Origin of the sequence: Providencia sp. PROV197, from assembly GCF_028479625.1 — a bacterium.
GTDB lineage: Bacteria > Pseudomonadota > Gammaproteobacteria > Enterobacterales > Enterobacteriaceae > Providencia > Providencia vermicola.
Window position 1 is genome coordinate 57,672 of the sequence record NZ_JAMPNZ010000016.1, and the last position, 115,343, is coordinate 173,014.

Below are 115,343 nucleotides of genomic sequence, written 5' to 3' on the forward strand. Positions count from 1 at the left end.
ATCTTGCTGTCGTCGCTTCAAGTGATGAAGAAAAAGTAAAACGTGATATTCCAAACACCACGGTGATAGCATCACCGGAGGAGGCTATTCTTCGTTCTGATATTGACTTAGTGGTGATAGCAAGCCCAAATGCGACTCATGCACCATTGGCAAAGTTAGCAATTGAAGCGGGTAAAAATGTGGTGGTTGATAAGCCATTTACGTTGGATATGCAAGAAGCAAGAGAGTTGATTGAACTTGCGAAAGCCCACAATATTTTATTATCTGTATTTCATAATCGCCGCTGGGACAGCGATTACCTTGCTATTAAAAATGTGATTGAACAAAAACAGATAGGTGAAATAAAGCACTTTGAATCTCACATCGACCGCTTTCGCCCTGAAGTAAGAGTACGTTGGCGTGAACAAAACTTACCAGGTAGTGGCTTATGGTTTGATTTAGGCCCACATTTAATTGACCAAGCACTACAACTGTTTGGTCTGCCGCAGTCTGTGCAAGGTAATATTGCGACGTTAAGGAATAATGGTCAAATTAATGATTGGGCACATGTGTTATTAAACTACCCAACCCATAAAGTGATTTTACATTGCAGCATGTTAGCCGCGGGTGGATTTACGCGTTTCACTGTGCATGGTGATAAAGGCAGTGCTGTAAAATCTCAGCCAGATCAACAAGAAAAACAATTACTGCAAGGGATCACTCCTCAAGATAAAGAATGGGGATTGGATAATGATTCCATTATTTTAATCGATGAGACGTTGGTACCTAAGCAGCAGCAAACACCAAAAGGTGACCAAAGCCAGTATTATGTGGGCATCCGTAATGCATTGAATGGCCATGCATCTAATCCCGTAACACCATTGCAAGCGCTGGCGGTTATGGCAGTTCTGGAAGCTGCGGTAAAATCGGCTGAGACTGGCAGTACGCAACCCTTAATGCTAACTGAAAACGAAATAGCACAATGGAATAAATAATGTAGAAAAAATAGCTGCTCTGGAGAGTGTCCATCAGCTATTTTTTATCTTTAGATGAAATTACTAGGAAACTGTTAATCAATTATGGCCTATAGATTATCAGTTTGATAAATGAAATAATAAGTTTTATGTCGTTTTGCTAAATTATTATTGATTACATTATGGTCATTCGCCCGCATCAACACTGGTTTTTTCGGTTGTTCGATTGGCACGGTTCCGTGCTGTCAAAAATCACCTTTCGCTTATCTCTTAATATCATGATTTCGATTGTTGCCGTATTGAGTTACCAATGGTACGAACAATTAGGTATTCATTTAACTATTGCGCCTTTTAGTTTATTAGGGATAGCCATCGCTATCTTTTTAGGTTTTCGTAATAACGCGTGTTATAGCCGTTTAATTGAAGCGAGAACACTTTGGGCTAATTTGTTGATTAATCAACGCAATATATTAAGAAATATTAAAGGATTATTACCAAATGACAAAGCTGCGCAAAAAGAATTCGCTCACTTATTGATTGCATTTGGTTGGAGCTTAAAACATGAGCTAAGAAAAACCAGCCCCATTGTTGATTTATATCGACTGCTGCCGCGCGCTATTTTTGATGAAGTCATTCATAGTCCATTTCCAAGTAGCCGTATTTTAATGCAGATTGGCCTGAAGGTCGGGGAATTGCGTGATAATAAAGTGATTAGCGATGTATTATTCCAAGCAATCAATAAAGATATTAATGCGTTATCTGACGTTTTAGGTGGTTGTGAACGTATTTCGAATACCCCTATTCCTTTTGCTTATACCTTGATTTTGCAGCGCACTGTGTATTTATTTTGTACGTTATTGCCGTTTGCGTTAGTGGTTGATTTACACTATATGACCCCATTTGTTTCGGTATTTATTTCATATACCTTTTTAGCGTGGGACTCATTAGCGGAAGAATTGGAAGATCCTTTTGGGACTTCTGCGAATGACCTGCCATTAAATGCGATTTGCAATAGTATCGAGCGAAATGCAATGGACATGCTGGATCTCAAACCGCTTCCCCCTGTCAATAAACCTGATAAATACTTTAATTTGCTGTAATTCCTATTGTTATATTTCCATAACTGGCAAAGTGAAACAGAGCTCACTTTGCCATTTTTTCTTTTTTTGTGCTTTAAATAAGTAAATTAAATAGTGTCATTCTGTACTGATAGCAATATAGATACTATACTCCCCCTATGTATATGAAAGGGGCTCAAAGATGCCACATTCACCAAAAGAAAAAAAAGCGGTACTGACTCGGGTTCGTAAACTTAAAGGGCAACTTTTAGCTCTTGAATCCGCCCTAGAGGATGAAGTGGAGTGTGCTGCAGTTTTACAGCAAATTGCTGCCATTCGTGGTGCTGTTAATGGATTAATGGCGGGGGTACTAGAAAGTCATTTACGCGAGGGGCTCCAAGAGTCTGCCACCACACAGCATCAAAAAGAGTCCGTTGATGATGCTATTTCACTTATTCGCACTTATTTGCGTTAAATAAAAAAGGAACAACGATGAAATCACGTGCTGCAGTTGCATTTGCTCCTGGGGAGCCACTGAAAATTGTTGAGCTCGACGTTATGCCGCCAAAAGCGGGTGAAGTTTTGGTTAAAATCAGCCATACAGGTGTTTGCCACACGGATGCATTCACACTTTCAGGGGATGACCCAGAAGGGCTATTTCCAGTTGTGTTAGGCCATGAAGGCGCAGGTATTGTGGTTGAGGTCGGTGAGGGTGTGACGAGTGTCAGCGTAGGTGACCACGTTATTCCATTGTATACCGCTGAATGTGGGAAGTGTGTTTTCTGCGAATCAGGCAAAACGAACTTATGTGTGTCTGTTCGTGCGACGCAAGGCAAAGGTGTGATGCCTGATGGTACAACGCGTTTTTCTTATAATGGTGAGCCTGTTTATCACTATATGGGCTGCTCAACATTTAGTGAGTATACCGTCGTTGCTGAAGTTTCCCTCGCTAAAATTAATCCTGAAGCGAACCATGAAGAAGTATGCTTATTAGGTTGTGGTGTGACAACGGGTATTGGTGCAGTACATAATACAGCGAAAGTACAAGAAGGGGACTCAGTTGCGGTCTTCGGGTTAGGCGGTATTGGGTTGGCGGTTATTCAAGGTGCTAGACAAGCCAAAGCGGGTCGTATTATTGCTATTGATACGAATCCCTCAAAATTCGAATTAGCCCGCCAATTCGGTGCAACAGAGTGCTTAAATCCAAAGGACTTTGATAAGCCGATTCAACAAGTATTGATTGAAATGACCGAATGGGGTGTCGATCACACCTTTGAATGTATTGGTAACGTGAATGTCATGCGTGCGGCATTGGAAAGCGCACATCGTGGCTGGGGGCAGTCGATCATTATTGGTGTTGCAGGTGCGGGACAGGAAATTTCAACTCGCCCATTCCAATTGGTGACAGGTCGCTCATGGCGTGGAACCGCATTTGGCGGTGTGAAAGGGCGCAGCCAACTGCCAAAAATGGTTGAAGATGCAATGAAAGGTGATATAGAACTCGCGCCGTTTGTGACTCACACATTACCCCTTGATAGCATCAATGAAGCCTTTGATTTAATGCATGAAGGCAAGTCTATCCGCACCGTCATTCACTACGAATAAGGAGTCTTTGATGGAGAGAATTGAGCGCCACGCTTGCTTTGGTGGCTGGCAGGATGTTTATCAACATCAATCAACGGTGCTAGGTTGTGAAATGAAATTTGCAGCTTATTTGCCGCCGCAGGCACAAACGCAGCCTTGCCCTGTGATTTATTGGTTGTCAGGGCTGACATGTAACGAGCAAAACTTCATCACTAAAGCAGCGGCGCAACAATTTGCCGCAGAACAGGGCGTGGTCCTGATTGCACCAGATACCAGCCCAAGGGGCGAAGGCGTGGCAGATGATGCAGCCTATGACCTGGGGCAAGGGGCTGGTTTTTACGTCAATGCATCACAAGAACCGTGGAAACGTCATTATCAAATGTATGATTATATCGTTTCAGAGTTACCCGCTTTAGTCGAAAATTATTTACCCGTAACTGACAAACGAGCAATTTCAGGGCATTCTATGGGGGGGCACGGGGCGTTAATGATTGGTTTGCGTAATACTGAGCGTTATTGCAGTCTATCTGCTTTTGCGCCGATTATTGCGCCGACACAAGTACCATGGGGGCAAAAAGCCTTTACCGCGTATTTGGGGGACAATACAGCACAATGGCGACAGTATGACACGCTTGAGTTACTGGGCAAAGCCAAAAAAACGCCACCAATGTTAGTGGATGTAGGCACGGCAGATCCCTTTTATTATGAGCAATTAAAGCCTGAGTTACTCGCAAAAATAAGTGAGCAAAAACAGTTTGATTGCACACTGCATTTACGTGATGGCTATGACCATAGCTACTATTTTATTAGCAGCTTTATTGGTGAACATATTGCTTTTCACGCACGTCATTTAAAGCAGGCGTAATAAATAGAGAAGGGTAGGATTATAATTAATGTTACCCTTCTATTTCCTTCTAGTTATCACAATTGTGAATAAGTTATTTGTCTTATTCATTATCATGATTTAAAAGCTTACTCACAGCTTTAATCGCGCTGATAGCCACATCACGATTCGGATCATTACAAAGTTCTAGCAGCCGGCTCATGGTATTCATTTGGTTTATTGGCAACTTGCAATCACCAAGCGCTGAAATTGCCGCTATTTTGACATCGTCATTTTTTCTATTGGTTAAATCGAGCAGTGTGTTGATGACTTGTGTATCCATTATCTATCCTACGAAATCATGTTATAAATATTAAGGTAGTTAAATATACTGATATTTAATATATATCAGCATTTAAATCCAATGATACTAATATTATCAAAATTATTTATTTAAAAATATAAAAAAAAGTGGATGAAATGAGATGAGATGTAATTTATTGGTTTTGATGATAAAAATGACAGGACGGCAGAGAGTGTACCGTACCTACCTGAGTTTTTGATTTAGTAAGAAAAAGTGTGGGGAGGAGGCTAAAAAACGAGCGAAAATATCAATGGATTCGTTAACGAATTAACTTAATCGAAGGCAAAGGTTTTTATTCAAAATGTTCAGATAACTTACTTAGTGCTTTAATCGCGGATACAGCCACATCTTTATTTGGGTCTTTACATAAATCGAGTAGACGATGAACTGCGGTTTGTTGTTCGACTGTCGCTCGATAATCCCCTAACGCAGAAATTGCGGCAATTTTCACATCATCATTGCCACGATGCGTCAATTCAATCAATGTTTGGATAATATTGTTTTCCATTTTCTGCCTTGTTAGTCCATTTGCGTATTTAGGCGTATTCTAGGGGAAAATTCTTAATATTTATCTTCAAATTTCAAATGACTATCAATAGATTGTACCAACTTCACGCATTTTTAGAGGTGTAAGTGAATGATTGATTTATCGCGAAAGTTTAGGTGCTATAAGATAATTGTGAAATGAATAGCTCAAAGAAAACAAATGAGTAGAATGTTTTAGTCGATATGAAGAAAGAGCACGACGTTTGTGTGCTCTTATGAGGTATAAATTGAACTTAACGATTAATGGCGCAAATAGACATGAGGTGTATCATTTTCAGGGTGTTTGCTCACCCCTAAGTCTGCTTGGTACCAGCGAGTGAGATTTTCTGCTGTTAACACGTTCGCAGGAGTACCGCTAGCGGCTAATTTCCCTTCGTGAATTAAAAAAACGCGATCGGCATATAATGCAGTTAGGTTTAAATCATGAAGTACGCAGCACACGCCAATTGGGCGTTCACGGGTGAGCTGGTGAAGTAAGCGCAAGCTATGTTGCTGGTGGTATAAATCCAGAGCCGACGTGGGTTCATCTAAAAATAGACAAGCGCTTTGAGGTGTGGGTTGCCATAACTGCGCTAACACACGTGCTAATTGAACACGTTGTTGTTCACCGCCAGAAAGTTGCCGATAATCACGGTGGCGCAACATTTGGCAATGGGTCAGGGATAATGCTTCTTCAATAGCAACTTGCTTGTGTTCCGAACCATAAGGGGTACGTCCCATGGCTACAACGTCTTCAACAGTAAAAGCAAATTGCAAATGACTATGTTGCTTCATTACTGCTCGTTTACGTGCTAACTCATTACCTTGCCACTCTTTTAAAGAGCGCCCCTCTAACAAGCAGGTACCTTGTGTGGGGGAATTATAGCCCGTTAACAGTTTTAGTAGACTGGATTTTCCTGCACCATTAGGGCCAATAATGACCACCATTTCATGTTGTTTAATCGAGAGACTGACATTGTTAATCAATACTTTATCATCTATTTGATAAATGAGATTTTGTGCCTCTAATAAAATAGATTTATCTTGCATTGCTTACATTCTCCCCGCAGGCTGGCGTAAAATAAGCCATAAGAAGTATGGCCCACCAATTAGCCCTGTAAGCAGACCCACAGGGATTTCAGCAGGGGCGACCGCGGTACGGGCAATGGTGTCGGCGATTAACAACAGGGCAGCGCCCACAATGGCTGCCCCTGGTATTAACCAACGATGGTCGGGGCCTAATGTCATGCGGATTAAGTGTGGAACCACTAACCCAACAAAGCCAATTACGCCACTCATCGCCACCGCACACCCAACTAATAAGGCACTGAGAAACAGCAAGGTAAATTTAGCCCGTTCAACATTCAAACCAAGGTAATGAGCATCTTCATCCCCTAATTGGAGGATATTTAGCTTGTTTCCCTGCCATAAGCACACTAGGGTGACAGGTAAAATGACCGTAGCGGCAATGGCTAGAGACATCCAATCCACATTTCCCAGTGTACCCATCATCCAGAGACTAAAGGTTCTGAGTTGTTGGTCATTACTGATATAACTGAGTACGCCGATAAATGACATACACAGTGCATTTATCGCGATACCAGCCAGGAGTAGACGCGCCAAATTACCGTTGGATGAACGATTTAAGCTAAAAATAATTAAGGAGACAACTAAGCTACCAATAAAAGCTGCTGCGATATGGCCATAGTTTTGCATTACTGCTGGTAATGAAAATGATAAAACGATAAAAGCGGCAACGGCTAATGCTGCACCACTACTAATGCCCAGTAAACTAGGGTCAGCGAGTGGATTACGAAAAAGCCCCTGCATAATGGCGCCAGACACAGCCAATGCTAGCCCCACTAAAATGGCAATTAAGACGCGTGGCAAACGAATATTTAGCCAAATTTGCCAGTCAGGGTCAGTGGCAGAAGCCTGCCACAGTGTATTGAACGAAAAATTTATCGGCCCTGCGTTGGATGCAATAAACGTCAAGCCACAAAGCACGAATAATAAAATAAGAATAACGAAAAAAGGGCGCTTAAAACGGATCATTGGGACTTCTCTAATGCCTCTCGTAGCTGCTGCATAACTTTTGGCGTGCCTAAACTGAATGTCAGCATGCCCACATCATCAACGACGGCGAGTGCTTTATTTTTCCCCGCAGGGGTCATGGCGATACCAGGCAAGTTCCACACGCGATCAACGCCACCTAATGATTTAATGCCTTCTTCAGTGAAAACAATTAAGTCTGGTTGGCTGGACAATAAACCTTCTGAGGAAAGCGGGCGATAGCTATCAAAATTGGCCATTGCATTTTTTGCGCCAATTGCGGTTATCATGCTATCAACCGCGGTTTTTTTCCCCGCAGCAAGGGGAAGTACACCACCGTGGCTCATGATAAATAAAACTTTTTTATCAATTGGCGCGGTGTTGACTTGGCTAAGTGATTGATTAAATTTATCCACCAATTGCTTGCCTTGCTCAGGTTTGTTAACCGCAGTGGCAATGGTGGTGATTTTTTCTGGAATGGCTTCTAAACTCGGCTTTCCCGTGACTTTGATGATTTTAACGCCGCTTTTTTCTATTTGCGTTAACGCCATGGATGGTTTTGCTAATTCACTGGCAAGGACCAATGTTGGGCGCATTGAAAGCACGCCTTCTGCATTAAGCATTCGCATGTAGCCCACATCAGGAAGCTTAGTCGCTTGCTCTGGGTGCAAGCTGGTGCTATCACGGGCCACAAGTTGGTCTTGAGCGCCAAGTTCATAAACTATTTCTGTCACATCGCCACCGAGGGTGACAATGCGCTGGGTAGCATAAGAACTGAATGAGACAAACAGGACCGATAAGGTTAGAAGCCATTGTTTCATAATAAATTTACCTAAATTTTAAATGCGGGGTAACGCAGTGACTTGCTGGCGCCATTGTTCTTGCTCTGGCGTACCTTCAGTGCGTTGACCGTACATTTGTGCGATTTGATTCCCTTCAATATCGAAAACTTCAAGGCTAGTCACAAAGCCATCTTGCGTTGGTTTGCGTGTTACCCAGCACTCATGAATACCATTTTCAATCATGTGTAAGGTAAAATCAGGATTGAAAATGTTAAGCCATTTCAAGTCTGAACCTTCACTCTGATATGGCATGATTTTTTTGATTTCACCAGTGAAAATTTGCACACATCCGCGGTTGCCCACAAAAATCATGATTTCGTTCTGATCATTGAACGCTGTGTTAATCAGCTGATTGAAGGAATCATTCGGCACTTTCCAGGCTAAATCATCACTCACAGCGGCGAAAACTTGCTGGCGGCTCAAATTATTCTTTTTCAATAACACAAAAAATTGGTGCACATCGGTCATGTTGCGCCATTCTTGTTCTAATTGCTGTTTTAGTTCATCACTAACAGGTTGGTTAGTGAATGGCGTAGCGGGTACATGGGCTAATTCACGGTTATTTTCGGTAGTATATTTTTCAATCAGTGCTTGCCAAGCCGTCATGTCAGTTTCATCTGTGGTGTAGACTTTATGCAGCGCATCACCTTGTTTATCAAAGAACTGGATACTGTGGCGTTCACCGTGTTTGGTGTCTTCTGTCAGTGCGAAAATCGCATCCCAATGGGAAAAAAACATGCGCAAATCAAGCGCGCGAGGGTTTAAAATCAAACCACCGTGAGGGCTGAATGTTGCATTGTCATAACGACCCACTTGTTCATGCACCACATATTCATTGCGGGTAATGGCTTTGACTTGCCCAACTGCCGCTAATTCAGTCAACAAGGTTGGCGCGTCAACTTCTAAACGCGCGGCTTTATCATGACCCACACGGCTGTGCAGTAGCTGTGCTTCAGAAATATTCAGGTAAGCGGCAAGATCACGAGCGTATTTGGCTTTGTTATCTGCTTTGGCTTGTTGGTAACGCTCGAAAATGGTTGGATTCACGTCTATCTCCTTAGTATTGTATGAATTACCACTGGAAGCTGACCAGTAGCTTGGCATTACGTCCATCTTGAGGAATGCCTTGTGATGAGTAATATTCTTTGTCGAAGGCATTGCCTAACACCACGCTCGTGCCTAAACCTTTGAGTGCACCGTCGCCTTGGTAGCTAACGTAGAAATCATGGACGGCATAGCCAGCTTGTTGCTTAGCTTTAGAGGCCTTATTAAAGTCGGTGTGGCGGGTAAATTCCCCTAACCAGCCCACAGAGAAACCGCTATTAGCAACAGGAACCGACAGGTTACTGGTTAATGACTCTGGCTTGATTGACGTAATTGATTTGCCGTCATATTCGTTCTTGCCTGTTGTACGGTTGTAGGCTAGGTTCCACGTGAAATAGTCTGTTGTATAATCCAGTGATGCATCTACACCCCAAATTTTGGCGCGTTTATCATTAACAGATGTGGTATAACCTTCAGCAAAGTTAACGCTTGTATTGATATAATCCTTGGCTTTTGTATCAAAATAGCTGGCTTTAAATTGCAGGTTATCTCTTTCCATCAATAAATCATCAAAACGTAATCCCATCCCATATTCAGTAGTTTGAGCTGTTTCTGGTTTTAAGTTTGGGTTTGGTCGCCACCTGTTGTATTTGTTGGGCCCCATAGGGAAATGAATTGCATCGTTATACATTTCCATCATTGTCGGCGCACGGAAAGCCTCAGAGTAGGATGCAAATAGCATGGACCAATCTGTTGGCGTAATGCTTACCGCACCTTTTGATGACCATTTATCTGCTTTAACGTCCTCATTGCCTTTTGCTTTTGCTTTATAGTGGTCATAACGTGTCCCCACAATAAATGACACGGGTAAGTCTTTTAGGGCAATTTCGTCTTGCAAGAAGCCAGAAGCAAAGGTGATATCCGCATCAGGGAATTGGGTTGTGTTTGCGTAAGGGGTTTGCTTTTGCTTATAAGCTTCGCTGCCATAGGTGAGGTTATGAGCTGCCAGCGGTAAATCATAAACGTTAGAACGGTTATCTGCTTTTAAGCCGTAGGTTTTTTGTGTGCGGCCTTCATAAGGGGTTCCAATCCCTTTTGCTGTAATATTGACCTCTGAATAGTAAGGGGTAACTTTTAGGTTTAACCAATCTTGTGATGCAGGGTTGAGCTGGTAAGTTGCCTGTGCATCACGTTGGCGTGTGGTGCGGTTAACTTGTAGGTTATCTTTACCGACATTCAATGCCTGTGGATTTTTAGGTTCATGGGCGTCGTTATTATAGTAACGAACCTGACCTGCAAGCTTCTGTTCGTCATTAATTTGCCATGTGCCTTTGGCTAGCAGGTTGGCAATAGTTTCTTTGTTATCCATATCATCGCCATTACTGAGGCGAATATCACCCACTTCTTTTGTTACAAAGCTAAAAACACCATCGAGGTTATCGGTACGCCCGAACGTTGTACCACCAAAACCAAAGCTATGGTCACCTGTTGCAGCTTGGGAAAATACGCGAAAGCCGTGATTTTGCCCATCGCGTAGTAGGTCTTTAGCATCAACGGTTTCCCATGCGATGACTCCCCCCATTGCACTGCTACCATAGAGCAGGGCGGATGGGCCTCGAATGATTTCAACTTGTTTAATCAGAGCAGGGTCAATAAATGTGCCATTCACATGACCTGTGTCGGTGCCTTGGCGAACGCCATCTACTAGGGTCAAGATCCCTCGGCGGTCAAAGCCACGCATAGAGACATCTTGCCCATTTGAACGGCCTGTGCCTGCCACGTTAATGCCGGGAACTTTGCGTAGGATGTCATTAACCGTGCTTGCCGTTTGGGTTTCAGGTGAGTCATTTTTAATCACGCTTACCATCATGGGCGCATCAAAGCTATCACGTTCAGTCCCTGTTGCATAAACAGTCATGACGTCATTGCTTTTTTTAGTCGTTGAGGGTTCAGCCGCTTGTGCATGAGCGCTGGCGATGACACTTAGGATCGCACTGGTCAACACGGATATCCGTAAAACATGAGACATAATGGTGATACTCCGTAAAAATTTCATTTTTTGCTAGGCTAACTAGCGAAAATAAAAGGCTATTTATGTAATGGTGAAAATGCATATAGACAGGCGGATTGCCCATCAGGAGGATAGGAAATAGGCATTACATGGGGAGCTTCGAATGTAAGATGCGCAGGAATATCGCAAAGTGTGCGAGTGATGATTGCGAATTTTACGCGGTCGGAGTATGACCTTTTTGCTTGCTTTTTGGATGAAAAATCAGCAAATACAGACGACAGTTTAAACTCCATAGAAACCGATTCCTATGTTTTAGATTAAGCTGGCTGCCTGGATGAGTGACCTAGGTGGCTTGCGAATAAAATTTTTGTTGGAACGTTACTTCGTTAAAATCAATTTACCTGTACGTGTTTGCCTTAACTGGTAAAGCTCGCCATTGTGCTGTATGGAAACCTTTCCTGTCGGCCCCAAGAGCTGTTGGCTCTCTACGACGTCAGTTTTGATTGTTTGCTTGGCCGTTTCGGCGATATTTTCTGCAACTGGCGCTGTCATATTATTTACCATGCTAACTATACTGATAACAGAAATGATATTGAGAATGATTATCTTTATAATTATGGCCAATATCAAGTGATTTTCACAATCAAACAACAAAAGAGCTACAAGCTGCAAATTTTGAATTAAAAACAACTTAGTTATTGTATTAAAGCTACAATACAACTCTTTTGTTGTAATTTTTAATTTAAACAATCTGCAGGTTGTTTTTTTGGTTTGTACAATATTTAAGTTGTATTTTGAAGTTTTACAATGTTAAAGTTGTATTATTGAGTAATAAACATCACTTAAGTTGTAATTTGAGGTGGGTATGGACGAGATTAAAAAAATAGCGAGCACATTGATTAAACAACGCAAAAATTTAGGTCTTGAGCAAAAAGATATGTACATGCGTATTGGTATGAAGCAGCAACAATACCAACGTGTTGAAGCAGGTAACGATATTAAATTATCAACATTTCTTCGTGTGCTTGAAGGGTTAGACTTAGCGCTTTCAATTGTACAGAAAGATTCGCATAAAACATCATTACAATTTAATGCTGAAAAAACACACCTGCCAGATGACCAGGAAGATTTACAAACCTCACAGAGTGATGATTTAGATTTTTGGACAAATATCACGAGGACGAAATGAGTAAACAAACTGAAAATGTTGAAGGACTCAGGATCCAGTTATATGGTTTAGAGGTTGCCATTGTTGTTCATTATGTAGGGGGAAGGAATATACTCGTTTTTCATCCTGACTTTGTGGGTATGTCAGTGCTAGAGCGTCCAGTGTTCACATTGCGGCAGTTAATGGACACAGATTATCTTGATAGCCCATTAATGAGTCGAATAAAGCTCCCTCCTATTTTGTCCAATTTGTTACCTGAAGGGGCTTTAAGGGAACACACTGCAAAAATGATTAAATGTCAGATAGACAATGAATTTGCGCTCTTGGCATATTTAGGACGTAATTTATCTGGGGCATTATATGTAGAACCAATTCGTGCTGGAAAAGTGCCTGATTGGGCTTTACAATATCGAACTTCGACTGAACCACAACAAATTGATGTTAAGCATTCAGATAACAAATTTTCATTAGCGGGCGTTCAAATAAAATTTTCGTCTTCTTATTTAGATGGACGCTACTATATTAATCAAGAAATTTCAGAGGATATGTGGATTGTTAAAACGCCTTCCACAATGCACCAGGGTGTTCCAGTCAATGAATATACCTGCATGAGATTAGCTGAAAGTGCAGGGGCAGACATCCCCGAAATACGGTTAATTAAGTTAGCAGAGCTTGAGGATCTTCCAGATATAAAGTTGGCTGATGAGGAATATGCTTATGGGATTAAACGGTTTGATCGTAGCCCAGAAGGCCGAATTCATACGGAGGATTTTGCTCAAATATTTGGTTTATATCCCACTGATAAGTATCAAAAAGCAAATTATGAAATTTTAGGAAGCACGCTTTATTATTCAAGTTCAGAAAAATATAAAGATATTCAACAAATGGCGAGGAGATTGTTAATTAATATTTTATTAGGTAATGGAGATACCCATTTAAAAAATTGGTCACTAATCTACCGAGATAAAATATCCCCTTGCCTATCACCATTATATGATGTGGTTTTCACGAGTCCTTACATTGCGAACGATAAACTTGCATTAAAATTTGTTGGTACAAAACAATGGAATGAGATTACGTTGGCGCATTTTGAACAGTGGGCACAAAAAGTTGGTGTTCCTTGGCTTGTCATCAAGCCTCATTTATTAGATGTTATGCAACATGCGAGAGCGTATTGGCCCTTGATGCTAAAGGAGTTGCCTATGTTCCAAGAACAGAAAGAACAATTAATTAGGCACTGGGCTCAGTTAAGTGATGATTTTCGGATTGGTTAAAATAACTTTCTATATTCAGTGCATTGATACGGATATTTTTTGAGTCCGCATTATTGGCCTTATTTCTAATTTATGAGGATTATCCATGAAAATATTACTAATAGGTGCAACAGGGTTAGTGGGTAGTCATGTGTTAGAGCAAGCGCTTGCAGACTCTCGAATTAGCCAAATTGTTGCCCCTGTACGCCATGCATTACCTGAGCATCCCAAATTATTCGCACCGATTGTTAATTTTGAACAGCTTCCCGATGATGCGATGATATGGGAAGTGGATGCGGTGATTTGCACTTTAGGGTCAACAATGAAAGTGGCGGGTTCAAAATCTGCGTTTCGCCAAGTTGATTACACTTATCCCTTAGAGTGCGCAAAACTTGCCAAAAAATGGGGGTGTCCAACTTATGCGTTAACCTCTGCATTAGGTGCTAATGCAAACTCACCATTTTTCTACAGCCGAATAAAAGGGGAGCTTGAACGAAGCTTAATCGCCTTGAATTTTGAGTCATTGACATTAGTGCGTCCTAATGTCATTAGTGGTCATCGCAATCAAGAGCGCCTTGGTGAAGTTATTGTTATTCGTCTTATTTCTTGTTTATCCCGAATATTACCTGCGAGTTGCCAAATTAGCCCTGCAAAAAATATTGCTAGCGCTTTGCTAAATTCAGCTATTCATTCAGAAAAAGGGGTGAGAATTATTTCATCGAAACAACTTGCATAACAATTTACTGAGCACTTTTATTTTAGTGTTATAGATAAAATAAGAAAAAATGCATTATTTGACGCACACAACATTTTGAAACAAAAACGTAACAAAAATGTAATATTTAAGTGTATTCACTTATTGTTGCTGCATGTTTATTGTCATATTTTTGCCTGCTTGTACTTTTAGACGGGGTTAAATATGTCAATATTTAAGGAACAACCAGATATACCAGTCACAATGTCGAAATCTGAAATCGACGCTAAATACAAATACTGGCGATTACATTTAATGATTGTGAGCTACATTGGCTACGCAGTTTTTTATTTCACACGCAAAAGCTTTAACTTCGTGATGCCAGAGATGCTCACTGACTTAGGGATCACTAAGGCTGACATCGGTATGGTAGGTACCGCGTTCTACCTAACTTATGGCGCATCTAAATTCCTTTCTGGTATTATCGGTGATAGGTCGAATCCGCGCTATTTTATGGGAATTGGTTTAATCGCAACGGGCGTTGTGAATATTCTATTCGGTTTAACCTCTTCAATATCGATGTTTATTTTCTTATGGATGGTGAATGCGTTCTTCCAAGGTTGGGGGTGGCCGCCTTGTGCCAAAATCCTCAATACGTGGTATTCGCGTAATGAGCGTGGTCTTTGGTGGGCGATTTGGAATACTTCCCATAATATTGGTGGGGCGATAATTCCCATCTTATCAGGGGGAGTTGCACTTGCGTTAGGTTGGCGCTATGGGATGATCATTCCTGGTATCATTGCCATTGTGATTGGTATTGGGTTATGTATTCTTTTGCGTGATAGGCCTCGTACCATGGGGTTACCCACTGTGGGTGAGTGGCGTAATGACCTTGAGGAATTAAAGTATGAAGCTAAAGGGGCTGGTTTGCCTTTAGGTAAAATTCTGAACGAATACATCTTCAAAAATAAAGTCCTTTGGGTTCTCGCGATTTCCTATGCGGTTATTTATATCGTCAGAACAGGTATTAATGACTGGGCTAATTTATATTTAATCGAAGAACATGGCTTTAATTTGCTTTCGGCTAATGCTGTTGTCATGATGTTTGAGATTGGCGGTTTCTTCGGTGCAATTGTTGCAGGATGGGGTTCTGATTTAATCTTTAAAGGTAACCGTGCGCAAATGAACGTAATTTACGCATTGGGTATTATTATCACATCATTCTGTTTATGGATTGTACCTGTTGATAATGAATATGTCTTTTCGTTCTTATTTTTTATGACGGGTTTCTTTATTTTTGGCCCACAGTTCTTAATTGCTATGGCTGCTGCTGAAAACTCCCATAAAAATGCTGCTGGTGCATCGACAGGTTTCGTGAGCTTATTTGCCTATATAGGTGCGTCAATTGCAGGTTATCCATTATCCATTGTGATTGAAAAATACCAGTGGAACGGTTTCTATTCTTTACTATTAACTTTATCTATTTTCTTAATTTTATTGTTGATCATTGCAATGGTAATGACCAAAAAGAAAGTGATAATAGAAGATTAATATGTTTAACATATTGAAAAGCCCACTATTGTGGGCTTTTTTGGGTAAAGTGATTAACCTTGTATTTGGGCTAATGAGCCATATAAATTATAAAGCTCTTCATATTCATCTTGTTGATAAAACTGAATGCGACCCCAACAAAATTGCTTAGCGACTTCCACCGTAAAACGCGTTGCATCAATGAGTTCACTTTCATAACTTGCACCAGTATCACTCCCTGGAACGATGGTTTTAGCGGTAATGGCTAAACCAACAACAGGGGCAGGGCTGGCGACATGCGGTTGCATGATTGAATTAAAGTGATAAACCCCGTTGTCATAAGGGGAAATATCTTGCGTTGTAATTGGGAATGTTTTGGCCACATCGCCTGTTGCGTACTCCAACAAACGCACTAAGTCAGGGGATACGCGTAAAATATACCCCTGTTTTGCGGTTGGTGAAATAGCAATACCTCGGTGCTTAATGATGCTATTTCCTTTCGATGTGTCGATTGACAAAATCGCATCCATTTGTTCATCAACCTCATAGGTATTCATTGTTGATGAAGAAACAGGCATCCCCATAAAGTCGACAGGGTCATGGGGGGTGATTGATACATGAGTGGCGATATGTGAGGAAATAATTACATCACCTTTTAAGCGGTTACCTTTAGTTGCCATATCCAGTAGTTTCATGGCGCTGGCAAACGCAACAATCGAGCCATCCGCATCTGATACTAACCCCATTCTATTGGGTTGTGCTTGTTGAGCACCTAAACGGCCGATGATGCCTAATGTGGGGTAGCTGCCACCCGAAAGCTTACCTTCAGTACCCTTAAGTGTTACTTTAATAAAATGACACAGTTGGCTAGGATCTTCAGGTGCTTCATAGGGAATAGACGTGACTTGAATATTGGCGTGTTCTACCCCCACTGAACGCAGCAATTCTGCCATTTTGGCACCATCAACTTGGGGGGTATCAAGTAAGTCATACACTTGACTGATATAATTAAGTGACATTAGTTGGCTCCTTTAATCATATCTAAGCGAAATGGATGATTTGCCGAAATCTCTTCAATCTCATTTGGCCCTCTCAACCAAAGTGCATTCTGGTCACCTAAAATAGTACCTTGTTCATTTTCAATGAATAGAGCTGTACCTTCATATAAGGCAATTAATTCTTCACTCGGATTAATCGTTAAAAATTCATTTAAGCGCTCTTCGCGGCTTTCACCATTATGGCCGACAGATTTGCCAGAAATAAAATGTGGATTGATTTGAAAAGGGGCGATATTCAGGGCATGAAAAGACGGAGGCTGAACAATCGGCATGTCATTGGTTGTTCGTATGCTTGGTGTTGCGACATTACTACCTGCGCTCCACCCCATATAAGGTGTTGCTTCGTGTTTGACGCGTTGTGAAATTAGCTCAACAATTTTGGCATCGTATAAGCGTTTTAGGAGTGCGAATGTGTTTCCACCCCCAATAGCAATGGCTTGTGCATGTTTAACAGCTGAAACTGGGTCATTAAAACGATGAATTGATTTTAAATTGTACCCTAAAGCGTTAAAGACAGGTTGAACAATAGCTTCAAAATCATCAAAGCTAAATGTCACAGCAGCGTAAGGGATAAATAAAATTTCTTGTTCTTTATGTTGTAATAAACGGTGAATTTGTTCATCTGCATGTTCTAAATAATTCATATTTCCCATACGTGAACTGCTCATTAATAGTGCCTTTGTCATTTTTTATATTCCTTAATTATTTCTTGAAGAGCGGTTATTAATCTGTCAATTTCATTTTCGTTATTAAAATAATGCAGGGAGATACGTGCCATTTTCTCTATGTGATAAAATTCTAAAATAGCAGTTGCCATAAAATGGCCTGACTCAATGATGATATTTTTGGTTTCTAATTTCTGCATTAATAAATCAGAGTGAATCTCGCGAATATTAAATGGAATAATACCTATTCGCTGGTGGCTATTATCAGGGCCGTAAATTTCAATACCAGATAATAAGGCAAGTTTTTTCATCGCATAGGTAGTTAATTCGCGATTTCGTTCCTCTATCTGCAAGATGCCTAACTGATTTGCATAGTCTAATGCGGTATTTAAACTGATAATCGCAGGCACATTAGGGCAGCCAGCTTCGAACCGTTTGGCTGTGTTAGGCAGAACAATATGGCCTGTATTACTATCAATGCTGCTATTCCACCACCCCGCTAACATCGGTATCATCGACGTAATCTTATCTTCTTTAACAAAAAGAATGCCACTGCCTTCGATGGCTCTTAATCCTTTGCGCCCACAAGAGGACATAAAATCACATTGCCAATCATTAACATTAACTTGATACATACCAAGTGCTTGTGAAGCACTGACGTGACTGAGCACGTTGTGCTGTTTTGCGATTTCACAAATAGCTTTAACAGGTTGCATAACGCCTGTGATATTCGAAAGTGCGACAAAGCTTAGCAGTTTGGTTTTGTGTGTAATGGCTTCTTTGATTGATATCGGGTCGATAACGCCTTGGTTATCTGCCTGAACAGTAACAACCTTTATGCCTTTTTCGTCAGCCAATAATTGCCAAATAGCGATATTGCTGAGCATTTCAGTATCTGGGATGATTACTTCATCTCCAGGCTGCCATGTGATCCCGCGGGCAATTAAACTGATGGATTCTGTCCCATTTTTGGTAAAAGCAATTTCGGTTTCTTTCGCACCGATAAAGGCCGCCATTTTCTGACGGCAGATTTCAACTTGTTGGTATGTTTCTTTTCGAAAACTGGGTAGATAGATACCTAGCTCTGCAGTTTTATCAAGGTAATTTTTTACAGCATCAATGACCTGTTTTGGTGGAGGCGCCGCTGCTCCAGTGTCAAAATACGCAAAATGTTGTGAAACCAAAGTATCGTTTGCGACGTGAGACCATTTGTTCGTCATTATTTATTTCCTCTCATCAAATTAGCGAGTCCATAAAGCGAGCAGCTTGGCTTTTATGGTGGGTAAGAAGGCTTTTGCTGTTGAATACAGCGCATCGCCTGCAATCAAACCGCCTGCAAAGGTTGATATTTTGTCGGAGCTAACATGAAAGAAGCGCTCAATGATTATCCGCACGGCTAACGCGACGAGGACTGTCCAGCCCGCGATGGGGTAGTTGATCATCAAGCCTGTGGAAAATAGAACGCCAATTTGGTGTTTTGCACCGCCAATTAATTGGATCACTGCACCAGGGATAGCCCACAGGAGCAGCATCATGGCGACATCAGACGAGCTTCCCGCTTGAATAGTGGCAGCGTATAAACGAGAGGCAGGGACAATTTTGTCTTGTTGAAAATAGAAATCATAAGTGAGCGCAACCACAATCAATGCGCAGGTAAAACCAATAATGGAGGCAAAGTATTGTTGTTTACGGCCAAAACGTTCCGCACTTTGGTTTTTGCCATACCCGCGGATCATAAAGCCCGTTTTTAGGTCGAACCCCATATCGGCAAAGGCGGGGCCTGTGGCGACACAAAAACCGACAAGCACAGCAAGCGCCTCTGGCGGAAAGCCAAGTAAAATACCAATCATGAGTGAGATAAGTGCAGCTGCGGTGGCGGGAAACCAGCCAGAGTGCATGGCGGCCATGCCGACTATCATTTCTTGAATTAAGGCAGCTAGCGTGGCAAAAATCAGAAAGCCAATTAACTGAGGTAATGTCATAGTGACAAATATTTGGCTAATGAATGTTAGTGCTAATGCCGTTAAGAAATAAAAGATGGCACCTTTCATTAACGTTGACTTAATGCGGCGGCTACTTTGAGCGAGTTCTTCGCTTTCTTCTTGTATTGGGTCGTCATTTTTTTTCTGACGAAAAACAATCGCACCAATTTGAATTAACGCAACAATGCCTGCACCAATCATCACCCCATGAGGGACATAGTTTTCATATAAATTATAAGTAATTAAGCCTGACTCAGAAAACCCTCGAATGAGTAAACCAATTGCAAACATGAATAAGGCAAAGATACTGCCAATTAGGGCAATCCCCGCAGATGCCATCGGGATGCCGAATCCTGCACCAACTGCACCCGCAGTAAATCCAGCAAGTAATGCGCCTAGCCGTTTTCCACCTTTATTCCCTGCCCATAGTGTTTCTGCCGTAGCAACACCCGCTGGCCATGATGCACTTGCTGGGTAAGCTTTAGTATTAAATAGACCGTATAACATTGTGCCATCAATGATAATGGCAAAAAAAGCCCCTGCCATCATAGGGTAAATCAGTTCTGGAAGGCCGAGTACCCAAGGTACACCGATAGCAACCATCAGGCCATTAGCGGCGGCGAAGGTGGCAGCAGAAATACTGGTTTGAATTAAATTTTGTGCATCTATAAACTTAAATGAAGCAAATATACCAATAGGTAACCGAGATAATAAAATAGCTAATACGGCACCTATAATGGATGTATTTGCAGATATTCCGAGTGTGACAATAATTTGAATGCCAATAATGGCACCCACAAAAGATAATATAACAATAGCAATTAATATTGCTGGTGAGAAAATAGATACACGTACCTCAGTATCATTTTTATCATGAGATAGATTCATAGAGTTACCTATTTTAATTAATTATTATTTAATTTTTATAATTTATATTTCCATATTTAGAATATGGCGGATAACTTACTGGCTGTAGATTTTAATAATGGGTAATATTCAGTTAAATTTTTACTTTGGCTTGATGCAGCAATGCAAAGTGAACCTAAAACGCCTTTTTCAAATGAAAAAATGGGAACGGATAATCCTTGTGTGCCCACTAAATAAGCTTCTTTGGAATAAGCGTAGCCTTCATCAGAATACAGTTTTAATTGTTTCTTCAATGTTTCATTGTCTTGTAAATCATGTTTTTCAAGATACTCATCAATATAGGAGACATCCATCGAGCTGAGAATAATTTGGGTAAAAGGTGCTTCATGCAATGATAATGCTTCACCTTCTTTTGAAGTAAAACGAATAAGGTGCTCACTTTCTAAAATAAAATTGCAAATAGCAATGTCATTATAACGACGATAGATAAAAATAGTCTCATGGGTTTTATCCGCAAGGGGACGTAAGTAGTCATTTGCTAATTGCGAAAATTGTCGTGTGTTATTCGCAAGGTGACCAATTTCAATACAGCGCAAACCTAATAAATACTCTTTATTTTTATTTTTTTGGAGAAAGCCTTGTTCTTCTAAAATATTAAAGCCACGTTGGACAACAGAAGGGCTCTTATCAATATGGCGTGCGAGTTCTCGCACTCCCCATATTGGTTTGCTAATTGAGAAATAATCAAGCAGAGCGAGGACAAAACCCGCAGATTGTAGTCGATTATTCATAAATTTCCCCTATGCGTTAACGTGAGAATGCGATTTTATTGTTATCTCTATCGTTCCTTCTTGAGGAACAGTGTTCCTATATCTAGTAAAGATATAATTAGATTAAATGACTGGTGAAGTAAATGGATTGTTGCTGCAGTGTTAATTGGATCACTTAATTAATCAGTTTTTTATATTTGAATTTTTAATGTCTATTCTAATGAATTGAATTTTAATGATTTTATTTTTTTTAGTGTGTTCCTACTAGCGACACAATCCAAACGAGAGAATACTTTCATTGAGCTAAATAAATAGTGTGGTTTTCCTTCACTCTTATTTTTTGGTTATTTTCAGGGAGCCTTTATATTTTTTGTGTAAACGTTTACACTAAGTCGAGGTTGATCACAGAAGCGGGCAATGACTCATTGTTATACTCCGCAGTAATGGCAAGTTTAAAGATTAAAAAACGTGTAGAGGTGAAAAATGCAACTGACTGAAGTGTTGGTCACAGGTGGGTTAGGGTATATCGGCAGCCATACTTGTATTCAACTAATAAAAGCAGGGTTTTCACCTGTTATCGTTGATAATTTGTATAACGCAAAGCGGGAAGTCCTTAATCGCATTGAAAAGTTAACGGGGGTTCGACCTGTATTTTACCCATGTGATGTTCGTGACGAGCAAGCACTCAATGAGATCTTTGCCTCCCACCAATTTTATTCAGTGATCCATTTTGCAGGGTTAAAAGCAGTCGGTGAGTCAGTCGAAAAACCGATTGAATATTATGATGTTAACCTCAATGGAACCTTAGTATTAGTGCGCTGCATGCAAAAAGTGAACGTAAAGCGTTTGATTTTTAGTTCTTCCGCAACAGTATACGGACAGCCTCATACATTACCTATTACTGAAGATTTCCCGACAGGGAATACTCAGAGCCCCTATGGCACAAGTAAATACATGGTTGAACGTTGTCTTAGGGATCTCTATCAAGCAGATAACACTTGGTCGATATCGGTGTTGCGCTATTTTAACCCCGTTGGCGCACACTCTTCAGGATTACTTGGTGAAGACCCTCAGGGTATCCCAAATAACTTAACACCTTATATTACACAGGTCGCTGTTGGAAAAAGGGAAAAACTGGCTATTTATGGAAACGATTACCCAACCATTGATGGAACAGGGGTTCGTGATTATATCCATGTGATGGATTTGGCGGATGGACATGTCGCTGCATTACAGGGGGTCGGCCATAAAGCGGGGCTGCACACCTATAATTTAGGATCGGGTTGCGGTGTCAGTGTGCTGCAAGTATTGCAGGCTTTTGAAAAAGCCGTAGGAAAACCCATCCCTTATGTGTTTGAACCACGTCGTGCGGGGGATATTGCCGAATATTGGTCAACCCCTGAAAAAGCGTATCGCGAACTTGGTTGGAAAACGTGCCGTACCATTGATGATATGGCGGTAGATAGCTGGCGTTGGCAATCAAATAATCCCAATGGTTACGGTGAATAGGAGAGTAATTGGATGAACACAATGAAATTTAACCCCTCAGACTGCCCTCATCGCCGTTATAACCCACTCACTGGGCAATGGGTGTTAGTTTCCCCTCACAGAGCTAAACGCCCTTGGAGTGGTAGGGATGAAAAGCCTGCGGTAGAAAACTTACCCCATTATGATGCTGATTGTTTTCTTTGCCCAACCAATACACGGGTTTCAGGGGAAGTGAACCCTAACTATCAAGGAACGTATGTTTTTCAAAATGACCATGGTGCTTTATTGGCAGATGCCTGCGCGCAACCGAAAAACCAGTCTGAATTATTTCAAACTCAATCAGTGAGCGGCGTTAGCCGAGTGATCTGTTTTTCGCCAGATCACAGTAAAACCTTACCTGAACTTTCATTGTCTGAAATTGGCGGCGTGATAGACACATGGCAGCAGCAGATTAGTGAACTAAGTAAGTGTTATACATGGGTTCAGGTATTTGAAAACAAAGGTGAAATTATGGGGTGTTCACAGCCACATCCCCATGGGCAAATTTGGGCGAGTGACTTTTTGCCTAATGAAATTGAGCGTAAAAATCATTTTTTATCTGAATATTATCAACGCAATGGCACTAACTTACTGATGGATTATGTTAACGCAGAGCGACTGGATGGCTCTCGCATAGTGGTTGAAACTGAGCACTGGGTAGCACTGGTGCCATATTGGGCTGCTTGGCCATTTGAAACCTTATTATTGCCAAAACAACACATTAAACGCATGGATGAGATGAGCGATGCCATTCGTTTGGACTTGAGTGTTGCGCTGAAAAAACTGACCTGTCGTTACGACAACCTATTTGAATGTTCTTTTCCTTATTCAATGGGATGGCACTTCGCCCCTTATTTTAAAGAACCTAAAAACATTGAACATTGGCAGTTACATGCGCTGTTCTACCCGCCATTACTGCGTTCTGCAACCGTGAAAAAATTTATGGTGGGCTATGAAATGCTGGCAGAAACACAGCGTGATTTAACCCCTGAGCAGGCGGCTCAACGACTAAGAGATGTGAGTGAACAGCACTATAAACAGTGCTAATCCTACAGAAACACACCTAATTAATATTTGTTTGGTTTTTATTTTCCGAGCAAATCAATTTTATGATTAAGGAACACGATAATGGAATTACTAAAACAGACGGTTGCTAGTTCGTTTGAAAAAACATTTGGTTACCCCGCTAATATCTATGTTCAAGCGCCTGGACGGGTCAATTTAATTGGTGAACATACCGATTATAACGACGGCTTTGTTTTACCTTGTGCCATTGATTACCAAACCATGACAGCGGCATCAAAACGCGGAGATCGTGTTATTCGTGTTGTTGCTGCAGATTATGATAATGACAGTGATGAATTCAGCTTAGACGACGAAATTACATTTTTACCTGAAAAAATGTGGGCGAACTATATTCGTGGTGTGATTAAGTTCTTATTAGAACGCGGTTTTTCATTTAATGGTTGTGATATAGCAGTTAGTGGAAATGTTCCTCAAGGCGCAGGTTTGAGCTCTTCGGCCTCATTAGAAGTGGTGATAGGTCAGACTCTTAAGAGTTTGTATCAATTAGATATTAGCCAACAAGAGATTGCGCTTAATGGTCAACAGGCGGAAAACCAATTTGTTGGCTGTAATTGCGGCATTATGGACCAGCTTATTTCTGCGTGTGGGGACGAAGGGCACGCCTTATTGATTGATTGCCGTAGCTTAGAACTGTTCCCTATTTCCATCCCTGATGATTTAGTTGTGATGATAATCAACTCAAATAAACAACGAGGGCTGGTTGGGAGTGAGTACAACACGCGTCGCCAGCAATGTGAGGAAGCCGCGAAAACCTTTGGCGTTAAAGCGTTGCGTGACGTGAGTTATGAAGACTTTTTACAGAAACAACACTTGTTGTCCCCCCTTGTTGCTCAGCGTGCAAAGCATGTCATTAGCGAAAATGAGCGCACATTATCAGCGGCCAAAGCACTGACAGAAAATGATTTATTGTTACTTGGCCAGTTAATGGAACAATCGCATATTTCTATGCGTGATGATTTTGAAATCACAGTTAAAGAAATTGATACGTTAGTGGACATCGTGAAATCGGTTCTAGGCTCTCAAGGTGGTGTCCGCATGACGGGGGGCGGTTTTGGCGGCTGTGTGGTCGCACTAATGCAACAGCAGTTTGTTCAGCCTGTCATCAATGCGGTTGAAGCTCAATATGCGAATAAAACAGGTTTACATGCGGATATTTATGTGTGCCAACCAAGCCAAGGTGCAGGCGTTATATAATTCAGGGCAAAGGATTGTTTATGCAAGAGAGAGACTCCGTTTCATCTGAACCCACGGTGGTAACCTTAACCAATCGACGAGGAATGACAATTATCCTGACAAACCTAGGTGCGAGCTGGTTAAGTTGTATTTTACCCCTCGCAAATGGGCAACGTGATGTTGTTTTAGGCTCCCCTAATATGACCAAACAAAAGGAGCAGGAGGTATATTTAGGGGCAACGGTTGGTAGAGTGGCAAACCGCATTAAAAATGCACAATTTTCAGTTAATGGAATACAGTACAACGTGACAAATAACCAAGGTGTTCATTGCTTGCATGGTGGAAAAGATAATTTCAGTTATCGAATATGGAATATTTCCCAGCAAAATGCACATCAAGTCACTTTTTCGCTAATTTCACCTGATGGCGACCAAGGCTTTCCTGGGGAGCTAAAGGTTGAGGTGAATTATGCATTAACGGAAGAAAACCAAGTGGTTATTCGTTATCAACACCAAACAACACAGATATGCCCAGTCAACCTAACAAACCATACGTATTTTAATCTTGCAGGGGAAGGGGCGGGAGAAACCGTATTAGGCCATGAGTTAGAAATCCAGAGCGGCTATTACCTACCGACTGATTTAGACGGTATTCCGACGGGAGAATGGAAAAACGTAGCGAATACACATTTTGACTTTCGCTGTGTAAAAACAATTGGCCGCGACTTTTTACAAGATGCAGACCAAAAAGCGGCTCGAGGTTACGACCACACATTTATTCTTGATGATACATTGAATAATGCTCGGCAACCCATTGCATCACTGCGTTCTCCTAACGGGGATGTACAAATGAATGTTTTAACGACAATGCCATCAATGCAATTATATACAGGAAATTATTTAATCTCAGTTGCAGGAAAGACAGGGGAATATGCCCCCTATTCAGGCGTCGCATTTGAAACGCAATTTCCCCCTAATGCAGTAAACCACCCTGAGTGGGGGGCGCAGTTTAGCCCGATTTCACAGCCCGAACAGATTTACATCAGTGAAACGTGCTACCAATTTATTTTCTAAACTTATTGTTTTGCATGTTCAACACCGCGATTTGGCGGTGTTTTCTTTTGATTTAAACAATTTTATTATGCGTAATGCCATTGTTTTTAATCCTAGCACATTGTTTAATAAGCCATCCTAATTGTAGAGGTGCACGATGGCGACAATCAAAGATGTAGCGAAAGAAGCAGGCGTTTCCGTTGCAACTGTTTCACGGGTGATAAATAAGTCACCAAAGGCGAGCCTAGCCTCGATTGAATCCGTAAAAAAAGCCATGAATAAACTTGGCTACCGCCCAAATGCTGCTGCACGTGCCCTTGTTAATCAGAGCTCAAATACTATTGGCGTACTAGTCAACGATGTTTCAGACCCTTTCTTTGGCGTCATGGTCAAAGCTGTTGATGCAGTAGCTCACAAAAATGGTAAACATATTTTAATTTGTAATGGTTACCACAATGCGAAAGAAGAACGGCAATCAATAGAGTTGCTGATCAATAACCGATGTGATGCGTTGATTATCCATTCTAAAGCGCTGTCTGATGATGAACTGATTGAATATGCGAAAGAAGTTCCCAGTATGGTACTGATAAATCGCCATATTGAAGCAATCGGTAATCGCTGTATTTCACTGAATAATTACAAAGGTGCGTATTTAGCGACGGAACATCTTATTCGCCATGGCCATACGAAAATTGCTTACATTTCGTCAAACCATCAAATTGAGGATGCGGTACAGCGTCTGTTAGGCTACCGTGATGCCTTAAAAAACAACGGGATAACGCTTTCGGATAGCTATATTGAATATGGGGTGCCTTATGGTGAAGGTGGTGAACAAGCGATGACAAATTTGCTTACCAAATCTTTGGCGATAACGGCGGTTGTAGGCTACAACGATTTTATGGCAGCAGGTGCTATTGCTGTACTTGATGAAAATGAAATTAATGCCCCTGACCAAGTTTCTGTGATTGGGTTTGATGATGTATTAATCGCACGTTATATTCATCCTCGTTTAACCACTATTCGCTATCCGATTCAAATGATGGCAGAAAAAGCCACGCAATTGGCACTCTCTTTAGCTCGAGGTGAAACTATCGCTGGCGATAATTTAATCTATTCTCCCACTTTAGTTCAACGAAACTCTGTTCGTCCACTGCATTCTTAATCGTTCTATCTCAATAAAAACCACAAAGCATAATGTCAAATGATAACGTTTACATTTTGTTTTTGAGGTTTGTCACGTATTTAACATGTATTCTTATTTTTTTAGTCAAAATCTTGCTTTTACTTATTTTTAATACGTTGAATTTGCATTGTTAGTGCAATTTCTGTGGGATTAATAGGCATAAGTAAAAAAATGGTGAAAATATGTGATTCAAGTAACGGAGTTATTTTGTGGTAACGTTTACACTTGCTTCGTTATCACTTGGCGAAGGAAATTTATTATGCAGACAGAAGGTGTTGGATTAAGCACTTTAGACTACGGGATATTTATCTTGTATGTGCTAATCATTATTACCGTCGGGCTTTGGGTATCTCGAGATAAAAATGGGCAAAAAAAAGGAACAAAAGACTACTTCTTAGCAGGAAAAACACTGCCTTGGTGGGCAATCGGTTCATCTTTAATTGCAGCAAATATCTCCGCAGAACAGTTTATTGGTATGTCAGGCTCCGGCTTTTCTATCGGACTAGCCATTGCTTCTTATGAGTGGATGGCCGCATTGACGCTAATTATCGTTGCTAAGTATTTTATGCCTGTATTTATAGATAAAGGCATATTCACCATTCCTGAGTTTGTTGAAAAACGCTTTAATAAAACATTAAAAACGATCTTAGCTGTATTTTGGCTGGCTTTATTTATCTTTGTTAACTTAACCTCAGTACTCTATCTAGGTGCATTGGCATTACAAACCATCCTTGGTATTCCAATGCATTACGCTATTTTTGGTTTAGCACTGTTTGCTGTTATTTACTCCCTTTATGGTGGTTTATCGGCAGTTGCATGGACCGATGTTGTGCAAGTTTTCTTCCTAATCCTCGGTGGCTTCTTAACCACGATTATGGCTGTGAATTATATTGGTGGCGATGCGGGTTTGTTTGCAGGTATGAGCAGAATGGCGAGCGAGGCTCCAGCTCACTTTGAGATGATATTGAGCCAAGATAACCCGCAATTCAGTAACTTACCTGGTATCGCAGTACTGATTGGTGGCCTATGGGTTGCAAACTTATATTATTGGGGCTTTAACCAGTACATTATTCAGCGTGCATTGGCCGCTAAATCCATTGGCGAGGCACAAAAAGGTCTAGTGTTTGCGGCATTCTTAAAACTCATTGTCCCTATTCTTGTTGTCGTCCCTGGGATTGCTGCATTTGTGATTGTCTCTGACCCTGCATTACTGGCTGGCTTAGGGACAATGGCTTCTGAACATATGCCAACCTTGGCGCAAGCTGATAAAGCCTATCCATGGTTAACTCAGTTCTTACCTGTTGGTGCGAAAGGTGTCGTGTTTGCTGCATTGGCCGCTGCGATTGTTTCTTCTTTAGCCTCCATGTTGAACTCTGTGGCAACCATTTTCACTATGGATATTTATAAAGAATATATTGCTCCAGCAACTACCGATCATAAATTAGTGAATGTTGGGCGGGTTAGTGCAGTTATTGCGTTAATTATTGCTTGCTTTATTGCGCCACTGCTGGGGAATATTGGCCAAGCATTCCAGTATATTCAAGAATATACTGGCTTAGTGAGCCCTGGTATTTTAGCGGTATTCCTGCTTGGTCTGTTCTGGAAAAAAACCAATGCGAAAGGTGCTATTATCGGTGTGCTGCTTTCCATTCCATTTGCATTATTTTTAAAGTTAATGCCACTTGGAATGCCATTCCTCGACCAAATGATGTACACCTTCTTCTTCACTGCGATAGTGATTGGCTTAATTAGCCTGACAACAGCAAAAGAGGATGATAGCAATGGTGCGATTATCTTGACGTCTGAAACGTTTAAAACATCAACAGGGTTCAATATTGCGTCCTATGCAATTATGGTTATCTTGTGTGTGTTGTATGCTTTGTTTTGGTAATCAGCAAGTGTGTTGATATAAATAAAATGACAAAACCCACAAAAGTGGGTTTTGTCATTTATTGCTAGATTTTATTTTGGGTCAGATATCAGCTTACTTCGATAACGATTTTTCCAAATGCCCCTTGATTGAGTAGTGCCAGTGCCTCTGGCAGTTGGTCAAAGCGGAATAATTTATCGATTACTGGTTTTAACTTGACTGAGTCGACAGCCCTGACAAAATCTTCAAGTGCTCGGCGATGACCAACACCAATTCCTTGAATCGTGGGTGTCCATCATACCAATCATAGCTGTTTCAATATGAGGTATAACAATATCACTTTTAGTGAACTTAGATGCAAAGCGGTAACATATTTCAGAGTATGCGTTTATTGATAGGGTTGATTTATATAGACGATCGTATAGATGAGCTCAGTGAGAGCTTTTTGCTGAAACCGTGGCGTTGATAAATAATTAATCATAGATGTTGAATTTTAAAAAAATTCAACTGTCTAACGTAGATTGCATACCGCAAAGATGAAGTGTTGATAAATATCATGTACACCAAAAATTTATTTTCTATAAAGTTGCTCCATCCTAAATATGCTATGACATGGTTAGGAATTGTATTTTTATTTTTATTGGTTAAATTTCCTTATAAATGGCAAGTTAAGCTTGGTGCTTTTTTGGGCGAAAACTCGAAGTATTTTATTAGAAGAAGAGTTTCAATTATAAAAAGAAATTTAGAGTTATGTTTCCCAAATAAAAGTACCAAAGAGATAGATGACCTCGTTACTGAAAACTTAAGGTCGTTAGGTATTGCATTATTTGAAACAGGGATTGCGTGGTTTTGGAGTGATAATAAAATAAAAAAATTATTTCAAGTCAAAGGAATGTCTAATTATCAAGATGTTATTAGCAAAAATAAAGGGGTCATCATAGTTGGCGTTCACTTTATGTCTTTAGAGCTGGGCGGTAGGATAATGGGGCTTTGTTTTCCTGTTAATGCGATGTATAGGCCACATAACAATAAAGCGATGGAGTATATTCAAACAAAAGGACGATGCCGATCAGGAAAAGGGATGATAAACCGAAAAAACTTACGATTCATGGTACAAGAATTGAAGAGCGGTAAAGCCATCTGGTTTGCACCAGACCAAGATTTTGGTAGAAAAGGGACTGTATTTGCCCCATTTTTTTCAGTTAAAAATACGTCTACCTCAAAAGGCACATCAACGCTTGCTCAACTGTCTCAATCACCAACACTGACGGTGACATTGTTACGTAATAGTAATGGTATTAATTATGATTTAGTACTAGGAAAAGAAATTATTAATTATCCGACTAATGATGCTTTACAAGACGCCACTATTATTAATTCCATATTAGAAAAGGAAATAATAAAAGCACCTGAACAGTATTTATGGGCTCATAGACGATTTAAAACTAGGCCAGATGGAGAGGCTTCCTTATATATTTAGCGACAATAAAATATGCGTGTTTTTCTGATTATAGGGCTAATAAGGGTCTTTAAGACAAGAAGTGCAAGCAAGAGAATACTAAAAAAATAAATATTCTAGGCAATGTTATTGTTGTAATTAAAAAACGTTTTATCAAACTATTTCTACAATAGCGCCTCTCGAGTCGTTATGTTTTGCATGTGGTACTGATACACAAAGCAATCAGGTCCCCAGCCATAGATAGCTGGGGAGCTGATAAAAGCGATAATATTTCTAAGCAGCCTCAATCATGTACAATCGTCATACACATAGATCTCTTGGTGTTTTTATAATCAATTTTATTATTTTTACTGTTCTATGAATAGAAAAGAGGACTATTATTTTAGCTTTAGCTGCCCAAACCTACCTGATTTTATGAGATAATCTTTTCCAAATCTATTTTGTATATATTATCGGCAGTTAGCGTAAAAATAATCAACACTAACTCAGCCCTACCCGCGCTTTCCGATAATAACTGATAAGAAAAGAGAATCTATCGACATGGCTAAATCACCCGCGAAAAAACCAACCAAAGGCTTTGAAGAAACCCTTTTGGGATACCGCTAATCAACTGCGTGGTAGCGTTGAATCCTCCGAGTATAAGCACGTGGTGCTTAGTTTGGTGTTATGGGTTGTCTTCCCTTTCAGTCATGTTAGGAGAAAACATTATAGGAGAGCCAGTTGGTTGTGATCTGGCTCAAATGCCGCATTTGCTTATTGCGGGCGTGACGTGCTCAGGCAAGTCAATGTTAATGCATTCCTTGGTAATGAGCATTTTATACAGAAACTCGCCAGATAAAGTTCGCTTTGTGATGTTTGATACAAGCCAGCTTGAACTCAGTTTATATAACGATATACCCCACTTATTATTTCCATCCGCTTCTGATTCCGTTGAATCAATAAAGCCATTAACGTTTTTGGTTAATGAATCAAGGCGTAGACAAAAATTATTTGGAGCATTAAATCAACGTAATTTGAGTGGATACAATAAGGTCATATCAAGTGCGAAAGAGTTAGGTAGGCCTATACCTGATCCCTTCTGGCGCCCTAATGAGAATGATAGTGAGCATCCTTATTTAGGCTATGAGCCTGAAATTATTGTTTGTGTCGATGATTACGTCCAACTCATTGGCGAGTATAAACAAATAGGGGAAATGTTGGTTCTATTGAGCCAGCAAGGTCACGCGGTTGGTATTCATCTCATTCTGACGACTCGCAGCCCTTTATCCACCAGTATCGGTTCACAGCTTCGAATTAATATCCCTACGCGTATTGCTCTTTCTATGTCGTCTAGGGCTGACTCTAATTTAATCCTTGACCAGTATGGTGCAGAATCACTATTTGGTTTGGGGGATATGCTATTCGCATCACCGAGTTTATCTGAGCCTACAAGAATTCAAGGTGCTTATGTGAGTGACTTAGATATTAGGAATACAGTCGATTATTGCAAACGATGGGGAAGCGCGAGTTATCTTCATCTTTATAACGATGTCCAGAATACAAGTATGCTAAACGAAGAACTTGACCCATTATTTGATCAAGCAACTCAGTATGTTGTAGAAAAACAGCGCGTTTCTATTTCAGGGATCCAGCGGCAGTTCCGAATCGGTTACAACAGAGCCGCAATGATTGTAGAGCAGTTAGAATTACAAGGTATAGTCAGTGAACAAGGCTACAATGGTCATCGTGAGGTATTAGCTCCACCGTATGAGTAACCACGAATATCCCCAAATGAAGAAGCTGATGGCATAACACTCAAAAACTGCACACAGTATTTACCAGTTACTTGGCGTTCTTGGCCTACACTTTGATGCGAGTTGGGGCGGTATTCACGGTGGTATCACGATTCCATGCGGTATTAATCAGCTACCACTTGTGTATGCGCTTTATGATGTACTTGAAAAGGGCAAGCCACATTCATTCGATGGCCGTATTGTTGAACCTGATGAAGACGGAGACATTGTTCTATACACGACTTATCGTAAGCATGATTTACCCCAGAACATTCAATATGAGCGATTCAAGCTTTACCCTGAATTCTTGAAGGAAGTGGGCGGGGAAAAGGTAGAATTAACACCAGGAGAGCCTTGTGATACTCCCCGCGGCCACTGGGTTGATGTTCGTGTAAACATGCCATCAAACTCTATCTACAATCAAAAGTAAGCTGAAGCTGAGAGACTCGCTAAGCTAGAAGCAGAGCGATTAGCGCAAGAAGAAGCTAAACGTGCAGCAGAGGAAGCGCAAAGGGCAGCGCAGGAAACTATTATTGATGAAAATGATACAGCGCTGCAGCAGTAAATAAAAAAGCCCACCGAAGCGGGCTTTTAGTGAACTTAATAATCCGCGTACGATTTGCGTTTCATTTGTAGTCCTATTTGTGTCAGTGCGTAGTCCAACTAATTTTGCTAACTTCCTGTTTTTAAACCTGTTGTCCTATCACGCTGGCGGGAGTTGAATCTGAGTCCATAATTTTTTAATTTATTGATTGTGAAAGAATATTTTGAGTGAACTTCAATCATGTGCACTAGATGTGCACATGGAGGTCATGGTGTAGTTATATTAGGAAAGCTTATACCATAGTTTCTATTTCATTTTAGTCATGGCTTGGGATTATTATTTGGTTTTTTTTCAGGTTTGGGTTTTAGTACAAGATTAATGTAATAATCTAAAGGGATGAAATGTGCTTTTTTATCATTACTAACAGCTATAACAAATGAACTTCGAAAATTACTCGAGCTGCTACTTTCACTATCTCTTTTTTTAAATTTAGTCAGTTCAGAAGTATACTCGGATAGTTGATTTTTATTCATTCCATTTTGAAAAAGTTCTTTTTTATCTAATGGGGTGCTATTATTGACATCAAAATATCGTTTAATATCTAATTTTATTTTTTTCTGGGATTTATCTAAAATTCCCCCAATAACAAAATGGTGCCTCCACCCATCGAGCTTTTTACAATTTTCTTTTGCTGTGTTAAAACCTTCCTCATTGCCCTTATATTTTTTATATTCTGAATTGAATTTTTCCAATGTTTTCTTGAACTCAATAATATAAAAATTATTGTTTTTTCCAACTACAGCATCAGCAATAGATTCCACATGGCCATCCAAAGGGGTCAATAGATTTAAGTCATAGTCTTTTTGGGAATTTAGTACAAAATTGTATTCTACAGTTTTTTCCCACCATATCGATTTATTCAAAATATCATCTGTCATATATAATATATCCTGATTGATTTCTACTATCATAAAAGTATATGTATAACATGCATAGAATAAATTAAAGGTTTCATTTAAGCTACATAAATAATTGGTTAATATACAGAATTGCAATCAAATTAAATCACTTAAATCGAATTGGAATGGCGAACATTATTCACCACACTCCCATCATACTCCTTAAGATAACCCCCATAATGCCTAAACAGCATCTCAGGTCCCTTATGCCCCATTTGTCCAGCTAGCCAAAACAGATTTGCGCCTTGGCTAATATGTCGTGTAGCGAAGGTATGTCTCGTTTGATAAGGATTACGATATCGGATACCCGCTTTCTTCAGCGTTGGCACCCATGCTTTTTTTCTGATTGCATCGGCACCTGCCCAGGCTTTATTTGTTTTCGGATCTTCGAAAATTACACTATCTTTCATAAACGTGAATTGCTTTTGGTTATTTAGGGCATTTATGGCCTCACTATTTAATTCAACTTTTCTGGTGCCGGCTTTCGTTTTGGTTTTCTTAATAACACCGACGACGCTGGCGGATTGCACGTGTGCAGTATTTTCTATGAAATCGATATCACTCCATCTTAATGCGCATAATTCAGAACTTCTTAACCCAGTATTAATGGCAAATTGGAATAAGTTTTTCCATTGCTCATATCTTGCCGCAGCGAGTAGGGCAGAGACTTCTTTAGGTGATAAAGGGTCAACGATATAACTGCTTTCATTGTCACTGTTATTTGATTGATATCTTGAAGCAGATACAAGGCTTATGGGCCAATGAGGTGCGTTTGATGCGCACAATTGATGGCAGGTCGCATAGGCAGATTTGCCGGTTGTTTGATAGGGCAAATAAGGACCCATTTTGGTGCAAAAATATTCTTAGCCCAAGCACACTTCGCAAGCAGTGGGACAAGCTAGTATTAAAATTTGCTGAAATTCCACAAGGTGAAGATTGTTTGCCTGCACAAGCTCATTGGAATAGTCCTGAAGCGTGGGAGAACACACTATGAAAAGTCTCCTATCAGCAATTGAAACCAGAGATAGCAAAAAATTATCGAGCCTAATTCAGCCAATCAATAAACCTGCTGGAATTAATGAACATGCGGAAAAGTTGGTTGATATGCTGTTTGATAACTTAGTGCAAATTTTTCCAGCGGCAAAGCATACTGTGTTTTCAAATCAAGACGATATTTCAGCAACTAAACGGCAATGGGTGCTGGCGTTTAGCATCCTTTTAGGTCTTGCTACCTTTTTTATGAATCGACGAGAGCAGCGAAAGCGAACACGTTTATTTGAAGAACTCGTTAATAAAACCGATCCACAAAACCCATCAGCTACCGCACGAAAAGCCGCCGAACTTATGGCGAAAGCCCCTAAGGATATCTAATGTCACTCAAACAAAAATTAACTGCGCTTGTTGGCGCAGGGGCTTCGGCTATCGCTTTAACGGTGATCGCGCATTTTGAAGGTGTTAGATATGAGCCTTATGAAGATGTGGGCGGAGTGTTAACGGTCTGTTATGGGCATACGGGGAAAGACATTGTTCCTAATAAAGTTTATTCAAAAGAAGAATGCGATGAGATATTAGAATTAGATTTCGAATTAACAAAAATGCAGGTAGATCGCTTAGTTAAAGTTCCTGTAAATGAACATACAAAAGCCGCTCTTTATTCATTTGCATTTAATGTTGGTACCGGTGCATTTGCTAAATCAACCATGCTTAAAAAATTAAATGCAGGTGACCAATACGGTGCTTGTGAAGAACTTAATAAATGGGTTTACGCTGGTGGTAAGGTATGGCGTGGGCTAGTTAATCGCAGAGAAGCGGAGGCGACCATATGCCATGGAAACCTATAGTAGCTGTAATTTTCTTTATGCTGCTTGCGATATCAATGATTGTTTTTGGTGCTTACCGTATGACAGATAACACATGCGGTATTGATAAGATCAGTTTAGAAAAACGCTGCCAGAAAGCTATCGATCACTATAAAGGTCGGCAAGTTAATTTTTAATCTTCTATATGGTAACCGCCATGAATAAAGTCAGAGCATTATTATTTATCGCTGCATGGGTGGCCTTATGGGGAATGTGGAAACAACATGAAAGGATAGGTGAGCTAAACACCAAGAATACCGAACTACTCGTTGAGCTGACAGAGCAAGTCAAAATCAATGAAGATTATCAAGAGCGTGTTCAAGCGCTTCATAAACTCGATACTAAACATACTCAAGAGCTAACAAATGCAAAAAGTGAAATTGATAAGCTGCGTATTGCTGCTGAACGTAACCCTGACCGCGTGTACATCAAAGCCAGTTGTAAAAAAGCCGAAGACACTACCACCTCCGCCATGGATGATGCAGTCACCGCCAGACCTACTGACTCCGCTATCCGAAATTATTGGTTACTCAGACAGCGGATTGCAGAATCAGAGCAAATGATTAAAGGGCTGCAAGATTACATTAATACCGAATACCACAGCACTTAGTAGTTGTGTGTATATCAACCATAATATGTTAGAACAAGCAAGCTTAAAAAGATGGCTAGTTTTTAGAAATAGCCTCTTCATCTAAGATAGGTTGGACATTTATTGTTTCTACATCTTTAATTTTCTTTAACTCATTGATATCGTTTTGGATGTTTTTATACTCTCCATCTGTAGATGAGTTTTCGTATATAAATTGTGGTGGCGGGTTGGATTTCCCAGGGGCGTTTCTGTATATGCCAATCAGCGCTAAACTTTCAGTTAAAATAATATTTTGTGATAAAATTGTTGGGATTAAATAAATCGTGAGAGTACTGGTTGTGGGTAGCTTTATGGCAAATGATTTTATTTCTGTTATAGATGATTCAATCTTTGATTTATAATAGTCAGTTTTCTTATTATTTTTTTTGCATAAAAATGATTGGGCGTCAGAGTCTGGGTTTATAAGTATAACTACAGTTTTTTTGTTTTCCTTTGTGAGCCTTTTGGCAAAATCGCCAGCATTAACAGATAGGAAGTTTCTTCCATCATTCATAACAACACATAGGTCGTCACTGGCTATGATGTCAATTCCTAATGAATTTAAATTGTTATTATATTCTATTTTTTTTAGGCCTATTTTTTCCATTGATATTAAGTTTGGAAATTTATTATTTATTAATTCCTTAACCTCATAGTTTGTTTCTTTAGATATTATTTTGTTTATAAAATACGAGATAGTTAAACCAATAAATATTGTTGTTCCCAAAGGGGTGGTTATTTTTTGAACCGATTCTGGCGATTTTGCAACTATGGGTAAAATGGTTATAAATGCATAGGCGAGCGCACCCCATAGGGCAATATTTTTTCTAAGCGCAATCAGTCGTGGGTCCATTTTATATCTTCTCCATGAATATATATGAATGAAATTACATTTTTATGTATGCAAAAAGGATAACTTAACAGCCAATAATTTTCCAGATAGTGATGCAGTGGAAGAAATTGTGATTTTAAAAAACTCTGCAAACGTCATTCGTTGAGTGGTGGTGATAGAGATTTATATAGGAGATAACACGATGACCAAATCGGATTGGGGGGCGCTACAGCAACAGTTCCTAGTCGCCTACGCTAAAAATTTGATTATGATTAAGTGGTTGCATTGATTTCAAGGTCTCCACCGCGTATATAGTTAGTGTCAATAATAAGCGGAGGTAACAATTGATGGCTTTAAATAAAATAATTCTTGGTGTTTTTGGCGCAGGGCGGCGCGGCAAGAGCGAAACACTTCTTTTGCTGATTGACATATTAAATAATGATAAAACTTATTCTGAAATTGAGACAAGGCAAAGCCATTATTCTGAAAATGACAAAGTAGCTATTTTTGGAAAAAATGGATTTAAGGTGGGAATCACAACGATGGGTGACTACCCTGAAGCTGTAAAGAATGAATGCATGAAATTAATTGAAAATCAGTGTGATTTTATAGTTACAGCTACCAGAACAAAAGGCGGCACAACTAAAGAGGCAAACAGAGTTGCAAAACAATATGGTTACGATGCTATATGGTTTGAAAAAAATAGAGCAGTGAATGGTTGGTGCAAAGAGTGGCCGGCTACTAATGAGAATGAAAAATTTAAATTAAATAAAAAATCATATTTTAATAAAATCAATAAATTAGATGCTTTATTTTTATTTGAATATATTGATTCACTAATACAAGGCTAACCCGCCTAGTGCGGGTTTTTTATTGCAAATCACAAAGCTCACTACGGTGAGTTTTTTAATTTGTTATGAGGGAAACATTATGGCTAAGCCGGATTGGAGCGAGCTACAAAAACAGTTCCTGTCTGACCATGCTAAATCAGGAATATCCCCTAAAGAGTGGTGTGAAGACCAGGGACTAAATTACGCAACTGCGCGACGATATATTAAAAGGCCAGCTGCGCAATCTGCGCAAAAAACTGCGCACGAAAAAGAATGCGCAAAAGAGCCTATATATAATAGTGCAATACCAACTGCGCAGAGTAGTGAACAAGATAATGCGCACAATGATGAAAACACGTTTAACCTGTGCAACTACGGGCTTAACGATATGCAGTTCAGATTCGTCAATGAGTATCTTGTCGATTTAAATCGGACGGCAGCTTATAAGCGAGCCGGTGGAAATGGCGAAGGTAATACTGCATATGTTGGTGCCAGTCGGATGTACAGAAATGCTAAGGTCAATCGTGCAATTACAGACGCGTTGGCAGATAGGGAACGCAGAACGCAAATAACCCAAGATGCCGTATTAAAAATGTGGTGGGATATTGCGACTGCAGACGTTAACGAGCTGACTGAATATCGCCGATTATGTTGTCGTCATTGTTGGGGCTTTGGTTTCAATTATCAGTGGCGTGATGCGGTCGAATATGACGATGCTGTGAAAAAAGCCATGGCAGCAAGTAAATCACCTTCGCAAGATGTTGGAGGTTATGGTTACGATGACACATTAGACCCTAACCCCGATTGTCCTCGATGTAATGGCACTGGTATTGGCCGTGCACATTTTCATGATACGCGTGACTTAACTGGCGCCGCTCGTCTTTTATTCGCTGGTGTGAAAGAGGGGAAGTTTGGTGTCGAGGTGATCACTCGTAATCAAGATGATGCGCTTAAAATGGTTGCACAGCATTTGGGGATGGTTAAAAACAAAACTGAGATAACGGGTGCTGATGGTGTGCCTATTCAATCGACAGGAATTGACTTTAGTCATTTGAGTTTTGAGCAGCTCCTACAATTGAGAAAAATTAACTCTACTTACTTAACATAATGATATATAGAGAATCATTATTAAAATGATTCAGTATAGAGCTCTAGATATAATAGTAAAACTTCAATCTAAAGAGATTCGAATGTTGATCTTATAAGTCATAAGAAAAGATATTATCTATTCCTTATGACTATGTTTAGAGAGTTCAATTTGCATATGACTTATTTATGTTTTTTTCTTATGTATATACCTTTTTCTATATATTATTTTTTTGCAGATATAAGGGTAATAAAGGGTTAATGAAACTGCTAATGCTGAGAAGGTTATAATCAATAGCCAGTGGGTTTTAGGTTTTTGGATAAATGTTACATAATGAGGCGCTAAGTAGAAGAAACCCAATAGTGTAGAATATGCCCATAATTTTCCTGATATCAAAATAGAAAAAATTATTTCGGAATATTTAATTAACTTATTGATGCACTGAGATTTTAAATTGTAAAACCTAAGGGAAATGCAAAAAATTATGGCTGTGATTAATAAAAATAACCCAAAGTAGAAAGTTTCAAGACCGTAAAATTTATAAACTAGGAAAGATATTATTGGATGAATTTGAGTATCAAGAGTTATTTTTCCTATATGCATAAAACAGATTAGGATAATGGCAAGAATAAATATGACAGATTGAATAATTAATGGAATGATAATCTTCTTTATATTTATTTTTTTCTTGGCTTGTTTAGAGGAGGGAGCCATTTTATTTCCTTATGAAAAATTAGATAAAAGAAAATTATAAAGAAATTTATATATATGTCTATATCGATGATGTTTTTTTCATAATTATACTTATTTAACATAATGGCTCTTACATGCCCTGCGACTTTTCAACTCAGCTAAAATGTCGCCTCAAACCGATAAAAGTCTAAATGTTCTTCCTGAATTTAGGCTTTTTATTTGTTGCTAGTTTGTTATCAAAACCTCACTTTCCATTTCACTGTCATTTTGAGGTGAAAGGGCTATTTATTCCATTTTAGGTGTGGCTATGAATATCGATTTCAGTTTGTTTGATGAAGAGATCGAAAGGGAGATAGCGCGCCGTAGTTTGCATGAATTTATTCAGTATATAAATCCTGAATACATCACAAGCCATTTCTCTCAAACGGTGTGTGATGCGCTCGACCAGTTCTTGGTTGATATGATGGACGGAAAGCGCCCTAAGTTAATATTAGGCGCACCGCCACAGCATGGTAAGTCTGATATTGTTTCCCGCTATCTTCCCGCTTATTTCTTTGGAAAATACCCGAACATGCGGGTTGGGGCGTTATCGTATTCCTCTGATTTAGCTGGTGATATGAATACCGATGTTCAGCGGATCATGATGTCGGCTGAATATCGTGTGCTATTTCCTAAGAGCTGGTTAGGCAACAAGCCTGAGAATGGTATCTCCGTTAAGCGTAACTCTGACGAGTTCGGCATTGCCAATCACAAAGGCAGCTATGTGTGTGCGGGGGTCGGTGGTCCATTAACGGGTAAGAAAGTTGACCTCGGTATTATTGATGACCCGATAAAGAACTCGAAAGAAGCGCTTAACGGTAGTGAAGAAGTTGAGGTGCTGGAAACTATCAGCGGCCAAATTTATCCCGTTAAATTCGATAGAGCAAAAGAAATTGTTTTGTTTTGTCGTGTGACTGTGAAAAAAGCCACCGTCGATGCACAAACGATTATTCCCGCCGCGGTTGAGTCATGGTCAAATGGGGATATCGATGGTGAGGGCGGTTTAGTGGTGGGGCGCGATGTATCACCTTTCGAAATATCAGCCAGTATCAATGCTGTTGAGCCTCGGTTGTTTATTACACGTGTCGAACTTTCAACGGATGGCAAAGCCTGGTCATCAAATAACTATGAAATCAAAATGAATGAGGTGGCAAGGCTCAAACGCAGTGCGGTACAGGTGGTGCTGGTATGAGCAAAATCCAATCATTTGATTTTCATTCTGATTTATTAAAGGCGATCCTTTGGCAATATGAAGATGCGGAAAACCTCAAGGCATTAGCTAAATACAAAGCAGACTATTTTGAACAATCCACTGTCCAGTTTTGGCGTGATTGGTATCGTGATGTGTTTAATATCGATACCGCGAATGAGTTCGGGTTGAATATTTGGGCGCGCATTCTTGATGTGCCGTTGGGAATTGATGTTCCCCCGAGTGATAAAACGAAAATCGGTTTTGGTTTTGGTAAAAAGAACGCTAATTTTAAAGCCAACTTTCGACGCAATGCCGATTACACACTATCACTGACGGTAGACCAAAAGCGCCTCATTGTGCGTATGCGTTATTTTAATCTTACGCAAAGCCCAACGGTCACCAATATTAACGAATTTCTTAAACGCTTCTTTTGGCAGGCGGATAGTAAAGTATTCGTGCTTGATCCGCTGGATATGACCTATTTGTATTACGTGTTTAATTTCAACCCGGACGAACGTTTACGGGTCCTTCTTGAAAACTTTGATCTTATGCCTCGCCCATCGGGTGTGGGTGTCAAATACCGTATCGTGACGAAGAAAGCCTTCGGTCACGGCCAATACCGTAAAAACTTCCTTAGCAGTAATTTCGGAGCCTAAAACTCATGACAAAAATATTTAAAATCCCCTTTGCAACACAAGGGGACAGGACTTCTATTCCCGATGATGTGCAAGCTGATGGTGCAGTTTCTTACACGCAAGGCTATAGCTACGATTATGAGCGTGACCAACAAACTGATCCGGCTGCGAAAGATATTGAACGCGAAAAAATGAACGGCATGTTTCACGATATCACGGAAGCGATAGGCGAGTTGCAAAGCTTTGGTTTTCCTAAATGGGCGATAGAAGGCAAACCTTACCCTATTCGCGCCATTGTTTATCATAAGAATAAAACATGGCAGTCGAAGATTGAAAATAACAATGTTGAACCTGTCGCAGGCACGGCATGGCAAGAACTGAAGGCAGATTTAAGTGCGGGTGATATTAATGTTTATAACAAAACAGAATCTGACAAGCGCTTCCAGCCATTAGGCAACTATCAGCCTGCAGGTTACAGTTATTCTAAAGCAGAATCTGATACCAAATATCAACCCAAAGGCAACTATGCCCCCGCAGGGAATTACGCGCTCAAAGGTGAAAGCTACACGAAGGCAGAAGGGGATACACGATATCAGCCAAAAGGCAGCTATCAACCATCAGGGGACTATGCCTTAAAAGGGGATGCCTATACAAAGGCAGAGTCTGATGGTAGGTATCAACCTAAAGGCAGTTATCAAGCAGCAGGTTATAGTTATTCAAAAGCGGAGTCTGATACCAACTATCAACCCAAAGGCAACTATGCCCCCGCAGGGAATTATGCGCTTAAAGGTGACAGTTACACCAAAGCGGAAGGGGATGGGCGATATCAGCCAAAAGGGAGTTATCAACCATCGGGGGATTATGCAACAAACACAGCACTTAATAACGGGTTGAATGCTAAGCTCAATACGAGCAGTGTTGCCCAATCAACGGGCGGATCAATAACGAACGTGATGAGCCAGAAGGCCGTCACCGATGCATTACAAAATGCGGTCAATCTTAATACCATTTACCCTATTGGTATTGTTGTGTGGTTTGCACAAAATAAGAACCCCAATACCTTATTCCCTGGTACGAAATGGCAATACATCGGCGAAAATAAAACCATTCGATTAGCTGCTGCAAGTGGTGCGAATGTGTTGACAACTGGCGGTTCGGATTCAGTGGCCATTGGTAAAGGTCACCTCCCAGCAGTATCATTAAAATATTCAGGTACGACTGCAAGTAGTGGAGGGCAAACACATACTCGTGGCACCATGAATATCAAAGGTGAGTTCGCTAATAATGTTGAGGCTTGGAAAAATACAACCACATCAGGATATGCAACAGGGGCTTTCACAAGAATGACAACTAGGTATGTTACATCGCACACAGAAACTTCTAATGGCGGATGCTATTACTTTTTGATGCATCAAAAACATGGACTGGAGAAACATCAAATAATGGGTCACATACCCATACCTATTCTGGAAATACTGAAAACCTCGGTTCAGGAACTGCACTAACAGTGACTAATGCCTATATCATGTTGATGGGATGGTATCGAGTCAGTTAGTATCAGCATTTAATGCGTAATATTCAACTCAATGTGAAACTTATACGGAAAAATAAATGTAAGGAAGTCTAATGAAATAACTGTATAATTCAGAATGGATTTTGTAAATTACACAGTTAAATACTCATGATGATAGCACTATGAAAATTTTAAAAAAAATCAATAGATATAGAAACATACAAACAAAAAAAATCAAACTAAAATTAAACTTATTATTTATGAATTTCTGTTATCGAGAGAGAGATTCAACAATAGCTGAATATAATAATGTATGCTTTTTTATGCATACGCAGGCTATTGGTGATTCTATTATTACATCTGGATTGATTGAAAGAATCAGACGTAGTGGCAAAAAAGTATTTATTGTTGGGCCGGAAAAAATAAGGTTTTTATTTAATAGCATAATAGAAGCTGATGGGTTTTACTCATTTAATAAGAAAAAAATACCGGAGCTTATCATTGAATTGAATAAACTAGATATTGATTTGGTTATTGATACATTTGATTTTGATCATTCTGTTTTATATAGACTAAAAACACTTTTTTTGCTAAAGCCCAAGAAATCAATTAGTTTTGGTCACCCTAAAGGAACAATTTTTGATGTAAATATAGTAAATGATAATAGTGATGCTCACTTGTCTGAAAGGATGAAGAAAATACTTGAAATTATTAGGTTGAATGATAATAGCTATGGGTATTCCTTATCATTTTTAAGTGATGAATTTAAAGTTGCACATGATTATGCTAATACTATAAAAAAAACTGATAAATTAGTCGTTTTCAATCCTTTTGGTTCTCACCCAGCTCGTTCACTTTCAATGGAGCAAATAAATAAAATTATTGTTTATTTAAATACGCTTGAAGGATATAAAACAGTCTTCTTTAATTTGGGCTGTGATTTTTCATGTGATGATCTAAATAATGTTACCTTAAACCCATTCAGAAATGCAGGAGAATCTTTTGCTCTAGCTAGCAATGCAGATATTATAATTACTGTTGATACTTCAATGGTTCATTTAGCAAGCGCATTTAATATTAAACAATATTGCATTTATAATAATAGGTTAAATAATGGTACGCAAAATAATAATATCATGTTTGGCCCAAACAATGATAAGGCCGTTCAATTGACAACAAATGAGTACCTCCAAACTGAGGACGGTGATGATATTCATAATTTTGATGTTTCGTTACTTATTGATGCAATCAATGATAATTTAAATGAGTCGAATTCCTTAAAGTGATAAAAGGGTGTCTAGATAAATTAGCATTTAATAAATCATCTAGACATGATTTTTTGTTATGGTTATGTATGAAAAATAATTTTCGTTTTCATATCTGTAATATATGTACAATTTTCAGGGACATTTGTCAAAACTAGTGACATCGCACCTATTTTTGCATTATTACCAATTATAATATCCCCTCCTAAAATAGTGGAGCCACAACCTATAACGACATTATTCCCTATTACTATACTGTAAGGGTTTTTTCTCCATCCGATTGTTATATTTTGATAGCAGGTAAAATTATCACCAATTATAGCGTGTCTTGTTATTATAATTGATGAGTAGTGGTGTATTTTTAATCCGATTCCAATGGTTGCACCTAGTTCTATCTCAGTATTGTATTTATATATTAGTTTATTTTGAATCTTACTAGCGGTACGTCTATAATACTTATTGGTTGATGAATGCATGCAGTTTGCCAATCTCCACCAGAAAATAAAATTAACTCTATTTCCTTTGGCTATGCGTTTAAGTAATCTAATCCACGAAAATGATTTATTATTTAAAAATTCAACTTCCCAGAATTTTTTGAGCTCCTTTGTGTCTGAAGTGACTATAAAAAATAGTATAATTATATAGTTCATGGAACATAACCTTATAGATTGATTTGCTAATATCGCTGAATTGGAATCATATTATGTATATTATCAGTCATTAAGTATTTCTAAAAGTTATGCTCCACTATAAAGCTGATTTAGTGGATTTTTTTTAGAGGATTGTGGTCTTAAAGGGTTATAAATAACTTATGCGTAAGAATAAGAATTTCTCACTATAGGAGAAATTTTTCTATCTAATTGATTTTATTGTGTATTAATCCCTGCTTATAATGAGAGTGTTATAACTAATTGTAAATAGATTTATCACCGTGAATTTTAAATACTCTGGGCCGTTAGGTTGTGTGGGTTCAAATTCATCTCTGGGCACCAAACAAAATTTGATTGAGTATTTAATAGGGTGGAATGATGAGAAACTACCTGATAGTAGCTTCTCATTTTAATTTCAGAGAGAACTCTCTCATCCATGGGGGAAGATGTTATTCTAATAAAACTGACATGAAAACGTCCAGACTCCCTCTGGTGACTTGTGAAAGTAACCGATACCATTGTCTGCCCACATCCAGTTTACTTTTTCCTCTGATCCCACCTGAAAGACAAAATCTTGAATTCCCGCACCGTGTTGTATCTCCATCGGATAGCCTCCGACTTTGGTTCTTCTATATCGGTTAAAATCATCAAAGAAGCAGTCACTTGCTTCCTCATCCTCGTTTACGTCGGAAAGGTCAATAATATCCCAGGCATCCTCCCATCCCGGAGCATCATCATTGACATGCAACCATCGAATCGGAAATGCACGGTACGGCGTGTCTATTGCAGGCAATAACTCCAGTCCCTCAAGGGTGGTATATTCACGTATTAGCCAACCTTCTCCATGAGGTTTATCAAACGGGTGGCTTTCCATATTGTGGTAGAGCACAAGGAGTGCAATGCCCTTCAATTGTTCAGGGATCACGGGAAGCTCATCCATACGGATTTGAAGAAGTGGAAACATTGGCAGTCCTTTCCAGACTGGTAATCCTTCACCCGGTAGAGCGACTCCTTTCAAAAACCAAGATGTAATGGGGTCTGCTGTAGGGCGAAAACCTCCTACCTGCGCCACTGATGCGGGACGTAATTTAGAACTGAGTTCTTCTAAAACTAGTGCACTCTTGGATTTCATGTTTGTAGCCTTGCGTATGCAGATATTTTTTAGTTTCTAAAATAGCGCTATTTTTACTATATCTCGTAATTACTACCTTGCATTGATTTTTATGAATAATAAATATCCTGAATTTAGGTTATATTTAAGATTAAATCTAGAATTAACAGTAATGTCTTTGCTTACCAACTGAATTATTAGGACTTTTAAGGAGTGAAAGTGTGTAAATTCACACGTATTGCCGTCCTGGTACTTGTAGCCATTACTTCTACTGGGTGCTCTACAGAGGGGAATGATCTGTGTATTTTTGGTATAGAAAGTTGGAATAAAAGTTACACGAATTATGACAATCCTATTTACCAAGATGCAAAAGGGAAAGAGTTATCGCGTCAAGCCAGAAATAAACTACTAAAACAAGCAGATGAATACGCGAAGGGTTTTATTAATGAAGATTATGATATTGCCGAGACCTTATGCCCTAAGCTTGATACAAATGACATTATTTTTGAAACGCTGCATGTTCAGAGCAAGATAACCTATGAAGATGGATTGAGATTTCTTACTGTGCCAATCGATTATACTGGCTCGCAGTCAGCAGTAGTTCAGCTGATTAAAGACAGAGATAAACCCTTTTCTTCTAGGATAAAAAGCGATTCGGCTGAAGTGGCGGGTAATAAGGTTGTAGAGGGTCCATGCCTCAATAATTTGTGCAATAAAAATGACCTCATCAAGTTTTGCGAAAGCAAACAGCGCACACTGTTGAAAGATGAAAAATACGTAGATAATTTAAAGACTTCTTACATACGTGAAAGTGGAATTGCTATTACTTTTCCAACAAAAGAAAAAAAGATATATGAATGCAAGAAACCTAAGTTATTCTAAAGTGGCCAGCACAATTTAGACGGATGTAACTACAGCACTAAGTATTATGGCGATGATATGTTTACTATTTTGATATTACGCTTGCGAAAACAGGCGTCCAAGTTAAGTCTTTTGTCTGGTTGTTTATTTGCTTTTAAATGGTATTAGCATGAGTAAAGATGATTATATCCTTCGGGCACTATCAAAAATCTCTCACAAGCGCTGGGAACACTACATCATCAACCGCATTTTTCACAGGTTGAGTGACCCTGAGCTTGAGTTCGTTTGCCAGCAGTGTATTCGAAAGGAAGGGCACTCCGGAAAGATTTATCTCACAGACCTGCTTTTCCGCAGCTGAAGCTGTATCTTGAAATAGACGAGGCGCACCATGATAGTGATGAAGCTAAAATGGCTGACGGAATCCGCCGTTTGGACATCATGGAAGCGACAGGCTTTATTGAAAAACGAATTCCAGCTCATAACACGACACTGGACAAGATTAATCATCTTGTTGACGAATTCATTGTTCTTGTTAGGGATATAAAAGCTCAACAGAAAGCACAAGGCGTGTTCCGTTCTTGGGACTATGGCACCCGTTATACTGCTCAAAAGCATATTGACGAAGGCGTTATTGAAGTAGGCCCTTACGCTGCATTCCGATATCACAAGGATGCTTTGCAGTGCTTTGGTTATGGAGATAAAGGACACCACCAGTCAGGTAGTTGGCGAGTGCCAGAGACTGTTGTAAAAGCAATCGGTTTGGACGGAGATGTAATGGTTTGGTTTCCGCGTTTGTATAAGGCGGGGGAGTGGGACAACTCACTTTCCATTGATGGTGACCTGATAACGGAAAAAAGTCTTAATCCAACACGTAACTATAGGGAAACGTGGCGTTATCGTATCGTAATGGCTCACTCTCGTGATGAGCTGAACCGGACGCTATATCGATTTCTTGGTGTTTTCACTCAAGATGAGCAGCTATCATCTGAAGGCGTTAACGTTTTCAAGCGGATAGATACACGCATCAAGGTTTATACAACATAAAAGTAGTTCTGCATTTTGTAGCTCAGCCATAATTAAATCTCCTGTGACGTAGGGATTTAATAATGTCTGTTATCCTGAAAGAGCGATATATAGACATTCACGCTCGGTGAATGAGGACCTTGTTTATCGGGAAGGTTAATCTGATTAACCCAACATAGGCATAAATGATGAAGTTGCCAAAAAAACAGGTTATCAATACATTGTCGCTGCCACTTGTATTACCTAGCCCCCACCTGATGTTTTCGCTGCTGATAGAGGATTACGAACAATTCTAAGCACCAATAAATGGGGGCTGGCTAAGCTGCTTGACCGTGAATTACGTCTGAGCCTCTTCATGTACGATAGATTTTAGCAGAAACGGATTCGATGAATAATGCTGCAGTGAGTACTGCCTAGTTCTGCTAGTCATTTAAAACAGGAGGGAGGAAAGGAGACTCATGGGATGTGTAGAAATTGAAAGAGAAATGCGAAGTTTTATCGGTGCCGATTAAATAACCGGCACTAGGGAAATTAACGCCAGCGTTCTTCCGCCCAGGCGGCCTGCTGTTGTGCGTCGTGGAAAGTCCAGGCCACGAAGCGACTGATTTTTTGCCCCTGCGCCATTTCAATGGTACGGACTTCGGCCGCACCCACCAGCTTCAACGCGTGATAAATCGAAGGCAAGGTAGTGTTTTTAGAAACCAACGAGGTGAACCACAGGCAGTTTTGCGCCAGGCTAACGCTCTCCTCTACCATTTTACGCACAAAGGCTTCTTCACCGCCTTCACACCATAGCTCTTTATTTTTGCCGCCAAAGTTATGTACCGGCGTGTCGGCTACCTCGCCTTTACCCAGTTTGTGCAGTTTGCGACGGGTGCTGGCTTGTGCTTCCTGTTCAGAGCTGTGGAACGGTGGATTACACAGTGTGGCATCAAATTTCTCCGCCACGCCGATGATGCCGTTCAAAATAAATTCGGGTTGTTTTTGTAAACGCAGGCGTACGCTGTTTCTCAGTGTCGGATTCATCTCCACGATCATTTTGGCCGAATTGAGCGATATCGGATTAATCTCCGAACCGGTAAAACGCCAGCCGTATTCACGCAGGCCAATAATCGGATAAATACAGTTGGCGCCAACACCCACATCAAGGATCGCCACGCCTTTACCGCGAGGGAACTCGCCGCCGTTGCTGGTCGCCAGTAGGTCAGCCAGATGGTGTAAATAGTCGGCACGCCCGGGGATCGGCGGGCACAGATAATCGGCGGGAATGTCCCAGTGTTCGATGCCATAAAAATGTTGCAGCAACGCACGGTTGAGCATTTTAACCGCCGCAGGATCGGCAAAATCTACCGAGATGTCGCCCCAGGCGTTCGGCTTGACGAACGGCTCCAGTGCAGGGCAACTGGCGATCAGCGCCGGGAAATCATAGCGTGAGCGATGACGGTTACGCGGGTGCAAGCCGCTTTTCTGCTGCAGGAAGGTTTTCTTTTTTTCCACCGTGAAGGGCTCTCTTAAAGGTATTTCTGACGCGTACGATACCATATACCCTATAGCTTTCAAGTTGCAGCTAACAGCTCGGGATGAAACCGTATTAAGCCTGCATTCAGAGTTTATGCCGGAATGTCCTACTCTTTATACCCAACGTAATTCAAGTTGCAGGAAGACGGCAAGGAAAGATAGGCTGGGAATATACATCAGTATGTGACCCGGCTGGCTGAGTGCGGCCAACCAACCTGCAGTTTGAATGAATAAGGATATATACCGTCCGTTTTAAGCAATAAACTGCCTAGATGTAAGATTCAATAAACTGATTTGACCAAATTGAATAGATTAACGCCAACCATGGAACAACTAACACAAAATGTAAATCGTCCAACTAATAATACCTGCAGATAATTGGATTATATTCCATTATTAAAGTGTCCTGTTTGATTAAAGCAGATCAGTCAGAACATATCGATTTAGTAATACAAAAGCATCCTTGTAGCACATAACTAGCTTATCTTTAAACAACATCCGCTATTGGCATAAAGCAGATACCTTGAAGACGTATAACTCTGTGCGGTTACAGTGCCAGCTCAAATCCGAACTGGCGTATAAACTACCCAGCTAGCGATATTCGCCTTATCCCGCCTTCTATAATACTTCCCCTATCAGCCGCTTCAATAAAATCAGCCCACCATTGCATCATTGGGCGTCTTTGCTCTAGATAATCACTGCGGTTATAGGCACGCCTAACTTCATTTTTATCAACATGGGCTAGGGCGGCTTCGATAACATCGGGTGGGAAGCCCTGTTCATTGAGTGCGGTACTAGCAATTGAACGAAGACCGTGAGAAACCAATACACCACCAAACCCGGCACGTTTTAATGCAGCATTGACGGTTTGGCTATTCATGGGTTGAGTCGGCTTGATACGGCTAGGAAAGATAAACTCACGGTTACCACTTAATGGTTTCATTAGATCTAAAATAGCTAAAGCAGCGTCAGATAATGGAACAGTGTGCTCACGGTTCATCTTCATTCTAGCAGCAGGTATTTTCCATTCCTTGGTTTCAAAGTTGATTTCATCCCAACGGGCTTCAGCGGCTTCGGCTGGACGGGACATAGTGAGCAGTTGCCACATAAACAAACATCGGGTAGATAGGCTAATACTAGCGGTTCGCATTGTCTACATGAGCTTTGGTAGCTGATCAGGGGGGATACTTGGCATATTCTTTTTCTTCGGTTTTTCAAAAGCCTTACCAATATTGATGCTCGGTACGGCATCAATCAAGCCACTATTTTGAGCATAGATCATCACTTCGTTAATGCGCTGACATAGGCGACGAACGGTTTCTAATGCACCTCTGGCTTGTACCGGTTGTATTGCTTGCACCAATATATGTGCTTTGATATCAGTAACGCTGATGTCACCAATGGCAGGAAACACATCTCGTTCAAGTGAACGCCAGATATCATTACCGTAATCTTCGGTTACAGTGGACTTCTTCACTTCCCACCAACGTTCAGCAACTAGTTGAAAGGTATTTGCCTTTGCTTCTAAGGCGTTACGGACTTGCTCTTTATGGTGATCTTGTGGGTCTATCTGCTTAGCGAGTAGTGTTCTTGCTTCAAGGCGGTAACTACGTGCATCAGCAAGGCTGACGGCAGGGGCTCTTTTTAGCTCGCTTTTTAGTGAGAGGGCGAGTATAGCGAAATGACCACAGCTTGCTTCCATTGGATTTAACCAATAGCTCTAATCCATCGCCATCATAGAGGACATAATCACTCTGTTTTGGCTTTGCTGCGTCGATCTCTTTTACTGATAAGGGTTTGGTTTGTCTTGCCATTTTGATGTTCCATTGTTTTTAGGCACCTCAAAAACTATAAAGGTTAACGAGGTGCCTATCAAGGTGCCTAAGATGATTGGATTTAATTAGGTGACATCAGACTGCACAGGACATAAAAAAGCCCGCAACTCATTGAGTTAGCGGGCTTTTCAGTCTTCTTTGGACGTCCTTAGAAGATAATTTGGTGGAGCTGGCGGGAGTTGAACCCGCGTCCGAAATTTCTACATCCTCGGTACTACATGCTTAGTCTAGTCTTTAAATTCATTTGCCAACTGCGGACAGACACGCCATCAACAAACTATCCTGATTAAATTTAACGCTGCAACCCCAGGCAAGGCATTCACGCGATCTCTTTTGGGTTTGACCTCTCTTGATCCCCGTCCTAAGAGCAGAGGCTAGGGAGAGAGGGCTCTAAGCAGGTTATTAAGCTGCTAAAGCGTAGTTTTCGTCGTTTGCGACTATTTTTTTGCGGCTTTTTACGAGGCCAACCGCCCCTCGGCATGCACCTTGGGTTTCGCAAATCCCGTCGAATCCAGAATCAGCCCCAAGTTGTTGAACGCAGTATAACAGAAAATTATCCTATAAAGCTAGGACTTAGCGATTAGAATGTTTCATTATACGTGCTTTATCAAGTTGCCATTCACGTTCTTTGATATCAGAACGCTTATCGTGGGCTTTTTTACCCTTTGCAACACCGATTTTTACTTTACACCATGCATTTTTCCAATAGAGTGAAAGTGCGATGACGGTGTAACCTTCACGGTTGACTTTACCATAAAGGGTGTCTAATTCACGTTGGTTTAACAATAGTTTACGGCTACGTGTTGGATCACAAACAACATGAGTAGAAGCAACGTTAAGAGGCGTAAAGTTAGCACCAAATAAATAGGCTTCGCCATCTCTCAGTAATACGTAACTATCACCGATGTTGGCTTTGCCAGCACGCAGTGATTTAACTTCCCAACCTTGTAGGGACAAACCCGCCTCGAACTCCTCTTCGATAGAATATTCGTGGCGAGCACGCTTGTTCATAGCAATTGTTGCTGAACCGGGTTTATATGGTTTTTTCTTTGTCATAGTGCAATCATTATACTGTAAGCTGAGTCGAAAGAAATCTTTCTGCGTTGATATTTTTTTGATTGTGCATTTCTTGCCCTGTATGGGTTTTGTTTTTTGTTTAACCAATCAATAGTGCTATTATATGCCCAGTTTTTAGGGATAGGAATTGATATGCCACAGATTAGTCGCTCTGCGTTAGTCCCTTTTAGCGCAGAACAAATGTATAAACTCGTAAATGATGTAATTTCATACCCAAGCTTTTTACCTGGGTGTGTGGGGAGTCGTATTATCAGTCATAGTGCTGAGGAAATGACGGCTTCTGTTGAGGTATCCAAAGCGGGAATTAGCAAAACGTTCATCACTAAAAATGTGCTTGAAGACAACAAATGCATACATATGCAATTAGTAGAAGGGCCGTTTAGTAAGTTGTCTGGCGGGTGGAGGTTTATTCCTCTCAGTGCGGATGCTTGTAAAATTGAGTTTCATCTTGATTTTGAATTTACCAATAAACTGATAGAACTAGCATTTGGCAAAATATTTAAAGAACTTGCTAATAATATGGTTCAGGCTTTTACATTAAGAGCTAAGGATGTTTATAGTGTCTGATATTAATGTTGAAGTGGTGTATGCACTGCCAGAGAAACAATATTTACTATCCGTAAAGCTTACTGAAGGTGTAACAATAGAAGAGGCAATTATCGCCTCAGGTATTCTTTCACTGCGTGACGATATTGATTTAAAAAAAAATAAAGTAGGGATATATAGTCGTCCTGCAAAACTTTCTGATACTGTACAGGATGGGGAGCGGATTGAAATCTATCGCCCTTTGCTTGCAGATCCGAAAGAATTACGCCGTAAGCGTGCTGAAAAATCGAAAGAATCGAAAAGTAATTAAACTGCAGTTAATTGATAAACCGAGCTATTTGCTCGGTTTTTTTGTTTATATCAGCGGTGACTTTATAGCTCAGAAGGCATTATCAGACATTTATAAAAACACACGTCTACCTGCCAAGGCCCAGTTATAGGTAGCTATATTTTTAGTTCTATATCAATGCATATGCATTATTAGTCAGCTGTTTTAGTCTCAGCAGCTTCCATCGATTCCTGAGCTGCAAGGTTCTTCTCATTTTTGATGTCAGTAAGAATACCATTGCGATCAAAAATAAGTGTCAGAGTTTCTTGTTTGACTGGATCATGCCCCAGCTCTTGACGGAATACATAATACCAGGTTTGAGTACCAAACGGGTCGGATAACATTGGTGTGCCCAAAGTATAAGCGACCTGTTGCTGTGTCATTCCTTTTTGGATCTTAGCAACATCTTTCGCTGTGAGGTAATTACCTTGGTTAATGTCTGGGTGATAGACAAGACGTTCCATCATTGAACAGCCCGTAGACATTAATGCGAGTGATAGTGCAGCAGCAGTTAACAATTTATAACGCATGGATATCTCATTCCTTTTGGAGTCAGAACATCAATGATAATCGACATTGATACATTTTAAAACCTTCCTTATCGACTCTAAGACCACATGAGCGCAAAAAAGTTGTCAAAAATTACGCCGCAAGCAATTCTTTTGCATTTGCCAACGTATTTTTTGTGACTTCAGAACCTGCTAGAAGCCTTGCAAGTTCTTGTAATCTTGCTTTTTTGTCTAATAATTGCATGTGAGTTTCAGTTTCAATGCCATTTGTTTCTTTGCTCACATAAAAATGATGATGACCACATCCCGCAACTTGTGGTAAATGCGTTACACACATCACTTGCGTCGATTCGCCGAGTTCACGTAATAATTTACCCACAATGGCAGCGGTAGGGCCACTAATACCAACATCAACCTCATCGAAAATTAATGCGGGGGTATCCATTTTTTTCGCAGTAATCACTTGGATAGCAAGAGCTATACGTGAAAGTTCGCCACCTGAAGCGACTTTTGCTAGTGCTTGATGTGGCTGTCCTGGATTGGTTGTAACATTGAATTCAATTTTACAAGCGCCATCAATTTGGAGTTGTTCTGGTATAAATTTTACATCAATAGTGAATAAGCCATGAGGCATTGATAATTGGTGCATGCTATTTGTAATAAGTGTGCTGAGTTCTTGTGCATAATGTAAACGAACATGGTGCAAGCGTTCTGCGCAAGCGAGTGCTTTTTGGTGGTCAGCAAAGACTTGCGCGTTTAGTGCCTCACAATCTTCGTTTTGGTTGGCAATTTGCGCTTGTTCAGATGAAAGCTGTTGAAATAATTCAGGTAGAGCCTCGGGAGCAATGCGATGCTTGCGGGCTAAGCTAATTTGCTTAGAAATGCGCTGTTCAAGTTCAAACAAGCGATTAGGATCGAGCTCATATTGGTCGCAATAATGTTTTATTTCATCGCTGACTTCACTGACTTGTATTGATGCTTCTTCGAGCATATCAAGTAACCCTGAGAATTTAGGGTTTAGTGCAACAAGGTCGGTTAATTCATTTTTTGCCATGTTTAGCAGGCTGATAACATTGGCACCATCATCTTCAGACAAAATTTGTGCTGTATTTTGCCCAATCGTTAAAAATTGACCATGATTGGCGAGTTGTTTGTATTCTTGGTCAATTTCCTCAAATTCACCTTGGACAGGAAGAAACTCATTGAGCTCTTTTAAATGGTAATCCAACAGTTGCTGACGTGATTCACGTTCTTGCATTTGCTTTTGAAATACGGCGAGTTGCTGACAGGAATCATGCCATGATTGCCATGCTTTTTTCATTTGTACAAGCAATTCTTGCTGATTTGCATAGGCATCAAGTAGGGATTTTTGATGAATATTATCAAGCAACAGTTGGTGAGCATGTTGGCCATGAATTTGGATTAATAGGGTGCCTAATTCTCTGAGTTGAGATAAGGGAACCGATATACCATTGATAAAGCCCCTTGAGCGCCCATCAGAGGCAATAGTACGGCGTAATAAACATTCGTTTTGGTTATCAAGTTGGTGTTCTACTAACCAATTTGCGGCCATTTTTGCATCAGATAGCGAGAAGCGGGCACAGAGATCAGCCCGTTGAGCACCAGGACGAACCATATTGGCTTCACCACGGTTACCTAAACACAGGCCAAGCGCATCAATTGCAATAGATTTACCCGCACCAGTTTCACCAGTGATGGCTGTCATACCGCTACGAAAATCAATTTCTAATTCACGAACGATAGCAAAATTATTGATAGTTAATTGAGTAAGCATCTGCGCTCTCCTGTAAAAATACACACCTGTGTTTTCATACAGTTTATCCTGTTTTTTTATACAGTAAAGAGGCAAAGTAAAATAATTAGAAAGTTTTTTTTGCCCACCCTAATTTTGAGCTTAACGTATTGAAGTAATTATAATCTTTAGGGTGAACTAAATTTAGATTTTTATTACTACGTTTTACAATAACCTCTTCACCATCTTGAATTGGTAGCATAATTTGGCTATCACAACTGACTTCATAATCAATATTTGTACGTAAGAATTTCAAGCGTATGCTACTGTCGCTGCTGATGACTAAAGGACGAGAAGATAGTGTGTGCGGGAACATGGGAACTAAGACAATGGCATCCAGATTAGGGGTTAAAATAGGGCCTCCTGCCGATAGAGAGTAGGCTGTTGAGCCTGTTGGTGTGGCAATAATTAACCCATCAGAACGTTGTGAGAATGCAAATTTATCATCAATATAAACTTCAAACTCAATCATATGAGCGACTTTCCCAGGGTGGAGTACGATTTCATTTATCGCACTGCTCTTACGCGCCTTTTGATTAGCCTTGATCACTTGAGCTTCAAGCAGAAAACGTTGTTCTTCACGATATTCGCCTTCAAGCACGCGTGAAAGTTGCTGTAAGGCATTATCGGGGTCAAGATCAGTTAGAAAACCTAAATTTCCACGATTCACACCAATAACTTTATTGTTATAGCGAGATAATATACGGGCTGCACCTAACATGTTACCGTCCCCCCCCACGACGATGACTAAATCGGCTTGTTGGCCAATTTCAGTTAATGTGCCAGTTGTCGCATTCATTAACTTCAAGTCTTTAGCAACTTGTTTGTCGATAATGGCATGGTAATTTTTTGAAATTAACCAGTGATAAATCAGTTCATGGGTTGCTAACGCTTCAGGATGCCTTGGATGCCCGACAATGCCTATCGTTTTGAAGTGAGAATGTGCTGTATTATTGTCCTTTTGCATACTTTTTTGGCCTCTCATTGTATGACTTCCCTTGAATCCCTGTATTAGATCCCCATAATACTCTCATATATGGGATTAATGCTAAATACGCGGAGATATTCATGAGTAGTAAAGACCAAAACATGCATGATGAGCAAGCTTCTGAGTTAAATGAATCACAAAAAGTTCAAGCAGAGCAAGAAGTGAACTCCCAGCAAGTAGAAGATGCACAAGCAAACGAACAAGCGTTAGCAGCGCGTATTGCTGAGCTTGAAGAGCAATTAGCTGCTTCACAAAAGACCGAACGAGAAGCAATGTTACGCGCTCATGCTGAAATCGAAAATATTCGTCGCCGTACAGAGCAAGACATTGAAAAAGCACATAAATTTGCACTTGAGAAATTCTCAAATGAACTTTTACCTGTGATTGATAATTTGGAGCGTGCGATCGATGCTGCTGATCGCGATAATGAGCAATCTAAAGCCATGTTAGAAGGGCTAGATTTAACGCTGAAAACGTTCTTAGATGCTGTCGCTAAGTTTGGTATCGAACCTGTGGGGGATGCGAATGTGCCATTTAACCCTGAAGTTCACCAAGCAATGACAATGATTGAATCACCTGACCACCAACCTAATCATGTGATTAATGTGATGCAAAAAGGGTATACGTTAAATAACCGATTACTCAGACCTGCAATGGTTATTGTTTCGAAATAATTGTTTAAATGGGATACATGTGTATCCCATTTTTTTGCTTACCTATAATATGCAGCTATTCGTTAATAACTGGGTTCCAGTCAATTGGCGCTTTACCTTGCTGAGTTAAAATTTCATTAGTCTGTGAAAAATGACCACAACCTAAAAAGCCACGATGCGCAGAAAGCGGGGAGGGATGAGGTGCTTTTAAAACATAATGGCGTTTGGTATCAATGATTTTCCCTTTTTTCTGCGCATGTGAACCCCAGAGTAAAAAGACCACGCCTTCCGTATTTTCATTAATTGCTTCAATGACTTTATCTGTAAATGTTTCCCATCCTAAATGTGCATGAGAATGCGCATGGGCTTGTTCAACAGTGAGTACAGTATTGAGTAGTAATACACCTTGCTGAGCCCAACTCAGTAGATAACCATGTGATGGTCGCGTAAACCCTGCGATGTCTTTTTCGAGTTCTTTATACATGTTTACTAGGGAAGGTGGTGGCTTAATACCAGGTAAAACTGAAAAAGACAATCCATGGGCTTGGCCTGGACCATGGTAAGGGTCTTGACCTAAAATAACGACTTTAATATCAGCAAGTTCGGTATAGCGAAAAGCATTAAAAACATCATCTTGCGGGGGATAGATGATTTTACCTGCTTGGCGCTGTTGCGCGACATAGGCTAATGTTTCTTTAAAATACGGTTTTACTTTTTCGGGGCCAATGACGTCGTGCCATGTAATGGTATTTGACATGAAATTTTCCATAACAATGAATGTTGGCTGGCGCAATTTATAACTGAACCAAATGATGGTAATAAGCTTACTGGTTCGTTGGGCAGAGATAAAGCCCTGATCTTTATAATTACGCTTCAAATTAATTTGAAAATTTATAAAAATAATTAAGATTTCATTATGGTGAATATTGATTTAAATCATAAAGTTGAATGGGTTTGATTAATTGCTATACGGAATAATTGATAAATATCAAAGAAAGTGACCTATTGAGCTGGTATAAAATACCTATAGACATTGGTTAGACCAAATATCCAATTGCAAATTTACATAAGATTGATGGTTAATGCAGCTTTGATTGATATAAAAAATCGGGCGCAATCAAGTTCGAACGTGGAGGTCGACATGATTACAGGTATTCAAATTACTAAAACTGATAATGCAGCATTACTGAATTCTTTCTGGTTACTGGATAACGAGAAAAATGAAGCTCGCTGTGTTTGTGCTAAAGCAGATTATAATGAAGGCCAAATCGTTGATAAAGATGAATTAGGTGCTTTTGAGTATCGTGAAGTACCACTGGAAATGAAGCCAACTGTACGTGTAGAAGGTGGGCAGCACTTAAACGTTAACGTATTAAGCCGTGAAACGTTAGAAGATGCAGTGAAAAACCCAGAAAAATACCCACAATTAACTATCCGTGTTTCTGGTTATGCGGTTCGTTTTAACTCATTAACCCCTGAACAACAACGTGATGTTATTACTCGTACTTTCACTGAAAGCCTGTAATAAAGTTTAAACACTATTACATCTAGTACAGTATAATAAATTCTAAAGCCATTGATATCAATGGCTTTTTATTTACCTCTAATAAAGTTGATTATTTCTCTTCACCGCTATTTAGCTTCCAATACTCTTCCAACATACGCATTTGTTAGGGAGAATTTATGCCTTTTTCAATACAACCAACACTTAGTTCAGTGGATGGCCTTTCTCTTGCTAGAGAAGGCTTAGACATTTATTTACAAAATCGCAGTTTAGATATTTCATTATGTGAAAGAGAACATTGGCCAAAAAATACGATAAAAGAACACTTTTTTGGCCAAGATGCACAAAAAAAAGACTTTGTTTTAGCCATGTTATCGTATGGGGCTTACCATACAGATTGGCAACAGATGTTAGGTGTAGAGAGATTAAATACCACTCAACTTAATGCATTAGGTATTGATGCGGAGTTACTTGGTGATGTGACATCAGGATTTCAAGCCAATATATGCCGATATAATGATTTATATATTCTCTGTTTTGCAGGCTCAAACGATATTGTGGATTTTTATGCCAACATCCGTCAAGGCTTAGGGCAGTATGAACCTCAGTATTATCAATCTGTTGGTTTGACAAATATTTTATTTAATGCAGTAAGAGGAAATCTGATTTGTACGGGGCACTCATTAGGTGGTGGCCTTGCGTCAATTGCCGCATTGGCGAGCCATAGCCCTGCAGTTGTGTTTAGCCCCGCAGGGCTGGCAAGGAATACGGTAAATAAGATCGGGCTTGATTATGATGTTGCGGAACGAATGGCGAACGAAGGGCTGATACGATTTTATACTGTGCAATATGACTGGCTTGATTCTCTACAAAATACTTTACCTATCCCTTCAGCGCTGGGAACGCGTATTAAAATGGCTTATAGCGAACAGAGTTCTTGGAAAAATTGGTTACCACACCGGTTATTAACAAGAAGTTTTATTGCACATACGATGGTTAAAATTATTAAGGTGATGTGTAAACATAAACCGTGGAATAATTGGAATGCGATTACTGGGGAATATGATAAAGCCGTCGAGCTCCCGCTAAAAGTGTTCCCGATAATCGAAGAGCAACAAAAAATTAATTGGCAAGAAAGTTGTAAAAGTGCCATTAAAAAAGGCAATGTTGTTGAGTTTTCGAATCTTTTAGAATGTCACAATAAAGCATGTGACCTTGATTTTTTAGCGAATCAATCAGCGCGGGCTATGAATGGGCAGTTTATGCAAATTCTACTCGATTCACAGTATGGGCAAGCCATTAAAAATACACAACTCATCCAGCAAAAAAGTATTTTACATTTAGCGGCTCAAAGTGGCCGAGTGATGCAGTCTAAAATATTGTTAGATAATGGTTTAATGGTTGATATAAAAGATAATTTAGGAAATACACCACTCCATGATGCTTTAAATAGTCATGCTTTGGATGTTGCTGAATTGTTGTTAGTCAATGGGGCTGATTGGCGGGCAAAAAACAACCAAGGTTTTGATTGCAAAGATATCATTAATAATCATATCATTAAATATGATGCATTAACGCAAGAAGGGAAAAAAATGCGAGAAAAAATCATTCATATGATGAATTAAATAAAAAACGGGCCGAAACCCGTTTGAGTGATTATTGGTTTTTATCGCTAATCGCTGATGCTGTTGGACTGACTGGAGTACGACGTTTCCCTATATTTTTCTTATCGCGATGGCGTACTTTTTCTTTTTTCTTCGTTTGTTCTTCTTTCTTTTTCTCTTTGCGCTTTGCCAGCACTTTCTTCGATGGTTTTGGCTTATTTAACATCGCTTCAGATGGCGCTTTTGTTGTTGGGCGCAAGGCATCTATAACACGCACTTTAATAGGGTCTTCAATGTAGCGTGTAATTTTACCTAGTAACGGGAAGTCATGTGCTTCAACTAAGGAAATTGCCGTACCTTTGCGACCTGCACGGCCGGTACGGCCTATGCGATGTAAGTAAACGTCAGCAGTTCTTGGTAAGTCGAAGTTAAAAACATGACTGACGTTATCGATGTCTAAACCCCGTGATGCTACATCCGTCGCAACAAGGACTTTAACTTGCCCGTCGACAAGGCGACGTACCGCTTCGTTACGTTTCGCTTGAGGCATTTCACCTTCCAGATAACAAGGCTCAATACCTGCTTCACGTAGCCACTGAACAAGCTCGCGTAAGCGTTCACGTTTGCGTACGAACACAATCGCTTTTGTCACTTCTTCTTGTTTCAGTAAGTGGCATAGTAGTGCAGTTTTGTGTTCAACGGTATCCGCACGGTAATGAAATTGCTGAATTTTTTTACGTTCACGACGAGATGGATCCGCATCAATTTCAACGGGATCTTCTAGCAAGCGCTCTGCAAAGTCACGGATGGCTTCACCTTCAAGCGTCGCTGAAAATAGCATGGTTTGTTTGCGCCAGCGCGTTTCGCCTGCAATAGTTTCAATGTCGTTTGCAAACCCCATATCTAACATACGGTCAGCTTCATCTAGGATCAAAATCTCAACCGCGCGGCAGTCAAAGTTTTCTTCTTTAATGTACTGTAATAAGCGACCTGTTGTGGCGACAACGATATCTTGGTTTTCGCTGAAAATTTCAGCGTGGTTCATATAAGCAACACCACCTGTGATTGTTGCAATGTCTAGGTGATTATGTGCGCATAATTCTTTTGCTTGGTCAGCAACCTGCATAGCTAATTCACGGGTAGGCGTGACAATCAGAACGCGTGGTGGCCCTGATTTTTTTCTTGGGAAATCAAGTAAATGTTGAATTGCTGGCAGTAGGAATGCCGCTGTTTTACCTGTCCCTGTTGGTGCTGAACCTAACACATCACGACCATCCATTGCAGCTGGAATAGCCGCAGCTTGGATAGCAGTGGGACGTTGATAGCCTTTATCTGACAGCGCGTCAATTAGGCTTTCATCAAGATCAAGTTCAGAAAAAGTGGATGCAGTCATTATATACCTCTATTTGGGGCGCTGATTATAAACAGGTTAGCAAAATTGTTCACCTGAAAAAATCCGCTTTTCACAAGTGTAACTGTTTTCAGGTTAGACAGGGAGCGATAACTCGAGGAAAAGTTAGCGAAATGACAAAAGAATTCAGGAGAGCCGAAACTCTCCTGGACAAGATATTTATTAGCTAAGCATATTAATCAGCCAAGTATGGTATGGAATACCCACTAAGTCGATGAGTACTGCGCCACTTAATGGCACAATCATAAACGCTTTCATGGAAACTTGTTTGTAACGTTCACAAACGGATGACATATTCGCCATCGCATTTGGTGTCGCGCCTAAGCCATGTCCCATCAAACCTGCACACATTACCGCGGCATCATAGTTTTTCCCTAACAACCTAAAAATAACAAATACGACGAGCAGAATTAAAACGACAACTTGCGCCAATAAAATGGTGAAGAGCGGAAGAGCCACAGCCTTTAATTCCCAAATCTTCAGTGACATCATGGCCATAGTTAAGAAAAGACCGAGGGACACTTCAGAAATAAGATCGATAGATTTTTGGTTGATGCGGAACAATTCGACCTGATCATTAATATTACGGATGACAATTGCAATGATCATCGCGCCAACGTAGCTCGGTAGTGAAAAACCAGTGGCTTTAGTGAATTGCGCAGAGGCAAATTGACCAATGACCATGATCCCTAAGATCAAGGCAAGCATTTTCAAGAAAGCATGTGCATCGATAGACTCAATTTTCCCTGCAATAGTTTCAGGAACTTGAATTTTTTCAACTTTTTCGTCTGCTTGAATACGGACATTGAATTTTTTAATCAAATAGGTAGCGATTGGGCCTCCCAATAAGCTTCCCGTAATTAACCCAAAGGTGGCGGCAGCGATCGCGGCAACTGTCGCTGATTGTACGCCAAGTCCTTCAGCCATACCGCCAAAGGCAGCAGCTCCGCCATGGCCACCCGTGAGTGATACCCCCCCAGCCATAATACCAATGACAGGTTCGATGCCTAATAGATGCGCTAACCCTGCCCCAAAGGTATCTTGGAAAATCACCACAAACCAGCAAATAAACAGGTACATAAATAATAAGCGACCACCTGTTTTGAGAATTCGGAAACTGCCATCAATACCTATTGTGGTGAAAAATGCGACCATCAAGAAGGTTTGTAAACTGGTATCAAAATTTATTTCAGCGAGGTTGAACGATTTCAGTCCCCAAATGATTAAACTCACTAAAAATCCGCCAATGACAGGAGATGGAATACAAAATCGTTGTAACCACTCAATGCGTTTTTTTAAGTGGATGCCCATGAGGAGGCAGATGACGGTAAGGAATAAGGTGGATAGTGCGTCTAGGTGTAGAATCATAAGTTTCCCTTTTTTAACTGTTATCTTTCAAGCTACAGCGTTGTTGGCCGCACTCAGCTACTGTAGTCACATACTTTTGTATGCTCCTACAGCTATCTTCGTTAGCCGCCTAGCTGTAACTCGAAATCTAATAGTTAAAATATTTATGATGAAAAACATTATAATTTAGCGAGTTACAGCTAAGTTGATATTTTTTCGAACCTATTTTTATTGTGGTATTCGAATAGAAGCTATCTCAACAGATTGAAGCGAACAGTTTATTTATCAGTCGAATTGTTGTGTTGTTTTATTAGAATAAATATTGGTAAATCAAATAAGCCGCAAGCTTGGCGGTATGGTTGTCAATATCAAATTCAGGGTTGCACTCCGCAATATCGAAGAGGGCGATTTTTTTGCTGCCTTTAATAACGGTAAAAAGTTCATCAAATGTTTCGGTAGAGATACCTTTAGGTGCAGGGGCGCTGACACCAGGGGCAATAGCGGCAGAGAATACATCTAAATCCACAGTGACATACAAATAATCAACGCCATCAATGAATGCTTGAAGTTGTTTAACAGCTTGTGGAAGTTGCGAAAAGCTTAGCTGTTTATCACGAAGGTATTGGCAGCCTAATCGGTCTGCAGTATCAAATAATACCTTGGTGTTGCCATGATCAGCGATACCTAAACACAAGTAGTGGAAAGGACGCTGGTGCTTCTGACATAACTGCGCAGATTGTAAAAAAGGCGTGCCAGAAGTCGCTTCAGGGGCTTCACGTAAATCAAAATGGGCATCAAAATTGATGATCCCAATCGTTTTTCCTGATTGATTTTGTTCGACATAATCAAATAACCCTTGAAAGCTAGCAAAGGCCACTTCATGGCCACCACCTAATATAATCGGGCGCTCATTTGCAGTTAAACTTTCAATAATTTTGTCGGATAAGCGGCGTTGTGCAGATTCAAGATCACCATCATCACAACTTACGGTTCCTAGATCTTTAATGGCTAGCGGTTGGTGGATAGGTAACCCAGCAAGTTGGCGACGAATAGCATCAGGCCCTGCTTTAGCCCCTTGTCGGCCTTTATTGCGTCTTACGCCCTCATCAGAGGCAAAGCCTATCAACGTAAATTGTGCGGGTGATACTTTGTTAATCACTTGATGAATACGCAAATGTTCTTGTGTTTCACCATCCGTGCGCCCTTGCCATTGGAAAGGTTGTGTCATAGTTACTCCAAATTAATCAATTTAGTGATGTTATCTGCCGCTTGACGTGTATGCATAATTAACTCGTCAACACGGTGAGTTGAGCGAAATTCAGGGGCCATAACGGAGACGACGGCCAGTACATCATTTCCTTTAAAAATCGGGGCGGAAACGCCAAAGACCCCCTCATCAATCTCACTGGTTGATGTGCCGTAGCCTTGTTTGCGGATCTGCTGTAAGTCTTGTTGTAATTTCAGCTTATCTACGTCAGAAATAAGCTGTTTTGCATGTATCTCAAACACGTGTTCTTGGTATTGTGTTTGATGAAAAGCTAACAATGTTTTGGCACTGGCCCCTTTGATTAGGGTATTACCGCGGCCAATGATAAATGAGCAACGTAGGGCTTGTTCGCTTTCTATCATGTCTACACAAATCGTTTCTCGCAGGTTTGAGGTGATAATCGCTGCGGTTTCTCGTGTTTTTTTCGCTAATGATTGAAGCTCTGATTTTGTGGCTTCCATCAATAAGCTGTGGTGATAGTATTTTTCGTGATTTTTGATACTCTGCGAGCCGACACAATAAGTACCATACTGCTTTGCATGAGACACAAATTCCCATTCTATGAGAATTGTCAGTAAGCGATAAACCGTTGATAATGGAATATCCAGTGCCGTTGAGATAACCTGTGGCGTCACTGGGGATGCGCAACTCGTGATGTAGGACAAGACATCTAAGGTTCTATTAATGCTGTTCATCGCATCTCCTTTTTTTCGAACTTAGCAGTAAACTTTTTGTGCCTCAAATATAATTCTCATATTATAAGAATTATATTGTAGCGAATAGGTTAAACGATGACTTTTATTTGCTCAATATGAGAAAATGGTCAGCTTCAGGTAAGTAGAGTGTGTGGATGAGCAATCAGAAAAAAAACTACCGAAAAGGTGGGTTTACATTTAAACAGTTTTTTGTGGCCCATGACCAATGTGCAATGAAAGTGGGCACTGATGGCGTATTATTAGGGGCATGGGCACCTATTGGTCATGTTCAATTTGCATTGGATATCGGTAGTGGGAGTGGGTTAGTCGCGCTAATGTTGGCACAGCGACAACAAAATGCACAAATTGATGCTGTTGAATTGGATGTTCAAGCAGCGCAGCAAGCTCAATGTAATTTTGTGGAGTCACCTTGGGCGAAACGGTTACATATCATCAATCAGGATATTATTCACTATAGTCAGCATTCACCCACTCAATATGATTTGATTGTAAGCAATCCGCCTTATTTTGAGCCTGCGGTGGCGTGTCGAGATGAGCAACGTGACCAAGCTCGCTACACAAGCGCACTAACCCATGACGTACTATTAGAATGTGCCCAGCGTTGTTTAACGGAAAATGGGTTATTTTGTTTAGTGCTACCGTATGAAGTTGGTGAGAAAGTGCAAGCAATGGCTGAAAGTAGGGGGTGGTTTACGGCGTTGAGAGTCAATGTTAGTGACAAACCAACAACACCATTTCACCGTATGTTATTGGGTTTGCGATTAGTGAACTCTCACACTCAGGTAAGCAATTTAGCTCTAAAAGCACAGAGCGGTGAGTATACTGAGGATTTTCGCGCATTGATCCAGCCGTTTTACCTTAAATATTAAAACCAACGGAACAGTTATTCCGTTGGTTTCGTGGCTTTATTCAGGTTTCAGGACAGTTGGACCTGAATTTTCTAACATATCTGGATAGTCTAATGTGTAGTGTAGCCCACGGCTTTCTTTGCGCGCCAATGCGCATCGCACCATTAGCTCCGCGACTTGTACAAGGTTTCGTAACTCTAGTAAGTTATTGGAAATACGGAAGTTAGCATAATAGTCATGAATTTCTTGCTGTAATAAATGAATACGTCGGAGTGCCCGTTCGAGGCGCTTAGTGGTTCTCACAATCCCCATGTAGTCCCACATAAATAAACGTAATTCATGCCAGTTATGTTGGATTACAACTTGTTCATCGGAGTTATGTACTCGGCTTTCATCCCATTCAGGTAAATGTGGTACTTCACCAATATTTTGCAGTGTCGATTTGATGTTTTCTGCGGCTGACCAGCCATATACAAGGCATTCTAACAATGAATTAGATGCCATACGGTTCGCTCCGTGTAGGCCAGTATAACTAACCTCACCAATGGCATATAAGTGAGCAATATCAGTCATACCTGTTTGATCGACAATCACCCCGCCACAGGTATAATGTGCCGCGGGCACGATAGGAATAGGCTCTTTGGTGATATCTAACCCTAACGTCATTAATTTGGCATAAATAGTTGGGAAATGATGTTGCACAAAATCTGTTGGCTTATGGCTGATATCAAGGTACATACAGTCTGCGCCAAGACGTTTCATTTCGTGGTCAATGGCTCGTGCAACAATATCACGAGGTGCAAGTTCTTCTCGTTCGTCATAATCAGGCATAAAGCGGCTGCCATCAGGGCGTTTTAAATACGCACCTTCACCCCGTAATGCTTCGGTAAGTAAAAAGTTTCGTGCTTGTGGGTGGAATAAGCAAGTGGGGTGAAATTGGTTGAATTCTAAGTTAGCAACACGGCAACCTGCCCGCCATGCCATTGCAATGCCATCCCCTGACGAAATATCGGGGTTAGTGGTATATTGATAGACTTTTGCCGCGCCACCTGTGGCTAAAATAACGGTTTTGGCGCGGATCGTTTCAACTTGCTCTTTTTTCCGATTCCAAACGTAAGCACCCAAAATACGTGAGGGTGCCTTGTCTTCGGATAGAATTAAGTCAACAGCATTATAGCGTTCTTTTATATGGATATTTGGGTGAGCAAAAGCGAGGTCAACAAGCGTAGTTTCAACTTCTTTTCCTGTCGCATCAGCATGGTGAAGTATGCGACGATGGCTGTGACCACCTTCTCGCGTTAAGTGGTACTGAGTCTCGCCACTTTCTGTGATTTCAGTATCGAATAAAACACCTTGGTCAATAAGCCACTGCACGCATTCTTTTGCATTAGAGGCGATAAATTCAACCGCACCTTTATGACAAATGCCAGCCCCAGCAATGAGGGTATCTTCAACGTGGGATTCGATGCTGTCGGTATCATCAAATACGGCGGCAATACCACCTTGAGCATAATAAGAAGCGCCTTCACTCAAGCTGCTTTTACTCAAAATAGTCACTTGGTGGAAAGGAGCAAGGCGTAAGGCGGCGGATAGCCCTGCGACACCACTGCCAATGATTAAAATATCAGTGTAATGCTGTGTGGATCCGTTCATGAGTGTTTGCTGTATATAATAGTATGTAGTGTGTTTTTTTATGTTAGCCTATCAGATTGTCGATTACTATTGCTGGATAGATGTTTACAGTCACTATTTTGACCCAGGTCTATTTACTTATTCGCATCGAATAAATGTGATAGCTATAGCATTCATTTGCAAAATCCGTATGCTGTGTTCTTGACCTTTAAGGTATTTGTATGCAACTGTTTTAATAAGGATCTTTGGGATCTTAGAAAATGAAAATCCAGCACTTTTGTAAATTTTTGACTATTTTTTTAGATTAAATTGAACTTCAATGGTTTCTATAACTCAAAGTAGTGCTTGCTTTAGGATGGGAGAACATGAACAAGTCAACATATTATCAGCCTGAGTTCGGGAGATGCTTCCCGAAATGAGCGAGCAATTAACAGACCAATTATTGGTTGAAAAGGTACAAAAAGGCGATCAACAAGCTTTCAACTTACTGGTAATTAAATACCAGCACAAAGTTGCAAGTTTAGTATCCCGTTATGTGCCGCAAGCGGATGTGCCTGATGTAGCACAAGAATCATTTATAAAAGCGTATCGTGCTATCGGTTCGTTTCGTGGTGACAGCGCATTTTATACTTGGCTTTATCGTATTGCGGTCAATACGGCTAAAAATTATTTAGTCGCACAAGATAGACGCCCTCCTGCGTCAGATCTTGAAGCGAGTGATGCTGAAAACTTTGAAACCGCTGGTGCTTTAAAAGAAATTTCGAACCCAGAGAACTTAATGTTGTCTGAAGAATTAAAGAAAGTTGTTTTCAAAACCATCGAATCCTTGCCTGAAGACTTACGAATGGCAATCACACTTCGTGAACTTGATGGTTTGAGCTATGAAGAAATCGCTGAAATTATGGATTGCCCAGTAGGTACTGTACGTTCCCGTATTTTTAGGGCAAGGGAAGCGATTGATAATAAAGTACAACCTCTGATTCAACAGCACTAACGCTATTAAATCAGCAGATTAATTATAATTGTGATGCAATTAACTGAAGGTAATTGGGCATGCAAAGAGAGAAACTTTCCGCAATGATGGATGGCGAAGCTCTAGATTTAGAGCTTGTAAATGCCATTTCATGTGATTCAACGTTAAAGCAACGTTGGGAGAGCTATCATCTTATTCGTGATACTCTACGTAATGATACTGGCGATGTCATACATTTTGATATTGCAAGTAACGTTGCGGCAGCATTAGAGAATGAAGCTGTGCGTATTAATCCTCAGGTAGTTGTCGAATCGCAGCCTGAACCTGCGACTTGGGGTGCTTTCCCATTCTGGGGTAAAATCCGTCCTTGGGCGAGCCAAATAACTCAAATTGGTGTTGCAGCATGTGTTTCGTTAGCCGTTATTGTGGGGGTACAGCAGTACAACCAAAGTAATGCTGTTGATTCCACCGTTGATGAGCCAATGTTTAATACCATTCCTGTTGGAAGTGGTGCGCCTGTAAGCCTGAATATTTCAGATAACCAATTATTTGGTAATGAACAACAACTTCAACAGGTTGAACAACAAAATCAACGTATTAATGCGATGCTGCAACAATATGAAATTGAAAGACGCTCGATGTTGAACCAGCAATATCAACAATCTGAACAACCTGCATCTGCGGCAGGAGTTAAGCTGAAATAATGAAAAAATGGTTATCCGTCATCTGCCTGACGGGCAGCCTGATTATTTCTAATCAAGCTTCGGCATCTGAACAGGGTGCCGATGTCCTTTTTAAAGAAATGGGGAATGCTGCCCAAAACCTTTCTTATGAAATGTCATTTATGACATTCAGCCCTCAAACAATTACACCTGTAAGATATCGCCACGCAATTATTGACGGTATTCCTGTTTCACAAATGATTCAGATGGATTCATCACGCCGAGAGATTGTTCAAAAAGGTGATAGGATTAGTTACTTTGAGCCAGGCTTCGATGCGTTTAGTTTGAATGGTCAAAATATCGTTGATAATTTACCTTCTGTTTTATTTACAAATTATGAACAGATAAAGCCTTACTACAATTTTATTGATGCGGGGCGCACACATATTGGTGATCGACCTGCTTTGGTGATCCGCATAATATCGAAAGACAATTCCCGATTTAATTATGTACTATTAATCGATGAGGAAACGAAACTGCCGCTACGTATTGATTTGTTGGATAATAACAGCCAAACGTTAGAGCAATTTCGGGTTATCTCTACAGTGCTAGATAGTAAAACAGTTAATGATTCATTACTTGCATTGAGTAAGGTAAATATGCCGCCGTTATTGGTATATCCGAAAAATACGGCACCATCCTTCAAATGGCAAGTGGGGATGCTTCCTCCAGGCTTTGAAGAAACATCGCGTTCTGTACGTAAATTAAGTGAAGATGACGTTGTGGAAAGTGCAATGTTCAGCGATGGGTTATTTACCTTCTCAGTGAATGTGACAAAATCGGTGAAAGGCCCGTTGTTAGATCAACCAATGCAAAATGGGCGTCGTTCAATTTATACTATGACACAAAAGCAAAATGTCATTACAGTAATTGGCGAATTACCTTTGCCAACGGCACAAGTTATCGCAGGTAGTGTTCAGTTTCGGGAGTAGGTTATGGTAAAAGAGTGGGCAACTGTCATTCGTTGGCAAAACGGAAGGGCACTACTGCGTTATGGCTCTTCATCAGGATGTGGAAGTTGCGGTGCTCGTAAAACGTGTGGCTCTTATGCACTCAGCAAAATAGGGCCAAACACGGAACATGAATTAGAAATTGCTATTGAACAACCTTTAGTCGTAGGACAAAAAATCGAGGTTGGTATTCCCGAAGGGAGTTTAATTCGTTCGGCTATGCTGGTGTACTTAACTCCAATTTTAGGGTTGTTTATTTTTGCTGGGTTAGCTCAATCGTTTGATTTTAGCCAATTTTTGGTAGCGACTTCTGGTGTAGTAGGGGGTGTGGTTGGTTTTTATACTGCACGGAAATTAGCTTCTCATTGGCGTGATGATGACGCATTTCAGCCTGTCGTCTTGCAAATAGGTTTACCACCTTCCGAACTTTCAGTACAGGTTAACTGCTAAATATCAATAGATTGTATTCAATTCATTATTTGATACCATGATAAAAAAGGGGAAAACGTGATGTTTTCCTTTTGTAGTTTATTGGTTTAAATAATCAATTAATTGATTTTTCAGTCTCTTTTGAGATAAAAATCAAAATAGGCTTGTTATTATTCGTAATAAATGAGTATTTAGAGGGTTAAATTAGCGCTAAATTAGTGCTCTAACTTATTAACCTTTAGCAAGTTTACAGTTGTTTTACATTGAATCTTTGTGTTAGCGGGGTCTTATATGTAAAATGCAGCTAATTAACAATCTTGTGATAATCATAGCATTTTAGTTTTGTCGCGATATTTGCACAAAACTGATTTTGTAAGGCAATTTAAAAGAAGATATTACCTTGAAAATCAATAATATAAGAAACTTTTCTATCATTGCTCATATCGACCATGGCAAATCCACGTTATCTGATCGTATTATTCAGATTTGTGGTGGTTTAACGGATCGCGAAATGGCAGCGCAGGTTTTAGATTCAATGGATCTGGAACGTGAGCGTGGAATTACCATCAAAGCACAGAGCGTTACGCTCGATTATAAAGCCTCTGACGGTGAAACTTACCAATTAAACTTTATCGACACACCAGGCCACGTTGACTTCTCTTATGAAGTTTCGCGTTCTCTTGCGGCGTGTGAAGGGGCACTGTTAGTTGTCGATGCAGGGCAAGGTGTTGAAGCTCAAACATTAGCTAACTGCTATACAGCGATTGAAATGGATTTAGAAGTCGTTCCTGTTTTAAACAAGATTGACTTGCCAGCGGCAGACCCAGAGCGAGTTGCTGATGAAATTGAAGACATTGTAGGCCTTGACGCCCACGATGCCGTTCGCTGTTCTGCAAAAACGGGCATTGGTGTTCAGGATGTGATTGAACGCCTTGTTAAGGAGATCCCACCACCAGTTGGTGATGTGGATGCCCCATTACAAGCACTGATTATTGACTCTTGGTTTGATAACTATTTAGGCGTTGTTTCGTTGATCCGTATTAAAAACGGGTCACTGAAAAAAGGCGATAAAATTAAAGTCATGAGTACAGGGCAGGTGTATAACGCTGATCGCCTTGGTATTTTCACACCTAAACAAATCGACCGTGATGTACTTAGTTGTGGCGAAGTAGGCTGGTTAGTCTGCGCAATTAAAGACATCACAGGTGCGCCAGTAGGGGATACCTTAACGGGCGCTCGTAATCCTGCGGAAAAAGCACTACCAGGCTTTAAAAAAGTAAAACCACAGGTTTATGCGGGTTTATTCCCTGTCAGTTCCGATGACTATGAAGGTTTCCGTGATGCGCTAGGTAAACTTAGCTTAAACGATGCCTCTCTATTCTATGAGCCTGAAACATCGACTGCTTTAGGTTTCGGTTTCCGTTGTGGTTTCCTTGGCTTATTGCATATGGAAATCATTCAAGAACGTTTAGAACGTGAATACGATCTTGACCTGATCACTACAGCACCAACGGTTGTATATGAAGTTCAACAAACCAACGGTGAGATTGTTTATGTGGATAGCCCATCAAAGCTGCCAGCATTAAACAATATTGAAGAACTGCGTGAGCCAATTGCAGAATGCCACATGTTAATGCCTAAAGAATACTTAGGTAACGTGATTACACTTTGTATTGAGAAACGTGGCGTTCAAACCAATATGGTCTATCATGGTAATCAAGTTTCGTTGACATATGACATTCCTATGTCTGAAGTCGTACTGGATTTCTTCGACCGTTTGAAATCAACATCTCGTGGTTATGCGTCATTGGATTATGCATTTAAGCGTTTTCAGCCGTCAGACATGGTTAGGGTTGATGTGCTTATCAACAACGAACGTGTTGATGCATTAGCATTGATTACACACCGCGCAAACTCACAATATCGTGGTCGTGAATTAGTCGAGAAAATGAAAGAACTGATCCCACGCCAGCAGTTTGATATTGCTATCCAGGCCGCGATTGGTAACCATATTATTGCTCGTTCTACAGTTAAACAGCTGCGTAAAAACGTACTTGCCAAATGTTATGGCGGTGACGTTAGCCGTAAGAAGAAACTGTTGCAGAAGCAAAAGGATGGTAAGAAACGTATGAAACAAGTGGGTAACGTTGAGCTACCACAAGAAGCGTTCCTTGCTATATTGCATGTTGGTAAAGACAACTAAGTTTACAAGGAGTCTCAATGGCTAACACCTTTGCCTTGATCCTAACACTGGCAACTTTAATCACTGGGATTATATGGTGTTTAGATAAGTTTAAATTTGCGCCTGCGCGTAAAGCAAAACTGAAGCAGTTACAGGATGCAACAAATGGTGCAGTGAGCGAAGCGGATGTGGCGAATGCTGTCCGCCGCCCTTCATGGCTAGAAACAGGGACATCAATTTTCCCTGTGTTAGCTATTGTACTGATTGTACGGTCATTTATTTATGAGCCGTTTCAAATTCCATCAGGGTCAATGATGCCAACGTTATTAGTTGGTGACTTCATGTTGGTTGAGAAATTTGCATACGGTTTAAAAGACCCTATTACACAAACGACACTGATCGAAACAGGTAAACCAAAACGCGGTGATATTGCAGTATTTAAATACCCTCGTGACACAAATGTCGATTTTGTTAAACGTGTAATAGGTTTGCCAGGTGATAAAATTGTTTATAATCCAGATGCCAAGGAACTGACGATTTATCCAAATTGTGCGGATAACAAATGCACAGAAAATTTGCCGATTACTTACGGGCCATTAGCCCCAAGCGAATGGACAATGTTTTTTGATGTAGCCTCTGTTGTTGATAGTCAAAAAGGGAATTATGAAGTTCCATTAGATCAAGAGTTGCCACGTAATGCATTGCGTCAATATGAGCGTAGCGAAAAACTCGATACAGTTGAACATCAAATTCTAATTATTCGCCAAGCCGTCACTGAAGCAAAATACTTGCAACCAGGAATGCCATTAAATGAGTGGATTGTTCCTGAAAAACAATATTTTATGATGGGTGATAATCGGGACAATAGCTCTGACAGCCGTATGTGGGGTTTTGTTCCTGAGCAAAATTTAGTGGGTCGCGCCGTGTTTATTTGGTTAAGCCTCGATAAGCAAGAAAACGAATGGCCAACAGGCATTCGCTTTAGTCGAATTGGTCCACTATAATTTCATTGATTGGATAAGCCAACAGTGAAGGTGCGGGTTTTCATTTGAAAATCCGCATTAACCGAAGCATTATTATTTTACCCAGTGTACAATATAATTTAATTAATATTATTGGCTCCCCAATTATAACTCCTTTCTTTTGTAACTCACTGTAACTAATAATATTTATCTCATTAGTTCTACTGAGCTACAAAAAATGTGGGTAGGTAAGGAGTCAGTGCAAACGCAACAGTTTTGTAAAATACATTATTTTACAGGTCTGTTGCGTGTGCTTTTTTTATCAAATAAAAATGGTTGGGCGCACATGAACCCCTCTTTAGTAGAAAGATTACAACGTAAGCTTGGTTATCAATTCAAACAACATGATTTGTTGATTCAAGCTTTAACTCACAGAAGTGCCAGCAGTAAACATAATGAACGCCTAGAGTTTTTAGGGGATTCAATCTTAAGTTTTGTGATTGCAAATGACCTGTATCACCGTTTTCCTAAAGTGGATGAGGGGGATATGAGCCGGATGCGGGCAACACTTGTTCGTGGAAATACATTGGCAGAAATTGCCCGTGAGTTTGAACTGGGTGAGTGCTTACGCTTAGGTCCAGGTGAGTTAAAAAGTGGTGGATTTCGTCGAGAATCAATTCTTGCAGATACAGTGGAAGCACTGATAGGTGGCATTTTCTTAGACAGCGATATCCAAACGATTGAAAGAATTATTTTAGATTGGTATCAAAGCCGATTAATTGAAATTAGTCCGGGTGATAAACAAAAAGACCCGAAAACACGGTTACAAGAATATCTGCAAGGGCGTCACTTACCATTACCGAACTATTTAGTTGTTCAAGTAAAAGGTGAGGCTCATGATCAGGAGTTTACGATCCACTGCCAAGTAAGTGGCATCGAACAACCCATCCATGGTGTTGGTTCAAGTCGTCGTAAAGCAGAGCAAGCCGCAGCAGAGCAAGCATTGAAAATTTTGGAGCTTGAATGAGTGAATTACAATCCCACTGTGGTTTCGTTGCCATAGTTGGACGGCCGAATGTCGGTAAATCGACATTATTAAATCAATTACTGGGGCAAAAAGTCTCGATCACCTCGAGAAAGCCACAGACGACTCGCCATCGTATTATGGGGATCCACACAGAAGATAATTACCAAATTATCTATGTTGATACCCCAGGGTTACATATTGAAGAAAAACGTGCAATTAACCGCTTAATGAACCGTGCAGCATCAAGTTCTATTGGTGATGTTGAACTGGTCATTTTTGTCGTTGAAGGTACCAACTGGACCGCTGATGATGAAATGGTTCTAACTAAGCTATCAAGCTTACGTTGCCCTGTCATTTTAGCAATCAATAAGATTGATAACGTGACCGATAAGACGGTTTTATTGCCACATATTGGCATGATCAGCCAAAAAATGAATTTTTTAGATGTTGTGCCAATCAGTGCTGAAAAAGGTACTGGCGTGGATACAATCGCTAAAATTGTGAAGCAACATATCCCTGAAGCAACACATCATTTCCCTGAAGACTATATTACAGATCGTTCTCAACGTTTTATGGCGTCAGAAATGATCCGTGAAAAGCTGATGCGCTTTTTGGGCGATGAGTTACCTTATTCTGTTACCGTTGAAATTGAACAATTTAAAGTAACCGAAACAGGTATTTACCATATCAATGGTTTAATTCTTGTTGAACGTGAAGGCCAGAAAAAAATGGTCATTGGTAACAAAGGTAGCAAACTGAAAACTATTGGTACGGAAGCGCGTATCGACATGGAACGCATGTTTGATAACAAAGTTCACCTTGAGCTTTGGGTCAAAGTTAAATCAGGCTGGGCGGATGATGAAAGAGCATTACGCAGTCTGGGTTATGTTGACGATCTAAAATAGTAGGTGGCGGAGTGAGTGGTTGGCAACGCGCATTTGTGCTCCATTCAAGGCCTTACAGTGAAACAAGTTTATTACTTGACTTCTTTACTGAAGGTGAAGGGAAAATTCGCTTACTGGCTAAAGGTGCTCGCCGCAATCGCTCCCCTTTAAGAGGCTGTTTACAGCCTTTCACACCTTTGCTAATCCGTTGGAGTGGCAAAGGTGAAATTAAAACCTTGATTAGTGCAGACCCTGTTTCGTTAGCACTTCCTCTAAGTGGTACTGTTCTTTATAGTGGTCTGTACCTTAATGAACTCACGGCTCGTGTGATTGAGTTTGGGACGCCATACTCCGCGTTATTTTTTGATTACCTTTCTTGTTTGCAAGTCCTTGCCGCAAGCGAGCGTACCCCTGAATTTGCCTTGCGCCAGTTTGAATTAGCGCTATTATCCTACCTTGGTTATGGCGTGGATTTCTTACATTGCGCAGGCAGTGGGGAGCCTGTTTCTGACACAATGACTTATCGCTACCGTGAGGAAAAAGGCTTTATAGGCAGTTTAATTGTTGACCAACTTAGTTTTACGGGTAAACAATTAAAAGCACTTGCAAGCCGTGATTTCCCTGATGCTGACACCCTAAAGGCTGCAAAGCGTTTCACTCGTATGGCGTTAAAACCTTATTTAGGTGGCAAGCCATTAAAAAGTAGAGAGTTGTTTAGGCAATTTGTCGTATCACCTACCCCTGCGAACAAACCAAGCTAATAATTCATTATTGATTTTATTTATGTATTAACTGCTATGTTTTGTTTTATTCCTCTTTTTATCTCTTTCTAACTTATCTTTTTCAGCTCTGTATTGGTTGTACCTCATTTTATGGTGTTAAACCACTAAGTTTGGGGCCTCATCATAAAGTTTACGAAGCGCTTCGCAAAAATTTTATCCTTCATATGTAATAGCGTTGTTGTTTTGGAATTTGCCTCGAATGATACAAGATTTATTCCCTGAACTTTGAAAATTACAGTAGGATAGTGGCATTGAAGTATCCGTTACCGTTTATTGAAGGGAGTATAAAATGGCAGAGCTTTTATTAGGCGTTAATATTGATCATATTGCGACAGTCAGAAATGCACGAGGGACGCAATACCCTGACCCTGTGCAGGCCGCATTTGTTGCTGAACAAGCAGGTGCAGACGGCATCACAGTACATTTACGTGAAGACCGCCGTCATATTACGGATAGAGATGTTGAGCTACTCAACAAAACAATACAAACGCGTATGAACCTTGAAATGGCAGTAACGGATGAAATGGTTGATATTGCTTGCCGTATTAAACCTGCATTTTGTTGTCTTGTTCCTGAAAAGCGCGAAGAAGTGACCACTGAAGGTGGTTTGGATGTTGCAGGTCAAAAGCAAAAAGTGGCAGATGCAGTGAAGCGCTTAACTGAAGCCGGTATTTTAGTATCTCTATTTATTGATGCTGACCACACACAAATTGATGCTGCTCAGGAATGTGGGGCGCCATTTATTGAGATCCACACTGGAGCATATGCGGATGCAAAAACGGAACAGGAACAAGAGTTAGAGTTTCGCCGTATCCGTGATGGCGTCACTTACGCGGCAGGTAAAGGTATCAAGGTGAATGCAGGGCATGGTTTGACTTACCATAATGTTCAACGTATTGCACAATTACCTGAAATTTATGAGTTAAACATTGGCCATGCAATTATTGGGCGTGCATTGTTTAGCGGGCTCGCACAAGCGGTTGCTGATATGAAAAAAATCTTATTAGAAGCGCGTAAATAATGGCAATTGTTGGGCTAGGAACAGATATCGTTGAAATAACGCGTATTGAATCTGTTATTGAACGTACAGGCGACAGCTTAGCCAAGCGAATTCTGACTGAGAAAGAGTTCTTGCAATACCAGCAGCAAGCAAAGCCTGCTCGTTTTTTGGCGAAACGATTCGCAGTTAAAGAAGCGGCAGCTAAAGCCTTGGGAACGGGCATCCGTAATGGTCTAGCATTTAATCAGTTTGAAGTGACGAATGATGAGCTGGGTAAACCATTGCTGAATTTAAAGGGGGAAGCATTAAAGTTGGCTGAAAGCTTAAATGCAACCCGTTTCCACGTTTCAATAACGGATGAACGGCATTATGCGTCAGCTACCGTGATTATTGAACGCCTTAGTGATTGAATTTGCTTCTGATAGGCTGAATATAAAGCTGCCAGTCATATCTGGCGGCTTTATAAATAAAGTTATCGTGAGTGGAATTAAAGTTAGATTTTATCTGCGTGATGGATAGCGACAAATTTATCCCACAACTGTTCTTCAGTTTCTATGTGGTTAGGGTCAGTAATAATGGTGTTAGTAATAGGGCAAACAGACTGGCAAGTCGGTTTGTCATAGTGGCCAACGCACTCTGTGCATAAGCTTGAGTCAATTTCATAAATTTCAGCGCCCATAAAAATTGCATCATTAGGGCATTCGGGTTCACACATATCGCAATTGATACATTTTTTGGTAATTAACAGTGCCATTTATAATAACTTGCATTCAATTAAGTTAAAAATCAGTAACTTATATCTTGCACCTATTCGTTACTTCCAGTTTGGGTTTTACTTAAGTTATATTTCGTATTGAAAAACAAAAGGTTGTAATATAGAAGCACTGCACTTTACATATAACATATGTATCAGTGAGTGTATCTAGATTCTGTCGTTATAAAACTATTTTAAACGCCCTGAGCTGTGGAGTCGAATAAATTACACCAGTACTCATTTTTATCCATGATTAATATCATGATAACAAGAGACTACAGATAGAGTGATGTTATAAAGCATTGCACTAATCTAGTTTCTGAGGTTGATAAATCATCAAAAAATTTTTTTTGTATAATTATCTATTTTGAAAGAAATTTCATTTTATAAACTCTGTGGTTAACGAAATTCAAGTCGGATCCTTTTGAGAGTGACATAACCTATTGTTTTTAATATTTAAACCAAAATAATGATAGTGTTCACAAATAACGAAATCTATGGTAGTAATAATAAAAAATATAAAGGGATGCAAACATGTTTGAAACTCTCGGGGTTCTTAATTTCTGGACTTATCTTGCTGGATTGGTCTTCATTATTATTGTACCAGGGCCTAATTCGATTTATGTACTCAAAACGAGTACTTCCAGTGGTGCTCGGTATGGCTATCGAGCTGCACTAGGCGTTTTTACAGGTGATGCCATATTGGTTTTTTTATCTTTTATCGGCGTCGCATCTGTGATTAAAGCATCTCCAACCCTTTTTATGATTGTTCGCTATCTTGGTGCGGCTTACCTTTTATATCTCGGTTGTAAAATCTTATACGGTACATTAAAGCGCAAGCCACAGGTTGAGGGAGAAGAGGTTGCGGTGACAGTCAAGTCAGAAAACCATTTTGTTCGCGCTTTAGCGTTAAGTCTTACGAATCCAAAAGCGATTTTATTTTATATTTCGTTTTTTATTCAGTTTGTTGATTTTAACTACGCGAATGCGTGGGTACCATACCTTGTTCTGGCGACAATCTTAGAGTTAGTCAGCTTTTTATATTTAAGCATACTGATTTTTAGTGGCTATTTGATTGCTAAATTTTTACGTGAGAAAAAAATTCTCGCAAAATTGGGTAATTGCACTGTTGGGGCCTTCTTTATGGGCTTTGCAGCGAAACTGGCATTGAGCAATTAGTTTGTCGGGTGAAGAATCTCAAGATTAAGATTTAAAATTGCAGTCACTCTGACATTTGGTAATAATTAGCTTTCGAGTTAAGCGCCCAGAGGTAAGAGTGACACAAATAGAAATTGATGAATATTGGATGAAGCAAGCCCTTGAACTTGCTTTAAAAGCACAAGATGTAGGTGAAATCCCAGTAGGTGCATTATTAGTTAAAGATAATCAGTTAATCGCCTCTGGTTGGAATCGTTCGATTCTCGACCATAACCCGACCGCCCATGCTGAAATTATGGCACTGCAACAAGCAGGGCAAACACTGAGTAATTATCGTCTGCTTGATACCACGTTATACGTTACTTTAGAGCCTTGCATAATGTGTGCAGGCGCGATGATCCATAGCCGTATTAGGCGCGTTGTTTATGGTGCGAAAGATTTTAAAACAGGCGCCTGTGGTTCTTATATCAACATCATGGAGCAAGCAGGGCTAAACCATTATGTGGAAGTCACGGGGGGAATTTTAGCAGAAGAATGCTCCTCGATGCTGAGTGCTTTTTTTAAAATGCGTAGAACACAGAAAAAAGAACAAAAGCGCCAACAGAATTAACGCTTTGTGAATTGATGCAAAAAATCTGATTAAGGTATTGAATTAGGTGTTTTAAGAGGGGAAATGAACACAGGGCTTTGTTCTGATTCAGTTTCTTTGGGTTCAGGATGCAATGAAATGAGGTATTGGCCGAGTGATGTTTTCGTGTTTTCATTGTTATCTTGAGACAGCTTTGATGAGTTCAATCCCCCTAAATAGGGAATATGATTATTGTCAGGGATTGGTGATTGGTTTTCAACAGTTTTAGCCTCTTTCGTTTTTAAGTTCTCAGGCAAAATTAAATAGGTTAAAGACTGTTGGGCAATATCCAAAGCATGCTGCTTACGCTCTTGTGTTTGAAGGTATCCCACTAAGCTTTGATGGTATCGGCGGATATTTTCTACATAACGATAAGCTTCATGCCCACGTGCATAACCATAAGTGAGCTGTGAGTAATATTTCTTCTGGGTTAACAGTGGAAGCCGTGCTTTAACATCAAGCCACCTGTCTGGGTCACCACCAAGCATCTGAGTTAATTTTCGTACATCCAACATATGCCCATAGCCCATATTATAAGCAGAAAGTGCAAACCAAATACGGTCATCTTCCGCAATAGTTTCTGGTAACCTTTCCATTATATAAGCAATATAGGCTGCGCCACCTTTAATGCTTTCTTCTGCATCTAACCTGTCTGAGATACCCATCGTCGCAGCCGTAGGTTTAGTTAACATCATTAAACCACGTACACCTGTTGGCGAAGTCGCAAGGGGGTCCCAATGAGACTCTTGCCACGCAATTGCGGCGAGGAGTTTCCAATCAATCACTTCAGCGTATTTTTCAAATAATGGTTGATATTCAGGTAGTTTATTATCGATTGCTTTAATAAATGCCATCGTATCGAAATAATCGAACGATTCCACATGGCTAAAATATTTCTCATTCAAGCGAGCCAAAAGCTCCGTTTCGTTGCCTTGGTTGAAAAAATCAAGTAGGGCAGCATCTAAACTATTTTCTTCACCACGTCGCATATACCAGGTGACAGCATGATCATCGAGTAAATCAAAGGCGACGGCTATCTGTGGGTGAATGCGCTGTTGTAATGCAACGGCGATAGAGTCTTCTAGGGTATAGTCGATTTCACCATCAGCAAGCATTTCAAGGATCTGATTTGTATTGTATTTAGAGGTCTCTTCCCATTTTAAGTTTGGGTATTCTTTGGCAAGCTCTTTTAAGGTGCTTGCATGGGCTGTGCCAGAAGTGACAAGCAGTTTACCGTTGATATCATTAAACGATTTAGGACGTGTTGAACCTTTACGATAGACCAATTGCTGAGTCACCGTCAGGTAGCTTGGGCCAGTTTTGGTCTTAGTTAATCGGTCTTTATTGTAGAGTAGCCCAGCAACAGCGATATCAGCATCACCATTTTCGAGGTCGACAAAAATCTGCTCGAATGTCGGGCGGATAGTAATTTTAAGTTTGACTCCTAGGTACGAAGCAAAGCCTTGAGCAAGCTCGTAGTCAAAACCACGAAGCTGTTTTTGCTCATCTATATAGATAAGTGGCGAGCTGACGGCACTAATACGTAATTCACCTTGTGACAGTATTTTATTAATTTGTGAATCTTGCGTATTGGGCCAGCGGATATTAAAGCCGATGACCATTGAAGCCAGTAGCGCGATAACCACGATGATTAAGTAGTTAACTTTTAAGTTATTCAAATAATAATTTCTCGTGCAGTCACTGGTGTTGTGTGGTGTCTAAAAAAGAGTATGGCTAAGTAATGGTTATAATTCCAGTGGTTGGGTATTTTGCTCAACAATTATGATCGGTGCAACCTATATTATCGTATTTAGCACATAATAATATTTAACTAATCGCTTTATTTTTAATCACGCAAACGGTTTCGTATTGATGAACATTGCTCTATAATGGGCTCCAGTTTCCCTGCTTTCATGTTCAGGGCTGGCGTTTAAAAGAGAGAAATTAAGACTATGGAAATTTTGCGTGGTTCACCTGCTCTATCAGCATTTCGTATTACCCGCCTTTTGGCGTTGTTTGCAGAAAAACAACTACCTGTAACAGATATCTATGCTGAATATATGCACTTTGCTGATTTATCAGCGCCGTTAAGTGATAGTGAGCAAGGCAAACTGAGCAGTTTGTTAAAATATGGTCCTTCCCTAACTGAGCACGACCCATTTGGTAAATTGATTTTAGTTACTCCACGCCCAGGTACAATTTCTCCTTGGTCATCTAAAGCAACGGATATTGCTCACAACTGTGGTCTTACCCAAGTTAAACGCATTGAACGTGGTATTGCCTACTACGTTCAGGGAGATGCATTAACGCAAGCACAGTGGCATGAAGTGATTGCACTGTTACATGACCGTATGATGGAAACAATTTTTTCTTCTTTTGAACAAGCAGGTGCCTTGTTTGCACACCAACAACCTGCACCGATGAAAACCATCGATATTATCAAAGGTGGACGCCAAGCACTGGCAACAGCAAATACAGAAATGGGGTTAGCGTTGGCGGATGACGAAATTGATTATCTGCAAGCGGCCTTCACGGGGTTAAAACGTAACCCAACAGACGTTGAGTTGTATATGTTTGCACAAGCGAACTCAGAACATTGCCGCCATAAGATTTTTAATGCGGATTGGGTCATTGATGGCCAAGAACAGCCTAAATCGCTGTTTAAGATGATCAAAAACACGTTCGAAAAAACACCTGATCACGTGCTATCTGCTTATAAAGACAATGCTGCGGTAATGGAAGGCTCTGTCGTTGGGCGTTTCTTCCCAGAGCCAGAAGGTCGCACATATCGTTATCACCAAGAAGACACCCACATTTTAATGAAAGTGGAAACCCATAACCACCCAACGGCTATTTCACCATGGCCTGGTGCAGCAACGGGTTCTGGTGGGGAAATTCGTGATGAAGGTGCGACAGGGCGCGGGGCAAAGCCCAAAGCGGGCTTAGTGGGCTTTTCAGTGTCTAATTTACGTATCCCTGGGTTTGAACAGCCTTGGGAAGAGGATTTTGGTAAGCCAGAACGCATTGTGAACGCACTGGATATCATGATGGAAGGCCCGCTTGGAGGGGCTGCGTTCAATAACGAATTTGGTCGTCCTGCATTATTAGGCTACTTCCGCACATATGAAGAGAAAGTGAACAGCCACAATGGTGAAGAATTGCGTGGCTACCACAAGCCAATTATGTTAGCGGGTGGTATTGGTAATATTCGTGCGGATCACGTACAAAAAGGTGAGATCACCGTGGGGGCGAAATTGATCGTACTCGGTGGCCCATCAATGAATATCGGCTTAGGTGGTGGTGCGGCGTCATCGATGGCATCAGGCCAGTCAGATGCAGACTTAGATTTTGCGTCAGTTCAGCGGGATAACGCCGAAATGGAGCGACGTTGCCAAGAAGTGATCGACAGATGTTGGCAGCTTGGTGATGATAACCCAATTTTATTTATTCACGATGTGGGTGCTGGGGGGTTATCCAATGCGATGCCCGAACTCGTCAGTGATGGCGGTCGTGGTGGCCGTTTTGAATTACGTAAGATTTTGAACGACGAACCTGGTATGAGCCCATTAGAGGTGTGGTGTAACGAATCTCAAGAACGTTATGTGATGGCAGTGGCCCCTGAGAATCTGGCTGAGTTTACAGCGATTTGTGAGCGTGAACGTGCGCCATTTGCGGTGATTGGTGAAGCGACAGAAGAACGCCATTTAACCTTAAATGATGCGCATTTTGATAATCAACCGATTGATATGCCATTGGATGTATTACTGGGTAAAACACCCAAAATGCTACGTGATGTGAAAACCCTCAAAGCAGAGCCTGATGCATTAGACAGAACAGCGATTAATTTAAATGAAGCCGTCAAACGTGTTTTACACTTACCAGCGGTTGCAGAAAAAACCTTCTTGATCACGATAGGTGACCGTACGGTAACGGGAATGGTTGCTCGTGATCAAATGGTAGGGCCTTGGCAAATCCCAGTAGCTGATTGTGCGGTCACTACGGCGAGCTTAGACAGTTACTACGGTGAGTCCATGTCAATTGGTGAAAGAACGCCAGTGGCATTAGTGGATTTTGCGGCATCGGCTCGTATGGCGGTAGGGGAAGCACTCACTAACCTTGCTTGTTCTTATGTGCAAGACCTTAAACGTGTGAAATTATCTGCAAACTGGATGGCAGCAGCAGGTCATCCAGGGGAAGATGCTGGGCTATATGAGGCAGTAAAAGCTGTCGGTGAAGAACTTTGTCCTGCATTGGGCTTAACTATCCCAGTGGGCAAAGACTCCATGTCGATGAAAACGCGTTGGCAGCAAAATGGTGAAGATCGTGAAATGACATCACCACTGTCATTGGTGATCACGGCGTTTGGTCGCGTTGAAGATGTACGTTTAACAGTAACGCCTGAATTAAAAACAGTAGAAGATAACGCGCTGTTATTGATTGACTTGGGTGAAGGTCAAAACGCGTTAGGCGGTTCAGCGCTTGCACAGGTTTATCGTCAACTAGGAAATAAAGCACCAGATGTACATAGCCCTGAGCGTTTACTCGGTTTCTTCAATACCATTCAAAAATTGTTATCAGAGCAAAAATTGCTGGCTTACCACGACCGGTCAGACGGTGGTCTATTCGTCACCTTAGCAGAAATGGCATTTGCAGGCCATTGTGGAATTAATGTCGACATCAGCTCATTTGATGAAGACACCTTAGCTGCATTGTTCAACGAAGAATTAGGTGCTGTGATCCAAATCAGTGGTGCAGATAGAGCTTATGTTGAGGCCTGCTTTGCAGAGGCGGGTTTAGCGAATTGTGTGCATTATTTAGGCTCTGCAATTCATGACGATGTCGTGATTATTAACAGCCGTGATACGGTCGTTTACCGTGAATCACGCAGCTTGCTGCGCCAATGGTGGGCAGAAACTACATGGCAGATGCAACGCCTGCGTGATAACGAAGTGTGTGCAGACGAAGAACACGCAATAAAGCAAGATAACCAAGACCCAGGCTTAAATGCTCATTTAACTTACGATATTGACGATGATATTGCTGCGCCGTTTATCTTATCTGGAGTGCGTCCTAAAGTTGCCGTGCTGCGTGAGCAAGGGGTTAATTCCCATGTTGAGATGGCCGCTGCTTTTGACCGAGCAGGCTTTGATGCGGTTGATGTACATATGAGTGATTTGTTAGCGGGGAATTTATCCCTTGAACAATTCCAAACTCTGGTAGCGTGTGGTGGATTCTCCTACGGTGATGTACTGGGCGCGGGTGAAGGTTGGGCAAAATCGATTTTGTTTAATAACCAAGTGCGTGATGAGTTTGCTGCGTTCTTTAATCGTCCTGACACCTTATCTCTGGGTGTATGTAATGGTTGTCAAATGATGTCCAACTTACATGAGTTGATCCCAGGAGCTGAGTTCTGGCCTCGTTTTGTTCGTAACCGTTCAGAGCGCTTTGAAGCCCGCTTTAGCTTAGTGGAAATCGCCAACAGCCCATCGTTATTACTGCAAGATATGGTAGGTTCTCGTATGGCGATTGCGGTATCTCATGGTGAGGGGCAAGTGGAAGTTCGCGCGGCAGCGCACTTACAGCAATTAGAAGATAACGGCTTAGTGGCGATGCGTTTTGTGAACAACTATGGGCAAGTGACGGAGCAATACCCTGCGAACCCGAACGGTTCGATTCATGGTATTACGTCAGTGACATCGAAAGATGGTCGCGCGACTATCATGATGCCGCACCCTGAGCGTGTATTCCGTACAGTGAGCAATTCTTGGCACCCAGAAACATGGGGAGAGGACAGCCCATGGATGCGTATTTTCCGTAATGCGCGTAAACAGCTAGGCTAAAAAACTCAGTATTTCAGTAAGAACGGCACTCTATCGTTAGGAATTGAAACATAACGGTGGAGTGTTTTTTTATGGACACCTATTAACTTTAATATAAATATGGTTATTTAAAGTATTTTCTGAACCATGGTAATGGAACTTGCCTAATTTATGTTTATTTTAAATGAATGGCTTAAAAATAGAACATTAATATAACTATTATAAAGTTAATTTTTTTTGTATTTTTTTTATCAATAAAGAAGGTGATATATCAGATTAACTTTTTTAAAAAACAAAAAATAACATGTTAAATTCCACTGGGGAATTGAGGTGGCTGTATTAAAACCTCAAATTTATTAATGAGATTTTACAGGGGAATAGATTTTGAGTTTATCTGATATGTTAAAAAAAAACATGTTTTCAAGTGATATTTATACTAAAAACTTAAAGCAAGATGAAACAGTGAGTTTTTTATTTGGGGAGAATTATGTTAATTTTTCAAAAACTATAAATGGCAATGAAAATAATTTTTTAATGGAGGATGTTGCCATTCCAATATATATCAACTTAATGAATAAGAATATAAAGTTAAGCAATACAGAGTGCTATGAGGTTAGGTTGAAAGATGTCAGTAATGTAATACTCCATGGGCAGACTAAATCTAAAGTTTTATTAAAGGGAAATAAGAGGGCTAATATTTTAGATGCAGGTTTAATAAAAACTAAAATTAATGGATATGATGGAGATGATCATCTTATTTTTAGGGCAGGAGTTGCAAGAGGGGGAAATGGGGATGACAGTTATTATTTACGCCGTTTCCAATGGGAAAATACGAAAAGCAAACCAATAACTAAACTGAGCGCAAGGATTGTTGAAACATCAAAAGGGAAAAGTAAAATTCATTTAGGCTATTCTTTAGATGAGATAACAGACGTTAAATTGGCGGGTAATGACCTAGCGCTAACGATTAGCGCAAAATCACCGCATAATCCCTCAGAAACTTTAAAATTAAACGTCACATTAAAAAATGTTTATCAGGACTTAGATGAGGGGAAAGTATTAAATCATGATTATCAACTTTATACACGGGATGGGTTTAGATTAGATCCCATTTTAACAAATGATAGTTATAAGAAGAGTATAGAGAAATTTTACGAAGTAAGCTACTTACAAAATAGGGATTACCTTCCAAGGGATCAAAGTGGTCGCGTTATTATTAATAAAGAGAAAAAGCACATTATAGTGAATAACCATGGATATCACGCTCCTATGTGGGGGGATTTCAACTTAAATGGAGATATTAAAAATTTAAGATTTACAGGTAGCAGCCAAGATGATTTAGTCACTATGATTAATAAAAATAGCTATATTATGGTTACGAAAGGAAATGACATTTATCAATTAAAAGAAGATAACTTTATCATTTCTGAAGTAACATTTGATTTTTCAGAACTGCATGGAAATCATACAGGGAAAGAAAGTGTAATTATTAAGGTTTCTGATGGGCTTGGCAAGGATTTGATGGTGGATGGTCAGTCGATATATTTTAAAAATATATTTAATGATAAAAAATCAAGAATTAAATTTATTAATTATGAACATAATCGACTGAATCTTGTGTATCTAAAAGATGCAAATGGAAATATATATCAAATTAAACTCGATCCTAAAGGGCATAAGGTTATTGTGGGTAATCCAGTGAGTGAGCTTACCCAACAGTCTGATGACATTTATCTTCTTAGGGGGCAAGCTTGCCCTGAGGGAGTTTTCGACACATTAGCAGGTGATGATAAAATTAAAGATTTCAGTGGTGGGGGGATCATTATTAATGCAGGGGATGGGAATGATAACGTTAAGGCATTAAAAGGTATAAACGTTCTTTACGGTGGAAACGGTGATGATGTTATAGACGGTGGGAGCCAAGGGGATTTGCTACTTTCAGATTTAGGTAATGACCTTTTAAAGGGGGGATGGGGGAATGACGAATACATTGTTGATGGCTCAATTGGTATGGGAACTACAATTATAGATGATGACAATGGTATTAATAATATACATTTAATGCACTTTAATAAAGCATATACAATAGTCGAAGAAGAAAACTCAAAGTATCAAGTTTATACGTCAAAATCGCAGCTTCGTGAGGTGAAAATAAAATATTTCCCAGAGAATGAGGGACGTAAAAATAATATTCACCACTATGATAGCCTTCCTCAACATATCCCTAATGACGTAAAAGAAAGTATGAGCTATATGGTCAGATATTTAGCAGAACATCAGCAGTATTGGAAAAGGGAAAAACCATTATTGCCTTGGCAACCAATGTATGCATTTAAGGGCTTTTTCAAAAATACTTCACATGATTTCATTGATATGTCTAAGGAGAATATTATCATTAATCAGGGTGAGTCATTTGGTGAGCTTGTGCTTAACATAAATGGTAAATCTTCTGTTTTAATGGACGAAAGTGGTCATGGTCGATATTTTAAAGTTGACGTTGAAAAGGGTTCTATTTCATTGTCTAAAAATAAATTGAGTAATAATGTGTTTGATGCGAGAGGAGGAACTGCGAGTTTGCATGGTGGTGCCGGCGATGACGTATTTATTATCAATGGGCATAATGGGGAAATACACGATAAAAAAGGAGATAATGTTTTTATTATAGATGGTGGTGTTAGGGGAGAAAGCACTATTGATTATGGCAATGGAACGAATGAGATATACCTAATTAGCTTTAATGAAACTCCAGTTATTTTAAAAGAAAATAATGAAAACAAAATAACACAATATATTTATCAATCTGAGTCAGGCTATAAAGTAACAATTAATCAGGCAGATGGAGTGGAAGCCCCAATAATTATTCATCGTAATTTATTGCCTGGTATGCGGGAATATACAACTCAACAAAAACTTGAATACTTGGGAAATGCATTGGCAACAATGCGCTTACAGGACGAATATAATAGTCATGGTGTTAATAATATAAAGTCCGAATGGAACCCAGCGAGCCTTGTAAGAGTTTTTATGGATAAAGGAACGGCAATTTAATAATTAAGCGAGTCACAGAGATATTTATTTTATATATTTAGTGACAATCTAAAAATAATTTGCCCTAAAAATGAATATTATTTTAGGGCAAACTATAGGTGGTACATCAAATAGCTTATTTCCAGAAACGATTAATTTGCTCACGCAACGCTTCCGCGGTTTTTTTGCCTTTTTCACCCACTAAGGCACGACCAGCAATAAAGGCTTTGGCTTTAATGCCATTAAATAGGTGAATATCTTCAGGCACGATGCCACCAGTTATTGATAGTGCTAGCCCTAAACTAGATAACTTACGCATCTTTTCGATATCTTCATCGGTCCAGCCAATACCAGCGAGCTCGGCATCACGGGAACGGTGGTAAATAGCTTGAGTGATACCTAAATCTACCCAATTTTGTGCATCGTCAAATGTCCAATTGCCGTAAATTTCAATTTGAATTTCACGCTTAAATTCGTCAGCGACTTTTTTACAGGCTGCAATGGTGGCAATATGCGCTGCCGCTGACACCGTGATCCAATCTGCACCTGCCTCAAATGCCATTTTCGAAAGAATTGCGCCACCGTCAGTGGTTTTCATATCGCAAACCAGAATGTGATCTGGATATCTTTGGCGTAACGTCGACACTGCATTCATACCATCAGCAAACGCTAAAATTGTGCCTACTTCAATGATATCAACAAAAGTGTGTACATTTTCAGCAACTTCCAGTGCCGCAGGTAAGTTAGTTTGGTCTAACGCGATTTGGATCAACGGTTTAGTCATGGTTTTATCCTTGAATTTTTTCTCGTATCAAACGGGCGAGCCCATCGTGATTGTTATCGGTGGCACAGATAGCATTGGCTTGCGCTTTGACTGCGTCATCAGCGTGAGGCATCGCAACACCCAGCCCTGCGTATTGGATCATGGAAATATCATTATGGTTATCGCCGACGGCAATCACTTGCTCAGGCTCGAGGCCGAGTTGGTTAACGTATTGCGCTAAGCGCATGCCTTTGTTGTTGCCTTTACAGGCGATATCAATGCGGTTGACCCATGAACGTTCGGCAGTGAATTTGTCATTCACCCACGAGACATCCATTAATTGTTCAATGGCATTAGGGTCACCTTCAACAACAAATTTCCAAACGTAATCGGTATCACGAACCTGTTCTTCAAATGAATCAATACGGTAGATTTTAGGGGGATGAGCAAGGCTTGGATCCGCTGCCCACTGTTCCATATCTTTCATGTAGTCAATCGGTTGTGATTTTGAATAGGTCATTTCATTGGTGGTATACAGCACCAATTTAAATTGTTTTTTTTGTGCCAATTCAATAAAGGCTAAGGCATCGTCTTTGGCAATTGATGTTTGTGTGAGCACCTTTTCGTTTTGATAATCATAGATATAGGTACCATTACAGCAAATAACTGGCGTGGTTAACCCCAGTTCATCGTAATAAGGGCGCGCAGCGGTGTGGTGACGTCCCGTGACAATCATTACGTGGCAGTGTTTCGCCGCATGTTGAATAGCAGACCTCACTTCTGGGTGGATTGTGTGTTGAGCTGTCAGAACCGTCCCATCTAAATCTAATGCGAGCACTTTATACATATCAATGAATCCTTTTAAGCATTTTTCGCGAGTGCCTCATCAATCACGCGATATACATCGTCGGCTGTGTGGCATTGGCGTAGTTTGTTAAGATCGACACCCGTTTCACTATCTTCATCGTCAAGAACTTGGGTGACCTCCATCAATCCTTCCATATGTTCGTCCGAAGAGCTACCCGCAAGTGTAATTAAAACGTCGACAGGTTCATCTTCCCCATCAAAAATAACGGGTTTTTCTAAGGTGACTAAGGCAAAAGCAGTGCGAATAACGCCATCTTCAGGCCGCGCGTGGGGTAGGGCTAGATGCGGGGCGATGCAGATATACGGGCCCAGTTTTTCAACACTGCTGATGATGGCGTCATGGTAAGTCGGTTTGATTGCACCAGAGGCAACCAGCATATCTGTGCCAATTTTAACAGCATCGCGCCAATGGGCTGCATTGGCATGGAGTTGAATAGAATTATTGTCGATTAATGATTGTTTGAATCCCATTATGACTTCCTCTTGGGTGATAATTGCCTCGATAGCTATGGGGGGACGTTTATCGAGGCATCAACATGATTAATTACGAATAAAATTGGTGTGAATGATATTTAGCAACTCGTCACCGAATGAATTAGGATTGAGCATGTTTTGTACGCCAAGGACGAACTTACCTTCACCTGGGTCCATTTCTGAACTTAAATGTTTTGACGAGACGATAATGTCTGTTGCTGTTAATTTCGATTTATAGTCGGATACCGCACAGGAATCCATAACGTGTGGGATACCTTTTTTCTCAAGGTATTGGCCAATTTTCATTTTCATCATCATAGAGGAACCTTGCCCATTACCACATACTGCTAAGATGCGCACCGGTTTAGCACCACTGTGTTCAAGTGGGGCTGATTCAACGTCTTCTTCTATTGTTTCAATGGCTGCTTCAAGGGCACCTTCGGCATCCTCTTCTGCTCGCAGTTTTTTCGCGGCAAAGTACATGTAGACAAGGGCAAGAGCGACAATCACAAAGAAGAACATTTTTGAGAATGACAAGCCTTGCATAATCACTGGGAACGCTAATGCCCAGTCGGCCATACCCATCCAGCCACTAAAATCCGTGCCTTGGCGGTTGATTAAGTCAATCGCCCATGCAGATCCTAAAATTTCGATGACGCCCATCACAAAACAGACTTTCATCACGGCTTTCCAACCGCCAAAGTGGTTAGCGAAAATACCGATGGTCGCATTGGAGAAGAACATCGGAATAAATCCTGGGATGATCATAATGGGTGAGTTGAAGGCTAACATACCCAATACAGCAGCAAACTGGCCGATTGCACCCCACATAAAGCCGAAGACCATCGCATTTGGCGAGAACGCATAGATAGCGGCACAGTCGATGGCGAGCACGGCATTAGGAATAACGCGCTCGGAAATGCCTTTAAATGCTTCAGACAGTTCTGCAACAAACATTCGCACACCTGTCACGATGATTTGAATAGCAACGGCAAATTTCAGTCCTGTTTCAATAATGTAGATAGTCCAATGCGTGGTGCCTGCCATGGTTTGCAGGTTAGTCAGACCAAAAGAAATCAAAATAACGCCAAAAAAGAGCGTCATTACAATGGCCGTCGCGGAGATGCTATCGTGGAAAATATGCAGCCATTTTGGCAATTTTAAGTTATCAACACTGTCTTTTTTATCACCAAGTTTTGGGGCAACCTTAGTGGCTATCCAGGAGGCAAACTGCTGCTGGTGACCGATAGAAAAACCAGCACCGCCAGTCACTTCTTGCGTTGGCTTAAACATAATATTGGAGGAGATCCCCCAGTACAGCGCCATCAAGACTGCAGAGTACAAAATAGTTTCCCACATGCTTGAACCTAGCACAAAATAGAAAACAGCAATCAAGCCAGCTTGCTGGAACATGATATGGCCTGTCAACATGATGGTACGAATACCCGTGATGCGGCGAAAGAGCACTAAAAGAATATTAATCGCGAGGGCTAACAACACGGTATAGCCGACCCACGAATAGTTATCACCCATGGTTTCCATGGTTGCCATCATTGAGGTGTATGGGTCGATAACTGAACCTGTGAGGCCATGATATTCAGACATTTTTTCAATAACAGGTTTAAAGCTAGATACCAAGGTGCTGGCTCCGACACCCACTAACATAAAGCCAACAATCGTTTTGATTGTTCCCTTGAGAATTGTTGTTCCATCGCGCTTTAGCAACCAGTAACCAATAAAAGTGACTAAGCCGAGTAACAGAGGCGCTTTAGTCATTACTTGGCTGTAAAAAATATAGAAAGCGTCGTATAAAAAATCCATATTTTTACCTCTAATCAAATTGTATTTGTAATTTATAGGGGTCAGAGATTAATCATATTGATCGTATCTGGTGTTATTGCGATATAATCATTTAAAATGGATAAACGGTCGCGCAAAAATCAATTATGATCAAATGTAATCACGAATTGCTCTTTTATGATTGTTTGCATTTGTCTGTTTTTTTACCAGTAAAAAAATAAATAAATGGCGACTTGATCACGTAAAATTTAAAATAACCTTTTAAATCAATATGATAATTTTATTTATATCAAATATCAATTTTTTGCTTAGGCAAAGGTTGACAATATTGGATGAGATAAATAGAATCAAAACTAATCACCAATAATCATTTTCAATCATAAGTTGTCATTGATGTGATTATTTCTTAATAAGGCGATAGTTATGAATGAAGTGCAAAGACACAATGAAATCTTGTCGTTATTAGAAACGCAGCGGGTGATTAACGTTTCTCATATTACCGAACAGTTTAATGTGTCTCCTGCTACTGCGCGTCGTGATATTTCAAAGCTTGACGAGCAGGGTAAGTTACGGAAAGTCCGTAATGGTGCAGAACGAATTGAAACGAAAAAGCGTAAGTGGACACCACTCAATATTAATAGTGCTGATCATTACGAGGAAAAATCAGAAATCGCGATTAAAGCGGCTGAACTTTGCCTACCAGGGGAAAGTGCAGTGATTAACTGTGGTTCAACCGCCTTTATGTTAGGGCAGCAGCTTTGTGGTAAAAACGTACAGATTGTGACCAATTATTTTCCACTGGCCAGTTATTTGATTGATGAAGACCATGAAGACGTCATTTTAATTGGTGGGCAGTATAATAAGGCACAAAACATCTTTTTAAACCCAGCCCTCAATACGCTGATGGGCTACGCAGGTAACTGGATGTTCACGTCAGGGAAGGGGCTAACAGAAGCGGGTTTATATAAAGCTGATATGTTAACCGCTGTGGCAGAGCAACAGATGCTAGATCAAATAGACAAGTTAGTGGTGGTTGTTGACAGTTCCAAAGTGGGGCATCGAACGGGAATGTTATTTTGCCCAGCTAATAAAATTGATGTTCTTATCACGGGAAGAAATGCCAATCCTGAGGTGATTAAAGGAATTCAAGCGCAAGGGACGCGAGTGATACTCGTTTAATCCCATCCACTACCTGATTTATTGAATTTAAACCAATTTGCCTTCATGCCTTAATTCTCTCATTAAGGCATCGGGCTCCCGACATCTAAAATTCTGGAAAAAGGTATTATCACTATGAGCAAAGTCAATGAAATTACACGTGAATCTTGGATTTTAAGCACGTTTCCTGAGTGGGGAACTTGGCTAAATGAAGAAATTGAAAAAACGGTTGTTGAGCCGAATACATTTTCAATGTGGTGGTTAGGTTGCACAGGTATTTGGTTGAAAAGCGCAGGTAATACGAATATTTCCATCGATTTTTGGTGTGGAACAGGGAAAAAAACGCAAAAAAATCCACTCATGAACAAGCAGCATCAAATGATGCGTATGGGCGGAGTAGAAGCATTGCAACCCAACTTACGTACAGCAATTTTCCCTCTTGACCCATTTGCGATTAAAGAAGTCGATGCCATTTTAGCGTCCCATGACCATGCTGATCATATCGACGTGAACGTGGCGGCGGCCGTACTGCAAAACTGCGGTGATCATGTTAAGTTTATTGGCCCACAAGCGTGCGTGGATTTATGGACAAAATGGGGAGTGCCCGCTGAGCGCTGTATTGTCGCCAAAGTCGGTGATGTACTCGAAGTGGGGGACATGAAAATCCGCGTATTAGATTCGTTCGACCGCACGGCGCTAGTGACACTACCTCAAGGGGTCTCTTCTTATGATAAGGACATTTTGGATGGCATGGATTCACGGGCGGTCAACTATTTAATTGAAACCACTGGCGGCTCGGTTTATCACTCAGGTGATTCACACTATTCAAACTATTATGCGGCACACGGTAATCGTTACAATATTGATGTCGCACTGCTTTCTTTTGGTGAAAACCCGCGTGGTGTGACCGATAAAATGACCTCATCGGATATTTTACGTGCAGCTGAATCATTAGATTGTGAACGGGTTATTCCATTCCACCATGATATTTGGGCAAACTTCCAAAATGACCCGCGGGAAATTGAAGTGCTGTGGAATATGAAAAAAGAGCGCTTGCAATACACCTTTGCACCGTTCTTCTGGCAAGTGGGGGGCAAATATACTTACCCAACGGATAAAGACCGTATGCATTATCAGCATTTTCGTGGTTTTAACGATATCTTTAAAAATGAACCTGAATTGCCATATAAAGCATTTTTATAATTAACCTTGCTATTAAAAGCAGCATTTAAGGAAACTTAGGTGCTGCTTTTTTTATTGTATTTAAAAAAATACATATATTAAAATGATATGTATTTTAAATATATTTATTATTTATACGGTGTTGTTTTTTATTAATTTGTTGGTATTGACTGCCTTAATTTAATGCTTTTTAATCTTAGTGTTATCAATATAGATAACACTAAGATTAAATTAAATTAATTCAAGGTGGAAATATGAAAAATGAAATAATATTGCATGAATTAACTGAACGTATAGAAGAATATGTTTTAATGAGATAAAAATAATTTATGCTAATTTAATTTCAGTTGTTAATGATGTTAAATTTAAAAGTTTTTTAGAAAACCTAACGGGAAGTAAAATAAATATTATATCAAACATGTACTTAAGCAGATTTGATAAAGATGATTTTCTAACTACACATTGCGACTCCGATGATGGGATAGGTATTGTCATTAACCTAACCAAGGAATGGGAAGCAAATTATGGAGGATTAACGATGATTTTAGATAAGGATAAAAAGACAATTTTAGATACTTTTATCCCGTCATATTTAAATATTTTAATTTTTGATACAAAAAAAAGAAAAATCCCACATTTCGTTTCCGCAGTGACATCTAATAGAACAAGTAAAAGAATGGCATTAGTTGTGAGGTATAATGAAAAAAATTAAAGTACTTCTTTGTGCTATTTTAATATCATTTATATGGGGGAGTGCATTTCCTATATCAAAACTAGCGATTGACCAAGTAGGTGTTTGGGCTTTTAGAATCTACTCACTAATTATCTCAGTTGTTTTTTTGTGTTTTGTTTTTTTCTTTTTTAGTCGGTGTCGGTTTAATTTGCGAGATTTTGTAAAAAGTATTCCACTTGGTTTTTTAAATGTTTTTTTAGTTCCTATATTAAATAGTTTGGCGTTAAAGTATACAGAAGCGGTAAAGGCATCTGTACTTGTTTATACAATGCCAGTAATGGCAACAGTTGTATTGGGTGTAATGAATAAACATATTGAAACTAGGTCAGTATTTGTATCTTTGTTATGCATTAGTGGTATTTTTATCTTTATATCACCAGTTGGTATAAGTATTGGTGAAGTGATAATTTTATTAAGTGCATTTATGTGGGCACTAGGAACTATTTTATCTGAAAAAATCACCTTGAAAATAAACCTAACTTCAAAAGTATTTTATCAAAATGTAGTGTCATTTGTTTTTTTTATTTTATTAATTCCATTTTTAAATGTTGATTTAAACATATTGAGTAATATACATTCTGAGTTTTTTATCAGTGTATATATACCAATTATCTATATGGGGCTAGCTAATGGCGTGATTGTTTATGTTCTTTGGTATTATATGATAGGGCATGGTGGCGCAAAGCTTTCATCATACTCAATCCTTATTTCACCAATCATTAGTGTGATGATTTCATCTTATCTTTTAGATGAGTCGATGACAATTTCAATGATAATTGGTATGTTATTTATTTTGCTAAGTATGTTAATTGTACTTTCAGAAAAAAATAAAAATTGATATTTAAGTCACCGATAATATGCTTTTAGTGATTATTTTCTTATGGGTGCACATTTCCCCTCCGCCCTTTTGGGCGAAGGGGAAATGTGCTATTCACAATGCTAAGTTTCCCTTGTTACCTAATGACATTTAGTATTATTCAAAGAGTGGGATATTACTCAAGAATAAACATGCCATATGGGTGGATCTGCAAATAAAGATTTTCGCCAACAGTAGGTTGTAACTGTATTGCATTGATCTGTAGCAACATGGATTGGCCATGCCAGTCAACAGTAACTTCGTATTGAGGTCCCATATAAGCAACGTGAGTAACCGTACAACGTTGGCTATCTTCACCCTGTAAACTCAAGGTAATGGCTTCAGGGCGAACACCCACAGTGACTTGCGTTTGTGTTGAGGTAATTTGCGCAGGACGAGGCAAGCGATAATTAAAGATATCCACAGAATCCGCGGTCAATGTTGCAGGGAAAATATTGGCATCCCCCATAAAGCTCGCCATAAATTTCGACGCTGGCTGGCGGTATAACTCTTGAGGGGAACCTAGCTGCATGATTTTCCCTTTGTTCATCACCAACACCATATCAGACACCGCAAAGGCTTCACTTTGGTCATGGGTAACGTACAAGGAGGTGATGTTAAATTGCTGCTGTAGCTCGCGAATTTTCTCACGCATGCTACGGCGTAAGTTGGCATCCAAGTTACTTAACGGCTCATCAAATAACAGCACTTTTGGCTTGAGGATCAACGCTCGAGCTAAGGCGACACGCTGCTGTTGTCCTCCCGAAATTTGGTCAACAAAGCGGTCGGCAAAGCCAGCTAAATCCACCAGCTCTAATGCTTCATCAACGCGTTTTTTGATCTCAGCTTTCGGTAACCCTAACATTTTCAAGCCATAGCCTACGTTATCCCCTAATGACATATGGGGGAACAAAGCGTAGGACTGGAACACCATACAAATATCGCGCTGTTGTATTGAACGGTCGGTTACATCTTCCCCATCAATAAACATACGGCCTTCGGTCGGCTTTTCGAGCCCTGCCACTAAACGTAAAACGGTAGTTTTTCCGCAACCCGATGGACCTAATAAGGTCACCATGCTGCCTTGGGGAATGGACAAACTTAAATCATCGATAACCGTGTTGCTACCAAAGCGTTTAGTCACATTTTTTAATTCAACAAAACTAGTTGTTTCACAAGAATTCGGTTGTGTCATGTCAGTTACTCCATGATTACTGTGCATTTTTGGCTTTGGAACGTGAAACACGGGCTTCGCCAATCAAATAGTCAAATAAGAAGATAATTGCGAGCATGACCACAATTAAAATGGAGCCATAAGCAATCGCAACACCATACTCACCATCCTCAACACGGTTAAGAATGTAAGCGGTGGCTACGCGTGTATCAGGAGTAACCAAGAACACAATTGCACTAACAGTGGTAATCGCTCGTACAAAACTGTAAATCAGCGCGGATAAAATCGCAGGGCGCAAGAGCGGCAGTAAGATAAAGAAAATAGTACGCATAGAACCTGCTCGTAAGCTCAGCGACGCTTCATCTAATGATTTATCAATTTGGCCTAATCCTGCGATGCCAGCACGGATCCCCACAGGAACGTTACGCATAGTCATCGAAATAATTACGATGGCCGCTGTACCTGTTAAATAGAACGGTGTGTCGTTAAAGGCTAAGATGTATGACACACCCGCAACTGTACCAGGTACGGCGAAACATAACATGGTGGTGAATTCGATGGTTTTCTTACCGCGGAAATCTTGGCGCACCACGATATAGGCAATTAATAGACCCAGAATTGCGGTGATCGGTGCGGCAATTCCTGCATACAGAAGGGTATCGAGCAATGAAGGCCATGCGCCATCACTCATACCTTGACCGAATAACTTAATAAAGTTATCTAACGTTAAGGTGTAATCCACACCCCAGTTCACCGTAAAGCTTCCGTAGAAAATGCTACCGTATAACAGAACGTTAAAGGCGACCCAAATCGCTAAGAATGTCGTGACAGTGGCAATTAAAGACGATGGTAAGGGTTGGACATCACCACGATAAGATTTACCCGAAACCGTGACGTACGAACGTTTACCAATCCACATATATTGCACACAGAATACCAACAGAGAGAAGACTAACAAGGAAGCGCCCAAGGTACTGGCTGCTTGGTAATCTAACTGAGAACCTGTGATATAGAAATAAATTTGCGTCGCTAATACATCGAAGTTACCGCCTAACACTAATGGGTTACTAAAGTCGGCCAGTGACTGAACAATAACAATTAAAAATGCGTTAGCTAATGCAGGTTTCAATAATGGCATAAACACATTAAAGAAGGTTTGGTAACGATTAGCGCGCAGGGTATAAGAGGCTTCTTCCAATGATGGGTGAATGGTTTTAATCGCACCATCCAAAATCATAAATGACATTGGGGTAAAGGCCAGAACCTGTGCGAGCCAAATTCCCGTAAAGCCATACAGCCAGTTGGTATTTTCTAACCCCATGTAAGTCGCCAGAAATTCAGTAATATAACCTGAGCGCCCCATCATCAAGGTGACACCAAGGCCCACAACAAAAGGTGGTGTAACGATAGGTAGGATAGAAAATACGCGACCAATAATGGCAGAACGTTTCGCAATACGTGTGGTGTAGATAGCTAAAATTAACCCAAAGAAGGTACAGCCAGCTCCCACGGCTAAAGAGAGAAATACCGAGTTAATGATAACCTGAACAATATGGGATTGCGTTAAAATTGCCACAAAGGCAAATGGCGCGAAATCCCCATTACCATCGGTAAACATGGGGATAAAAATGGCTACACTTGGGAAGACGATAAACAACGTGATCAGTGCGATAACGGTGATAAGCGACCCAATGACGAATTGGTCGCCACCCAGCCACTCAAGGCGGGTTAACGCGTGCGTCATCACCATACCTAGGGCAATAAACAGCACAATGGCGGAATAACCAAGGCCCTTACCATCAAAGTAAGCCGTGATGATCACCACAACGGCAGTGATAGCCGCGACAGCAATATCGAAGTAATGGCGTGTTTTATGATAACGATTCGCTGGTGTTAACGGGCGAATAAACAGTACAGATGGCAAGAGATACCAAAGCCAACTAATGTTTATGCTGCTCCAACCATAAGCGGCGAGGATTTCATCTTGTGTTGAGTCAAGTAAGCCATAATCAAGGCTCCAAGACGGTAACAAGGCGAAACCAACCCATGCCAATAGCAGCCAAAAAAAGGTGCTATCTCGCTTTTTAGGTGGTGTCAGAGCTAGGGTTTGAGACATAGATCCCCCTAAGCTCGTCATATTTTGCGCTGTCACGGTGTTGGCTGCGCTCTGTTATCCTAGTCACATACTTGTGTATGCTCCTAGGAATAACGTCACTTGCCGCCTTGTGACAACCCAAACTATTTAGAGCTTAATGATAATAGTTAGAATTTTTATCTAGTTATATTTTGCGCTGTCACGGTATTGGCTTTGCTTTGTTATCCTAGTCACATGCTTGTGTATGTTCCTCGGAATAAGGTCGCTTGCCGCCTTGTGACAACCCAAACTATTTAGAGCTTAATTAAATTAATTTTTATTTTAGTTAAGTAAGTGCTCAGTGCGGCGCGTTCACGCCGCACAGGGTGGTTATTTGCTCATTTTGACTTCAGTAACCCACTTGTTGATTAAATTCTTACGGACATCGGCATCACCGTATTTGTCCATATCGTAATTAATCAGGTTCAGGTCGTTCAGTTTTAACGAAATTGGGGACGATTCCGCCGTAGTATTGGTGAGGATTTGGTAAGATTTACCTTCTTTCCAGCTCAGCTCTTGGGCTTCTTTAGACAACACGAAATCCACGAACAGTTTAGCATTATCCATGTTACGGGCATTTTTCAGGATACTGATCCCGCCTATTTCATAGCCCGTACCTTCACATGGTGCGATTAATTCTAGTGGTGCGCCATTTTCCACTTCTAATGAATAATCATGTAAGAAGCCGATACCAATGGCAGACTCACCACGTGCGGCATTACGTGCTGGGGCAATACCTGATTTGGTGTATTGAGAGATGTTAGAGTTTAATTTTTTCAGGTAATCAAAGGCTTGCTCGTTACCCCAAAGTTGGTCAAATGTTGCTAGTGCGGTATACGCAGTTCCTGAGCTTTGTGGGTCAGCGATTTGAATTTCACCTTTATACTCAGGTTTGGTTAAATCTTTCCAGCAAGTTGGAATAGGTAAGCCTTTTTCTTTTAAGCGATCTTTATTCACTCCAAAGCCTAAAATTCCGATGTAAACCGCAGAGGAATAGTTACCTTTGCGTTTTGCAGGGTCTTGGAATTGAGGCATAATTTCATCGAGTTTTGGTGATTTGTATGGCTCAAGTAAATCCATTTCTCCTGCTTGTGAATGTGGGTCTAATGTACCGCCATACCACACGTCTGCTTGTGGGTTACGTTTTTCAGCTTCGATTTTAGCTAAAGTACTGCCTGAGCCGTTACGTACAAACGTAGTTTTCACATCATATTTTTTAGCGAATGCTTGGGTTTCTGTTTCGCACATCGCGTTGGTTGCACTACAGTAAACCACAAGGCGACCCGCCGCACTTGCAGTGGTCGAAATTGCGGCGAGGGATAAGCCTGCTGCGATTAGAGTAGAGAGAGTTTTCAGTTTCATTTTCAATCCTTTATCAGATTTTAATTATCAGAGGGTGAAACAGATCCTGCCATGTGCTCTCGTTTGCTGACATTCGCAATCAAAAGCGGCATAAGCAGTAGCCCCATCAAGGCAGCGGCACTGGCTAGTAAGGTAAACATCCCTGACCAACCGTAATGTGCGATGACTTGAGAGAGCGGCCACCCTGCAATTGCAGCCCCTAGATAGGCATACAACCCAAGGTAACCCGTTACCGCGCCCGCTGCTTTTTTATGACAATATTCTGTTGCAGCGAGACCGATTAACATTTGTGGTCCAAAAACAAAAAAGCCGATAGCAAAAAAACACACTGCGAGTAAAGCGTAATGATGAATAGGGGTAAGCCACAAAGCACTGACTGAGATACACAACCCCAATGAAAACAGCAAAATCATTGGTGCCCGCTGCCCGCGAAACAAAATATCAGAGCCCCATCCTGAGCACAGTGCGCCAAGTAGCCCACCTAATTCAAATAACGACAATGTTGCGTTGGCACTGAGTAAATTGGTGCCGTGTGTTTCTGTTAACCAGAGATTTCCCCAGTCGTTTATCGCCATACGAATGAGATAAACCAAAATATAGGAGAAACCTAATAACCAAATCATGCGGTTGAAAACAATCGCGTCTTTTAAAATCACCCACATTGGCATCGGGGGGGATAAACGCTCTTGGCGTAGCTCCAGCACATCTTGGCGCCATTGCCCAACACTGGGTAGTTGCTCTTCTTGTGGTGTTCCTCGCAGCTGGCGACATAACCAAAGCCCAACCCCCACACCAATCAACCCTGGCACTATCAATGCCATTTGCCAACTGTATTGTGTTGCTAACAGCGCAGTGAGCAAAGGCAACAGCATGCCGCCGAGATTGATGGAGATATTCCACAACCCCCACCAGAAACCACGTTCATTACGTGAGTACCAGTGAGTGAGAATTCGTGCACAAGGTGGCCATCCCCAACCTTGGAAAAATCCGTTTAGCGTCCATACCAACAAAAGGGCAGGGAACGATAAACAATAGGCAAAAATGATATTCAGTAGCCCCGTCATCACAAGACCTGCACCCATAAACCAGCGGTAGCCTGTGATATCGTGGAAAATACCCGATAAAAACTTGGAAATGCCATAAGTCAGGTAAAACGCCGTGGCAATCCAGCCAATATCACTTTTGTCGAGCAGCAATTCGCTCTGCATGACAGGCATGACAAAATTGAAGCTTTTTCGCGTCAGATAAAAGGTGGCATAACCCACTATCATGAATAACATCAGTCGGCGGCGCCAAAAGCGATAAGTGCTATCCAAATCCAATGTATGTTGACCTGTCATGATGGTATTTCTCGTGTTTGGCAAAATGTAATCAAGTTTTTAACAAAAGGGATGAGAGAAGGTATTAGAGGACTAGGAATAATTCCTATTTTTGTGATGTTTTATCTTAAAATGTGGGCAAGTTAACAATTATTTGCGTACCGTTTTGTGTGGTGAGAGTCCAATCTCCCCCTAAAGCTCTAACGCGTTCTTCAATACCGCGTAAACCAAAGCCACTCGTGCGTTTGCTAAAGGGAATACCCACGCCATTATCATCAACAACAAGCTGGATCGAGTCACCTATTTGCGCTAGTGAAATGTGGATTTGTGTGGCTTTCGCGTGTTTGCTGATATTGTTAAGTAATTCCTGAACAAGGCGGTACAACGTAAATAGAACGGTTTCATTGACGGGGGTTTCTTGTAGCGCATAGCGAAAATGGCATTGAATATTATTTTCAGGAAAGGAAAATTCTGCGATTAAATGGGTGAGCGCATTCTCGAGGGACATCTCATCCAATACAGGCGGACGCAATTGGCGCAACAGTTGCCGAGTCGATTGGTGAATTTGCTGAGCAAGCTCATTAATTTGGCTTGCCGCTTGGTGGCTTAATGAGTCTGGCGCTGTTTTCTTGACTAACATGGATTGAATCTGAATGGCGGTAATATTTTGCCCAATTTCATCATGCAATTCGCGGGCGATGGCTTTTTTGATATCTTCTTCAGTATGAACTAATTGGCGCATCAGATCACGTCGTGCTTTTAGCTCTTGTTCTAAGCGTTGTCGATAACGTTGTAGGTTATTGGCGAGCTGTTTTTGGCGGCTAATGGCAATCCCCAGCCCAATACCGATTAAGGCTTGAGTGCTGAGAAACATTTCCAGTTCTTCTAAGTCTGCAAAAGCACCGTGAAATTGCCGCGCAAAAGTAATAATTAAACTGCCTAATAATGCGGAAAGCACCCCTCCTTGCCAGCCATAGCGGTAAGCCATAAACACATTTGGAATAAACACCAGTAAAACAATCAAACGTTCGATTTCAGGTGCGAAAAAGACTTGGGCACTTAATCCCACTACACAAAATAAAAAACACCAAACAATCAAAGAAGTACGTAATTGTTTGTCGGGAGTTCCATAGTCAAGCAACATTTGGTAGTGCTGCTCATGCAGGTATTCATAGATAAGGTAAACAAATGGGGAGAGTAATATCCCCCCAGTGAATGTCGTTAAAAAGAGTTGGCTAATGGAATAGGATGATAGCCAGCCAAACAGCAATGCATGAAGCACACTGTTTGCAGCGACACCAGCTAGCAACAATAATAAACGTTGCCAATATAAAGTATAGCGCCACCAAATATCTTGAATAACAAAAGCCACACCAAGGCTTAATAGTGGAGATAGCAGTAAAATCGGTTGGAAAAGCAGTTGCTCCCCAGATAACCAAAAATTCAAAATACCTTCGCTAAGTAGCAAAGTAGGCCAATAGCGCCGCCAGAGAATGATCATTAAGGCAAGGCGCAGCCCTTGCGGTAAAAATAAGGTTGCCTGAAAGCTGTTTTCACTTAAATAAAAACCAATGATCCACAACCCAATCCACAGCAATGAGTAGGTAAAGAGTAGAAAAATAGATTGAAGTGTTAAACGCAGGTTTTTACTCATGCCATTAAGACCTTGAAATAAGGTTGTGCTCTAGTGCGTAGTGTACGAGGTCAATGGTGTTTTCGCATTGCAATTTACCGAGCACATTAGCGCGATGGACATGCACTGTTTTATGGCTAAGCTCGAGTTGTTCTGCAATCACTTTAACGCTGAGGCCTGCTACGAGTAAATCAAAAATCTCCCGCTCCCGAGGCGTTAATTCTTGCATCCCTTGATGTTGTTGCGGCGAATGGCGTAGCGCTCGCATGGCGTCTGCGCATAAATAGCATCCCCCTTGGTGAACAGAACGTACCGCTTGTACCAGCTCTTCTGGCCCGCAGCGTTTGGTTAAATAAGCGCTGGCCCCTGCGTCTAAGGCGCTTTGCACAAAAGCAGGGGTATCGTAAATACTGAGAATAATGGTTTTGAAGTCTGGCTTTTTTTGGCGAAGTCGTGATAACAACTGCAAACCATTTTCATCTGGCATGGAGATATCCATAATAGCGACATCAATCTCTAAATTAAGAAGCTTTGGCAATGCTTCTTGGGCGCTAGCATACTGTCCGACAACGGAAATATCGGGTTCTAGGGTCAGCAACTGTGCGAAACCAGAGCGCACAACGACGTGGTCATCAACTAAGGCGATTTTTATCATGTTGTTATATTCTGTGATGAATAGGGTATTGAGAAATCTTATATCAAGATGAGAAAGGATAAGCTAGGAAGAAGGTTGAGAATTCTGAAGTGTATCAGAAATGTCGGTGGTTTTATTCAATGGATAAAATGCCTACCTATCACTTGTACCCTAAGGTCGGCATTCATTGGTTTAATCAAATTATATAGGTATAGCTTCAAGAATATGAATATGACAATGGGTATCGATTATTCTGTTAAGTTTAAGATCCGCATTGCTTAATAATGTCTCAAACTCACTGATAGTATGTTCGCCACCTTCGGGTGAAAGGCTTAAACAAATTAAGTCTATATCGTTACCAATATTTACTTTGTTATCATCAGCGACGATGCAATCAATGAGCAAGAGTTTTGATGTTGTTTTCATCGCACGGCGAATGGTTTTTAAAATATTAATTACACTGTCTTCTGGCCAGTCATGAGTAATGTATTTGAGTAAATAAATATCAGCTTCAGGGCATTTTTCGAAGAATGAACCGGGGTAGGTGGTCCAGCGCGAATCGTCACCGAGTAGAGGTAATATTGTTTGTTTTAATACATGAGGCTGATCAAATAGAATGCCTTTAGTGGTGGGGTTTCTTTTTAATACCTCAAAAAGTAATGCTCCTAAGCCTCCAGCAATATCTGCAATCACAATATTTTCTGGGAATTGATATGCATTAATAACGTATTCATTTTCAATGCGAGACATAGATGACATGCCGACATCAAAGTTGTCAGGTAAGTGAACATTTTTCTGCCAGTATTCAAAGAATGTCCCTCCAAACATATTTTTAAATACAGGTTTGCCAAGAATAATTTCATCAAGATTATGTATAGGCATCCAGAAAGTCTTATCTGTTAGCATGAGTATCGCTTGACGTAATGAATAAGGATGGTCAGGAAGTAAAAACTCAGCTTCGGGGGTTAAGGCAAAGTGCAAATCATCCTGTATTTTAAAAATACCTTGAGTTGTTAATATACGTAGTGTTTTATGGATAACTTTTGGTTTGCCATTAATAATTTCTGCTAACTCTTGTGACGTTTTAGGCCCATCTTTTAAATATTCTGCAATGTTTAATTTGACTGCTGCCCGTAATGCTGCTTGAAACATGTAACCCGTCACTTTTTCAATGACTCGGACGGCAATGTCAATATTTTCTGCTTTGTTTGAAGTTTCTGAAGTAGGATTCATACAATCTCCAATTATTAATTTCAAAGTGAGAACATGCATCGATTATCAATATTAAGTATTGTTTAAATTTGTTAAAGTGTAAAGGTAAATAGTTATTGAATTGCTTTATTTGAATTTAATTGATTAACCTAGTGTATTATTTTGGTTTTTATGTTTTTTTTATTGTGAATTTTAAGATTGAGGTGGGAAATGTTTTTTGTGAAACTATAAATATTATTAATTATTTCTTGGTGGAAAGATAAAATAAGCAGCGTAGAGTTAGCATTTTTTCCTCGTTGTCTAAAATTAGCGACAACACCCCATATGTACTGTCGCCAAAAGGAGACACTTATCTCTATGATAAATAAAGTTTTTATAAATTGAGCTTTTGAGTGTCTTAAATTAGCGACAAACTGAAGGTTCGGATAAACCGTTTCAGCGTATTCAGAAAGAGTTAAAAGAAGTAATAAATTTAATTTGCTTATTTTTTAATGAGTTAGATATTTACTTGAAAAGTTGGCATGAGTTGTGCATAATAATATGCAGTTGCTCATTCAATTCATTATGTCGGTCCAAAAATAGTTGGGAACATACCACATAAAGCCAGAATGACGCCAAAGTAAGGTGCCTACCGTCCAACAGCACAGATACTCGCCTTCGGGCCTTATCAAACACAGGGCGACACGTGGAGTGAGGCACCACCTATATGATTATCTTTAATGTAAAGACATAATCCTATACAAGCAGTAAATCATCGCTGGCGGAGTTAAGGTCGATCCTTATCTCCGCCTTCCTATGTCTGTTATACTTCGAACCACAACGTCGTTACCTGCGCTCAGCTGCAATCCGAATTATTTAGAGGATATTAATAAATACTCTAATATATTCCATCTTAGGGTATACCTCACTGAAAATACTCATTTTTATACAAAAATTGGCACGTTCATTGCAGCGGCTCAGTCATAGTTAGTCTGATTTTTATGCTATGGAACTCAGAACCCGAATTCACCTTTTCGCACGGGAGAGAGTTCTGCTACCATTGAAATACGTTTAATGGGTATGAGATGAATGTATTGAGCAAATGGCGTTTTTTCCCGCGTTCCTTGCGCCAACTGGTTGTGATGGCATTTTGGCTCGTCTTGTTGCCTTTATTAGTTTTGGCATATCAAGCGTATCAAAGCTTAGAACAACTGAGTAACCAAGCCGCAAATATCAATAAAACTACTTTACTGGATGCTAGGCGCAGTGAGGTAATGAGCAGTCTCGCATTGGAAATGGAGCGAAGCTATCGACAATATTGCGTATTACAAGATGCAGCTTTGCAAACCCAATACCAAAAACAATTTGCCGATTATGAACAAATGTTTGAAAGGCAAAAAACCATTTTGCCTCAAACATCTGACACCTCAAAGCTCACTGCAACATTAACACAACTTAAAATAGTGGCATGTGAAAATAATGAGCCTACCGCGAAAGTCACTCAAGCCTTGGAGCAATTTTCAGCAGAAAATACCGCACTTGTACAGGAAACTCGCGATGTGATTTTTAGCCGTGGGGAACAGTTGCAAAAAGCAATTGCAAATAAAGGGCAATTATTCGGTTGGCAAAGTTTGATCTTGTTCTTACTCAGTGCACTATTAGTGACTTTATTTACTCGAATGATTATTGGGCCAGTGAAAGTCATTGAGCGAATGATCAATCGCCTTGGTACTGGCCGAACTCTAGCCAGTAACATTGAACGCTTTAAAGGACCAAGAGAGCTTCGTACAATCGCTCAGCGTATTATTTGGCTAAGTGAGCGCTTGGCTTGGCTTGAGTCTCAACGACATGAGTTTCTACGTCATATTTCCCATGAGTTAAAAACACCACTCGCCAGTATGCGAGAAGGCACCGAATTACTTGCTGATGAAGTCGCAGGGCCATTAACTGACTCTCAAAGGGAGGTTGTTGAAATTCTTGATCATAGCAGTAAGCATCTTCAGCAACTTATTGAGCAGTTACTCGATTATAATCGTAAATTGGTTGATGACCCACCAGAAGCCCAATTAGTTGACCTAAATAAATTGATTGAAGATATTGTTAATGCACATAATTTACCTGCTAGAGCCAAAAATATTAAAACGGAAGTCCGTTTAAAAGTCGAAAGCTGTTTAGCGGAACCCACTTTACTTGGGCGAGTTATTGATAATATCTACTCCAATGCGGTGCACTATGGTGGCGAATCAGGTAATATTTGGATCACGAGTCGTCAAACAGGCAATAAACTGCTGATTGAAGTTGCAAATACAGGTACGCCAATTCCCGAATCTGAGCAAAGCATGATTTTTGAGCCTTTTTACCAAGGGTCCTTGCAAAGAAAAGGTGCGGTGAAAGGGAGTGGGTTGGGGTTAAGTATTGCACAAGATTGTATAAAACAAATGGGCGGAGAACTCTCACTAGTCCCATATAAATCAGCAGATGTCTGTTTTAGAATTGAACTGCCTCTAACAGCAGAGAATGAATAATGGTCAATCGGTCTACAGATTTTTTGGCAGTGCTTTATCGTAAAGCACTGCCAAATAAACTTAATCAAATAAGCCCATTCGTGATGAGACGAACAGGGGTCAGCTTTGGGGCGGTATTCTTTACCCTTATCCTAAGCGGGTGCGTAGCAAAAAATGGTCAATCGCCACTGGAAACGCTGGCACAAGTGGTTGTGCCTGAAGTGAAAGTGACTGATTATCGTTATGCATCATGCGATACGATTTGGGAAAATGACCAGCCTGCTGCTCGTGAAAATGCGCTATTTTGGTTGCGTATGATGGATTGTGCAGATCGCACAGAAACTTCACAAGCACGTGAAAATGCAAGCAAAATAGAGGTTACAAATTGGTCAGATGCATTTCAACAAAATATACTGTTAAATTCAGCTGACCCAACGATTGCCGAGCGGCGAAAAATGCTCGACAGCATTAATACATATAGCCTCAGTTTTCCAACTGCGGTACGCCCTTTATTACAGTTATGGCGTGAGCAACAAGTGCAAATTATTAACCTTTCAGATGCAGGTGCGCGCTATAAACGCTTACAGCAAGAAATGGATACTAAGCTTGATCGCTTAAAAGAAGACAACGCTAAGTTAGCTTTTGAACTGAATACAACATCGCGCAAACTCGAAAACTTAACAGACATTGAGCGTCAACTTTCCTCACGGAAAAAAAGCACTAATGAAACGGAAAAAGAAGTCGAAAGCGTTGTTGAAGGCGATAAAGAAACCTCATCTGACGCAGCAAAACCCGCAGAGCCTCCTGTAGAACAACCTTCATCGGAGAACGCGAAATAATGACAAACCGTAAGTCGGCAAGTTTACTGCTCGTTGATGACGACCCTAGCTTACTTAAGTTACTTGGGATGCGGTTAAGCAGTGAAGGGTTTAAAGTGACCACTGCGGAAAGTGGCCCTGAAGCACTTAAAATCTTACAGAAAGAAAAGTTAGATTTGGTGATAAGTGACTTACGCATGGATGAGATGGACGGAATGGCGCTGTTTGATGAAATTCAAAAAGCGCATCCTAATATGCCAGTTATCATCTTAACGGCACACGGTTCAATCCCTGATGCCGTTGCTGCGACACAACGTGGCGTGTTCAGCTTTTTAACGAAACCTGTTGATAAAGATGCTTTATATAAAGCTATTGATGAAGCACTTGCTTTATCTTCTTCACCGATGAGTGATGAAGAGTGGAGTTCGGGGATAGTCACCCGCAGCCCTTTAATGATACGTCTTCTTGAACAAGCCCATATGGTGGCACAATCAGACGTTAGTGTACTGATTAACGGCCAAAGTGGAACGGGTAAAGAAGTGTTAGCGCAGGCCATTCATAAAGCAAGTCCGCGCGCCCGTAAACCCTTTATTGCTATCAATTGTGGCGCATTGCCAGAACAACTTTTAGAATCTGAACTATTTGGTCATGCAAAAGGTGCCTTTACGGGGGCAGTGAGTAACCGCGAGGGGCTGTTTTTTGCCGCAAGTGGTGGCACACTGTTTCTTGATGAAATTGGCGATATGCCAATGCCCTTGCAGGTAAAACTATTGCGGGTGTTACAAGAACGCAAAGTTCGCCCATTAGGGAGCAATCGCGACTTAGACATCGATGTGCGTATTTTATCTGCAACACACCGTAATTTACCCAAAGCGATGGAAAAAAATGAGTTTCGTGAAGATCTCTATTATCGCCTGAATGTGGTTAATTTACGTATTCCTGCATTAAATGAACGTGCAGAAGATATTCCATTATTAGCAAATCATTTATTGAGAGAATCTGCGTCTCGGCATAAGCCCTTTGTTCGCAGTTTTTCAAGTGATGCGATGAAATGCCTGATGACAGCAACTTGGCCAGGTAATGTACGCCAGTTGGTTAACGTGATTGAACAATGTGTAGCGTTAACAACATCTCCTGTTATTAGTGAAGCCCTTGTTAGCCAGGCGTTACAAGGTGAAAATACTGCCTTGCCAACCTTTGTTGAAGCACGTAATCAATTTGAATTGAATTATTTACGCAAGTTATTGCAGATGACGAAAGGCAATGTCACACAAGCCGCACGCATGGCTGGACGAAATCGCACAGAATTTTATAAATTACTTGGCCGCCACGATTTGGAAGCTAATGACTTTAAAGAATAATTAACTATTATTCACCTATATAATCTACGTGGACAAGGTAAACCGTATTCACGCTTCGGGAGAAGAAACACGTTATGAGCCGTAAGCTTAATATTTCACTCGCACAACTTAACTGGTTAGTCGGTGACATCGAAGGTAATTGCGATCGAATGTTACAAGTCGTGAGTGAACAAGCCTCACAAACCGATATTGTGATGTTTTCAGAACTGTCTCTGACAGGCTACCCGCCTGAGGATTTAATTTTCCGTGCAGATTTTGAAGACAGATGTGAAGCTCAGCTTGAACGTTTGCAAAAGGCGAGTGCAGAAACGGCAATTATTGTCGGCCACCCTTGCTATGAAGGGGACGAAATTTTCAATGCACTTTCTTTCTTCTATCAAGGGAAATTGCATGCTCGCTATTTTAAACAAGAACTACCAAACTACGGTGTTTTTGATGAACCGCGCTATTTCAGCGCAGCTGAAAAAACCTGCGTGGTAGAATTCAAAGGCTATCAATTAGGTTTATTGATTTGTGAAGACATTTGGTATGACGAGCCTGTTGATGCGGTGAAAGGTGCTGGAGCCGAGTTATTACTAACTATCAATGCATCACCGTATGATATTCACAAGGAACATATCCGTAGCGACTTACTGGTTGACCATTGCCAACGCACTCACATGCCTATCGTTTACCTCAACCAAGTGGGTGGACAAGACGAGTTGGTATTTGATGGTGGCTCGAAAGTCATTGCAAATAAAGGCAAACAAACCTTTAAATTACCCGAATTCAAAGAACAAGTTGTTACGGTACAATTTGATGAGCTGGAATTGGTAAGTGAAGGTAGTGTGTTTATTGAAAATGATCCTGTCGCGCAGGTATATCAAGCCTTAGTGATGTCGACTCGCGATTATATCAATAAAAACGGTTTCAATGGTGCAATCCTTGGGTTATCTGGAGGGATCGACTCTGGTTTAACAGTGGCTATCGCGGTAGATGCTATCGGTAAAGAACGTGTGCAAGCGGTGATGATGCCGTTCCGTTATACCTCAGAAATGAGCATTCATGATGCCAAAGAACAAGCTGAGTTGTTAGGTGTGGAATTTGATATTGTCTCTATCGAACCGATGTTTGATTCATTCATGGCGCAATTAAGTCCAATGTTTGAAGGAACTGCGGTTGATACCACCGAAGAAAACTTACAAGCTCGCTGCCGTGCTGTTATTTTAATGGCGATGTCCAATAAACGCCGCCGTTTAGTCCTGACGACCAGTAATAAGAGTGAGTCTGCAGTGGGTTACTCAACACTGTATGGTGATATGGCTGGCGGCTTTGATGTGTTAAAAGATGTGCCAAAAACATTGGTTTTTGAACTGGCAAAATATCGCAATACACTTTCACCCGCTATTCCACAGCGTGTGATTGATAGGCCGCCATCTGCAGAACTGGCTCCAGGGCAGTTAGACCAAGATAGCTTGCCGCCTTACGATATATTAGATGCTATCTTAGAAGGTTATGTTGAAAAAGACTTATCCGTGAATGACCTTATCAAGCTAGGTTTTGATAAAGAAGTTGTCCGTAAAGTGGTGCGCTTGGTTGATCTGAATGAATATAAACGCCGACAAGCACCTGTTGGGCCGCGTATTACCATGCGGAATTTTGGTAAAGACCGCCGTTATCCGATCACCTCAGGTTTTGGCCGTAAAAATTGGTCATAACAGGAACTATTTATGAAAAAAATTGATGCAATTATAAAGCCATTTAAACTTGATGATGTACGTGAAGCACTGGCGGAAGTCGGGATCACAGGGATGACGGTTACGGAAGTGAAAGGGTTTGGTCGTCAAAAAGGGCACACCGAACTGTATCGTGGTGCGGAATATATGGTGGACTTTTTACCGAAAGTCAAAATTGAAATAGTTGTCCCTGACGATATTGTAGAAAACTGCGTTGAAACTATTATGCAAACAGCGCAAACAGGTAAAATTGGTGACGGTAAAATCTTCGTTTATGATGTTGCACGTGTGATCCGTATTCGTACGGGTGAGCAAGATGAGGAAGCAATTTAACTTTAGGGTTAAAAGGCGGTAACGGTAAATACACAGGAATGGGATTAGAACAGTGTATTTTTTATGCGGCCCGTTACCGCTAAGCTGTGAAAAAACTTCAAACACCAAGCCATTAGAACAGTTTCTTTTGGCTGATACGTTTCAGGAAATGCTCTTCTAAACCGAAGAGCATTTTTTTATCTATTAATTCAGGGACAGCACTTTATGTGGGCCAAAGCACTCATAATGGATAGCATCGGCATCAACACCCATCGAAATTAATTGTTGACCCACATGTTGCATAAAGCCTACTGGACCACAGAAATAGAATTGCATATTCGGTTGGTCAATCCATTCACGTACTTTCTGTAAATCCATTAATCCTTCATATTGGTAATCAAAGCCGAGGCGGTCACTGCCTCGAGGCTGGTTAAACCAAATGGCAGAATGCCCCATTTTTTGTTTGGCCATCAATTGCTGGATTTCGTGGTTAAACGCATGAACAGCTCCATTTTCAGCCGCATGTAGCCAGTTGATCGTTGCTTCATGGCCTTGTTGCGTCAGGTGGTTTAGCATGCTTAACATTGGCGTCAGGCCAACGCCTGCTGAGATGAGTGTGACGGGCGTTTGGTTATCAACATCGATAAAGAAATCACCACATGGTGGTGCTAAATAAATACTATCCCCTTCATTGATGTGCTGATGCAAGAAATTAGACACAGCGCCTTGGTCTTCGCGTTTTACTGCGATACGGTAACTTTGGCCATTAGGTGCTGTCGTTAAGGAGTATTGGCGGATCTCTTGGTTCTCGAATCCATCATGATTAATATAAATTGTGATGTATTGACCTGGGCGATAGCCTGCGACGGGTTTTCCATCAACAGGGACGAACTCAAAGCTAGTAATAACATCGCTTTGTGGCTGTTTTTGTTTCAGTTTAAATTCGCGTAAACCTTCCCAACCCCCATTTTTATCGGCATTTTCTTGGTAAATTGAGGCTTCACGACCAATAAAGATATCGGCTAATACCCCGTAGGCTTTGCCCCATGCATCAAGCACTTCTTGACCAGGATTGAGGAGCTCATCAATGGCAGCCAGTAGGTTTTCGCCGACGATAGGGTAATGTTCAGGTTTAATATTTAAACTAACGTGTTTTTGCGCAATCTTTTCAACGGCAGAAATTAATGCTTCAGGGGTTTCAATATGCACAGCATAAGCGCAGATTGCATTAAATAATGCTTCACGTTGCGCACCATTAGCTTGGTGAGTCATATTGAAAATATCTTTTAATTCAGGATGTTGATTGAACATTCTGTCATAGAAATGTGCGGTAAGTTTTGGTCCAGTGGCTGCGATAGCAGGAATGGTTGATTTAACGATAGCGATAGTTTGACTGTCTAACATACAGGTGCTCCTGAATTTTTTTCATGTTCTCTGTTAGGAAGAGTTTGGAATTTTTTCTGAACCATCCAAAAATATAGCACTTAATTTTCAGTGGGATAGCTGAATTTTGTGCCGAAAATCTTCACTTTTATGAGAGACATAAAGTTTATTTATAAACATGCATTTTAAATACAACTTATAATATTTAAGGGTATCTGTAAAGATGCAAATAGACAAAATAGGGCAAAAATAGGCACATAATGAGAAGGGACTCGCAATACCAGATATTCCTCCGTCAAAATTTAAAATTTGAGCTATTTTATAATGAGGCTGAAAGTGGTAAATGACGTGAAAAAAATTAATGCAATCGTTTGCGTATATTTTTTCTTTAGGGCTATCTCAAGAACGAAAAAGAGTTTACACTGTGTGCTATTGCGATGAATTGATTGTCAACCTATTGAATTGCTGAGGCAGGAGAAGCGAATGTTAAAGCGTGAAATGAATATTGCAGACTATGATCCAAAATTATGGGAAGCAATGGAGCAAGAAGTACAACGTCAAGAAGAACACATTGAATTAATTGCTTCTGAAAACTATACCAGTCCACGAGTCATGCAGGCTCAAGGTTCTCAGCTAACCAATAAATATGCAGAAGGGTATCCAGGCAAACGCTATTACGGCGGTTGTGAGTATGTTGATGTCGTTGAGCAATTAGCGATTGACCGCGCAAAAGAATTATTTGGTGCAGACTACGCAAACGTGCAGCCACACTCTGGTTCACAAGCGAATGCGGCAGTTTACATGGCATTGCTACAACCAGGTGATACTGTGCTGGGTATGAATTTGGCGCACGGCGGCCACTTAACTCACGGTTCCCCAGTTAACTTCTCTGGTAAATTGTACAATATCGTTCCTTATGGCATCGATGAAAGCGGTAAGATTGACTACGACGATATCAAAGCGCAAGCTGAAAAACATAAACCAAAAATGA

At 40.5% G+C, this 115,343-nt stretch carries 104 protein-coding genes, 1 other RNA gene and 6 pseudogenes (2 of these 111 cut by a window edge); 64 read left to right on the plus strand and 47 right to left on the minus strand.

The genetic code is table 11. The features are described 5' to 3' along the window. From PR808_RS09000 to fghA, 5 genes are all read left to right on the plus strand, one after another. Positions 1-974: the 3' portion of an oxidoreductase gene (locus PR808_RS09000; RefSeq protein ID WP_272539143.1), read on the plus strand. 91 nt of this gene lie to the left of the window's left edge; 974 of the gene's 1,065 nt are visible here — the last part of the coding sequence; its start codon lies beyond the left edge, outside the window; it ends in the stop codon at positions 972-974. Positions 975-1,135: 161 nt separating this feature from the next. Next, a complete protein-coding gene (locus PR808_RS09005; RefSeq protein ID WP_206082622.1) occupies positions 1,136-2,053 on the plus strand; it encodes a bestrophin family protein in 918 nt (305 codons plus the stop codon). 160 nt (positions 2,054-2,213) lie between these two features. Continuing rightward, the gene (frmR, locus tag PR808_RS09010; RefSeq protein ID WP_206082621.1) at positions 2,214-2,486 is read left to right on the plus strand and encodes a formaldehyde-responsive transcriptional repressor FrmR; all 273 of its coding nucleotides are present in this window, start codon (positions 2,214-2,216) and stop codon (positions 2,484-2,486) included. 17 nt (positions 2,487-2,503) lie between these two features. Then, the gene (locus PR808_RS09015) at positions 2,504-3,616 is read left to right on the plus strand and encodes an S-(hydroxymethyl)glutathione dehydrogenase/class III alcohol dehydrogenase (RefSeq protein WP_206082620.1); all 1,113 of its coding nucleotides are present in this window, start codon (positions 2,504-2,506) and stop codon (positions 3,614-3,616) included. A gap of 10 nt (positions 3,617-3,626) precedes the next feature. Beyond that, positions 3,627-4,460, plus strand: a complete 834-nt coding sequence (fghA, locus tag PR808_RS09020; protein WP_272539144.1) for an S-formylglutathione hydrolase — start codon at positions 3,627-3,629, stop codon at positions 4,458-4,460. 82 nt (positions 4,461-4,542) lie between these two features. On the opposite strand, the gene PR808_RS09025 is transcribed toward fghA, so the two are convergent. The 9 genes from PR808_RS09025 to hemP form a co-directional block, all read right to left on the minus strand. Further along, positions 4,543-4,761, minus strand: a complete 219-nt coding sequence (locus tag PR808_RS09025; RefSeq protein WP_206082618.1) for a HEAT repeat domain-containing protein — start codon at positions 4,759-4,761, stop codon at positions 4,543-4,545. A 313-nt stretch (positions 4,762-5,074) separates the two neighbouring features. Next, a complete protein-coding gene (locus tag PR808_RS09030; RefSeq protein ID WP_206082617.1) occupies positions 5,075-5,290 on the minus strand; it encodes a HEAT repeat domain-containing protein in 216 nt (71 codons plus the stop codon). A 278-nt stretch (positions 5,291-5,568) separates the two neighbouring features. After that, positions 5,569-6,357 carry a heme ABC transporter ATP-binding protein gene (locus PR808_RS09035; RefSeq protein WP_272539145.1) on the minus strand — a complete coding sequence of 263 codons (789 nt, stop codon included), beginning with the start codon at positions 6,355-6,357 and terminating at the stop codon, positions 5,569-5,571. Between the two features lie 3 nt (positions 6,358-6,360). After that, positions 6,361-7,362, minus strand: a complete 1,002-nt coding sequence (locus PR808_RS09040) for a FecCD family ABC transporter permease (protein WP_206082615.1) — start codon at positions 7,360-7,362, stop codon at positions 6,361-6,363. Beyond that, a complete protein-coding gene (locus tag PR808_RS09045) occupies positions 7,359-8,180 on the minus strand; it encodes a heme/hemin ABC transporter substrate-binding protein (RefSeq protein ID WP_206082614.1) in 822 nt (273 codons plus the stop codon). The genes PR808_RS09040 and PR808_RS09045 overlap by 4 nt, the downstream gene beginning before the upstream one ends. An 18-nt stretch (positions 8,181-8,198) precedes the next feature. Then, the gene (locus PR808_RS09050) at positions 8,199-9,248 is read right to left on the minus strand and encodes a hemin-degrading factor (RefSeq protein ID WP_272516308.1); all 1,050 of its coding nucleotides are present in this window, start codon (positions 9,246-9,248) and stop codon (positions 8,199-8,201) included. Between the two features lie 25 nt (positions 9,249-9,273). Beyond that, the gene (locus tag PR808_RS09055; protein WP_272539146.1) at positions 9,274-11,274 is read right to left on the minus strand and encodes a TonB-dependent hemoglobin/transferrin/lactoferrin family receptor; all 2,001 of its coding nucleotides are present in this window, start codon (positions 11,272-11,274) and stop codon (positions 9,274-9,276) included. Positions 11,275-11,333: 59 nt separating this feature from the next. Beyond that, on the minus strand, positions 11,334-11,549 hold the full coding sequence (locus PR808_RS09060; RefSeq protein ID WP_206082611.1) for a hypothetical protein: 216 nt from the start codon (positions 11,547-11,549) through the stop codon (positions 11,334-11,336). Between the two features lie 85 nt (positions 11,550-11,634). Further along, entirely contained in the window at positions 11,635-11,808 is a 174-nt protein-coding gene (gene hemP, locus PR808_RS09065; protein WP_225819117.1) for a hemin uptake protein HemP, read from the minus strand. A gap of 313 nt (positions 11,809-12,121) precedes the next feature. Here hemP and PR808_RS09070 point away from each other — a divergent pair, with 313 nt between their 5' ends. The 4 genes from PR808_RS09070 (at position 12,122) to uhpC (PR808_RS09085) (ending at position 15,922) form a co-directional block, all read left to right on the plus strand. Then, complete coding sequence (locus PR808_RS09070; RefSeq protein ID WP_206082609.1) at positions 12,122-12,445, plus strand: helix-turn-helix domain-containing protein; 324 nt, start codon at positions 12,122-12,124, stop codon at positions 12,443-12,445. Beyond that, entirely contained in the window at positions 12,442-13,698 is a 1,257-nt protein-coding gene (locus PR808_RS09075; protein WP_272539147.1) for a type II toxin-antitoxin system HipA family toxin, read from the plus strand. The genes PR808_RS09070 and PR808_RS09075 overlap by 4 nt, the downstream gene beginning before the upstream one ends. 85 nt (positions 13,699-13,783) lie before the next feature. Further along, positions 13,784-14,413, plus strand: coding sequence for an NAD-dependent dehydratase (locus PR808_RS09080; protein ID WP_272539148.1), 630 nt, complete (start codon positions 13,784-13,786; stop codon positions 14,411-14,413). Between the two features lie 183 nt (positions 14,414-14,596). Beyond that, a complete protein-coding gene (gene uhpC / locus PR808_RS09085) occupies positions 14,597-15,922 on the plus strand; it encodes an MFS transporter family glucose-6-phosphate receptor UhpC (protein ID WP_206082606.1) in 1,326 nt (441 codons plus the stop codon). A gap of 53 nt (positions 15,923-15,975) precedes the next feature. Here uhpC (PR808_RS09085) and PR808_RS09090 read toward each other — a convergent pair whose 3' ends face one another. Genes PR808_RS09090 through PR808_RS09110 form a run of 5 tightly spaced genes read right to left on the minus strand, consistent with a single transcriptional unit; the run spans position 15,976 to position 21,264 of the window. Further along, positions 15,976-16,920 (minus strand): DUF1177 domain-containing protein, encoded by a 945-nt coding sequence (locus PR808_RS09090; protein WP_272539149.1) that lies wholly within the window; start codon positions 16,918-16,920, stop codon positions 15,976-15,978. After that, a complete protein-coding gene (gene pepE, locus PR808_RS09095) occupies positions 16,920-17,645 on the minus strand; it encodes a dipeptidase PepE (protein ID WP_272539150.1) in 726 nt (241 codons plus the stop codon). Before pepE ends, PR808_RS09090 begins: the two co-directional genes overlap by 1 nt. Beyond that, on the minus strand, positions 17,642-18,844 hold the full coding sequence (locus PR808_RS09100) for an aminotransferase class V-fold PLP-dependent enzyme (RefSeq protein WP_272539151.1): 1,203 nt from the start codon (positions 18,842-18,844) through the stop codon (positions 17,642-17,644). The genes pepE and PR808_RS09100 overlap by 4 nt, the downstream gene beginning before the upstream one ends. A 21-nt stretch (positions 18,845-18,865) precedes the next feature. Beyond that, the gene (locus PR808_RS09105; RefSeq protein ID WP_206082602.1) at positions 18,866-20,494 is read right to left on the minus strand and encodes an OPT/YSL family transporter; all 1,629 of its coding nucleotides are present in this window, start codon (positions 20,492-20,494) and stop codon (positions 18,866-18,868) included. A gap of 56 nt (positions 20,495-20,550) precedes the next feature. After that, on the minus strand, positions 20,551-21,264 hold the full coding sequence (locus PR808_RS09110; protein ID WP_206082601.1) for an IclR family transcriptional regulator: 714 nt from the start codon (positions 21,262-21,264) through the stop codon (positions 20,551-20,553). A 462-nt stretch (positions 21,265-21,726) separates the two neighbouring features. Between PR808_RS09110 and galE the strand changes: the two genes are divergently transcribed. From galE to PR808_RS09140, 6 genes are all read left to right on the plus strand, one after another. After that, a complete protein-coding gene (gene galE / locus PR808_RS09115) occupies positions 21,727-22,752 on the plus strand; it encodes a UDP-glucose 4-epimerase GalE (protein ID WP_272539152.1) in 1,026 nt (341 codons plus the stop codon). Positions 22,753-22,764: 12 nt separating this feature from the next. Continuing rightward, the gene (locus tag PR808_RS09120; RefSeq protein WP_272539153.1) at positions 22,765-23,817 is read left to right on the plus strand and encodes a UDP-glucose--hexose-1-phosphate uridylyltransferase; all 1,053 of its coding nucleotides are present in this window, start codon (positions 22,765-22,767) and stop codon (positions 23,815-23,817) included. Positions 23,818-23,898: 81 nt separating this feature from the next. Beyond that, complete coding sequence (gene galK, locus PR808_RS09125; protein ID WP_272539154.1) at positions 23,899-25,050, plus strand: galactokinase; 1,152 nt, start codon at positions 23,899-23,901, stop codon at positions 25,048-25,050. Positions 25,051-25,070: 20 nt separating this feature from the next. Continuing rightward, a complete protein-coding gene (gene galM / locus PR808_RS09130) occupies positions 25,071-26,102 on the plus strand; it encodes a galactose-1-epimerase (RefSeq protein ID WP_272539155.1) in 1,032 nt (343 codons plus the stop codon). Positions 26,103-26,238: 136 nt separating this feature from the next. After that, a complete protein-coding gene (locus PR808_RS09135) occupies positions 26,239-27,243 on the plus strand; it encodes a substrate-binding domain-containing protein (RefSeq protein ID WP_206082596.1) in 1,005 nt (334 codons plus the stop codon). A gap of 280 nt (positions 27,244-27,523) precedes the next feature. After that, positions 27,524-29,155: a sodium/sugar symporter gene (locus PR808_RS09140; protein WP_272539156.1), complete on the plus strand. Its 1,632-nt coding sequence runs from the start codon at positions 27,524-27,526 to the stop codon at positions 29,153-29,155. A gap of 88 nt (positions 29,156-29,243) precedes the next feature. Here the strand turns inward: PR808_RS09140 and PR808_RS09145 are convergent. After that, positions 29,244-29,426 (minus strand): annotated as a pseudogene (locus PR808_RS09145) (zinc-binding dehydrogenase); the annotation flags it as partial. 264 nt (positions 29,427-29,690) lie between these two features. Here PR808_RS09145 and lpxL point away from each other — a divergent pair. The 4 genes and pseudogenes from lpxL (at position 29,691) to PR808_RS09160 (ending at position 32,795) form a co-directional block, all read left to right on the plus strand. Continuing rightward, positions 29,691-30,614 (plus strand): LpxL/LpxP family Kdo(2)-lipid IV(A) lauroyl/palmitoleoyl acyltransferase, encoded by a 924-nt coding sequence (gene lpxL / locus PR808_RS09150; protein ID WP_206082594.1) that lies wholly within the window; start codon positions 29,691-29,693, stop codon positions 30,612-30,614. 519 nt (positions 30,615-31,133) lie between these two features. Further along, positions 31,134-31,257: pseudogene (locus PR808_RS20690) on the plus strand (type I restriction-modification system subunit M N-terminal domain-containing protein); the annotation flags it as partial. Next, a complete protein-coding gene (locus PR808_RS09155; RefSeq protein WP_272539157.1) occupies positions 31,208-32,347 on the plus strand; it encodes an FtsK/SpoIIIE domain-containing protein in 1,140 nt (379 codons plus the stop codon). The pseudogene PR808_RS20690 and the gene PR808_RS09155, both read left to right, overlap by 50 nt. Before the next feature lie 58 nt (positions 32,348-32,405). Beyond that, a complete protein-coding gene (locus tag PR808_RS09160; protein ID WP_442960058.1) occupies positions 32,406-32,795 on the plus strand; it encodes a phage tail fiber protein in 390 nt (129 codons plus the stop codon). Positions 32,796-33,229: 434 nt separating this feature from the next. Here PR808_RS09160 and PR808_RS09165 read toward each other — a convergent pair whose 3' ends face one another. Then, the gene (locus PR808_RS09165) at positions 33,230-33,847 is read right to left on the minus strand and encodes a hypothetical protein (RefSeq protein WP_272539158.1); all 618 of its coding nucleotides are present in this window, start codon (positions 33,845-33,847) and stop codon (positions 33,230-33,232) included. Positions 33,848-33,978: 131 nt separating this feature from the next. Continuing rightward, positions 33,979-34,626 (minus strand): annotated as a pseudogene (locus PR808_RS09170) (site-specific integrase); the annotation flags it as partial. On the opposite strand from PR808_RS09170, the pseudogene PR808_RS09175 reads away from it, so the two are divergent. The 5 genes and pseudogenes from PR808_RS09175 to PR808_RS09195 form a co-directional block, all read left to right on the plus strand. Continuing rightward, positions 34,623-34,862: pseudogene (locus PR808_RS09175) on the plus strand (helix-turn-helix domain-containing protein); the annotation flags it as partial. The pseudogenes PR808_RS09170 and PR808_RS09175 sit on opposite strands and share 4 nt — an antisense overlap. 110 nt (positions 34,863-34,972) lie before the next feature. Beyond that, positions 34,973-35,065 (plus strand): annotated as a pseudogene (locus PR808_RS20630) (replication protein P); the annotation flags it as partial. A gap of 173 nt (positions 35,066-35,238) precedes the next feature. Continuing rightward, complete coding sequence (locus tag PR808_RS09185; protein ID WP_272539160.1) at positions 35,239-35,709, plus strand: lysozyme; 471 nt, start codon at positions 35,239-35,241, stop codon at positions 35,707-35,709. After that, positions 35,691-35,864 (plus strand): hypothetical protein, encoded by a 174-nt coding sequence (locus tag PR808_RS09190; protein WP_272539161.1) that lies wholly within the window; start codon positions 35,691-35,693, stop codon positions 35,862-35,864. The genes PR808_RS09185 and PR808_RS09190 overlap by 19 nt, the downstream gene beginning before the upstream one ends. 20 nt (positions 35,865-35,884) lie before the next feature. Continuing rightward, positions 35,885-36,337 (plus strand): lysis protein, encoded by a 453-nt coding sequence (locus PR808_RS09195; RefSeq protein WP_272539162.1) that lies wholly within the window; start codon positions 35,885-35,887, stop codon positions 36,335-36,337. 55 nt (positions 36,338-36,392) lie between these two features. On the opposite strand, the gene PR808_RS09200 is transcribed toward PR808_RS09195, so the two are convergent. Then, entirely contained in the window at positions 36,393-37,208 is an 816-nt protein-coding gene (locus tag PR808_RS09200) for a hypothetical protein (RefSeq protein ID WP_272539163.1), read from the minus strand. Positions 37,209-37,534: 326 nt separating this feature from the next. Here PR808_RS09200 and PR808_RS09205 point away from each other — a divergent pair, with 326 nt between their 5' ends. From PR808_RS09205 to PR808_RS09230, 6 genes are all read left to right on the plus strand, one after another. Then, a complete protein-coding gene (locus PR808_RS09205; RefSeq protein ID WP_272539164.1) occupies positions 37,535-38,038 on the plus strand; it encodes a hypothetical protein in 504 nt (167 codons plus the stop codon). Positions 38,039-38,117: 79 nt separating this feature from the next. Next, positions 38,118-39,125: a terminase small subunit gene (locus tag PR808_RS09210; RefSeq protein WP_272539165.1), complete on the plus strand. Its 1,008-nt coding sequence runs from the start codon at positions 38,118-38,120 to the stop codon at positions 39,123-39,125. A 979-nt stretch (positions 39,126-40,104) separates the two neighbouring features. Next, a complete protein-coding gene (locus PR808_RS09215) occupies positions 40,105-41,028 on the plus strand; it encodes a terminase family protein (RefSeq protein WP_272539166.1) in 924 nt (307 codons plus the stop codon). Next, a complete protein-coding gene (locus PR808_RS09220; protein ID WP_272539167.1) occupies positions 41,025-41,684 on the plus strand; it encodes a DUF2612 domain-containing protein in 660 nt (219 codons plus the stop codon). The genes PR808_RS09215 and PR808_RS09220 overlap by 4 nt, the downstream gene beginning before the upstream one ends. A gap of 5 nt (positions 41,685-41,689) precedes the next feature. Further along, complete coding sequence (locus PR808_RS20695; RefSeq protein WP_272539168.1) at positions 41,690-43,168, plus strand: phage baseplate protein; 1,479 nt, start codon at positions 41,690-41,692, stop codon at positions 43,166-43,168. A 190-nt stretch (positions 43,169-43,358) separates the two neighbouring features. Continuing rightward, positions 43,359-44,462: a glycosyltransferase family 9 protein gene (locus tag PR808_RS09230; RefSeq protein WP_052219302.1), complete on the plus strand. Its 1,104-nt coding sequence runs from the start codon at positions 43,359-43,361 to the stop codon at positions 44,460-44,462. 62 nt (positions 44,463-44,524) lie between these two features. Here PR808_RS09230 and PR808_RS09235 read toward each other — a convergent pair whose 3' ends face one another. Beyond that, the gene (locus tag PR808_RS09235) at positions 44,525-45,091 is read right to left on the minus strand and encodes a serine acetyltransferase (RefSeq protein ID WP_272539169.1); all 567 of its coding nucleotides are present in this window, start codon (positions 45,089-45,091) and stop codon (positions 44,525-44,527) included. Positions 45,092-45,545: 454 nt separating this feature from the next. Continuing rightward, entirely contained in the window at positions 45,546-46,223 is a 678-nt protein-coding gene (locus tag PR808_RS09240) for a DUF1963 domain-containing protein (protein WP_272539170.1), read from the minus strand. 198 nt (positions 46,224-46,421) lie between these two features. Here PR808_RS09240 and PR808_RS09245 point away from each other — a divergent pair, with 198 nt between their 5' ends. From PR808_RS09245 to PR808_RS09250, 3 genes are all read left to right on the plus strand, one after another. Beyond that, a complete protein-coding gene (locus tag PR808_RS09245; RefSeq protein WP_272539171.1) occupies positions 46,422-47,084 on the plus strand; it encodes a hypothetical protein in 663 nt (220 codons plus the stop codon). Between the two features lie 148 nt (positions 47,085-47,232). Beyond that, positions 47,233-47,421, plus strand: a complete 189-nt coding sequence (locus tag PR808_RS20700) for an AbaSI family restriction endonuclease (RefSeq protein ID WP_442960056.1) — start codon at positions 47,233-47,235, stop codon at positions 47,419-47,421. Positions 47,422-47,471: 50 nt separating this feature from the next. Then, positions 47,472-48,107, plus strand: a complete 636-nt coding sequence (locus PR808_RS09250) for a hypothetical protein (protein WP_272539172.1) — start codon at positions 47,472-47,474, stop codon at positions 48,105-48,107. A gap of 510 nt (positions 48,108-48,617) precedes the next feature. On the opposite strand, the gene rlmF is transcribed toward PR808_RS09250, so the two are convergent. From rlmF to smpB, 4 genes and pseudogenes are all read right to left on the minus strand, one after another. After that, positions 48,618-49,583: a 23S rRNA (adenine(1618)-N(6))-methyltransferase RlmF gene (gene rlmF, locus PR808_RS09255; protein WP_272539173.1), complete on the minus strand. Its 966-nt coding sequence runs from the start codon at positions 49,581-49,583 to the stop codon at positions 48,618-48,620. 604 nt (positions 49,584-50,187) lie between these two features. Beyond that, positions 50,188-51,418, minus strand: a pseudogene (locus PR808_RS09260) (integrase domain-containing protein). Positions 51,419-51,600: 182 nt separating this feature from the next. Next, positions 51,601-51,964: a transfer-messenger RNA gene (gene ssrA / locus PR808_RS09265) on the minus strand. A 48-nt stretch (positions 51,965-52,012) separates the two neighbouring features. After that, a complete protein-coding gene (gene smpB, locus PR808_RS09270) occupies positions 52,013-52,495 on the minus strand; it encodes an SsrA-binding protein SmpB (RefSeq protein ID WP_206082532.1) in 483 nt (160 codons plus the stop codon). Between the two features lie 153 nt (positions 52,496-52,648). Between smpB and PR808_RS09275 the strand changes: the two genes are divergently transcribed. Together PR808_RS09275 and PR808_RS09280 are read left to right on the plus strand one after the other, a co-directional pair. Next, complete coding sequence (locus tag PR808_RS09275) at positions 52,649-53,083, plus strand: type II toxin-antitoxin system RatA family toxin (RefSeq protein ID WP_206082531.1); 435 nt, start codon at positions 52,649-52,651, stop codon at positions 53,081-53,083. After that, positions 53,076-53,372 (plus strand): RnfH family protein, encoded by a 297-nt coding sequence (locus tag PR808_RS09280; protein WP_206082530.1) that lies wholly within the window; start codon positions 53,076-53,078, stop codon positions 53,370-53,372. Before PR808_RS09275 ends, PR808_RS09280 begins: the two co-directional genes overlap by 8 nt. Positions 53,373-53,542: 170 nt before the next feature. Here the strand turns inward: PR808_RS09280 and bamE are convergent, their stop codons facing one another. The 3 genes from bamE to nadK all read right to left on the minus strand — a co-directional run bounded on the left by bamE (position 53,543) and on the right by nadK (position 56,679). Continuing rightward, positions 53,543-53,920 (minus strand): outer membrane protein assembly factor BamE, encoded by a 378-nt coding sequence (gene bamE, locus PR808_RS09285; RefSeq protein WP_206082529.1) that lies wholly within the window; start codon positions 53,918-53,920, stop codon positions 53,543-53,545. Between the two features lie 112 nt (positions 53,921-54,032). Continuing rightward, positions 54,033-55,694 carry a DNA repair protein RecN gene (gene recN, locus PR808_RS09290; protein WP_272539174.1) on the minus strand — a complete coding sequence of 554 codons (1,662 nt, stop codon included), beginning with the start codon at positions 55,692-55,694 and terminating at the stop codon, positions 54,033-54,035. Between the two features lie 85 nt (positions 55,695-55,779). Further along, positions 55,780-56,679, minus strand: a complete 900-nt coding sequence (gene nadK, locus PR808_RS09295) for an NAD(+) kinase (RefSeq protein ID WP_272539175.1) — start codon at positions 56,677-56,679, stop codon at positions 55,780-55,782. 101 nt (positions 56,680-56,780) lie between these two features. Here nadK and grpE point away from each other — a divergent pair, with 101 nt between their 5' ends. Next, the gene (gene grpE, locus PR808_RS09300) at positions 56,781-57,374 is read left to right on the plus strand and encodes a nucleotide exchange factor GrpE (RefSeq protein ID WP_206082527.1); all 594 of its coding nucleotides are present in this window, start codon (positions 56,781-56,783) and stop codon (positions 57,372-57,374) included. A gap of 55 nt (positions 57,375-57,429) precedes the next feature. On the opposite strand, the gene ung is transcribed toward grpE, so the two are convergent. Continuing rightward, a complete protein-coding gene (ung, locus tag PR808_RS09305; protein ID WP_272539176.1) occupies positions 57,430-58,110 on the minus strand; it encodes a uracil-DNA glycosylase in 681 nt (226 codons plus the stop codon). 384 nt (positions 58,111-58,494) lie between these two features. On the opposite strand from ung, the gene grcA reads away from it, so the two are divergent. Together grcA and PR808_RS09315 are read left to right on the plus strand one after the other, a co-directional pair. After that, a complete protein-coding gene (gene grcA, locus PR808_RS09310) occupies positions 58,495-58,878 on the plus strand; it encodes an autonomous glycyl radical cofactor GrcA (RefSeq protein WP_206082525.1) in 384 nt (127 codons plus the stop codon). 158 nt (positions 58,879-59,036) lie between these two features. After that, a complete protein-coding gene (locus tag PR808_RS09315; RefSeq protein WP_272539177.1) occupies positions 59,037-60,482 on the plus strand; it encodes an ankyrin repeat domain-containing protein in 1,446 nt (481 codons plus the stop codon). Between the two features lie 31 nt (positions 60,483-60,513). Here PR808_RS09315 and srmB read toward each other — a convergent pair whose 3' ends face one another. From srmB to PR808_RS09335, 4 genes are all read right to left on the minus strand, one after another. Next, a complete protein-coding gene (gene srmB / locus PR808_RS09320) occupies positions 60,514-61,854 on the minus strand; it encodes an ATP-dependent RNA helicase SrmB (protein ID WP_206082523.1) in 1,341 nt (446 codons plus the stop codon). Between the two features lie 180 nt (positions 61,855-62,034). Further along, the gene (gltS, locus tag PR808_RS09325; protein WP_206082522.1) at positions 62,035-63,240 is read right to left on the minus strand and encodes a sodium/glutamate symporter; all 1,206 of its coding nucleotides are present in this window, start codon (positions 63,238-63,240) and stop codon (positions 62,035-62,037) included. Between the two features lie 289 nt (positions 63,241-63,529). After that, entirely contained in the window at positions 63,530-64,447 is a 918-nt protein-coding gene (gene hutG, locus PR808_RS09330) for a formimidoylglutamase (RefSeq protein WP_272539178.1), read from the minus strand. Positions 64,448-64,449: 2 nt separating this feature from the next. Continuing rightward, positions 64,450-65,181 carry an IclR family transcriptional regulator gene (locus tag PR808_RS09335; RefSeq protein ID WP_206082520.1) on the minus strand — a complete coding sequence of 244 codons (732 nt, stop codon included), beginning with the start codon at positions 65,179-65,181 and terminating at the stop codon, positions 64,450-64,452. A 155-nt stretch (positions 65,182-65,336) separates the two neighbouring features. Here PR808_RS09335 and trmN point away from each other — a divergent pair, with 155 nt between their 5' ends. After that, positions 65,337-66,071, plus strand: coding sequence for a tRNA(1)(Val) (adenine(37)-N(6))-methyltransferase TrmN (trmN, locus tag PR808_RS09340; protein ID WP_272539179.1), 735 nt, complete (start codon positions 65,337-65,339; stop codon positions 66,069-66,071). 36 nt (positions 66,072-66,107) lie between these two features. Here trmN and nadB read toward each other — a convergent pair whose 3' ends face one another. Then, complete coding sequence (gene nadB, locus PR808_RS09345; protein ID WP_206082518.1) at positions 66,108-67,703, minus strand: L-aspartate oxidase; 1,596 nt, start codon at positions 67,701-67,703, stop codon at positions 66,108-66,110. A 394-nt stretch (positions 67,704-68,097) separates the two neighbouring features. On the opposite strand from nadB, the gene rpoE reads away from it, so the two are divergent. From rpoE to acpS, 11 genes are all read left to right on the plus strand, one after another. After that, entirely contained in the window at positions 68,098-68,676 is a 579-nt protein-coding gene (gene rpoE / locus PR808_RS09350; protein WP_206082517.1) for an RNA polymerase sigma factor RpoE, read from the plus strand. Between the two features lie 59 nt (positions 68,677-68,735). After that, a complete protein-coding gene (gene rseA, locus PR808_RS09355; RefSeq protein ID WP_272539180.1) occupies positions 68,736-69,359 on the plus strand; it encodes an anti-sigma-E factor RseA in 624 nt (207 codons plus the stop codon). Continuing rightward, on the plus strand, positions 69,359-70,309 hold the full coding sequence (rseB, locus tag PR808_RS09360) for a sigma-E factor regulatory protein RseB (RefSeq protein ID WP_206082515.1): 951 nt from the start codon (positions 69,359-69,361) through the stop codon (positions 70,307-70,309). Before rseA ends, rseB begins: the two co-directional genes overlap by 1 nt. Positions 70,310-70,312: 3 nt before the next feature. Continuing rightward, positions 70,313-70,777, plus strand: coding sequence for a SoxR-reducing system protein RseC (gene rseC / locus PR808_RS09365; RefSeq protein WP_225819051.1), 465 nt, complete (start codon positions 70,313-70,315; stop codon positions 70,775-70,777). Positions 70,778-71,162: 385 nt separating this feature from the next. Beyond that, on the plus strand, positions 71,163-72,959 hold the full coding sequence (lepA, locus tag PR808_RS09370) for a translation elongation factor 4 (RefSeq protein WP_206083009.1): 1,797 nt from the start codon (positions 71,163-71,165) through the stop codon (positions 72,957-72,959). Positions 72,960-72,976: 17 nt separating this feature from the next. Next, complete coding sequence (lepB, locus tag PR808_RS09375; protein ID WP_206082512.1) at positions 72,977-73,942, plus strand: signal peptidase I; 966 nt, start codon at positions 72,977-72,979, stop codon at positions 73,940-73,942. A gap of 304 nt (positions 73,943-74,246) precedes the next feature. Further along, positions 74,247-74,927 carry a ribonuclease III gene (gene rnc / locus PR808_RS09380; RefSeq protein WP_206082511.1) on the plus strand — a complete coding sequence of 227 codons (681 nt, stop codon included), beginning with the start codon at positions 74,247-74,249 and terminating at the stop codon, positions 74,925-74,927. Further along, positions 74,924-75,832 carry a GTPase Era gene (gene era / locus PR808_RS09385; protein WP_206082510.1) on the plus strand — a complete coding sequence of 303 codons (909 nt, stop codon included), beginning with the start codon at positions 74,924-74,926 and terminating at the stop codon, positions 75,830-75,832. The genes rnc and era overlap by 4 nt, the downstream gene beginning before the upstream one ends. Before the next feature lie 11 nt (positions 75,833-75,843). Continuing rightward, positions 75,844-76,572 carry a DNA repair protein RecO gene (gene recO / locus PR808_RS09390; RefSeq protein ID WP_272539181.1) on the plus strand — a complete coding sequence of 243 codons (729 nt, stop codon included), beginning with the start codon at positions 75,844-75,846 and terminating at the stop codon, positions 76,570-76,572. 310 nt (positions 76,573-76,882) lie between these two features. Then, complete coding sequence (gene pdxJ, locus PR808_RS09395) at positions 76,883-77,614, plus strand: pyridoxine 5'-phosphate synthase (RefSeq protein ID WP_206082508.1); 732 nt, start codon at positions 76,883-76,885, stop codon at positions 77,612-77,614. Next, a complete protein-coding gene (acpS, locus tag PR808_RS09400; protein WP_206082507.1) occupies positions 77,614-78,003 on the plus strand; it encodes a holo-ACP synthase in 390 nt (129 codons plus the stop codon). Before pdxJ ends, acpS begins: the two co-directional genes overlap by 1 nt. Positions 78,004-78,086: 83 nt before the next feature. On the opposite strand, the gene PR808_RS09405 is transcribed toward acpS, so the two are convergent. After that, positions 78,087-78,347: a YfhL family 4Fe-4S dicluster ferredoxin gene (locus tag PR808_RS09405; protein ID WP_206082506.1), complete on the minus strand. Its 261-nt coding sequence runs from the start codon at positions 78,345-78,347 to the stop codon at positions 78,087-78,089. Positions 78,348-78,881: 534 nt separating this feature from the next. Here PR808_RS09405 and leuE point away from each other — a divergent pair. After that, complete coding sequence (gene leuE / locus PR808_RS09410; RefSeq protein WP_206082505.1) at positions 78,882-79,526, plus strand: leucine efflux protein LeuE; 645 nt, start codon at positions 78,882-78,884, stop codon at positions 79,524-79,526. A 97-nt stretch (positions 79,527-79,623) separates the two neighbouring features. Further along, positions 79,624-80,115: a tRNA adenosine(34) deaminase TadA gene (tadA, locus tag PR808_RS09415; RefSeq protein WP_206082504.1), complete on the plus strand. Its 492-nt coding sequence runs from the start codon at positions 79,624-79,626 to the stop codon at positions 80,113-80,115. Positions 80,116-80,144: 29 nt separating this feature from the next. Here the strand turns inward: tadA and mltF are convergent, their stop codons facing one another. Then, entirely contained in the window at positions 80,145-81,812 is a 1,668-nt protein-coding gene (mltF, locus tag PR808_RS09420; RefSeq protein WP_272539182.1) for a membrane-bound lytic murein transglycosylase MltF, read from the minus strand. A 273-nt stretch (positions 81,813-82,085) separates the two neighbouring features. Between mltF and purL the strand changes: the two genes are divergently transcribed. Both purL and PR808_RS09430 read left to right on the plus strand, forming a co-directional pair. After that, a complete protein-coding gene (purL, locus tag PR808_RS09425) occupies positions 82,086-85,973 on the plus strand; it encodes a phosphoribosylformylglycinamidine synthase (protein ID WP_272539183.1) in 3,888 nt (1,295 codons plus the stop codon). A 363-nt stretch (positions 85,974-86,336) separates the two neighbouring features. Next, positions 86,337-89,000, plus strand: coding sequence for a calcium-binding protein (locus tag PR808_RS09430; protein WP_272539184.1), 2,664 nt, complete (start codon positions 86,337-86,339; stop codon positions 88,998-89,000). Positions 89,001-89,115: 115 nt separating this feature from the next. Here PR808_RS09430 and PR808_RS09435 read toward each other — a convergent pair whose 3' ends face one another. From PR808_RS09435 to PR808_RS09450, 4 genes are all read right to left on the minus strand, one after another. Then, positions 89,116-89,763, minus strand: coding sequence for a 3-keto-L-gulonate-6-phosphate decarboxylase UlaD (locus PR808_RS09435; protein ID WP_206082500.1), 648 nt, complete (start codon positions 89,761-89,763; stop codon positions 89,116-89,118). Between the two features lie 4 nt (positions 89,764-89,767). Then, positions 89,768-90,589 carry a Cof-type HAD-IIB family hydrolase gene (locus tag PR808_RS09440; RefSeq protein WP_272539185.1) on the minus strand — a complete coding sequence of 274 codons (822 nt, stop codon included), beginning with the start codon at positions 90,587-90,589 and terminating at the stop codon, positions 89,768-89,770. Between the two features lie 14 nt (positions 90,590-90,603). Next, positions 90,604-91,080, minus strand: a complete 477-nt coding sequence (locus PR808_RS09445; RefSeq protein ID WP_206082498.1) for a PTS sugar transporter subunit IIA — start codon at positions 91,078-91,080, stop codon at positions 90,604-90,606. Between the two features lie 69 nt (positions 91,081-91,149). Then, a complete protein-coding gene (locus tag PR808_RS09450) occupies positions 91,150-92,904 on the minus strand; it encodes a PTS ascorbate-specific subunit IIBC (protein ID WP_206082497.1) in 1,755 nt (584 codons plus the stop codon). A 402-nt stretch (positions 92,905-93,306) separates the two neighbouring features. Between PR808_RS09450 and ulaR the strand changes: the two genes are divergently transcribed. From ulaR to PR808_RS09470, 4 genes are all read left to right on the plus strand, one after another. Then, positions 93,307-94,062 (plus strand): HTH-type transcriptional regulator UlaR, encoded by a 756-nt coding sequence (gene ulaR / locus PR808_RS09455; protein ID WP_206082496.1) that lies wholly within the window; start codon positions 93,307-93,309, stop codon positions 94,060-94,062. A gap of 114 nt (positions 94,063-94,176) precedes the next feature. Then, entirely contained in the window at positions 94,177-95,244 is a 1,068-nt protein-coding gene (ulaG, locus tag PR808_RS09460) for an L-ascorbate 6-phosphate lactonase (protein ID WP_206082495.1), read from the plus strand. Positions 95,245-95,641: 397 nt separating this feature from the next. Continuing rightward, on the plus strand, positions 95,642-95,935 hold the full coding sequence (locus PR808_RS09465; RefSeq protein ID WP_272539186.1) for a 2OG-Fe(II) oxygenase family protein: 294 nt from the start codon (positions 95,642-95,644) through the stop codon (positions 95,933-95,935). After that, on the plus strand, positions 95,922-96,794 hold the full coding sequence (locus tag PR808_RS09470; RefSeq protein WP_272539187.1) for a DMT family transporter: 873 nt from the start codon (positions 95,922-95,924) through the stop codon (positions 96,792-96,794). Before PR808_RS09465 ends, PR808_RS09470 begins: the two co-directional genes overlap by 14 nt. Before the next feature lie 154 nt (positions 96,795-96,948). Here the strand turns inward: PR808_RS09470 and fbpC are convergent, their stop codons facing one another. From fbpC to PR808_RS09505, 7 genes are all read right to left on the minus strand, one after another. Beyond that, positions 96,949-98,034, minus strand: a complete 1,086-nt coding sequence (gene fbpC / locus PR808_RS09475; RefSeq protein ID WP_206082492.1) for a ferric ABC transporter ATP-binding protein — start codon at positions 98,032-98,034, stop codon at positions 96,949-96,951. After that, positions 98,024-100,102, minus strand: coding sequence for an ABC transporter permease (locus PR808_RS09480; RefSeq protein WP_272539188.1), 2,079 nt, complete (start codon positions 100,100-100,102; stop codon positions 98,024-98,026). Before PR808_RS09480 ends, fbpC begins: the two co-directional genes overlap by 11 nt. A 348-nt stretch (positions 100,103-100,450) precedes the next feature. Continuing rightward, positions 100,451-101,482, minus strand: coding sequence for an ABC transporter substrate-binding protein (locus tag PR808_RS09485; protein ID WP_272539189.1), 1,032 nt, complete (start codon positions 101,480-101,482; stop codon positions 100,451-100,453). 20 nt (positions 101,483-101,502) lie between these two features. Next, positions 101,503-102,822 (minus strand): MFS transporter family glucose-6-phosphate receptor UhpC, encoded by a 1,320-nt coding sequence (uhpC, locus tag PR808_RS09490; protein ID WP_206082489.1) that lies wholly within the window; start codon positions 102,820-102,822, stop codon positions 101,503-101,505. A gap of 106 nt (positions 102,823-102,928) precedes the next feature. Next, on the minus strand, positions 102,929-104,455 hold the full coding sequence (locus PR808_RS09495; protein ID WP_206082488.1) for an MASE1 domain-containing sensor histidine kinase: 1,527 nt from the start codon (positions 104,453-104,455) through the stop codon (positions 102,929-102,931). A 4-nt stretch (positions 104,456-104,459) separates the two neighbouring features. After that, the gene (locus tag PR808_RS09500; protein ID WP_206082487.1) at positions 104,460-105,089 is read right to left on the minus strand and encodes a response regulator transcription factor; all 630 of its coding nucleotides are present in this window, start codon (positions 105,087-105,089) and stop codon (positions 104,460-104,462) included. 180 nt (positions 105,090-105,269) lie between these two features. After that, positions 105,270-106,301: a methyltransferase gene (locus PR808_RS09505; protein ID WP_272539190.1), complete on the minus strand. Its 1,032-nt coding sequence runs from the start codon at positions 106,299-106,301 to the stop codon at positions 105,270-105,272. Positions 106,302-107,344: 1,043 nt separating this feature from the next. Here PR808_RS09505 and PR808_RS09510 point away from each other — a divergent pair. From PR808_RS09510 to glnB, 5 genes are all read left to right on the plus strand, one after another. Further along, positions 107,345-108,784, plus strand: a complete 1,440-nt coding sequence (locus tag PR808_RS09510) for a sensor histidine kinase (RefSeq protein ID WP_206082485.1) — start codon at positions 107,345-107,347, stop codon at positions 108,782-108,784. Then, the gene (gene qseG, locus PR808_RS09515; protein ID WP_272539191.1) at positions 108,784-109,602 is read left to right on the plus strand and encodes a two-component system QseEF-associated lipoprotein QseG; all 819 of its coding nucleotides are present in this window, start codon (positions 108,784-108,786) and stop codon (positions 109,600-109,602) included. Before PR808_RS09510 ends, qseG begins: the two co-directional genes overlap by 1 nt. After that, positions 109,602-110,942, plus strand: a complete 1,341-nt coding sequence (glrR, locus tag PR808_RS09520; protein WP_206082483.1) for a two-component system response regulator GlrR — start codon at positions 109,602-109,604, stop codon at positions 110,940-110,942. The genes qseG and glrR overlap by 1 nt, the downstream gene beginning before the upstream one ends. Positions 110,943-111,016: 74 nt before the next feature. Continuing rightward, entirely contained in the window at positions 111,017-112,639 is a 1,623-nt protein-coding gene (locus tag PR808_RS09525; RefSeq protein ID WP_206082482.1) for an NAD+ synthase, read from the plus strand. Positions 112,640-112,651: 12 nt separating this feature from the next. After that, positions 112,652-112,990 carry a nitrogen regulatory protein P-II gene (glnB, locus tag PR808_RS09530; RefSeq protein WP_004912721.1) on the plus strand — a complete coding sequence of 113 codons (339 nt, stop codon included), beginning with the start codon at positions 112,652-112,654 and terminating at the stop codon, positions 112,988-112,990. A gap of 183 nt (positions 112,991-113,173) precedes the next feature. Here the strand turns inward: glnB and hmpA are convergent, their stop codons facing one another. After that, on the minus strand, positions 113,174-114,373 hold the full coding sequence (gene hmpA / locus PR808_RS09535) for an NO-inducible flavohemoprotein (protein ID WP_272539192.1): 1,200 nt from the start codon (positions 114,371-114,373) through the stop codon (positions 113,174-113,176). 462 nt (positions 114,374-114,835) lie between these two features. On the opposite strand from hmpA, the gene glyA reads away from it, so the two are divergent. Continuing rightward, on the plus strand, positions 114,836-115,343 hold the beginning of the coding sequence (gene glyA, locus PR808_RS09540) for a serine hydroxymethyltransferase (RefSeq protein WP_206082480.1). The gene runs 746 nt beyond the window's last position; 508 of the gene's 1,254 nt are visible here — the first part of the coding sequence; its start codon is at positions 114,836-114,838; its stop codon lies off the right edge, out of view.

Excerpts from the sequence above, each read along its gene's own strand:
- hmpA (WP_272539192.1), bottom strand. The coding sequence starts at position 114,373 with ATGTTAGACAGTCAAACTATCGCTATCGTTAAATCAACCATTCCTGCT.
- PR808_RS09005 (WP_206082622.1), top strand. The coding sequence starts at position 1,136 with ATGGTCATTCGCCCGCATCAACACTGGTTTTTTCGGTTGTTCGATTGG.
- PR808_RS09015 (WP_206082620.1), top strand. The coding sequence starts at position 2,504 with ATGAAATCACGTGCTGCAGTTGCATTTGCTCCTGGGGAGCCACTGAAA.
- PR808_RS09505 (WP_272539190.1), bottom strand. The coding sequence starts at position 106,301 with ATGAATCCTACTTCAGAAACTTCAAACAAAGCAGAAAATATTGACATT.
- hemP (WP_225819117.1), bottom strand. The coding sequence starts at position 11,808 with ATGACAGCGCCAGTTGCAGAAAATATCGCCGAAACGGCCAAGCAAACA.
- uhpC (WP_206082606.1), top strand. The coding sequence starts at position 14,597 with ATGTCAATATTTAAGGAACAACCAGATATACCAGTCACAATGTCGAAA.
- fbpC (WP_206082492.1), bottom strand. The coding sequence starts at position 98,034 with ATGCACAGTAATCATGGAGTAACTGACATGACACAACCGAATTCTTGT.
- recN (WP_272539174.1), bottom strand. The coding sequence starts at position 55,694 with ATGCTTACTCAATTAACTATCAATAATTTTGCTATCGTTCGTGAATTA.
- PR808_RS09525 (WP_206082482.1), top strand. The coding sequence starts at position 111,017 with ATGAGCCGTAAGCTTAATATTTCACTCGCACAACTTAACTGGTTAGTC.
- leuE (WP_206082505.1), top strand. The coding sequence starts at position 78,882 with ATGTTTGAAACTCTCGGGGTTCTTAATTTCTGGACTTATCTTGCTGGA.
- rnc (WP_206082511.1), top strand. The coding sequence starts at position 74,247 with ATGAACCCCTCTTTAGTAGAAAGATTACAACGTAAGCTTGGTTATCAA.
- pepE (WP_272539150.1), bottom strand. The coding sequence starts at position 17,645 with ATGACAAAGGCACTATTAATGAGCAGTTCACGTATGGGAAATATGAAT.
- nadB (WP_206082518.1), bottom strand. The coding sequence starts at position 67,703 with ATGAACGGATCCACACAGCATTACACTGATATTTTAATCATTGGCAGT.
- pdxJ (WP_206082508.1), top strand. The coding sequence starts at position 76,883 with ATGGCAGAGCTTTTATTAGGCGTTAATATTGATCATATTGCGACAGTC.
- galE (WP_272539152.1), top strand. The coding sequence starts at position 21,727 with ATGCAACTGACTGAAGTGTTGGTCACAGGTGGGTTAGGGTATATCGGC.
- rseB (WP_206082515.1), top strand. The coding sequence starts at position 69,359 with ATGAAAAAATGGTTATCCGTCATCTGCCTGACGGGCAGCCTGATTATT.
- gltS (WP_206082522.1), bottom strand. The coding sequence starts at position 63,240 with ATGATTCTACACCTAGACGCACTATCCACCTTATTCCTTACCGTCATC.
- nadK (WP_272539175.1), bottom strand. The coding sequence starts at position 56,679 with ATGCAAAAGGACAATAATACAGCACATTCTCACTTCAAAACGATAGGC.
- purL (WP_272539183.1), top strand. The coding sequence starts at position 82,086 with ATGGAAATTTTGCGTGGTTCACCTGCTCTATCAGCATTTCGTATTACC.
- frmR (WP_206082621.1), top strand. The coding sequence starts at position 2,214 with ATGCCACATTCACCAAAAGAAAAAAAAGCGGTACTGACTCGGGTTCGT.
- era (WP_206082510.1), top strand. The coding sequence starts at position 74,924 with ATGAGTGAATTACAATCCCACTGTGGTTTCGTTGCCATAGTTGGACGG.
- glrR (WP_206082483.1), top strand. The coding sequence starts at position 109,602 with ATGACAAACCGTAAGTCGGCAAGTTTACTGCTCGTTGATGACGACCCT.
- PR808_RS09470 (WP_272539187.1), top strand. The coding sequence starts at position 95,922 with ATGAAAAAAATTAAAGTACTTCTTTGTGCTATTTTAATATCATTTATA.
- PR808_RS09060 (WP_206082611.1), bottom strand. The coding sequence starts at position 11,549 with ATGGAGTTTAAACTGTCGTCTGTATTTGCTGATTTTTCATCCAAAAAG.
- PR808_RS09495 (WP_206082488.1), bottom strand. The coding sequence starts at position 104,455 with ATGAGTAAAAACCTGCGTTTAACACTTCAATCTATTTTTCTACTCTTT.
- PR808_RS09510 (WP_206082485.1), top strand. The coding sequence starts at position 107,345 with ATGAATGTATTGAGCAAATGGCGTTTTTTCCCGCGTTCCTTGCGCCAA.
- grpE (WP_206082527.1), top strand. The coding sequence starts at position 56,781 with ATGAGTAGTAAAGACCAAAACATGCATGATGAGCAAGCTTCTGAGTTA.
- acpS (WP_206082507.1), top strand. The coding sequence starts at position 77,614 with ATGGCAATTGTTGGGCTAGGAACAGATATCGTTGAAATAACGCGTATT.
- ulaR (WP_206082496.1), top strand. The coding sequence starts at position 93,307 with ATGAATGAAGTGCAAAGACACAATGAAATCTTGTCGTTATTAGAAACG.
- PR808_RS09090 (WP_272539149.1), bottom strand. The coding sequence starts at position 16,920 with ATGTCACTTAATTATATCAGTCAAGTGTATGACTTACTTGATACCCCC.
- PR808_RS09185 (WP_272539160.1), top strand. The coding sequence starts at position 35,239 with ATGTCACTCAAACAAAAATTAACTGCGCTTGTTGGCGCAGGGGCTTCG.
- PR808_RS09035 (WP_272539145.1), bottom strand. The coding sequence starts at position 6,357 with ATGCAAGATAAATCTATTTTATTAGAGGCACAAAATCTCATTTATCAA.
- PR808_RS09315 (WP_272539177.1), top strand. The coding sequence starts at position 59,037 with ATGCCTTTTTCAATACAACCAACACTTAGTTCAGTGGATGGCCTTTCT.
- glnB (WP_004912721.1), top strand. The coding sequence starts at position 112,652 with ATGAAAAAAATTGATGCAATTATAAAGCCATTTAAACTTGATGATGTA.
- PR808_RS09435 (WP_206082500.1), bottom strand. The coding sequence starts at position 89,763 with ATGACTAAACCGTTGATCCAAATCGCGTTAGACCAAACTAACTTACCT.
- PR808_RS09105 (WP_206082602.1), bottom strand. The coding sequence starts at position 20,494 with ATGAATCTATCTCATGATAAAAATGATACTGAGGTACGTGTATCTATT.
- PR808_RS09215 (WP_272539166.1), top strand. The coding sequence starts at position 40,105 with ATGAATATCGATTTCAGTTTGTTTGATGAAGAGATCGAAAGGGAGATA.
- PR808_RS09335 (WP_206082520.1), bottom strand. The coding sequence starts at position 65,181 with ATGAACAGCATTAATAGAACCTTAGATGTCTTGTCCTACATCACGAGT.
- PR808_RS09220 (WP_272539167.1), top strand. The coding sequence starts at position 41,025 with ATGAGCAAAATCCAATCATTTGATTTTCATTCTGATTTATTAAAGGCG.
- rseC (WP_225819051.1), top strand. The coding sequence starts at position 70,313 with ATGGTAAAAGAGTGGGCAACTGTCATTCGTTGGCAAAACGGAAGGGCA.
- srmB (WP_206082523.1), bottom strand. The coding sequence starts at position 61,854 with ATGACTGCATCCACTTTTTCTGAACTTGATCTTGATGAAAGCCTAATT.
- PR808_RS09195 (WP_272539162.1), top strand. The coding sequence starts at position 35,885 with ATGAATAAAGTCAGAGCATTATTATTTATCGCTGCATGGGTGGCCTTA.
- bamE (WP_206082529.1), bottom strand. The coding sequence starts at position 53,920 with ATGCGTTATAAATTGTTAACTGCTGCTGCACTATCACTCGCATTAATG.
- PR808_RS09230 (WP_052219302.1), top strand. The coding sequence starts at position 43,359 with ATGAAAATTTTAAAAAAAATCAATAGATATAGAAACATACAAACAAAA.
- PR808_RS09190 (WP_272539161.1), top strand. The coding sequence starts at position 35,691 with ATGCCATGGAAACCTATAGTAGCTGTAATTTTCTTTATGCTGCTTGCG.
- PR808_RS09040 (WP_206082615.1), bottom strand. The coding sequence starts at position 7,362 with ATGATCCGTTTTAAGCGCCCTTTTTTCGTTATTCTTATTTTATTATTC.
- smpB (WP_206082532.1), bottom strand. The coding sequence starts at position 52,495 with ATGACAAAGAAAAAACCATATAAACCCGGTTCAGCAACAATTGCTATG.
- lepB (WP_206082512.1), top strand. The coding sequence starts at position 72,977 with ATGGCTAACACCTTTGCCTTGATCCTAACACTGGCAACTTTAATCACT.
- PR808_RS09465 (WP_272539186.1), top strand. The coding sequence starts at position 95,642 with ATGTACTTAAGCAGATTTGATAAAGATGATTTTCTAACTACACATTGC.
- PR808_RS09055 (WP_272539146.1), bottom strand. The coding sequence starts at position 11,274 with ATGTCTCATGTTTTACGGATATCCGTGTTGACCAGTGCGATCCTAAGT.
- PR808_RS09275 (WP_206082531.1), top strand. The coding sequence starts at position 52,649 with ATGCCACAGATTAGTCGCTCTGCGTTAGTCCCTTTTAGCGCAGAACAA.
- PR808_RS09440 (WP_272539185.1), bottom strand. The coding sequence starts at position 90,589 with ATGTATAAAGTGCTCGCATTAGATTTAGATGGGACGGTTCTGACAGCT.
- rseA (WP_272539180.1), top strand. The coding sequence starts at position 68,736 with ATGCAAAGAGAGAAACTTTCCGCAATGATGGATGGCGAAGCTCTAGAT.
- PR808_RS09165 (WP_272539158.1), bottom strand. The coding sequence starts at position 33,847 with ATGACAGATGATATTTTGAATAAATCGATATGGTGGGAAAAAACTGTA.
- PR808_RS09030 (WP_206082617.1), bottom strand. The coding sequence starts at position 5,290 with ATGGAAAACAATATTATCCAAACATTGATTGAATTGACGCATCGTGGC.
- PR808_RS09210 (WP_272539165.1), top strand. The coding sequence starts at position 38,118 with ATGGCTAAGCCGGATTGGAGCGAGCTACAAAAACAGTTCCTGTCTGAC.
- galK (WP_272539154.1), top strand. The coding sequence starts at position 23,899 with ATGGAATTACTAAAACAGACGGTTGCTAGTTCGTTTGAAAAAACATTT.
- PR808_RS09140 (WP_272539156.1), top strand. The coding sequence starts at position 27,524 with ATGCAGACAGAAGGTGTTGGATTAAGCACTTTAGACTACGGGATATTT.
- PR808_RS09120 (WP_272539153.1), top strand. The coding sequence starts at position 22,765 with ATGAACACAATGAAATTTAACCCCTCAGACTGCCCTCATCGCCGTTAT.
- PR808_RS09445 (WP_206082498.1), bottom strand. The coding sequence starts at position 91,080 with ATGGGATTCAAACAATCATTAATCGACAATAATTCTATTCAACTCCAT.
- PR808_RS20700 (WP_442960056.1), top strand. The coding sequence starts at position 47,233 with ATGAGTAAAGATGATTATATCCTTCGGGCACTATCAAAAATCTCTCAC.
- PR808_RS09450 (WP_206082497.1), bottom strand. The coding sequence starts at position 92,904 with ATGGATTTTTTATACGACGCTTTCTATATTTTTTACAGCCAAGTAATG.
- PR808_RS20695 (WP_272539168.1), top strand. The coding sequence starts at position 41,690 with ATGACAAAAATATTTAAAATCCCCTTTGCAACACAAGGGGACAGGACT.
- PR808_RS09200 (WP_272539163.1), bottom strand. The coding sequence starts at position 37,208 with ATGGACCCACGACTGATTGCGCTTAGAAAAAATATTGCCCTATGGGGT.
- PR808_RS09480 (WP_272539188.1), bottom strand. The coding sequence starts at position 100,102 with ATGTCTCAAACCCTAGCTCTGACACCACCTAAAAAGCGAGATAGCACC.
- lpxL (WP_206082594.1), top strand. The coding sequence starts at position 29,691 with ATGTACACCAAAAATTTATTTTCTATAAAGTTGCTCCATCCTAAATAT.
- PR808_RS09080 (WP_272539148.1), top strand. The coding sequence starts at position 13,784 with ATGAAAATATTACTAATAGGTGCAACAGGGTTAGTGGGTAGTCATGTG.
- PR808_RS09240 (WP_272539170.1), bottom strand. The coding sequence starts at position 46,223 with ATGAAATCCAAGAGTGCACTAGTTTTAGAAGAACTCAGTTCTAAATTA.
- hutG (WP_272539178.1), bottom strand. The coding sequence starts at position 64,447 with ATGACACAACCTTTCCAATGGCAAGGGCGCACGGATGGTGAAACACAA.
- qseG (WP_272539191.1), top strand. The coding sequence starts at position 108,784 with ATGGTCAATCGGTCTACAGATTTTTTGGCAGTGCTTTATCGTAAAGCA.
- PR808_RS09075 (WP_272539147.1), top strand. The coding sequence starts at position 12,442 with ATGAGTAAACAAACTGAAAATGTTGAAGGACTCAGGATCCAGTTATAT.
- PR808_RS09025 (WP_206082618.1), bottom strand. The coding sequence starts at position 4,761 with ATGGATACACAAGTCATCAACACACTGCTCGATTTAACCAATAGAAAA.
- ung (WP_272539176.1), bottom strand. The coding sequence starts at position 58,110 with ATGTCAAATACCATTACATGGCACGACGTCATTGGCCCCGAAAAAGTA.
- PR808_RS09500 (WP_206082487.1), bottom strand. The coding sequence starts at position 105,089 with ATGATAAAAATCGCCTTAGTTGATGACCACGTCGTTGTGCGCTCTGGT.
- trmN (WP_272539179.1), top strand. The coding sequence starts at position 65,337 with ATGAGCAATCAGAAAAAAAACTACCGAAAAGGTGGGTTTACATTTAAA.
- PR808_RS09045 (WP_206082614.1), bottom strand. The coding sequence starts at position 8,180 with ATGAAACAATGGCTTCTAACCTTATCGGTCCTGTTTGTCTCATTCAGT.
- fghA (WP_272539144.1), top strand. The coding sequence starts at position 3,627 with ATGGAGAGAATTGAGCGCCACGCTTGCTTTGGTGGCTGGCAGGATGTT.
- rpoE (WP_206082517.1), top strand. The coding sequence starts at position 68,098 with ATGAGCGAGCAATTAACAGACCAATTATTGGTTGAAAAGGTACAAAAA.
- grcA (WP_206082525.1), top strand. The coding sequence starts at position 58,495 with ATGATTACAGGTATTCAAATTACTAAAACTGATAATGCAGCATTACTG.
- PR808_RS09485 (WP_272539189.1), bottom strand. The coding sequence starts at position 101,482 with ATGAAACTGAAAACTCTCTCTACTCTAATCGCAGCAGGCTTATCCCTC.
- PR808_RS09235 (WP_272539169.1), bottom strand. The coding sequence starts at position 45,091 with ATGAACTATATAATTATACTATTTTTTATAGTCACTTCAGACACAAAG.
- PR808_RS09405 (WP_206082506.1), bottom strand. The coding sequence starts at position 78,347 with ATGGCACTGTTAATTACCAAAAAATGTATCAATTGCGATATGTGTGAA.
- ulaG (WP_206082495.1), top strand. The coding sequence starts at position 94,177 with ATGAGCAAAGTCAATGAAATTACACGTGAATCTTGGATTTTAAGCACG.
- PR808_RS09100 (WP_272539151.1), bottom strand. The coding sequence starts at position 18,844 with ATGACGAACAAATGGTCTCACGTCGCAAACGATACTTTGGTTTCACAA.
- PR808_RS09135 (WP_206082596.1), top strand. The coding sequence starts at position 26,239 with ATGGCGACAATCAAAGATGTAGCGAAAGAAGCAGGCGTTTCCGTTGCA.
- PR808_RS09110 (WP_206082601.1), bottom strand. The coding sequence starts at position 21,264 with ATGAATAATCGACTACAATCTGCGGGTTTTGTCCTCGCTCTGCTTGAT.
- PR808_RS09205 (WP_272539164.1), top strand. The coding sequence starts at position 37,535 with ATGGCTTTAAATAAAATAATTCTTGGTGTTTTTGGCGCAGGGCGGCGC.
- uhpC (WP_206082489.1), bottom strand. The coding sequence starts at position 102,822 with ATGACAGGTCAACATACATTGGATTTGGATAGCACTTATCGCTTTTGG.
- galM (WP_272539155.1), top strand. The coding sequence starts at position 25,071 with ATGCAAGAGAGAGACTCCGTTTCATCTGAACCCACGGTGGTAACCTTA.
- PR808_RS09250 (WP_272539172.1), top strand. The coding sequence starts at position 47,472 with ATGGCTGACGGAATCCGCCGTTTGGACATCATGGAAGCGACAGGCTTT.
- PR808_RS09070 (WP_206082609.1), top strand. The coding sequence starts at position 12,122 with ATGGACGAGATTAAAAAAATAGCGAGCACATTGATTAAACAACGCAAA.